This is a genomic window from Allobosea sp. P4_H5 (assembly GCF_056400825.1).
Genome location: NZ_JBFUKM010000001.1, coordinates 1 through 111,962 on the forward strand (window position 1 = coordinate 1; position 111,962 = coordinate 111,962).

Here is a 111,962-nt window from a genome sequence, read left to right on the forward strand (position 1 = left end):
ATCATCTGGACCTGGCGGCGGATGTCGCTCTCCGACCAGCTATAGGCTGCACCGGCATCGAGCCTGAGCTGGCCGAAGCGGGCCCCGGCATAGAGCGCGGCATGGCCGCTCTCGAGCTTGCCGGTCGAGAGGCGGGCATCGAGATCGAAGCGCGACTGGCTGTAGCCACCGGCGACGCCAACCTTCAGCGACGAACCCGGCGCGTCATAGACCATCAAATCGGCGCCGAGCAGGGCCCCACCGCTGCGGCGGCTCATGCTCGCGGCGTTGCCGTCGGCGTCGGTATTGCCCGTGCCGCCGAAGGCCGTGCCCCAGAGCGCATARCGCGGCTGCGGSAYCGGSGCGGGCATCRYGACCGCGCCCTTGCGGCCSGGCAGATCGGCAGTGAAGGCGCCTGCAACCTGCTGGCCGGGCTGCGTCAGCAGCGGCCCACGCAGATGGCCGAGGATGGTGTCGCGCACCAGCCGGCTCTCGTCGATCATGACGCTGACGGCTTGCGCATGCGCCTCGCCCGAGAGCAGGTCGAAGCCGGCGCGCGCCTCGGCCGCCGTCGCCGAGATCAGCGCGTCATAGACGGGATTGCCGACGCCCAAACGCTCGGCCGCGATCGCGATGAAGCCCTGGTTACGGGTGGCAGCGACGTAGGTGCTGGTCGTGCCGCCAGAGCTACCGCTCGTGCTGCCTGTGCCGCCGCTATTGTCCGGCCCGAAGGAGGTGTTGTTGCGGGTCATGGTCAGCGTGACGCTCGTGCCGCCATAGCTCAGTGACGGTGTCAGGAAGGCGAGGTTCGACGTGACGCTGCTGAAGCTGCCGCTGACCCCGCCACTTGCCGTGAGGATCGTATAGTTCGTCGAGGCCGCGTAATTGCCGCTCTCGGCCAGGACCTGCACCGTGCCGCCCGAGAGCGTCGCGCTGCCAGAGGCCACGATCCTGTCGCTCTGGCCGGCCGCGTTGACCTCGACCTGATAGGTCGAGCCGCTCGCGAAGGAGACATTGCCCGAGACCTTCAAGGTCCCGATCGAATTGCCCGGCGCGACCGTACCGCCGTTGGCGACGACGAGCGGCCCGACCGTCCCTGAGCCGCCGAGCGTGCCGCCACTCAAGCTCACCGAGCCGGTGATCGAGCCGTTGACCACCAGCTTGCCGCCCGAGACCGTCGTGCCGCCGGTGTAGGTGTTCGTGCCCGTCAGCGTCAGCGTGCCCGTACCGGTCTTGTCGAGCCCGCCATTGCCGGTGATCGTGCCCGAGAAGGTGGTCGAGGCATTGCTGCTGCCGGCCTTCAGCGTCGTCCCGGTGCCGACCTGGATCGAGCCGGCCCCGGCGAGCGAGCCGGCGGTGACGGCGCCGAGCCCGTCGCTGACCTGCAGCGTCGCGCCCGATGCGACCTGGTAGTCGGACGCCGCCGACATCGCGCCGGAGCCCTCGATGGAGAGCGTGCCGGCTTCGACCGTGGTCGCTCCTGAATAGGTGTTGGTGCCGGTCAGGGTCAGCGTGCCGGCGCCCTGCTTGGTCAGGCCGCCCGTGCCGTCGAAACTGGTCGAGACGCCGATGCTGAAGCCGTTGCTGTCGAAGAAGGCGCCGTTCGTGCCGATGGTCAGCGCCGAAAAGCCGTTCAGGAAGTTGGCCTGGTTGGCCATCGCCCGCAGGATTCCGCCGTTCAGCTCGACCACGGCCGTCCCGCTTCCGAACTTCATGACCTGGCGGGTCTCCAGCACGCCACGGCCGTTCACCGCATCGCCAAGCAGGCGCAAGACCCCGGTCGCTCCGGAGCGAGACACGCTGACCGACAGCGACCGGACCAGCCCGCCTTCCTTGATGACGAGCGTGCCGAAACCGCTGGTTCCGACGTCGATGGAGCCCGTGGCGATCAATTGGGATCCCGCCGAACTCACCGTTACGGTCGATGGATCTGCCGCAGTCCCGAACGGATCCTGGCCGATCACGATACTCGTGGCATGGACGCTGCCGCCTTCGATGATCGTCAGCGTGCCGGCCGCGCCAAAGCCAACGGAGAGGGGGCCAGCGGTCCAGCTTGAATTCTGGCCGGTCACCGTCACGGTGCCTCGGCCGGTAAATCCAATAGCGCTGGGGCCGCTCGAGACGAGGCCGCCATCGGTGATGGTCAGCGTGCCATCGGCGAGGTCTCCGACCGTGAGGGTCGCGCCGCCCAGGTTCCAGTTCGCGGGCTTTGGCCCGGGGCCGCCCGGGTTGACGTCGCCGGTCGCCTCCACGGAGGGAGCGGAGACCGCAGGCGCGCTGGCGAGCAAGGCAAGGGCGAGCGCGAATATCGATGTCGAAGCATATAGCCGCCTTGGCTGCGGGCCGCGCCCCGACGGCATCCGCGCGCGCTTCGAACTGGTTCGCACTGACATCAAGAAGCCCCGGCCGACATGGCAGGCTTAGGCCATGTCGGCGCCAAGGCAATGAACAGCCGTTCACATCCGCGCTAAAAACCGCGATGTGGCGAATCCGCCGCTATGCCGGAGCGTTACGCCTTGATCTTCACGTAGCTTCCTGGCGCATCCTCGAGCGCGGGCAGGGGCCCCTCGCCGGGGATGCGTGGCTTGACGCGCTTGGGCGCCTGCTTCTCCAGCCAGGCGAGCCAATGCGGCCACCAGGAGCCGGGATGCTCCTGCGTCGTCTTCATCCAGTCCTCGAAGGCGCCTTCCGGCTTCGGGCCGGTCCAGTACTGGTACTTCACCTTGTTCGGCGGGTTGACCACGCCGGCGATGTGGCCGGACCCGGCCATGACATAGTCGACGGGGCCGCCAAAGGTCTGCGAGCCCACGAAGACCGATTTCGCCGGAGCGATATGGTCCTCGCGCGTCGCCAGATTGTAGATGGGGATCGTCACCTTCTTGAGGTCGAGCAGCTTGCCGCCGAGGCGCATCTCGCCCTTGCTCAGCTTGTTCTCGAGATAGCAGTTGCGCAGGTAGAAGGAGTGGTTCGCCGCCGGCATCCGGGTCGAATCCGAATTCCAGTAGAGCAGGTCGAAGGGGGTCGGCGCCTTGCCTTTCAGGTAGTTGTTGACGGCATAGGACCAGATCAGGTCGTTGGGCCGGAGCATGTTGAAGGCGCCCGACATGCGCGAGCCGTCGAGATAGCCGCGTTCGGCCATCTGCTCTTCGACGGCGCGGATCTGCTCCTCGTCGACGAAGACCGAGAGCTCGCCGGCGTGGCTGAAATCGACCTGCGTGGTGAAGAAGGTCGCGCTGGCGATGCGCTTGTCCCGGGTTGCCGCCATATAGGCCAGGGTCACGCCGAGCAGCGTGCCGCCGACGCAGTAGCCGATCGTCGAGACCTGCTTCTCGCCGGTGACCTGTTCGATCGCCTCCAGCGCGGCGAAGATGCCCTCGCGCATATAGCTCTCGAAATCCTTGAGCGCGTGGCGGTGGTCCGGGTTGACCCAGGAGATGCAGAAGACCGTCAGCCCTTGCGAGACGCACCAGCGGATGAAGCTCTTCTCGGCGTTGAGATCGAGGATGTAGAACTTGTTGATCCAGGGCGGCACGATCAGCAGCGGCCGCTTCAGCACGGTCTCGGTCGCCGGCGCGTACTGGAGCAGCTCGATGATGTCGTTGCGATAGATGACCTTGCCCGGCGTCGTCGCGATGTTGACGCCGACCTGGAAGGCGCCGGCATCGGATTGCCTGATCTTGAGCTCGCCGCCGCCGGCCTCGACGTCCTCGGCCAGCATCTTCATGCCGCGCACTAGGTTCTCGCCGTTCTGCGCCATGGTCTCGCGCAGCAGTTCGGGATTGGTCGCGACGAAGTTGGAGGGGGAGAGGGCGCCGGCGATCTGCTTGACGTAGAAGCGGGCCTTGTCACGGGTATGCGGATCGAGCTCGTCCGCCTGCTCGACCATGCCTTCGGCCCAGCGCGTCGTCAGCAGATAGGCCTGCTTGACGAAATCGAAGACCGGATGGCTGTTCCACTCCGGATCGGCGAAACGGGCATCGCGCTTCTCGGGAGCGATCACCGGCTCGACCTGTTCGCCGCTCAGGCGCTTCAGGGTCGAGCTCCACAGGGAGAGGAAGTCGCTGGTGATCGCGCCCTGGGCCTCGATGATCTTCTGCGGGTCGCTGACCCAGCGCTCGGCGACGCGCCCGAGCACCTTGACCATTTCGCTGGCTTCGTCGGCCTGGCCGGTCTTGGCCTCGCCGCGTTCGATCGGTTTCAGATACGCCGCCGTCACCTTGCCGGCCTGCTCGACCAGCTTGCCCATGTTCTGCGCCATCGCCTCGAAATCGGGCACGGCCGGAAGCTCGGCGAACGGCGCCTCCGCAGGCTTTGGCCCGGTCTTGCCCTTCTCGTCAGCTGGCGGACACATGATGGCGCTCCCCTTGATAGCCTTACGCAGGAGTTGCACTCCCCATTTTAGACCCATTAAGGACCTAACCGGTATGAGTGACAAAGAAATTTTGCGGAAGCGGGGCGATGGCTGACAGGCGGACTCAAATCTCGCTCGGGGCGGCTGGACTGGTTCTGCTGGTCGGAGTCGGCCTTGGAGGCTGCGAAGCCACGCGCGGCGTGGCTGAAATGACCGATCTCGCCACCAAACCCGGCGAGCCCAAGCCGTTCGTCACCGAGACCCGGCCGCAGGATCCGAAATACATCCCGATCGGCACCACCGTCTCGCGGCAGGCCAAACGCAAGACCGTCGACGAGTTCAAGAAGCTCGAGGCCGAACTGGAAGCCAAGCGAATCTCCAATGACGCTGCTGGCGCGCAGGCGCAGAGCCTCGGCAAGGTCCTGCCGCCGCCGGCACCGCCGCCGCAGCCGAAGGAGTGACGGCGGCGGGCGTGGGCCGCTTGCCTTGCGCCGCGCGGGGCGCCCCAATGGTGGCTCCTCGGTGGAGCACCCGCGATGATCCTGATCGGCCAGTATGATTCGCCCTTCGTGCGCCGCGTCGGCATCGCGCTGACGCTCTATGAGCTGCCCTTCGAACATCGACCCTGGTCGGTCTTCGGCGACGGCGACAGGATCGCGCCGCTCAATCCGCTGGTTCGCGTGCCGACATTCGAGCTCGATGACGGGCTCGTGCTGGTCGAGAGCCATGCCATCCTCGATTATCTCGACGGTCTCGTTCCTCCCGAGCTTGCCCTGTTCCCGCGCACGGAGCCGGGTCGTCACAGGGCCTTGCGCGTCGCGGCGCTGGCGATGGGGCTCGCCGAGAAGGCGGTGAGCCTGTTCTACGAGCTGCGCTTGCACGACCAGGTCTCCGAGGTCTGGGCCGGACGCTGCCGCTCTCAGATCCTGGGTGTCCTTGCCGCTCTCGAGCGGGAGCGGGAGGAGCGCCTCGGTGACTGGTGGTTCGACGATCGCATCGGCCATGCCGACATCGCGCTCGCCTGCGCGCTGCGCTTTGCCAGCGATGCGCATCCCGATCTCGTCGTCCTCGGCGATTATCCAGCTTTGGAGGCGCATTCCGCGCGTTGCGAGGCGCTCGACGTCTTCCGCGCGATCAGCCAGCCCTTCATCCCGCCGGCTTGAAGCGTTGCAGCAATGCGGCATGCACCGTCGTTCGTTGAATCTTGCGTTTTTTCTGCTGTTGGGGCGGAAGTTGCGGTGGTAAGGCATCGCAACGCAAGAATGTGATTTGCTGTGCTGCCGCATGGCGATCCGCAAGGACCCGTAGTCGAGATGACCGATTTCCACCGCATCAAGCGCCTGCCGCCCTACGTTTTCGAACAGGTCAACAAGATCAAGGCTGCCGAGCGCGCCAAGGGCGTCGACATCATCGACCTCGGCATGGGCAATCCCGATCTGCCGGCGCCCAAGCACGTCATCGAGAAGCTGGTCGAGACTGCCGGCAAGCCGCGCACCGATCGCTACTCCGCCTCGAAGGGCATTGCCGGCCTGCGCCGCGCCCAGGCTTACTATTATCAGCGCCGTTTCGGCGTGACGCTCAATCCCGACACGCAGGTCGTCGCCACGCTCGGCTCGAAGGAAGGCTTTGCCAATATGGCGCAGGCCATCACCGGTCCCGGCGACGTCGTGCTCGTGCCCAATCCGAGCTATCCGATCCACGCCTTCGGCTTCCTGATGGCGGGCGGTGTGATCCGCTCCGTCCCGGCCGAGCCGACCCCGGCCTTCTTCCCGGCGCTGGAACGGGCGATGGCGCATTCGGTGCCGAAGCCGATCGCACTGGTCACCTGCTATCCGGCGAACCCGACTGCCTATACCGCCTCGCTCGATTTCTACCGCGACCTCGTCGCCTTCGCGAAGCGTCACGAGCTGATCCTGCTGTCGGACCTCGCTTATGCCGAGGTCTATTTCGACGAGAACGACCCGCCGCCCTCGATGCTGCAGGTGCCGGGCGCGATCGACGTCGCCGTCGAGTTCACCTCGATGTCGAAGACCTTCTCCATGGCCGGCTGGCGCATGGGTTTCGCCGTCGGCAACGAGCGGCTGCTGGCGGCGCTCGCCCGCGTGAAGTCCTATCTCGACTACGGCGCCTATACGCCGATCCAGGTCGCGGCTGCTGCGGCGCTCAATGGCCCGGACGACTGCATCCGCGAGATGCGCGATATCTATCGCAAGCGCCGCGACGCGCTGGTCGAGAGCTTCGGCAAGGCCGGCTGGGAGTTCCCGGCGCCGCAGGCCTCGATGTTCGCCTGGGTGCCGATCCCCGAGAAGTTCCGCCACCTCGGCTCGCTGGAGTTCTCCAAGCTGCTGATCGAGAAGGCGGAAGTCGCGGTCGCGCCGGGCATCGGCTTCGGCGAGCATGGCGACGACTATGTTCGCATCGCCATCGTCGAGAACGAGCAGCGTATCCGCCAGGCGGCGCGCAATATCGGCCGTTTCCTGAAGAGCGCCGACCAGACCCTGCACAACGTCATCCAGATGCCGAAGGCGGGGTAGGGCGTAAGCAACGCACGCCGTCATTCCGGGGCGCTGCGTAGCAGCGAGCCCGGAACCCAGAACCGATGTCATCCGAGCTGAAGCTCTCGATATCCAAGCCTTCGCGATGATGGGCATCGGTTCTGGGTTCCGGGCTCAGCCCTTTGGGCTGTCCCGGAAAGAGGCCTCCCAGTGTTGCGCGCCGGCACTGGACCGGGCCGTCGAAACATGGGAACCCAGCGCCGGGGCGGATAGCAGGGATAAAGAGCGCATCATGGTCTCGAAGGGCCGGTTGATCGGGATCATGTTCGGCCTGTTCGCGCTGGTCTGCCTGTTCGCGACCTATGATTTCTCGCGCGGCCGCACCAGCGACACCGATTCTGCCCTGATCGCCGAGGTGCTGACCGCCTCGCGCGCCAAGGAATGCGGCCGTGACGCGACCGAGATCGCCGGCAAGTATTTTCCGGCTGGCATGGGCCGGGCCGAAGCCGAGCAATTGCTGGCGCAGACGGTGATCCGGGCACCGAAGCCCTGGTTCTGGAAGCCGATCGACGAGAATTCGACCCAGGCCGACGGCGACAGTGTCGAGGCGTTGCGCACCATCAAGATCACCGCCTTCGGCAACCAGCTGCTGCGGCTCTATCTCGGCTTCGAGAACGGCAAGGTCCATAAGCTCGCCGCCGAGGTCGTCTGCCGCTTCGAGTGAGGCGGCAGGGCCTCACTTCTCGATGACGCAGAAGCGGTTTCCGTCCGGGTCCTCCAGCACGATGTAGTCGGCGCCGTCCGGGTAGCGCCACTCGGCCCGCTTAGCGCCGATGCGCAGCAGACGCTCGACCTCGGCATTCCGATCGCTGGCATAGAGGTCGAGATGATGGCGTTGATGATCATGCGCCTGCGATGAGACCTGCGTGATCGCGAGCTGCACGCCGAAACCCTCCCGCGGCACCAGGATCGCCCAGTCGGGCGAGGGCGGCCGCAGCGGCTCATAGGAGAGCGCTTGCGTCCAGAAGGCGATGGCGCGCGGCACGTCGCGCACGCCCCAGACGATCGAGCCGACCTTCAGCATCGCGATATCTCCTCGTTGCGTACTCAATCCGGCGTTTCCGGAGAGGTTCCCTCTACCCCTTCGCCGTTGACTCCCCGCGCGCCTCATGCGACCCCGCCGCTCATGACCATGCACGCTGCTCCCTCCGAGATCAGGCCCCTGCGCGTCGGCATTGCCGGCCTGGGAACAGTCGGCGCGGCGGTCGCCGGCATTCTGAAGCGCCAGGAGAATGCGCTCGCCGCCCGTTGCGGCCGGCCGATCCGCGTGACGGCGGTCTCGGCCCGGGATCGCAATCGCGATCGTGGCATCGATCTCTCCGGCTTTACCTGGTTCGACGATCCGGTCGCGCTCGCCGCGTCCCCTGAGATCGATTGCCTGGTCGAACTGATCGGCGGTTCGGACGGGCCGGCCAAGAAGGCGGTCGAGACCGCGCTCTCCGCCGGCAAGCACGTCGTCACCGCCAACAAGGCGCTGCTCGCTGCCCATGGCGTCGCGCTTGCCGAGCTTGCCGAGAGCAACGGCGCGGCGCTCGCCTTCGAAGCGTCCTCGGCCGGCGGCATCCCGGTGGTGAAGACGCTGCGCGAGGCGCTCTCGGGCAACAATGTCAGCCGGCTCTACGGCATCCTCAACGGCACCTGCAATTACATCCTCTCGCGCATGGAGCTCGAGGGCCTGACCTTCGAAGCTTGCCTGAAGGACGCCCAGCGCCTCGGCTATGCCGAGGCCGACCCGACCTTCGACGTCGAGGGCTTCGACACCGCCCACAAGCTCGCCATCCTGACCAGCCTCGCCTTCGGTACGAAGATCGATGCCGAAGCGATTCATGTCGAAGGCATTTCCTCGATCACGCCGCTCGACCTGAAGATGGCCGACGAGCTCGGCTACCGGATCAAGCTGCTCGGCGTCGCCGAGCGCACCAAGACCGGCATCGAGCAGCGCGTGCACCCGACCATGGTGCCGAAATCCTCTGCGATCGCGCAGGTGATGGGCGTCACCAATGCGGTGACGATCGACGCCGACGCGGTCCGCGAGATCACTTTGGTCGGCCCTGGCGCCGGTGGCGGCCCGACCGCCTCGGCCGTGATCGCCGATATCGCCGATGTCGCCCGCGGCACGGCCGGCCAGCCCTTCGGCATGCCGGTCGCCCGGCTGGAGCAGCCGACGCGGGCGCCGATGCAGCGTCATGAGGGCGGCTATTACATCCGCCTCGCTGTCGCCGACCGTCCCGGTGCGGCCGCGGCGATCGCGACCCGGATGGCCGAAGCTGATATCTCGCTGGAGAGCATCGTCCAGCGTCGTTCCGAGATCGCCGCCCAGCAGGATCCCGGCGGGCGCTCCGGCGCACCGGTTCCGGTCGTGCTGATCACCTACGCCACCAGCGAGCAGGCCATCCGCGGCGCCCTGGAGAAGGTCAGCGCCGACGGCCACATCGCAGAAGCGCCGCAAGTCATCCGCATCGAGCGGGAATGAGCGTGAAAGGCGCGGTCGCCCACGGCTTCGCCATATCATCGCCAATCCGTTCGCTATTCACCTCGGCCATCCGCTAACGCGCTCAGGGAGTCCCCCATGTCCGTCGATCTCCGCATCTCGCCCGACCAGATCATCGAGCGCTATCTCTCGATGGAGTTGGTGCGCGTCACCGAGCGCGCCGCCGTCGCCGCCGCCCGCCTGCGCGGCCATGGCGACGAAAAGGCGGCCGACCAGGCCGCGGTCGATGCGATGCGGCGCGAGCTCAACCGCCTGCCGATCGATGGCGAGATCGTTATCGGCGAAGGCGAGCGCGACGAGGCGCCGATGCTCTTCATCGGCGAGAAGGTCGGCAACAAGCAGGGCCCCAAGGTCCACATCGCCGTCGACCCACTCGAGGGCACGACGCTCTGCGCCAAGGACATGCCGGGCTCGATCGCGGTGATGGCGATGGCCGGCGCCGGCCAACTGCTCTACGCCCCCGACGTCTACATGAACAAGATCGCGATCGGCCCGGGCTATCCGCCTGGGATCGTCGATCTCGACGCCTCGGCCGCGGACAACATCAATGCGCTCGCCCGCGCCAAGGGCGTCAAGCCGCACGAGATCAACACGCTGATCATGGATCGGCCGCGCCACGAGAAGCTCATTGCGGAAGTCCGCAAGACCGGCGCCTCGATCCGCCTGATCACCGATGGCGACGTTGCTGGCGTGATCTTCTGCACCGAGCCGGAAAAGACCGGCATCGACCTTTATCTCGGCATCGGCGGCGCGCCGGAAGGCGTGCTCGCTGCGGCGGCGCTGCGCTGCGTCGGTGGCCAGATGCAGGGCCGCCTGATCCTTGACACCGAGGAGAAGCGGGCGCGCGCCGCGACCATGGGCGTCAAGGACCCGAACAAGAAGTACGACATGTCGGAGATGGCCTCGGGCGACGTCATCGTCTGCGCCACCGGCGTCACCGATGGCGGCATGCTCTCGGGCGTGCGCTTCGGGCCCGAGGTGATCGAGACCGAGACGATCGTCTACCGCTCGATCACCGGCACGGTCCGCCGCATCTATGGCGAGCACCGCGAGCTGTCGAAGTTCAAGCTCGACTGATCCGGCCTCTGCTGAGCCCATTCTGATCAGCGTGCACCGCAAGCTGATCGGTAAAATGGTCTCTGAACTTAAAGTATGAGACGGCGCGCTCAGCGCGCCGTCATCACCGCACGGGTGAATCCTGGTTCGACGATGGTCAGGCTGCCGTCGGGCAGCCCGAGGATGCGGTCCATCGCGATGCCCTGGAACTGGAAGCGCTGATCCAGCGCCGCGATCGCGGCGTCTTCCCCGGACGTTCCCATCGCATCGATGGTGCGCGCGACGGCGTCGTGGGTACTGGCGTTGAGGTGCAGGAGGATCTCCGCCGCGGCCTCGGGATCGGGTACGGCGAAGGCGCCTTCGGCCTTGCCCTGGGCGATGATCCTGGTCAGAACCGGCCGCATCACTGCGATCGAGGCGGCGTTGATACGGTGGTAGAGCAGCAGGTTCTCCGGCCGGAAGACCACGTCGAAGGCCGCCCGAAACTTCGGTGCATCCGCCAGCTTCATGCTGCGTGAGCGCGCCATGAAGCCGTTCAGCCGCTCCAGGGCGCTGAGCGTGGGGTCATCGAGGATATCGCGGATGCGCGCGACGGCATCCTGCGCCAGCCGGGCGGTGATCCCCTCCAGCAGATCCTCCTTGGCCGTGAAGTGGTGGTAGAAGCCCCCCTTTGAGATGCCGACCTTGGCGATGACGTCGTTCACCGTCGTCCGCTCATAGCCGCGCTCGAAGAACAGCGCCTGCGCGCCGTCGAGGATCTCGTTCCTGCGATCATCCGCGGACTTCACGATACGGGGCATGCAACGCGCTTTCTCTTGACGACCGACCGTCGGTCTGCAAAGTGACCGACGGTCGGTCTTTCGCGATTGTGCGCGCAAGACGCCGCCGGCGCAACGCTCCCGGATCGCGGCGATCGCGAACAGGGAAGGCCCGGCGCGGCGCCTCCTGCGGAGGGTTTCGTGACGTTCGCTCGCAGTCTTCTTGCCGTCGTGGTGCTCCTCGCTGCCGGGGGCGGATATTGGGCCCTGACGAAGCCCACCGCGGTCGCGACGGTCACACCCAGGCGCGGCGATGCGGTCGAGATCGTCCACGCCACCGGCACGGTCGAGCCGCGCAACTGGGCCAAGGTCACGGCGCTGGTGCGCGAGCGCATCGTCGAGCGCTGTGACTGTGAAGGCCAGCGCGTGGAGCAGGGCCATGTCCTCGCCCGGTTGGACAGCGTCCAGGCCGAAGCGACCTTGGCCGAGCTCAAGGCCCGCCAGAAGCTCGCCACTGCCGAGCATGACCGGCTCGCCGTGCTGGTCGAGCGCAATGTGATGAGCCAGCAGGCGCTCGACCGCGCCCGCAGCGAGATGAGCCAGGCCTCGGCCCTGATCGCTGGTCAGACCGCGCGCCTGGAGAGCTACGTCCTGCGCGCCCCGATGCGCGGCACCGTGCTGCGCCGCGACGGCGAGGTCGGCGAGATCGCCGAGCCCGGCACCGTGCTGTTCTGGATCGGCGAGGCCAAGCCGCTACGCGTCGTCGCCGAGGTCAATGAGGAGGACATTCCCCAGGTCAAGCCCGGTCAGCGTGCCTTGATCCGGGCCGACGCCTTCCCGGGGCGGACGCTGGAGGGGACCGTCGACAGCATCACGCCCAAGGGCGATCCCGTTGCCAAGACCTATCGCGTCTATCTCGCTCTGCCGGGTGACACGCCGCTGCTGATCGGCATGACGGTCGAGCTCAACATCATCGCGCGGGTGGCGAAGGAAGCGCTGTTGCTGCCGGTCGCCGCTGTGCAGGGCAACGCCGTCTTCGTCCAAGACGGCGATCGCGCCCGCCGCTGCGAGCTATCGATCGGCATTCGCGGCACCGGCGATGTCGAGGTGCTCTCGGGGCTGCCCGAGCAGGCCCGCGTCATCACGCCGTTTCCGGACAAGCTTGCGGACGGCGCCCGCGTCGCGCCACAAGGCGGCTGATCCATGCGCCTGATCATTGCCCTGGCCCTGACGCATATCCGCGGCCGCGGCCGGCAGACCTTGGTCGCGATCATCGGCGTCGCGCTCGGCGTCGGCTTCTCGATCGCCATGGCCGCGTTGATGCAGGGCGGTGAGGATGATTTCGTCGCGCGCCTCGTCGACACCATGCCACATGTCGACATCACCGACGAATACCGCGACGCCCGCCGCCAGCCGGCGCAGGACGCCTTTGCCGCAGTTCACATTGCCGGCCTGCGGCCGAAGGACGACCGGCGCGGCATCCTCAACCCGACCGAGGCAGTCGCCATGCTGAGGGCCTGGGTGCCGGGGCGGCTGGCGCTCAGCCTGAAGACGCAAGGGGTGGTGCGCTATTCCGGCCGCGACGTTGGCATCGCCATCATCGGCATCGAGCCGCAGGCGGAGATGAAGGTCTCCTCGCTCGCCAAGGATTTCCGCCAGGGCAGCTTCGCCTCGCTGATCGCCGGCGGCAACAACATCGTCGTCGGCGACCGGCTGGCGCAGCGTCTCGGCACCGAACCCGGCACCACCGTCACCGTCGTCTCCTCGACCGGCCAGAGCCGCGCCTTCAAGATCGTCGGCCTGTTCCACACGGGTACCACGGCGCGCGACGAAGGCGAGGGTTATGTCCTGCTCAAGAACGCCCAGATCCTCAGCGAGCGCCCGAATGCGATCAACGAGATCAGGCTGAAGCTCGACGATCCCAACGCCGCGCCGCAGGTGGCGCGGCGGGCCGAGGCGCAGATCGGCTACAAGGCGATGGCCTGGCAGGAGGCGAACGAGTCGCTGCTGCAGGCGCTCGTGATCCGCAATGTCATCATGTACACGGTCGTCGGTGCGATCCTGCTGGTGGCCGGCTTCGGCATCTTCAACATCATCTCGACGATCACCCATGAGAAGGCGCGCGACATCGCCATCCTGAAGTCGCTGGGCTTCACCGAGACCGATATGCGCCGCCTCTTCCTGCTGGAAGGCGTGGCGCTCGGCGCCGGCGGCTCGCTGGTCGGCTGGGTGGTCGGATTCTCGCTCTGCTTTGCGCTCTCGCTCGTCCGCTTCGAATTGTCGGGCGCCAGCGTCGCCCAGGAGATCACGCGCCTGCCGCTGGCCTGGAGCATCTGGCACTATCTGATCGCCGCCGGCTTCGCTTTGGTCTCGGCCGGTATCGCTGGCTACCTGCCGGCAAGGCAGGCGGCCCGGCTCAACCCGGTCGACATCATCCGGGGCGCGACATGAGCGCGCTGATCGAAACCAAGGGCTTGACCCGCGTCCTGCCCGCCGCCGTGCCGGTGACGCTGGTCCAGGGCATCACGCTCGCGATCGGGACGGGCGAGTTCGTCGCGATCACCGGTCCGTCAGGCTCGGGCAAGTCCTCGCTGCTCTATCTGCTCGGGCTGCTCGACAAGCCGACCGAGGGCTTGCTCGCCATCGAAGGCAGGGACACGGCCGGGCTCAGCGAACGCGAGCGCGCCGCAATCCGGCTGGCGACGCTCGGCTTCGTCTTCCAGTTCCACTTCCTGCTGCCGGAATTCACGGTGCGCGAGAATGTCGAGATCCCGATGCGCCGGCTCGGCCGCCTCGGCGCAGCTGCCATGCATGAGCGTTCGACCAAACTGCTCGGCGCGCTCGGCTTGGCAGATCACCTCGACAAGCGGCCCGACCAGCTCTCGGGTGGTCAGCGCCAGCGCGTCGCTGTCGCCCGCTCTCTTGCCAACGATCCGCCGGTGATCCTCGCCGACGAGCCGACCGGCAGCCTCGACAGCAAAAATTCCGAGCAGGTCTTTTCGATTCTCGATGCGCTGGTGCGCGAGCGCGGCAAGACGGTCATCGCCGTGACCCACGACACCGGGATGGCGGCGAAGGCGAGTCGCCGCATCCATCTCGTCGACGGCCGACTGGCCGAGAGTCAGACCGAGAGCTGAGACGATCAGTCTTCTGCGCCCGGCTCGGCCTTGCGCCGGAAGCCGGTCGCCAGCACGTAGAGCTCGGAGGAATCGGCCCGGCTCGCTGCCGGCTTGATGTTGCGAACCTGGGCGAAGTCGCGCTTCAGCTCCGCCAGCAGCCCGGCCGTGTCGCCGCCCTGGAAGAGCTTGGCAAGGAAAAAGCCGCCCGGTGCCAGCACGTTGTTGGCGAATTCGAGCGCCGCCTCGGCGAGGCCGATGATCCTGAGATGGTCGGTCTTCTTGTGGCCGGTGGTATTTCCGGCCATGTCGGACATCACGCCGTCGGCCTTGCCGCCGAGCTTTTCCGTCAACAGGGCAGGGGCTTCGTCCGACATGAAGTCGAGCTCGATCAGCTCGACATGCGGGATCGGATCGACCGGCAAAAGGTCGATGCCAACGATCCGTCCCTTGCCGTTCTCGAGCCCGATCTTGGCGCCCGCGACCTGGCACCAGCCACCTGGGGCGCAACCGAGATCGAGCAGCTTCTGGCCGGGTTTCAGGAACTTGTAGCGCTCATCCATCTCGGCGAGCTTGAACGCCGCGCGCGAGCGATAGCCCATTTCGCGCGCCCGCTTCACATAGGGGTCGTTGAGCTGGCGCTCGAGCCAGAGCTGCGAGGAATGGCTGCGCTTGGCGGGCTTCTTGACCTTGATGCGCAGGTCGCGTGCGCCACCGCCGCTGCCGGATTTTGTTGTCGTCATTGCCTTCGGCGCCACCAGGCGCGATCCTCGTGCATCATTCTGAGCAGGATGCCCTCGCGCAGGCCGCGATCGGCGATGCGCACCTTCGGGCTTGGGAAGGCCCGCCGGATCGCCTCGAAGATGGCGCAGCCGGCGAGCACCAGATCGGCCCGCTCGCGGCCGATGCAGGCATTGGCCTGACGCTGGGCATAGTCCATCGCGACGAGTTCGTCGATGACGCTGCAAATGTCCCGGTCCTGCATCCACAGCCCGTCGACCTGGCGCCGGTCATAGCGTGGCAGGCGCAAATGGATGCCGGCGACGGTGGTGACGGTGCCGGAGGTGCCGAGCAGGTGGAAATTCGGTGCATTCCGTGCCGCCGCCGCCTTCGCCGCAAACGGCGCCAGCGCCTCGCTGCAATCGGTGACCATGCGCTCGAATTTCTCGCGCCCGACCTCGATGCCGCCATAGCGCTCCGCCACCGAGACGACGCCGATCGGCAGCGAGGCCCATTCGCGGATGCGCGAGGCTGGGTCGCGCCCGGCCTCGCGCCCGCCGAGCCAGACGATCTCGGTCGAGCCGCCGCCGATGTCGAAGACGATGACTGCGCCGGCCTCCGGCGCCGCCAGCGCAGCGCAGCCAGTGACGGCGAGCGAGGCTTCCGTGCGTTGGTCGACGATCTCGAGTTCGAGCCTTGCTTCCTCGCCGACGCGGCGGACGAACTCGACACCATTGGTCGCAGCCCGGCAGGCCTCGGTTGTGATCAGGCGGGCCCGCGTCACGCCGCGATGGTCCATCTTGCTCTTGCAGACCTTCAGGGCCTCGACGGCGCGGTCCATCGCGTCGTCGCAAAGCTTCCCGCTGGCGCCCAGCCCCTCACCGAGTCGCACGATCCGCGAAAAGGCGTCGACGACCCGGAAGCCGTGCTGGGCCGGCCGGGCGATCAGCAGACGGCAGTTGTTGGTGCCGAGATCGAGCGCGGCATAGGTGGTCGGATGAGGGCGCTGGAACGGGGCCGGAGCGAACCGAACCGCGTCCGGCGGCGCGGGCCGCTCGCCCGGTAGAGGGATCGCCGCCACGAGGGGGCGGTCGGAATCCTGGCGGTCTTCGACCGTCACTTGCTAACCCTTCGCCGGTCAGGACCGTCATGGTGGCCTGCCGGAGTCCAGCAAGAAGCTGGAACGTTTCCATTCGAAGGGCAGCGTAACAACAGCACGCGGCCCCTGCCAAGCGGAACCTGTGGCGAAACTGCGGCGAGCTTCGGCTGTGCTTGCCTGTGTCCCGTCTTCGCGGCAAAGCTCGGCCTTGGCCGGCATGACCAAGCCGGCGGCGACCAATCGGGAGAAACGGCATGGCGGCGCGGCGCATGATTCTGGCGATCGACCAGGGCACGACGTCCTCCCGCGCCATCCTGTTCGATGAGAATCTGCAGCCGGTCGCCAGCGCCCAGCAGGAATTCCCGCAGCATTATCCGGCCTCGGGCTGGGTCGAGCACGAGGCGGAGGATCTCTGGGAGAGCACGCTCTCGGTCTGCCGGCAGGCGCTTGCTCGCGCTGAGGCGCGGGCAGGGGAGGTCGCCGCGATCGGCATCACCAACCAGCGCGAAACCACGCTCGTTTGGGACCGCAGCACTGGCCAGGCGATCCATCGCGCTATCGTCTGGCAAGACCGGCGCACCGCCGAGCGCTGCGCCGCGCTGGAGGCGGAAGGCCATGGCAAGCTGGTCGCCGAGCGCACCGGCCTGCGCATCGATCCTTATTTCTCCGGCACCAAGATCGCCTGGATCCTCGACCACGTCCCCGGCGCCCGCGAGCGGGCGAAGCGCGGCGAACTCGCCTTCGGCACGGTCGACTGCTTCCTGCTCTGGCGCCTGACCGGCGGGCGCGTCCACGCCACCGACGCGACCAACGCCTCGCGCACCATGCTGTTCGATATCCACAAGGGGCGTTGGGATGAGGAACTGCTGGCGTTGCTCGACATTCCCGCGGCGATGCTGCCGGACGTCCGCGACTGCGCCGCTCATTTCGGCGACAGCGAGCCCGGCCTACTCGGCGGCGCGATCGCGATTCGCGGCATTGCCGGCGACCAGCAGGCGGCGACCGTCGGCCAGGCCTGCTTCGAGCCCGGCATGCTGAAGTCGACCTATGGCACTGGCTGCTTCGCGCTGCTCAACACCGGCACCAAGGCCGTCACCTCGCAGAATCGCCTGCTCTCGACCATCGCCTACCAGCTCAAGGGCGTGCGCCATTATGCGCTGGAGGGCTCGATCTTCATCGCTGGTGCCGCGGTGCAATGGCTGCGCGATGGGCTCGGCATCATCGAGAAGGCCTCCGACAGCGGCCCGCTCGCGGCCAAGGCCGATTCCGGCCAGCAGGTCTATCTGGTGCCGGCCTTCACCGGCCTCGGCGCGCCGCATTGGGACGCCAATGCCCGCGGCGCCATGTTCGGCCTGACCCGCAACACCGGCCCGCGCGAGTTCGCCCGCGCCGCGCTCGATTCGGTCTGCTTCCAGACGCTCGATCTGCTCGAGGCGATGCGCTCCGACTGGCCGGAGGCGGACGGGGCGGAGACGGTGCTGCGCGTCGATGGCGGCATGGTCGCCTCCGACTGGACGATGCAGCGCCTCGCCGACATCCTCGCCGCCCCGGTCGACCGGCCGCAGGTGCTGGAGACCACCGCGCTGGGGGCCGCCTATCTCGCCGGTCTCGATGCCGGCCTGCTTCCGGAGCCGACCCAATTCGCCGATCGCTGGCGGCTGGAGCGGCGATTCTCGCCGGGCCTCGCCGAGGAGACGCGCCGCAACCACGTCGCCGGCTGGCGCGACGCCGTCAGGCGCACGCTGAGCGGGAGCTGACGCGCGCGCTGATATCCCGTCGCGCGGGCTCCGGCGATCGTTTGAGCTGCTGTGCAAGGTGCCGTGAACGGCTCGCATGTCGAAATCGTCACAGAAGGCTTGCAACCGGGCGCGAGGTTGTTTAGATCGCCCCCATCCGACGCGTCGCAGACAGCGCGCCCGTTGGGGGATCGTCTAACGGTAGGACCCCAGACTCTGACTCTGGTTGTCTAGGTTCGAATCCTAGTCCCCCAGCCACTTTCCTATAAGCGGCTGATTTTCAAGCGGTTCTTCTGCCCTCTCCTGGCCGGCAAAGCGATTTGCCCGTCCGGTTGCTACAAGGGGCACCGTTTTGGCGCGTCTCCTCCGCAACGTCGTCCAGCGCAATCGCATCTTCCATTTCCGCCGTGGCATCCCGGTCGATCTGCGCCCGCGCTTCCTGCGCCGAGAGATCACCTGCTCGCTGCGGACCTCCGAATTGCATCTCTCCCACTCCGCGCCAACGGCGAGCCCTATCGCGGCATCAACGTCCTGCTGCTGTGGCTCCACGCCCTCGACAAAGGCTTCGTCTCACCGCACTGGTTGACCTTCAAACAAGCACAGGCGCTCGGCGCCCAGGTTCGCAAGGGCGAGCGGGCCAGCCAGGTCGTGTATGCCGGGACGCTGAACCGGACCGAGACCGACGACACCACCGGCACCGAGGTCGAGCGCGGCATTCCCTTCCTCAAGGCCTACGCCGTCTTCAACGCCGACCAGATCGATGGCCTGCCGGACCGGTTCATCCCTCAGCCGCTCGAACCCACCGCCGACACCACGCGCAACGCGCGGGCCGAGGCCTTCATCACGGCGACCACAGCCGATATCCGCCATGGCGGGGCAAGAGCCTACTACAGCCCCAGCGGCGACCACATCCAGATGCCGCCGTTCGCCAACTTCATCGCGGCGGAAGGCTATTACGCCACGCTTTGCCATGAGCTCACGCATTGGACCGGCCACAAGAGTCGCCTCGACCGCGACCTCAGCCGCACGCGCTGGGGCGCTGCCGCCTATGCCGCCGAAGAACTCGTCGCCGAACTTGGGGCCGCCTTCATCTGCGCCCAGCTCCAGCTCACACCGCAGATCCGCGAAGACCACGCCGCCTACATCGCCTGCTGGCTCAAGGTCCTCCGGGCCGACAAGCGCGCCATCTTCACCGCTGCGGCCCAGGCCCAGCGCGCCGCCGACTTCCTCCTCGCCTTCATCCGCCCGGTCGAGCCGGCCGCCTGCCGCCAAGCTTCATGAAGCGGCGCGCCATCACCGACCCGAGCCAGCTCGGCTTCGACCTCCTGCTCGCCGAGACCGACAAGGCGAATCAGGCCGCTGCTCTCAACCGTGCCATCGGCCACCTGCCGGACGCCCTGGATGAGGCCTTGCCCTATTACCGCGACCTCATCGCCCGGCACCACGCGGCAATGCTGGCTGGCGACGGCAAGGCCGCCATCGCGCTTCGTGAGGAGGCCGGTCATCTTGCCTTACGCCTCAACCACGGCGAGCCGGGCATCCTCGCCGGCCCCGACGCCCCTGGCTGTAAGCTCGCCGATCTCACCGCCGCCGAGCCCGGCACGATCCCGGCCTGGGGTCAACAAGGCGAGTTCATCCTCGATATCGCCGGCATGCGCGTCCTCATCAAGCTGAGCGGCCTGTTCGGCATTGGCGCACGCTTCATGCCGTACCTCAGCTTTAGCGTCCATGCCCTCGACTGGGACCAGCCCTTCCTCAGCGAGACCGGCTACCGCAGCTTCACGGGCATCAACGCGGCGCTCGTGCCCGGCTTTACGCCGGACGGCTTTGCACGCGAGGTGATCACCAGCCACGTCACCACGATCCTAAAAGGCAGGCTCGTTCCGGTCGCAAAACAATATCGGCCGACCCACGTGCAGCGACACCTTGAGAAATAGCAAGATTAGAGCAACCTATGCGACAGCTCTTCTCGTCGTGTGAACATTCCCTTCTCTCCGCAGCTTCAGCGTGCTCTCATCCTGCAGGTTGGCGATGATGTCGCCGATGCCGAACATCCTCATGGCGACGATCACGAAGCCAACGCCGTCCGACAGTTCCGGCAGACCGAACGTATAGCGCTGGACGCCTGAATTCACGTCAGTCCCGACGAGGCCGAGCAGAAGTCCGAGGATGATCTTCGCTTGCCTCCCGCAAAGGCGCCTGCAAGAGGCTCGTCATCACGACGCCGGATCATCGTCCATGCAAGGAGGGTGAGCGCGAAGCTTAGCCCAGCCGGTCGCGCCAGTCGCGCAGCGCTTCCAGGAGCTGGCGGATGAAGCCGGCCGTGGCCTCGTCGGTGAGCTTGCCGGCCTCGTCGAACTTGGTTTGAGCGGCGCCGATCATCACCTCCGGCTTGTTGAGCGGGAAGGCGTTGAGGAAGATCAGCATCTGCCGCAACTGATACTGCGCCCGGGCGGTGCCGAAGATGCCTCCGCTCGCCCCCATGATCGCCACCGGCTTGTTGTCGAAAGGCTGGCTCGGCGGCCGCGAGGCCCAGTCGATCGCGTTCTTGAGCACGCCCGGGATCGAGTAGTTGTACTCCGGCGTCACGAACAGGATCGCGTCGGCCGCCGCGAGCTGGTCGCGGAAGCGCTGGGCCGCCGGCGGATAGCCCGCGACGCGCACATCGTCATTGTAGAGCGGAATATCGCCGATCTCGGCGGTCTCGATCGTCATCCCCTCCGGCGCCAATGCAATGGCGGCCTTGAGTGCGGCGGTATTGTAGGACCCGGCCCGCAGGCTGCCTGAAATCCCGACGACCCGGATCGGGCGGCTATCCCTCGTCATGTCTCGTCTCCTGAAACGCTTGGTCGGTTGTCGGGCTCAGCCCTGGCGCCTGATGAAGCCGGTGATCGCGATGCGCTCCCAGATCCCGGCGGCGTGGAACGGATCGGCGGCATTGAAGCGCTCCACGGTTGCAAGGTCCGCCGCCTCGACGAGGAAGAGGCTGCCGATCATGGTCGAGCCGTCCTCGGCGACCAAGGGCCCCGACATCAAGATCTCGACCTTTAGCGCAGAGGTGTCGGAAAGGAAGGCCTTGTGGGCATCGTAATGGGCGAGACGGGCCGGGAACGCGCCCGGCTTGTCGAGGGCATGGATCACGAACAGCATGCAATGGGCTCCTGTGGCGGCCGGAAGGCTCCCCGGCCGCCGCTACGGGTGAGGATCAGTTCGGCTTGCTGGCCAGGGCGGCCGCCTCGCTCCAGCTCGGGCAACTGCGCGTTTCCAGCGGGGTGTCGTAGGGCTGGAAGTTCGAGGCGTTCACCACGGTCGGCTTCAGCACCACTTCGGTGACGATCGGCTCGTTGCGCAAGGCCCTGATCGCGACGAGGGTGCCGATGCAGCCCTGCAGGAAGCCGTTATAGTCGCCCGAGGCGAGCAGCTTGCCGGCCTTGATCGCGTCGACCGCCTCCTTGGTGCCGTTGATGCCGACGACCTTGGCCTTGCGGTTGGCGCCGTCGAGCGCCTCGATCGCGCCGATCGCCATCGCGTCATTGGCGGCGAGTACCCCATCGATCTGCGGGTGGGACTGCATCAGGTTCTCCATGACCTGCAGGCCCTGCAGGCGCTGGTAGTTGGCCGGCTGGCTGGCGAGCAGCTTGACGTCCTTCGATTCCTTGATCGCGTCGTTGAAGCCGCGCACCCGGTCGATATTGGTCAGGGAGCCTTTCACGCCCTCGAGGATGACGACATTGCCCTTGCCGCCGATCTCCTTGAGCAGGTAGCGCGCCGTCTCCAGGCCGAGGCTGTAATCATCCGCGCCGACGAAGGCGAGGAACTTGCCGCCGGCGCTGCGGTCGGTGACGTTGACGATCGGGATCTTGGCGTCGTTGATCTGCTCCACGCCCGGCACCATCGCCTTGTAGTCGACGGGGACGAAGACGATGGCGCTGGGCTTCTTGACGATCACGTCCTCGACCTGGCTGAGCTGCTCGGGGATCGAGTCGGGCTTGGTCGGAATGTAATGCACGGCCTTGGCGCCGAGCGACTTCGCCGCGACCTCGGCGCCGACCCGCACCGTCTGGAAATAGGGATTGGTCTGGTTCTTGGTGAAGACCGCGATCGTCTCGCCGGCGGCGAGCGCCGCAGTGGAGATCAGGATGGCGGGCAGCGCTGCGGCCAGAAGCTTTGATTTCGACATGATTGTTCCCTCCCTTTGGTTCGGTGGTTCTGCTGCTTGGTTAGGTGCGCCGACGGCCGATCATGTCGAACCAGACGGCGAGGATGACGATCAGCCCGGTGACCAGCGGCTGCCAGTTGGCGTTGACGGCGAGCAGGTTCATGCCGTTCAGCACCAGCGTCAGGATGAGGGCGCCGATGAAGGTGCCGAAGACACTGCCGACGCCGCCGAACAGTGAAGCGCCGCCGATCAGCGCCGCGGCGATCGCCGGCAGCGTCATGGCCTCGCCGATATCGCCCTCGGCCGAGTTCAGCCGGGCGAGGAAGACGATCGAGGCCACGCCCGCCATGGCGCCGGAGAAGCCGTAAACCAGGATCAGGCGGCGATCGACCGGGATGCCGGTGAGGCGCGCCGCGACCGGGTTGGCGCCGATGGCATAGATCTGCTGCCCCCAGATCGTGCGTTGGGCGAAGATCGTGCCCGCCAGCAGGAAGACCAGCATCAGATAGACCGGGATCGGCACGCCGAGGAAATAGCCCGAGCCGATCTGCCGGAAGCCGGGCGGGAAGCCGTGGATGGTCTCGCCGGCCATGTAGTAATAGGTGATGCCGTGCAGCACCCAGAGCATGCCGTAGGTTGCGATGAAGGACGGGATCCTGAGCTTCGCCACCATCAGCCCGTTGCAGATGCCGATGGCGAGCCCGGTGGCGAGGCCCACGAGCGTGCCGAGCACGGGCGAGCCGGTCGCCTTGATCACGGTCGCCGCGAAACAGGCGGAGAGGCCGATATTGGCGCCGACCGAGAGATCGAGCCCGCCGGTCAGGATCACCAGCGTCAGCCCCGAGGCCAGAAAAAAGAGCAGGCTCGCCTGCCTCAGCACGTTGAGGATGTTGTTGGCGGTGAAGAAGGCTTCCGTCGCGACGCTCAGAGCGGCGCAGAGCAGCGCGACCGCCAGCAGCCGGTAGGCGAGCTGCTGCGTCTCGCGCGAGAGATGGAAGCCGGCCGGGCGGGTGGAGGCGTCGCTGGCGATGCTCATGACCGTGTGCTCCGCAGGCTGTCGATGAGAAGGGCGGCGATGACGAGGGCGCCGATGCAGGCGACCTGGACAGACGAGGGAACGGCCATCAGGTTGAGGCCGTTGCGCAGCACGCCGACGGTGAGCACGCCGAGCAGCGTGCCGAAGAGCCAGCCATTGCCCTTGTCGAAGGAGGTTCCGCCCAGCGCCACCGCGGCGATGGCATCGAACTCCAGGCCGATCGCCGCGGTCGGGTGGCCGGCATTGATGCGCGCGGTCATCAGCAGGGCGGCGACCCCGGCCATGGCGCCGCCGAGCATGTAGACGGCGACGAGCAGGCGCTTCCAGGCCACGCCGGCCAGCGTCAGCGCATCGCGGTTGCCGCCGAGCGCGCAGACATAGGTGCCGAAGCGGGTGTGGTAGAGCAGGATGTGGAAGAGCGCGTAGAAGCCCGCGCCGATCAGGATCGGCGTCGGGATGCCGAAGGTCTCGCCGGAATAGACCAGCCGCACGAAGCGCGGGATGCCGACGACGCTCTGGCCGTCGCTGACCACAAGCGCCAGGCCCTGCGCCGCGCCCAGCGTGCCGAGCGTGGCGACGAAGGGCGGGATCGAGAGACCGGCGATCAGCCAGCCGTTCAGGAGGCCGAAGGCCAGCCCGACCGCGAGCGCACCCAGCAGGCCAAGCGCCAGCGACTGCGTTGCGACCACGATCAGCGCCAGCACCAGCGAGGCCAGTGTCAGCACCGCGCCCATGGAGAGGTCGAGCCCCTCGGTCATGATGATCAGCGTCATCGGCAGGGCGAGCAGCAGCAGGATGACCGACTGCACCAGCACGTTGGAGAGGTTGCCCGCGGTGAGGAAGCCGGGGCTCGCCAGCGCAAAGAGCAGCGAGAGCCCGGCCAGCGCGACGGCCACGCCCGGCACGGCCGGGAGGCGTGGTGAAGCGGAGGAGATCGCCTGATCAGTCATGGTGCATCCCCATTCGGACGATGTTCTCTTCGGAGAGTTCGGAGCGGGAGAGTTCGCCGACGAGGCGCTTGCCGCGCATGACGTAGGCGCGGTCGCAGACATGGACGATCTCGGCCTGCTCGGACGAGATCATCAGCACCGCCGCGCCATCGGCGACGAGTTGGTCGATCAGCGCGAAGATCTCGGACTTGGCGCCGACATCGATGCCACGGGTCGGCTCGTCGAAGATGAACAGCCGCGTGCCGGCGGCGAGCCATTTGCCGATCACCACTTTCTGCTGGTTGCCGCCGGAGAGCAGCGCGACGCTCTGGTTCGGCGAGGGCGTCGCGATCCGCAGCCGCTTGATCAACGTCTCGGCTGAGCTGCGTGCCTGGGCGGGCGAGAACAGCCCGTTCGGGAACAGCTTGGGCAGGCCGGCGACGGCGAGATTGTCGGCGACCGTGCGGATCAGCGCGAGCCCCTCCGTCTTTCGGCTTTCCGGGATGAGGCCGACGCCGGCCACGGTCGCGGCATCCGGCCCGCCCCGCCTGGCCTTTCCGAAGATGCGGACTTCGCCGGCCGTGACCTCGTCCGCGCCGAAGATGGCGCGCGCGACCTCGCTCCGGCCGGAGCCGACGAGGCCGCAGAGGCCGACGATCTCGCCGGCGCGCACGGTGAGGTCGATGTCGCGGATGCCGTTCTTCGACGAGAGGCCCTTGACCTCCAGCGCGATTTCTCCGGGCCGCTCGGCGAAGTTGCGCGGATAGCTCATGTCGACAGTGCGGCCGACCATCATGCGCACGAGCTCGTCCGGCGTGGTCTCACCAGGATAGGCCCGGCCGACGAGCTTGCCGTCGCGTAGCACGGTGATGCGGTCGCCGAGCGCGAACACCTCCGCCATGCGGTGCGAGATGTAGACGATGGCGACGCCCTTCGCCTGGAGCTGGCGCATCACCGCGAAGAGACGCTCGGTCTCGCGGTCGGAAAGCGCGGCGGTCGGCTCGTCCATGACGAGGATGCGGGCGTTCTGGGAGAGGGCCTTGCCGATCTCGACCATCTGCTGCTGAGCGACGCCGAGCGTGTGGACCTTGGTCCTCGGATCGACGTCGAGCCCGATCAGGTCGAGCACCGCCTGCGCCTCGCGATAGAGCCGCCGGCGGTCGACGAAGCCGGGGAACCGGGACGGGAATTCCCGGCCGAGGAAGATGTTCTGCGCTACGTCGAGATAGGGGACGAGCGAGAACTCCTGGAAGATCACGGCGATGCCGAGCTTGCGGGCATCGGCAGGCGAGCGGATCTCGACCTTCTCGCCCTTGTGGAAATATTCGCCGGCATCGGCCTGGTAGGCTCCGCACAGCACCTTCATCAGGGAGGATTTGCCGGCGCCGTTCTCGCCGAGCAGCATATGCACCTCACCCGGCCAGAGGGCGAAGGAGACATCGTCGAGCGCCTTCACGCCGGGGAAGGTCTTGGAAATGCCCCGGAGCTCGAACAGCGGCGTGTCTTCGGCTGTAGAGGGCGGTGGAGCAGTGACTTCGAAATCTGGCTTGATCGCAGCCACAGCGCTCATGACTCGCCTCCCGTGCGCGAAATCGAGCGGAAGATCTTGCCGGGGTTCATGATCCCCAGCGGGTCGAGCGCCTGCTTCACCAGGCGCATGGCGTCGACCGTCTCGCCCAGTTCCAGCTCGAGGAAATCGACCTTGCCGAGGCCGATGCCATGCTCGCCGGTGCAGGTGCCGTCGAGCGCGATCGCACGCCTGACGAGGCGCTCGTTGAACGCTTTCACCCGGGCGAGCTCGTCGACGCTTTCGGGGTCGTGCAGGACGAGAAGGTGGAAGTTGCCGTCGCCGACATGGCCGACGACCGGGGCGATCAGGCCGCTTTCCGCGATGTCGGCAGCGGTCGCGACGAGGCATTCGGCCAGCCGTGAGATCGGCACGCAGATATCGGTGACGAGGGCGCGCGCGCCCGGTCGCAAGGCGAGCCCGGCATAGAGGGTGTTGTCGCGAGCCTGCCAGAGGCGGCTGCGTTCTTCCGGCGAGGTTGCCCAGGCGAAGTCCTGGCCGCCGAACTCGCCGGCCAGCATCTGCGCCGTCTCTGCCTGCTCGGCAACGTAGTTCTTCGAGCCGTGGAACTCGAAGAAGAGATGCGGCGCCTCGGCCAAGTCGAGCTTGGCGTGCAGGTTCATGCCGCGCATCATCACCGCATCGAGCAGTTCAATACGTGCGACCGGAACACCCGACTGGATAACGGCGATTGCGGTATCGACCGCGGCCTTCAGATCAGGGAAGGCGCAGACGGCCGAGGAGATCGCTTCCGGCTGAGGATGCAGCTTCAGCGTCACCTCGGTGATGACCCCGAGCGTGCCTTCCGCGCCGACGAGCAGGCGGGTCATGTCGTAGCCGGCGGCGGATTTGCGGGCGCGCCGGGCGGTGCGGATCACGCGGCCATCGGCAAGCACCGCCTCCAGCGCCAGCACATTGTCCTTCATCGTGCCATAGCGCACCGCCATCGTGCCGGAGGCGCGGGTCGAGGCCATGCCGCCAATCGAGGCGTCGGCACCTGGGTCGATCGGGAAGAACAGGCCAGTGTCGCGCAACTGCGCATTGAGCTGCTTGCGGGTGATGCCGGGCTGGACGCGGACATCCATGTCCTCCGGGCTCGCCGCCAGAACCTTGTTCATGCGAGACATGTCGATGCAGACGCCGCCTTGGGGTGCCGCGGCGTTGCCTTCGAGCGAAGTGCCGGCCCCGAACGGCACGATCGGCAGCCGTAGCTCATGGCAGAGCGTCACGATGCTGCGCACCTCTTCCGTGGTTCCCGGAAACACCACGAGGTCGGGAGGCGAAGGCGCGTGGTAGGCTTCGCTGCGGCCGTGATCGGCGAGGATGCCGGGAGCTCGGCTGACGCGCGGGCCGAACGTCTCGGTCAGCCGCGCCAGTGCCGTTTCCACGGCTTTCCCGTCGGATGAGGGTCTGGTCAACATGGTCTCTCCCTTCGCGTTGGCCCGCTGACCGGGCTCTGTCGATGCGATTGTCGTTGGCGTTCCCTGGCGACGCAGGCGGCCGCCTAGGCTGCGGAGTTGAGCTGGAAGTCATAGGTGAGCCGGCACCATGGCCGGTCGAGCACCCGTCCATCCGGGGTGGTGCCGGCCAACTGCTCGCTGAAATCGCTGATCAGCGAGTCCTTCACGCCGAATACGGCATCGGAATCGAGATATTGGTCGCCGGAGACGAAGACATGGGTGACGAGCTTCTCGTGGCCCGGCGCCGCAATCATGAAATGGACATGGGCTGGTCGCCAGGGATGGCGACCTTGCGCCTCCAGCATCTTTCCGACGGGGCCGTCATGCGGAATCGGATAGGCGGCGGGCTTGATCGACCAAAAGTGGAAGCGGCCCTGCGCATCGGTGCGGAAACGCGCCCGGGCGACGAGATCGGCCGCGTCGTCCGAGTGTTGGACGTCGTAATAGCCGTCCTCGTCGGAATGCCAGACATCGACGATCGCCCCGGCGAGCGGGCTGCCATCAGCAGCGGCGACGGTGCCGGAGACATACATCGGTTCGCCCGGCAAGTCGCCGGAGATGTCGCTGCCGAGCGCGGCCTCCGGCGGACCCTCGACATAGAACGGGCCGAGCACAGTGCTCTCGGTGACGGCGCCCTGATGGTCGTGATTGATCGCATCGACCAGCATCGAGACGCCGAGCGTGTCGGAGAGCAGGATGAATTCCTGGCGGGAGCCGGTGCACATCTGGCCGGTATCGGTCAGGAAGCTGATGCCTTTCGCCCATTCGTCCTGTGTCGGGCGGACCTCGCGGATGAAATCGTGCAGGTGGCGGACCAGCGCCTCGCTGAGCTGCTTGAGGCGCGGATCCGGGGCGGCGGCGACACGCTCCAGCACCGCCTCGGTGATGCTATTCTGGTCGAAATTCCTCATCCGAGCCTCCCTTCGTTCTTGTCGAGATCAGGCTCACCAAGTCCGGCGAGCCATTCGGCGAGGCGTACCGTCGCAATGAAATCGGTCTCGCCCTCGCCACGCCCGATCAGGGCGCCATAGGTTTCGCGGGTCAGTGTCGCGAGCGGCAGCGCCATCTCGGCGGCATGGCCGGCACCGATGATCAGGTCGAGATCCTTGGCCATCTGCCGGCAGGAGAAGGTCGGCGAGAAATCGCGCGTCTCCAGGCTCTTGGCCTTGTAGTGCACCATGGGCGAGCCGACGGCGCTGTTGGTCAGCACGTCCAGAATATCCTGCCAGGCGAGGTTGCCCTTGCGGGCAAGTACGATGCTCTCGCCCATCATCGCGGCGGAGACCGCGATCATCAGGTTGACGGCGAGCTTGGCGAAGCGAGCTTCCTCGGCCTGGCCGAGATATTTCTGGGCGCGGGTGAAATCCTGCGCCACCGGCAGAAAGGCGTCGAAGGCGGCGCGCGGCCCCGAGACGAAGCAGGTCAGATTGCCGGTATGGGCGATGGCTGCATTGCCGGAGACCGGCGCGCGCAGATAGGCGACGCCGCGATGCGCGGCAGCCCGCGCGACCTCGGCCGAGATGGTGGGGCTGACTGTCGAGGTCTCGACCAGGATGGCGCCCTTGCGCATCGCCTCGAAGAACCCGTCCGAGAGTGTGACGGCGGCGAGCACCTTGTCGTCCGGCAGCGAGGTGAAGACGATGTCACGCGAGGCGGCATCCGTAAGCGTGGCGGCGGGCTTCACGCCGTCTTTCGAGGCTTCGGCGATGCGGCTCTGGTCGCGGTCGAAGCCGGCGATATCGTAGCCGGCCGCCGCGAGGCGGGTCGCGATGGGCAGGCCCATCTTGCCGAGACCGATCCAGCCGATGGTTTGCGTGTGCACCATTCCATTGCCCTCAAGCTGCTCGCTGCGTGCGGCGAAGTTCTTCGACGATCCGCGCGCCGGAGGCCGCAAGGCGGGCGAGTTTCTCGTCCAGTCCGTCGGCCAGCAACCGGCCATCCCGTTTCATGAAGCGGCCTGCGATCATCACGGCTTCGATGTCGCCGCGCCCGGCCTGCATTATGACGGTGGCGGCGGGGTCGTGGACCGGTTGCATGTGCAGCGCCCGCGCGTCGATCAGGGTGATGTCGGCCTGCTTGCCCGGTGCGAGCGAGCCGATGCGATGGTCGAGACCCAGCATCTTCGCGCCCTCGATGGTGATCCAGGACAGCGCTTGCCGGACGCGGATCGTCGAGGTCGGCGGGATGGCGCCGGTCGCCCGGCGGCTTTCGGCATTGTCGAGCGCGCGCTGCATGCCGAGCGCGATGCGGGCGCCGCCCATCATGTCGCCGGCGAGAACGGATTCGAGATCGACGCCCAGAGACGGAGCCACGCCGCGCGCGAGTAGCCGGCCGGTGATCGGAAAGCCGTGGCCCTGCGTCATCTCGTTCTCGGGTGTCACCGAGAAGGAGGCGCCGAGATCGACCAATTGGCCGAACAGCTCGTCGGGCAAGTCGTTACCGTGCACGATGTTGATGCCGGGGCCGACCAGCCCCTCCTCGATCAGCGTTTCCCAGCCGCTCGGCGTCTTCGCCGCGCCGCCGCCCTGATGCATCGAGGCGACGAGGCCGAATTCGCGGGCGAGGCGGAAATCGGCGCGCGCCACCTCCATCGTCGCGTAATGCGGGCCGAGGATGGCGAGGCCGAGCGTTAGCAACCCGTCATCGCCGGCGAAACGGCCGTGCCGCAAACGCTCCACCTCGGCGCGCGGATGCGGCACCTCCGAGAAATGCGGCTCGCCGGGCTTCGGGTCGGGCTTGGGCGAGCCGTGGAAGAAGGCGGCGCGGATGCCGCTTTCGGCCAGCGCCTCGATGGCGGCATCGGTATGGGCGGGGGTCGGGTTGTTGTGGCACCAGTCGACCAGCGTCGTGGTGCCGGCATCGATCTGGCCGAGCGCGCCGATCAGGGTCGCGATGCCGATGTCTTCCGGCCTGAACAGGGTGGCGAGCCCGGCATGGACCCAGTGGAAATATTCGAGCAGCGTCCAGTCGGCTGCGAGTCCGCGCAAGCCCGTCTGCCAGCTATGCATATGGGCGTTGACGAAGCCCGGTACCGCGATCCGCCCGGTGGCATCGACCTGTTCCGCACCCTCGGCCTCGATCCGCGGCGCGATCGCCGCGATCCGGCCATCCGCGACGAGGATGTCGCCGCGGGGCAGGTCACCGGTGGCGGGATCCATCGAGAGGATGGTGGCGCCCGAGAGGAGGATGCGGCGGGCCATGGCTCAGGCCGTCTCGTCAGCGGCTACGGCCGCGCGGGGCCGCTCGCCAGCATAGGCATTGGCGATCAGGTCGCGGATGGCATCGCGGCTGATCGGGCGCGGATTCCAGTAGGGGTTTTCAACCGCGATATCGGCCGCCTTGTCGATGCCGCTTTCGGGCATGCCGAACTCGGCCAGCGAGAGGGGCACGCCGAGCGCGCGCACTAGATCGAACAAGCCCTGAGCCGCGTCGGGCGCGCCGAGCGCCCTGCGGATCGCCGCCATCGCCTCCGGCGCGGCCGCGGCGTTGTAGGCGACAGCATGCGGCAAAACGACCGTATGCGTCTCGGCATGGGGCAGGTCGAAGCTGCCGCCGAGCGTGTGGCAGAGCTTGTGATGCAGCGCCATCCCGACCGCGCCCAGGCAGCAGCCGCAAAGCCAGGCGCCGTAGAGCGCATTCGTACGCGCCTCCATGTTCGCCGGTTCGTGGACGAGGATCGGTAGAGCCGAGGACAGCGTGCGGATGCCGTCCTCCGCCATCAGAGAGATGATCGGATTGCGGTCCCTGGCATAGAGCGCCTCGACCGCATGGGCGATGGCGTTGACGCCGGAGGTTGCCGAGAGCATCGGCGGCAGGCTGGCCGTCAGATCCACATCGTAGATGACGGTCTCGGGAAGGACGTCGAGCGAGCGGATCGTCGTCTTCCGGCCGCCTTCGGTCTGGCCGAGGATCGGGGTCATCTCCGAGCCGGCATAGGTGGTCGGGATGACGATCTGCGGCACGCCGGTGCGCAGCGCCAGCGCCTTGCCGAGCCCGGTGGTGGAGCCGCCGCCCAGTGCGACGATGCAATCGGCCCCGGTCTCGCGCAAGGCGATGAGCGCCCGCTCGGTCACCTCGACCGGCGTGTGCATGGTCGCCTCGTTGAAATAGCCGGCAAGGGCGGAGCTGAGCAGGGACCCGAGGCGCTCGCCCGCCTCAACTTGCTGCGGCGTCGTCAAGACGAGCGCGCGCCTGCCGAGCCGCTCGACCTCAGCGGCGACCTCGTTGATCGTGCCGCGCCCAAAGCGGACCCGCGAGGGAAGAGCCTCATAGGTGAAAGTCTCGATCATGGGGCGCTCCTCACGGAAGAACGGGATCGGGGAATGGCTTCCGGCTCACTCGCCGGCGACGACTTCGCTGCGGCGCTGCGAACGGCTTTCGGCGAAGGGCGCAGCATTCTCGTCGGCGACGTAGTCGACTTGGAAGCGCGCGATCCTTAGATCAGCAAGCTCCTGCCGGACTCGCAGATGCTCGGGATGGGCGGCATAGGCCTCCAGCGCGGCGCGGTCGGTGAACTCGCTCACCAGCACGACATCGCAGGCATAGTCGACGCCGCTGACATCGGCACCGATCTCGATATGGCTGAGGCCGTCGATCAGGCCCCTGAGCCCCTCGAAGGCGGATTTCACCTTGGTGCGCGCAGCGGCGCGCTCCTGCGGCGTGTCACCGCGCAAGCGCCACATCACGATGTGGCGGACCGGACCGGACATAAGCGTTTCCTCGACCTAGGGTCGTTCTCGTTGCAACCAATTAAGGCTTGCGGAATGCGGAAATAAAGATGACTTCTAGGAAGTCTCTTTTCCTAAAATCGGAAATATGGATCGGATCACACAGATCGAGCTTTTCGTGAAGACGGCGGAGATGCGCAGCCTTTCACGGGCGGCGGAGGCACTCGGCATGTCGAACGCGGCAGCCAGCCGGCACCTCGCTGCCTTGGAGGAGCGTCTCGCCGCCCGGCTTGTCGAACGCAATACGCGTCGCCTCTGGCTGACGGAGGCAGGGCAGGCCTTCTATCACCGCAGCAGTGCCCTGCTCAGCGAGTTCGCTGAGGCGGAGGATGCGGTGAACGCACACACTCACGCGCCCCAGGGAGTGCTGCGCGTCACCAGTTCGCTGTCCTTCGCGGCGATCTACCTGGCTCCGATGCTGCCGGCCTTCCGCAAGCTCTATCCGAAGCTCAGTGTGCACATCGCCGTCGCGAACCGCTATCTCGACTTCATCGAGGCGGGCATCGACGTCGCCATCCGCACGCGGCTGCACGAGCCCGACAGTAACATTGTGGTGCGGCGGCTCGGGCGCATGCGCCGTGTCCTTGCCGCGTCTCCGGCTTATCTGGCGGAGCGCGGTCGGCCCGGAATTCCCGCCGACCTCGCCGAGCACGACATGCTGGTCTACAATCTCGCTGCCGATCCGTTCTCGCTGCGCCTGACCAAGGGGGATACCGAACGGATCGTCCGGATCAGCGCGGCGCTCGACTGCAATGACGGGCAGGTGATCCGCCAAGCGGCGATCGCGGGGCTCGGCATCCTCATCCAGCCGCTCTACATCGTGCAGGCCGATATCGATGCTGGGCTTCTGGTTCCGGTACTGCTCGACTGGCAACTACCGACGCTGACCATGAACATCGCCTATCAGAACCGCGATCACCTGCCAGCCAAGATCCGGGTTTTCAACGAATTCCTCGTCAATCACGTCCGCACGACCTCGAACAACCAGATATGGTCGGCATGACGCCTTGGGAGCTCCTTGACTATCCGCAGTCACCCGGATGACTGGTGGCAAGCCGATAGCGGCGCGTGCCAAGCGGGAACGGCATGAACCAGAAGCAGCTCGACTACTTCATCCGCATCGCCGAACTCGGGAGTTTCCGCAAAGCCTCCGAAGCGTTGCGGATTGCCCAGCCGGCCCTCACGCGCCATATCCAGCACCTTGAGGAGGAGCTTGGAGTCCAGCTCTTCTTCCGAGGCGGGCGCGGTATCATCCTCACCAATGCCGGCGAATTGCTGCTGGAGCGTGCCCAGTTCATCCAGCGGCAGACCGAGCAGGCCATCGCCGACGTCCGTTCCGAGGGCAGCGTTCCACGTGGTGCCGTCTCTCTGGGGGCTCCCGGCTCGGTCGCGCATGTGCTCTTCGAGCCTTTGGTCGAGGCCTATCTGAAACTTTATCCGGGCGTACAATTGCGCCTCTACGACGGCGTCGGCCATCTCCGCAGTCTGCTCCTGTCCGGCGAACTCGATCTGGCCATCCTCCCGACCGGCGGTGCGCCGATCGAAGCTGGCATCGGCAGCGTCACGCTGGTGCGCGAGCCGCTCTATCTTGTCGGCCCTCCCGGCGAATTCGCTCCCGGGGCGACCTGCACTTTGGCGGAGGTCGCGCGACTTCCGCTGGCGCAGGCTGGGCATTCGAGCTCGGTTCGGACAAGGCTCGAGGCGAGCGCCCTCGACAATGGCGGGGCACTCGATATCAAGGTCGAAACCGACAGCCTCCACGTCCAAAAGAAGCTGGTTCGCGCCGGCGTCTGCTACTCGGTGCTCCCCTACTGCGCGGTCTACGGCGACGACGAGCGAGGCTATCTCTCCCTGAGCCGCATCGAGGGCTACAAGCTTGACCGCGTCCTCGGCTGGCGAACGGACCGTCCATCGACGCCCGCTGTCCGTGCCATGGTGGCTTTGATCCGCCAGCAGATCGAGAAGCTGCAACAGCAAGGCACCTTTGGGCTCAACGACTGATCGTTTCGCGATGCCGACTGGTGATTTTGTGGGCAGACATGATGCTGAAAAGGCATCACTCAAATAGCCATTAAATATTGGATTGCGCCTTCGGATACCCGTAGCGTTTCCTCAACAAGGCAAAGACGGCGCATCAAGCCATCGGCAATCCTAGGGCAGGACAATGATTCAAACCTCTGCGATCGCAGATGGTAACGGCAGGCCGTTCCTGAAGAGTAATCCAGGTAATACGCTTGCAGCCATCGACATCCAATCGCTCAACAAGGTCTATCGTACCGTCAGCGGCGAGAATGTCGTTGCGTTGTCCGATATTTCCCTTCGCGTCGAACCGCTCGAGTTTGTCTCGATCGTCGGGCCGAGCGGTTGCGGCAAGTCGACCCTGCTCAAGATCATCGCCGGCCTGACGTCAGCCACCTCAGGACACGTTCAGGTTGTCGGGCAGCCCGTCACCACCCCTCGGAAGGAAGTCGGGATCGTCTTCCAGAGCCCGGTCCTGCTTCCTTGGCGAACGATCCGGGAGAATGTCGCGCTGCCGGCCGAAGTTCGGGGAGCGGACCGCAAGGTGACGGACGCCCGCATCCGGTCGCTGCTGTCCATGGTCGGGCTCGCCGATTTCGAGAACAAGTATCCGGGCGAGTTGTCGGGCGGCATGCAGCAGCGCGCCGCGATCTCGCGCGGCCTCGTCTGCGATCCCGAGATCCTACTCATGGACGAGCCGTTCGGCGCCCTCGACGCCATGACGCGCGAGCAGATGAATCTCGATCTCCAGCGCATCTGGCTGGAAAGCGGCAAGACAATCTTCCTGATCACCCACTCGATACCCGAGGCCGTGTTTCTGGGCGATCGCGTCGTCGTGATGACGCCGCGGCCGGGCCGGATCGCCCGAGTCTTCGACGTGGATCTACCGCGCCCGCGCGGGCTCGATGCGATGGGCGATCCGGAATTCGGCCGGCTCTGCAACGAAATCCGGCGGATGCTCTACCAGATGAGCGATGCCGATCACACGCAGGTTCCTGCCGGAGGGCTGGGATGATGATCGACACTGCCAGCCGGACGGCCATGGTTCCCGCCGCGGAGCGTGGATCTGCGCCTATAGCGATCGGTGAACGGATTAAGCGAACGCTGAGGGCCCGCCCGGAGCTGGTCCTGGCGCCGATGACGCTCGCCGTTCTGCTCGTGACCTGGGAGTATGCCGTCCGCATCTTCGAGGTCCCGACTTACGTCCTGCCGCCGCCCTCCGACATCATGGTGGCGCTCTATCGCGGCCTGGCGGAGAGTTTCACTTCGCGCGCAGGCTACTGGCTCCATGCCGGCGTCACCCTGACCGAGGTTCTGCTCGGTTTCGTGCTGGGCAGCATCTCGGGGCTCGTGCTCGGGACGATCATCTCCCAGATACGCATCGTCGAAGCGACCTTCAGCATGTTCCTGGTCGCGATCCAGAGCCTGCCGAAGATCGCGCTGGCGCCGATCATCGTCCTATGGTTCGGGTTCGGGCTGACCTCGAAGGTCGTCATCATCTGCCTGCTGACCTTCTTCCCGCTCCTCGTCAATTCGATGGTCGGCTTCAAGTCGGTCGAGCGCGAGCGTCTGGAATTGATGCGGGCGGTCGGCGCAACGGCCTGGCAGACCTTCTGGAAGGTCCGCTTTCCCTCGGCGCTCCCCTATATCTTCGCCGGGCTGAACATGGCGGCCGTGTTCTCGGTCGTCGGTGCCGTCGTCGGCGAATTCGTCGGCGCGCAGATGGGCCTCGGCGTCCTCATCCTGTCGATGAACGCCTCGATGGATACCGCCGCCACATTCTCGGTGTTCATCGTGCTCTCGCTGATCGGCATCCTGATGCATGCGGCCCTCGGCGCGATCCGGCGGCGGGTCCTGTTCTGGGCCGAGGCCGACGCCCGCTCCGACGGCAATTCGTGAAACTCCTTCTGCCCACCATTCAGACAGGTGCAGCATGATCCATCGTCGCTCGTTCAATCGCTCCCTTCTCGCAGCCGCCGCAGCTCTGGCCAGCCCGACTGTCGCGCGCGCTCAGAAGAAGACCGTCATCCGGCACGGCAACGCGGCAGGCATCATCGATGCGCAGCTTGCCTATCTGACGATCGGCCTGAGCCCGCGGCTGAATTTCTACGCCGAAGAGGGCGTCGACATGGACGTCGTCAACATGTCGGGCGCCGGGCAGCCTTTGCAGGCGCTGGCGTCGGGCAATGTCGATGTCTCCGCCATCTCGCCCTTCGCTCTGCTCTCGACCTTCGTCAAGGCGCCGAATCTCGACGTCACCTCGGCCTATTGCTGGCTGCGCCAGCCCCATTGGACGGTCGGCGTGAAGCCCGACAGCCCGATTCAATCGCTCAAGGATCTGAAGGGTCGCAAGATCGGCATCCGCAACCAGGGCGACACCGGCTATCTCGCAGCCCGCGTGATGCTGCAGGAGCTGGGGATCGATCCCGACAAGGACGTGGAGTGGATCGCGATCAGCGAGGGCGGACCGGCGGGCGATGCGATCTATCGCGGCCGCGTCGATGCCATGGCCTTCTGGGATGCCGCCTTCGTGCGGATCGAGATCGCCGGTTTCCCCCTGCGATACCTCAAGAACTCGCCCAGTTCCGACGCAAGCTTCGGCAATACCTATTGTGTCCGGCGCTCGACCCTTGCCCAGAACCGGAAGGCGCTGGTCGGCTATCTCCGCGCCCATGCGAAATCCACCATCTTCGCGGCAGCCAATCTGGAAAACGCGGTGCGGATCCAGTGGGAGCTCTTCCCCGAAAGCAAGCCGAAAGGGCGCCCGGAAGAGCAGGCCATGGGCGAGGCCAAGGCGATCATGCAGTCGCGTCTCGATAAATGGATGCCGCAGCCCGGACAGCCGGATCAGCGCTTCGGCGCCCAGTCGCAGCTGCAATGGGAGATCCAGTCGCGCTTCGCCGGCACCGAGGGGCAGATCCGGGATTGGCCGAAGGTGTTCACGAACGACCTGCTCGACGAGATCAACGCCTTTGATCGCGAAGCAATCGTTCGCCAGGCGACGTCACTGAAGTTCTGAAGTCCGGCGGCTCGTCCGCCAAGCCGACCATCACAAGCCGGGATGACTGCCGCGTTCCCTTTGGGAGCGCGATCGCAGAAGCGTGGGATCGGAAGCCAAAAATGACAACGAAGAGCAAAGTCCGCAGCGGCATGCGCATCGATTGGGACGTCGAGATCGAGATGGATGATGGCGTCATCCTGCGCTGTGACGTCTTCAGGCCATTGGGCGAAACGCGCGTGCCGGTGCTGCTGACCTACGGCCCCTATGGCAAGGGCCTTGCCTTCCAGGACGGTTACAAGACGGCGTGGGAGATTCTCGAAAGGGACTACCCCGACGCGGTCGCCAACTCGTCGAACCTCTACCAGTCCTGGGAAGTCCCCGATCCGGAGAAATGGGTTCCGGACGGCTACGCGATCGTCCGAGTCGACTCGCGCGGGGCCGGGCGCTCCGAGGGCTTCCTCTCCGTTCACAGCCCACGCGAGACGCAGGATGTTCACGATTGCATCGAGTGGCTTGCGCAGCAGCCCTGGTGCACCGGCAAAGTCGGAATGAACGGCATCTCTTATTTCGCCGCCAACCAGTGGAGAGTGGCCGCCAAGCGCCCGCCGCATCTCGCCGCGATCTGCATCTGGGAAGGCTATTCCGACAATTATCGCGACGCGACCCATCACGGCGGGATTCTGTCCACGTTCCGGCGGAATTGGCAGGACATGCAAGTCAAGACGGTTCAGCACGGGCGAGGCGACCGCGGCCCGCGCAGTCGCGTCACTGGCGAAACCGTCTGCGGGCCGGAAACCCTCTCCGACGACGAGCTCGCGTCTCGCCGCGCCAACATGCCTCGCGAGCTTCTCGATCATCCCCTCGACGACGCCTATTATCGCGCCATCGACGGTGACCTCGCAGCGATCGAAGTGCCGCTGCTCTCGGCGGCGAACTGGGGCGGGCAGGGCCTGCATCTGCGCGGCAATGTCGAAGGTTTCCTCGCCGCCGGCTCCGAGCAGAAGTGGCTTGAAATCCATGGCGGCGCGCATTGGGCCGAGTTCTATACCGACTACGGCCTCGACCTGCAGAAGCGCTTCTTCGGCCATTTTCTCAAGGGCGAACGAACAAGCTGGGAGGACCAGCCGCAGGTTCAGCTGCAGATCCGGCGCCCGGGCGAGACGAAGTTCGCGGTCCGCCATGAGAGGGAATGGCCGCTCGCCCGCACGCAATGGACGAGGTTCTACCTCGACTTCGACCACATGGCCTTGTCCACCGAGCCCTCGCAGACGGCTGCTCGGCTCGACTACCCGCCGATGGGGGAGGGATTGACCTTCAAGACCGCACCGTTCGAAGCCGAGACCGAAATTACGGGGCCTGTCGCGGGCCGTCTGCTGCTGTCTTCCAAGACCGTCGACGCCGATGCCTTCCTCGTTCTTCGGCTTTTCAATCCCGACGATCGTGAAGTCACGTTCTTCGGGGCGGTCGAACCACACGCCCCGATCGGACAGGGTTGGCTGCGCGCCTCGCATCGGAAGCTCGATCAGGCGAAGACGCGTGAATACCGCCCATGGCACACCCACGACGAGTTGCAGCCGCTGCAGCCCGACATCCCGGTTCAGCTCGATGTCGAGATCTGGCCAACCTGTATCGTCGTGCCGAAGGGTTACCGCATTGGCCTGACTATCCTGGGCCGCGACTATGAGTGGGAAGGTGCCGCGACAACGCTGTCAAACATGAAGAACCCGCTCAAGGGTTCCGGCCCCTTCGTTCATGATGACCCGGAAGATCGCCCCGCATCTGTTTTCAAGGGACCCAACACGCTTCACTTCGACCCGAAAAATCCAGCGTTTGTTGTATTGCCGATTGTCCCGGCCGCCGACGCCCGAGATCTCGCTCGCTGAGTCCCACGGCTTCCGTAGAGGAGCGCCGTTCTCCCGCGAGAGCGGGCTCCTATCAGTGACGCACGTAAGAGATGCCGCAAGCGCTACTTCCAGACATTGGCCCGCGAGCCTAAAACGGACATTCGAACGAGCGCCTTGAGAGTGGCCAAGGCCGGGTATTAGACTTCGTATTGCGATTTCTTGACGGAGAGCGGGATCGCATGGAGCTGCACATCAGCATTTCCGGACGAGTCCAGGGGGGCTACCGGCAGTGGTTCCGCGACCGCGCCCTCACGGCTGGCGTAAGTGGTTGGGTGCGCAATTGCGCAGACGGCACCGTGGAAGCAGCGCTTTCCGGTCCAGCTGAAAGTGTCGAGCGATTGGTTTTTGAGGCGCGGCAGGGCCCCCGCGGCGCAGATGTCGAAGACGTTCGTCGGCTCGAAGCAGCACCGTCGAGATTGGATGCCCGAGAGCGGACCTTGCGTGAGTCAGCTATGTGCCAACAGCAGCAATGCGGGAGTGCTCCCCACATCTGACAGCAGCTTCTGAGAGAAATTTGCCTATCGCCCGGCGGCGTCGCGCTTCGCCTGAGCAACGTGGAACGCCTTCCGCAGGCGCCCTCGCTCCGCGGGGCGGATCAGTGAATCGACCTCCTTGTCCGGAATGTCCCGCATTCCCTGATTGGCGTGCCGCGTATTGAACGGAACGCTCTTCCGCTGCGCTTCCATCTTCATATGGAGGGCGCGCTGGGCGTTCTCGACGAGCGTGTGGTTTCTTGCCATCTCGGCCCGGCGTTGGATTTCCGCGTTCAGCCGCTTCAAGGCCGTAGCGAGAACTGTCGCTTTCAGGCTCGATCCGGCACTCCCCGTGCTTGGCTCGGCTCCCTTTGGCGCGGCCTTGCCTCGCATTTCGCGGCGCTGCTGATTGGCATGCGCGGAGGCCTTGTCGCGCAGATCGCGCAGGTGTTTCAGGAGCACTGTCAGCTCATCGTCCGGCACGTCCTGCACGGCCGGGTGCCGGGTCTGGGCCACGATTGCACGCTCGTCGGCATTGAGCGCGCGCTCTTCTTCCTTGCGGGTCAGGGCCATGCTGGGCTCCTCTTGATGATCGCTTCGTTGGTCGCTCCTGGTCACGTCGGCCGGCGGGCTCGATGCTCAGGTCAGGATATTGTCTTTCGAGCGGATCGGCTCGGGCAGATCCTCGCAACCAAGCAAGGCGAGGAGCTCTCGCTCGATGTTGCGCTGCATGGAGTTCAGCGGCAAGGCGTTGGGCTCGAGCCCAAACGGATCCTCGAGCTGGTGCCCGAGGGCGTCCAGTCCGAAGAAGGTGTAGGCGACGAGCAGGACCGGCAGGAGCGTCCACCAGCCAAGCGATCCGGCCAGCGCGAACGGCAAGGTCAGGCAAAAGACCAGGGCCGTGCGGTGCAGGAGCAGCGAATAGGCGAACGGGACCGGCGTGTGCGCGATCCGCTCGCAGCCACCCTGCACGGTTGAGAGCGCCGTCAATTGCCCCTCGACGACGGCGTAGTGGATCGCGCCGAGTTCACCATTGTGCATCAGGATGACGCAGTACGCTCCCAGTTCCTGCAGAACGGCATTCGTCGGGTTCGGGCTTTTCGTCACGCTCTCGGACTCGAACCACTGCCCGATCGCGATACGCTCGTTCCCGCCGCGCAGCCTTGCAACGAGCCCGGCGGTGAAGGCGCAAAGCCCGCGCAGCAGAAAGCGCCGGTGGCTCTCGTCCAGGCCCGAGACCTGCCGCGCGAGCGAACGGCAAGCGACGATCAACTCGCCCCAGAGCTTTCGCCCATCCCACCAGCGATCGTAGCAGGCGTTGTTCCGGAAGCTCATGAAGACCGAAAGGGCAATGCCGATCAGCGTGAAGGGAATCGCGCTGATCTTGGCGAAGATGCCCGGATGCTCCTCTGCCGCCAGGATCGCGCCGACACTGACGGCGGCGATCACGACAAGCCGCAGGATGATCCGAGGCAGGATCGAGCCGTTCACCGCGAAAACGATGTCCGTAAAATTCGGCTTGGATCGCACTATCATCGACGGGGCCGCTTCGATCGGGACGGATGCCTCTTGCAGGATCAGGATCGTCAGCATCGATCGTGCCAATTCCCCGGACACGTGAAGTCAACAGGTTAGCCGGGGGCCGGCCTGCCCCGATGGACATTTTGTCTTCTTTAAAAGGACAAAATGTCCATAGATTTCAATGTGATAGGATGATTTAATCGCCGTATAGTCCCGTACGGAGGACGATCGCCATGGCCGACAGCAAACCGCGCTACAAGACCTACCACCATCCGGCTGGCGGCTGGGGAGCCGCGGCGGCAACGGCCAAGGTGCTGATGGAGCAGAGCGTCATCACCAAGGGCTCGCGAGCCCTGCTCGCGATGAACCAGCCGGGCGGCTTCAAGTGCCCGAGCTGCGCCTTCCCGGACGCCGATTGCAAGAAGACCCTCGAGTTCTGCGAGAACGGCGCCAAGGCGCTCGCCTTCGAGGCGACCAAGCGCCGGGTCACGCGCGAGTTTTTCGCCCAGCACACCGTCTCCGAATTGATGGAGCAATCCGACTACTGGCTGGAGATGCAAGGCCGCCTGACGGAGCCGATGCGCTACGATCGGCGGTCGGACCGCTATGTCCCCTGCGACTGGAACACAGCCTTCAAGCTGATCGGCGCGCATCTGCGCTCGCTCGAAAGCCCGCACCAGGCCGAGTTCTACACCTCGGGCCGCACACCGAACGAGGCGGCGTTCCTCTATGCGATCTTCGTGCGGGAGTTCGGCACGAACAATTTCCCGGACTGCTCGAACATGTGTCACGAGCCGACCAGCCGCGGCCTGCCGCCGGCCATCGGAATCGGCAAGGGCACGGTCGTGCTCGAGGATTTCGAGCACGCCGAGGCGATCTTCGTCATCGGCCAGAATACCGGCACGAACTCGCCGCGCATGATGACCAATCTGGTCGAGGCCAGGAAACGTGGCGTGCCCATCGTCGCGGTCAACCCGATGCCGGAGCGGGCGTTGATCCGCTTCACCGAGCCGCAGGACGTCGTCCAGATGGCGACCTTCGGCTCGACCGCGATCGCCAGCGAGTTCGTCCATATCCGGATCGGCGGCGACCTCGCGCTGATCAAGGGCATGATGAAGGTGATGTTCGAGCGCGAGGCGCAGGGCGAGGCAATCCTCGATCGCGATTTCATCCACGAGCACACGGTCGGGATCGACGCCATCCGCGAGGATGCGATGGCGCAGGACTGGGCCGAGATCGTGCGCATTTCCGGGCTGGAGGAGGCTCAAATCAGGCGCTGCGCCGAGATCTACATCCGCTCGCGTGCGACGATGATCTGCTACGGCATGGGTCTGACACAGCACCAGCAGGGCTCGCGCCTGCTGCAGCAGGTCGCCAATCTGCTCCTCCTGCGCGGCAATTTCGGCAAGCCGGGCGCCGGTATCTCGCCGATCCGCGGCCATTCGAACGTGCAGGGCGACCGCACGGTCGGGATCGATGAGAAGCCCACGCAGGACTATCTCGATCGCGTGCGCGACGTCTTCGGCTTCGAGCCGCCGCGCCATGACGGGCACCACACCATCGAATCCGTCGAAGCGATGGAGAACGGCACCGCCAAGGTCTTCATCGGCATGGGCGGCAATTTCGTGCGGGCGATCCCCGATACGGAGCGCTCCTATGCCGCCATGCGCAAGCTCGACCTGACGGTGGGGATCGCGACCAAGCTCAATCGCGGCCATCTCGTGCATGGTCGCGACGCGCTGATCCTGCCGGTGATCGCACGCTCCGAGCGGATCGTCACGGCGGCCGGCGAGCAGTTCGTCACGATCGAGGATTCGATGTCGAACGTCACGGCCTCGCGCGGGGTGCTGACGCCGGCGAGTCCACATGTGATGGCCGAGGTCGAGATCGTCTGCCGGATGGCCATGGCGACCCTGCCGCACAGCAAGGTGGCGTGGCAAAGCTACATCGACGATTACGGGCCGATCCGCGACAAGATCGCGGAGGTCTATCCTGAGATCTACACGGGCTTCTCCGAGCGGGTCAAAGAGCCGAAAGGCTTCCATCTCGACATTCCGCCGCGCCGGCGCGTCTGGCCGACGCCGAATGGCAAGGCGAATTTCCTGCTGCTGCCGGGGCTCGAGGTCAACGACGTGGTCGCGGACCCGGCCATGCTGCGGCTGGCGACGGTGCGCTCGCATGACCAGTTCAACACGACGATCTACAGCTACAACGACCGCTATCGCGGCGTTTACAACGACCGCATGGTCCTCTTCATGAATGCCGAGGATCGCGAGGATCGCGGACTGGACGAGGGCGCGCGCATCGCGCTTGAGACCATCAGCGACGATGGCATAGCGCGCCGCGTCGATGGCCTGACCGTCCTCGACTATCCGATGCCGCGCGGATCCGTCGCCGGTTACTACCCCGAGCTCAACCCGCTCCTGCCGCTCGGTTATTACGATCTGATTAGCGGGACGCCCGCCGCCAAATCCATACCGGTGCGGATCGCCGCCGACTGAACCCGTTCGATCGCCCATCGGCCGACGCTCGTTCGAGCGTCGGCATGGCGATCATCGCTTCCGTTTCGAGGAGGACTGACGTTGTTCGACCAGTTCGACCCGGTGATCCTGGCCCGCGCGCAATTCGCATTCACGGTCTCGTTTCATTTCATCTTCCCGGCCTTCTCGATCGGGCTCGCCAGCTTCCTGATGGTGCTCGAGGCGCTGTGGCTGAAGACCGGACAGGGCGTCTACGCCAACCTCTATCGCTACTGGCTCAAGATCTTCGCGGTCGTGTTCGGCATGGGCGTCGTCTCAGGCGTGGTCATGTCCTACCAGTTCGGCACCAACTGGTCGGTCTTCTCGCACAAGGTGGGCCCGATCATCGGGCCGCTGATGGCCTATGAGGTGCTGACGGCGTTCTTCCTGGAGGCCGGCTTCCTCGGCGTGATGCTGTTCGGCATGAACAAGGTCGGCAAGCGCCTGCACTTCTTCGCCACCTGCATGGTCGCGCTCGGCACGCTGATCTCGGCGACCTGGATCATCTCGGTGAACAGCTGGATGCAGACACCGGCAGGCTTTGCCATCAACGACAAGGGGCAGTTCGTGCCCGCCGGCTCATGGCTGCCGATCATCTTCAACCCGAGCTTTCCGTACCGGCTCGTGCACACGGTGATCGCAGCCTTCCTGACCACCGCCTTCGCGGTCGGCGCAGTCGGCGCCTGGCACCTGCTGAAGGACCGCGGCAATCTCGGCGCGTGCAAGATGTTCTCGATGGCGATGTGGATGGCGGCGCTGGTCTCGCCGATCCAGATCCTCGCCGGCGACGCCCATGGCCTCAACACGCTCGAACACCAGCCGATCAAGGTCCTGGCGATGGAGGGCGATTACCAGCCGAGCCCGAACGGCGCCCCGCTGATCCTGTTCGGCCTGCCCAACAGCGCCCAGGCACGCGTCGATTACGAGGTGGCGATCCCGCATGTCGGATCGCTGATCCTGAAGCACGACCCTTACGCACCGCTGCCCGGCCTCACCGATTTCCCGCGCGACCAGTGGCCGCCGGTGCCGATCGTGTTCTGGTCGTTCCGCATCATGGTCGCGCTCGGCTTCGCCATGCTTGGCATCGGCCTGTGGAGCCTGTTCGCCCGCTTGCGCCGCAGGCTCTACGACTGGTCCTGGCTCCATCGCGCTGCCGTCCTGATGGGGCCTTCCGGCTTCGTCGCAGTGATCGCAGGCTGGGTGACGACCGAGGTGGGGCGCCAGCCCTATACGGTCTACGGCCTGTTGAGGACGGCAGATTCAGTGTCGCCGCTCGCAGCGCCGGCCGTTGCCATCTCGCTGCTTGCCTTCGTGATCGTCTACTTCATCGCCTTCGGCGCCGGCATCTACTACCTGCTGCACCTCATGGCGAAGCCGCCCGGCGTCGGCGAGACGGCGCCGCCCAACGTACCGCAGCGCGCGGCGGGCATCGCGCCGGCACGCAGCGTCGCTGTCGAAGCCTCGGCGCGGGCAAGGGGGTGATCGTCATGACCGGCATCGACCTCACCATTTTCTGGGCCGCGGTCATCGGCTTCGCCGTAATGGCCTATGTCGTGATGGACGGTTTCGACCTCGGCATCGGCATCCTGTTTCCAAGCCTGAAGGTGGGGGACGAGCGCGATCAGGCGATGAACTCGATCGCGCCGGTCTGGGACGGCAACGAGACCTGGCTGGTCATGGGCGGCGGCGGGCTGCTGGCAGCCTTCCCACTCGCCTACGGGATCCTGCTGACGGCGACCTATCCGTTGATCATCGCGATGCTGCTCGGCCTCATCTTCCGCGGCGTCGCCTTCGAGTTCCGTTGGCGCGACCCCCGCCATCGCCCGTTCTGGGACGTCGCCTTCTCGCTGGGCTCCGTCATCGCGGCGCTCGCCCAAGGCATCACGCTGGGGGCGATCCTGCAGGGCGTCCGCGTCGAGAACCATGCCTATGCCGGCGGCTGGCTCGACTGGCTGAGCCCGTTCAGCCTGCTGACCGGCATCGCGGTGGTGATCGGCTATGCGCTCCTCGGCGCGACCTGGTTGATCTGGAAGACCGAAGGCACCAGCCATGAGCATGCGCGGCGCGCCGCCTTCTGGCTCGGTATCGCCACGCTGCTTTCGCTCGCAGCCGTGAGCGCCGCGACGCCCTTCCTGAGCTATGACTACTGGCGTCGCTGGTTCGCGCTGCCCGGGGTGCTTCTGACCGCTCAGGTGCCGCTCCTCGTCGTCATCAGCGCAGCGACTTTCTTCTGGAGCCTGAAGCGAGGCTCCCACCGGCTGCCCTTCGCCATGGCGCTCGCGCTCTTCCTGCTCGGCTTCGTCGGCCTCGGCGTCAGCATCTACCCCTATATCGTGCCGCGTGCGGTGACGATCTGGGATGCGGCCGTCCCCTATAGCAGCCAGCTCTTCATGCTGCCCGGCGCGCTCGTGATCATCCCGCTGATCCTCGCCTATACCGGCTGGGCGTATTGGGTATTCCGGGGCAAGGTCGGCACGCACGGCTATCACTGATGACGACGCGCGCGCCGTTCTGGAAGCAGCTTGCCTGGATGGCCGGGATCTGGGCCGCGAGCGTGGCACTGCTCGGCCTGGTCAGCGGGATCATCAAGCTCGCCTTGTCACCTTGAACGACCGGACCGCGTTTCTCCTGTGTGCGGCGTGTCGGACCGGCTGGCATGCTGAGCCGTGACGTCCATCCTCATGGTCGGCGGGCAATCGACATGGAAGCACAAGCGGCAGATCGGGGCTTCGTCACCGTCTGGCTGATGCTGCAGGGCGCCTGGCGCCATGATCTCGGCGGCGTCACGATCGGCCAGATCGCACTGGCCCTCGTTATCCTGGCGCTAGCGGTCGCGCTCAGGCGCTTCATTGGCCGTGCGCTGCTGCGACAGCTGCAGCGATGGACCGTCGGTGCGAAGAACGATGCCGGAGAAGGCATCCTCACGGCGCTGACGCCACCACTCTGCTTCGTTCCGATCGTCCTTGCGGTCCTCGCAATCTCCGTTTTCCTCGGCCTGCCCGCATGGGCGAAGGACCTGCTGGTGGAAGTTGCTCGGTCGCTGGCCGCGGCGACCTTGTTTTGGGCGCTGTTCGCGATAGTCGAGCCGGCCTTCTCGCTGCTTCACGGAAACCGCTCGATCTTCAACGAAGCGATGGTCGGCTGGGCGGTGAGAGTATGCCGGATCATCCTGCTCTCGCTGGGCGCTGCCGTGGTGCTCGAGATCTGGGGCATCCGCGTCGGCCCGGTCCTCGCCGGCCTTGGCCTCGTCGGTGTCGCCGTCGCACTCGGCGCGCAGGACCTGTTCAAGAACCTGATCGCCGGCATCTTCATCATTGGAGAGCAGCGTTTCGAGACCCGTGACTGGATCCGGGTGGATGGTGTGGTCGAGGGCACGGTCGAGACGATCGGGTTGCGCACCACCAAGGTGCGCCGCTTCGACATGGCCCCCGTTTTCGTGCCGAATTCGAAGCTGGCCGACAATGCGCTGACCAACTTCTCGCAGATGACCTCCCGGCGCATCTCCTGGACGATCGGTCTCGAATACAGCGCGACCGTCGAGCAATTGCGTGAGGTTCGCGACGGCATCGAGGCGCTCATCCGCGGCAATCCCGATTTTGTTGCGCCGCCCGAGGCTCCGGTCCTCGTGCGCATCGCCGATTTCGGCGCCTCCTCGATCGACCTCATGCTCTATTGCTTCACCCGCAGCACGGACTGGGGCGAATGGCTGCGGATCAAGGAAGCGCTCGCCTTGTCGATCAAGGCGCTCGTCGAGAAGGCGGGAACCGGCTTCGCCTTCCCCAGTCAGTCGATCTATGTCGAGAGCTGGCCTGTGGAGGCGGCGGCCCCTCCCGTCGCGCGAGGAGGATCCGTCGCCACTCCGCCGAGCGGAGCAGGACCTGCGGTACGATAATATTCGGCCAGCGCTCGCCGATCATCGGAGGCTGACATGACCGCCATGGTGTCCGATCCGAAGCTGCAGCGTCATTCCGCCGGCCGGCGCGTGGTCTATGCGGCGCTTGCCGGCAATGTCGCCGTCGCCGTGACCAAGCTCGTCGCGGCCGCCGTCACCGGCAGCGCGGCGATGTTCAGCGAAGCCGTCCACTCGATCGTCGATTGCGGCAATGAGGGCCTGCTCCTGTACGGCTATCGTCGCGCCGCGCGGCGGCCGGACCTCGTGCATCCCTTCGGCTACGGCCGCGAGCTCTATTTCTGGAGCTTCATCGTCGCCCTGATGCTGTTCGCGCTCGGCGCCGGCGTCTCGATCTATCAGGGCGTGCGCCATGTCATGGCGCCCGAACCGATCCGGCATGCCGGGGTCAGCTATGCGGTGCTCGGGCTGTCCTTCCTTTTCGAGGGCGCGTCATGGATTGTCGCCTGGCGCAGCTTCTCGAAGATCCGGGGGCGCGTTCCGTTCTGGACGGCGTTCCGGCAGAGCAAGGATCCGCCTGCCTTCATGGTGCTGTTCGAGGATACGGCCGCGCTGATCGGCATCGCGATCGCGGCAGCGGGCATCTTCGCCGCGCAATGGTTCGACAGGCCGGTCTTCGACGGCATCGCCTCCATCCTGATCGGGTTCGTCCTCGCCGTCGTCGCCACCCTCCTGGCGATCGAGAGCAAGAGCCTGCTGATCGGCGAGCGGGCGACGCCTGCGCTCGTCGAGGCGATCTGCCGGCTGGCACAGGAGCAGCCCGGCGTCGTCCATGCCAACACCGCGCTGACCGCCCAGCTCGCGCCGGATCAGGCGATGGTGGCGCTCAGCATCGAGTTCGATCCGGGGCTGCACACGCACGAGATCGAAGCCTGCGTGGCGCGGATCGAGCAATGCGTCAGGGAGGCCCATCCCAATGTCGTCGCCCTGTTCGTCAAACCGCAGACTCAGGAGCAGTTCGAGACCGCACGGAGGGTGCGCTTCGGCGCAATCGTCTTTCCTGCCCCCCGCTCCTGAGATCGTCGCTGGCAGATCGGCCGGACATTCTGTCTGCGGAAACAAAGACAGAATGTCTTCTCCTTCTGCGTCGGATTTGGCCAAGCTATTGATATAACGAAGATTTGCTCTTGGCATGCCTGTTGCGGTTCTCCCCGTGACGAGAGCCGGCCCCGATCGGATCAAAGCAACCCGGTCGCAAGCACGGGCTCTGGCGCTGAACAGCGGAGCTGGCCCATGACGCAGATCGACAAAGGCCATGACGTCCTTCCGTTCGCAGCCATCCGCGCAGGCTGGTGGTGGTTCGCCGCGCTCGGCGTCGCGTTCATCATCCTCGGGCTGATCGCGAGCAGCCATCTGCTGCTGGCCACCATGGTCACGGTCTACTATCTCGGCGCCCTGATGGTGCTGGCGGGCGCGCTGCAGGTCGTCCAGTCCTTCCAGCTCACGCAGTGGGGCGGTTTCCTGCTATGGCTCGCCAGCGGCATCCTCTATGCCGTCGCCGGCGCCATGGCGTTCCTCAATCCGGCTCTGGCGTCTTCGGCGCTGACCCTGCTTCTGGCGCTGTTTACGGCCGCATCCGGCATCGCGCGGACCTGGCTCGGAGCGGGTGCCATGTCCGAGCCGGGCTGGGGCTGGGTCGTCGCCTCCGGCGTTCTCTCGACCGTCGTCGGGCTGATCCTCCTCCTGGGCTGGCCGGTCAACAGCTCATGGGTGCTGGGCCTGGTCCTGGCCGTCGACCTGGTTTTCCAGGGCTGTGCGATGCTTGCAGCAGGGCTCCGGCTCAGATCCGCGAGCTGAGTGGTCTGGACCCGAAAAAATGGCACTGCCGCAGAACAGGCGGTTTTCGTAGCGGAACTGGGGCGAGCGCGGCGAGTTGGGTTCTCGCAGCCCTCTCCAGCAAGGCGACGCAATCGGATCGGAGGCGATCATGGTCGGTGGCAGGGATGCGAACCGGGACAGGCAAGCCGGCAGCCGGGCCGATCATCGCGCTCCTTCGGTCAATGCAGGCGGGGCGACCGAGCCAGGCACGACATCGCCTGGCGACCATCCGATCGAGGAGGCTGCGCCGCCACAGTCGGAAAGCGCAGCCCTTGCCGAGCTTCAGTCCGAGAACGCGGCTCTGAAGGATCGCCTGCTGCGGGCGCTGGCCGAAACCGAGAACGTCCGGCGCAGGGCTGAGCGCGATCTCGGCGACATGCGCCAGTACGCCGTTGCGAAGTTCGCGGCGGACCTGCTGCCCGTGGCCGACAACCTGGAGCGCGCCATCGCCAGCGTTCCAGCCGAAACCCTCAGGGACGACGGCATCGTCAAAGCCCTGCTCGAAGGCGTCGAACTTACTGAGAAGGAACTCTTGCGCGCGCTGGAGCGGCATGGCGTCACGAAGCTGCTGCCGGTCGGTGAGCGCTTCGATCCGAATTTTCACGAAGCGCTGTTCGAGGTTCCCGATCCCACGGTTCCCGACGGGACGGTCAGCCGGATCGTCGAGCCCGGCTACTCGATCGGGACACGCCCGCTGCGCCCGGCCAAGGTCGGTGTCGCGCGCGGCGGCTCGACCGGCAAGCCGCCGTCGGGGAAATGACGCTGGCCAACGCGAATACGGAAAGGTTGGGAGGACGATCGATGAAGAAGATTGCAGCGACCGCCGGTATCTCGCTCGTCACGTCTCTGCTCCTTGCCAATTCGACACTTGCAGCAGGTTTCAGCTGTCCGAATGTCGGAAATCTTGCCACCTCGCCGGTCGCGGCCGAGGTCGATGCGCGACTGCCTAAAGGGTTTGCGCTCGAGCAGAGCGACAAGCTCGCCGCCGCGATCACGCTGCTGCGCGAGCATGGGATGTCGCCGGGCAACACGACCGACCATCTGATTGCCTTCTTCTGTCCGGCGGTGGCGGCGGAGACGGGCCTGTCCGACGCCGAGAAGCGGACCCGCGTGATGCGCTTTGCCCAGAAGGCGACGCGCCTCGTCTACGCGCAGAACGATGTCGACGCCGTCATCTACGATGTTCCCCTCAAGCCGGGCGTGGCAGAGGCAGCGACGGAACGCGCCAGGAAGGCGGGTCTCTCATTGGAGGCCTGGATCGGCCAGACAGTCGAAACCGCCATTCGCTAGCTCCGGTGTCATGGACATTCTGTCCGGGCGGAGCGGGACAGCTTGTCTGCTGGAGCGCGGGATAACGGTCTAAGGTACTGATATCGCAAGCTGTATCGGCTGGCATGTCGGTTGCTGTGGCATATCGGGGGCACTCCCTGATGGCGGCGAACGAGGTGATCTCATGGCACAGGATGTCTCCTCTCCCGGCCGGCCGCCGAGTGCTCCCAGCCTGCTGGAGCGAGGCGTCGAGACGCCGTTTCATGCGCTCCACCGGGACATGAACCGCCTCTTCGACGACCTGTTTCACGGCAGGCTGGCAGGCAGTGGCCGCCAGGATGCGCCGATCAGCCCCGTCACGGATGTCTGCGCCAACGACCAGCAGGTTCGCGTCACCATCGAGCTGCCGGGGATCGACAGCAACGATATCGACCTTTCGCTCGCCGGCGACCTTCTCACGGTACGTGCCGAGAAGAAGGTCGACAGCGTCGATCCCAAGGACAGCTACCACATCATCGAGCGCTCCTATGGGGTGTTCCAGAGAACGGTGAAGCTGCCTTGCTCGGTCGTCGGCGATCAGAGCCAGGCGCGCTTCGACAACGGCGTCCTGATCGTGACGTTCCCCAGAGCCGGAACGCAGGACACGAGCCGCAAGATTCCGATCGGCGGTGCGGGCAAGCGAGACGCGGAGCCCGACGCCTCGGTTCAACCGACCTCCGTCGATCCCGGATCCACGGGGGCGGCTCGGTAAGGCGCAGCAGGAAACGAACACGACAACCAAACCGCGACAGGGAGCAAAGCGATGTCCAAAGTCATCGGAATCGATCTCGGCACGACCAATTCCTGCGTTGCCGTCATGGACGGCAAGAATGCGCGCGTCATCGAGAACGCCGAGGGTGCGCGCACGACGCCGTCGATCGTGGCCTTCACCTCCGATGGCGAGCGCTTGGTCGGCCAGCCGGCGCGGCGGCAATCGGTGACCAACCCCACCAACACGATCTTCGCGGTGAAGCGCCTGATCGGGCGTCGCTATGACGATCCGGTCGTCGAGAAGGACAAGGGGCTCGTGCCCTACAATATCGTCAAGGCGGGCAATGGCGACGCCTGGGTCGAAGCGGAAGGCAAGCCCTATTCGCCCTCGCAGATCTCCGCCTTCATCCTGCAGAAGATGAAGGAGACTGCCGAGGCCAATCTCGGCGAGAAGGTGACCCAGGCGGTCATTACGGTGCCTGCCTACTTCAACGACGCCCAGCGCCAGGCGACCAAGGATGCCGGCAAGATCGCCGGCCTGGAAGTGCTGCGCATCATCAACGAGCCGACCGCGGCCGCGCTGGCCTACGGCCTCGACAAGAAGAAGCAGGCGAAGATCGCGGTCTACGACCTCGGCGGCGGCACGTTCGACATCTCGATCCTCGACATCGGCGACGGCGTCTTCGAGGTGAAGTCGACCAATGGCGACACCTTCCTCGGCGGCGAGGACTTCGACATGCGCCTGGTCGAGTATCTGGCGGACGAGTTCAAGAAGGAGCAGGGCATCGACCTGCGCAAGGACAAGCTCGCTTTGCAGCGCCTGAAGGAAGCGGCCGAGAAGGCCAAGATCGAGCTCTCCACCGTCACCCAGACCGACGTCAACCTGCCGTTCGTCACCGCGGATGCTTCTGGCCCGAAGCACCTGCTGATCAAGATCACCCGGGCCAAGTTCGAAGCGCTGACCGAAGACCTCGTGCAGCGGACGATCGAGCCGTGCCTCAACGCGCTAAAGGACGCTGGGCTGAAGGCCGAGGAGATCGGCGAGGTCGTGCTCGTCGGCGGCATGACCCGCATGCCGAAAGTCCAGGAAGTCGTGCAGAAGATCTTCGGCAAGGAACCGCACAAGGGCGTCAATCCCGACGAGGTCGTCGCTATCGGCGCTGCGATCCAGGCCGGCGTGCTGCAGGGCGACGTCAAGGACGTGCTGCTGCTCGACGTGACCCCGCTCTCGCTCGGCCTGGAGACGCTGGGCGGTGTCTTCACCCGCCTGATCGAGCGCAACACCACGGTTCCGGCGAAGAAGAGCCAGACCTTCTCCACCGCCGAGGACAATCAGCAAGCCGTGACGATCCGGGTCTTCCAGGGCGAGCGCGAAATGGCGGCCGACAACAAGTTCCTCGGCCAGTTCGATCTCGTCGGCATTCCGCCGGCGCCGCGCGGCATGCCGCAGATCGAGGTGACCTTCGACATCGACGCCAACGGCATCGTCAACGTTTCCGCCAAGGACAAGGGCACGGGCAAGGAACAGCGCATCCAGATCCAGGCGTCCGGCGGCCTCTCCGAGGGCGATATCGAGAAGATGGTGAAGGATGCCGAGGCACATGCGACCGAGGACAAGAAGCGTCGCGAAGTCATCGAAGCCCGCAACTCGGCCGAGGCGCTGGCACACGCGACCGAGCGGACATTGTCGGAGCACGGCGCCAAACTGGCCGAGCCGGATCGACGTGGCATCGGCGACGCCGTGAACGATCTGCGCGAGGCGGCCAAGGGCGACGATATCGCGGCGATCCAGGCGAAGACGAACGCCTTGCAGCAGACCTCGATGAAACTCGCTGAGGCCATGCAAGCCTCGGCGCAGGCCGGGCCGGACACGGGCCCAGGCTCGACGCAAGCCGATGGGGATGGCGTCGTCGATGCCGATTTCACCGAGATCGACGAGGACAAGAAGAAGGGGTGACGTCAGGCAAAACGCGGTTCGGCTCGGGCTCGACCAAGGGATGCCGTGCCGCAGACAGGAGAGGTGTCATGAAGAGCATCGAGCATGGCGTGCGTGTGACAGTCACGCGCAACGGGCCTTATCTCGTGGCGGGTCGTGTCCGGCTTTCCGATCTGACGATTGCGACCGATGCAGAGGGCGTGTCGGAGGAATGGGTCGGGCGCGACCGTCCTGATGGGAAGGCGACCATCGCGCTTTGCCGATGCGGGCGCTCGAACAACAAGCCGTTCTGCGACGGCTCCCACGCAAGGATGGGCTTCGACGGTACCGAGGTCGCAAGCAGGACGCCCTATCTCGATCGGGCGCAAGCCTTCGACGGCCCGGAGCTCGCGCTCCTCGATGTCGAGAAGCTCTGTGCTTTCGCGCGCTTCTGCGATGCTAACGGGCGGATCTGGAACGAGGTCGCCGCGACAGCTGATCCGGAGATGCGCAAAACCTTCATCCATCAGGCTCAGAACTGTCCCTCGGGACGCCTCGTCGCCTGGGACAAGGCCAGGCAGGCGGCGATCGAGCCTGAGGTCGAGCCGTTGATCGGATTCATCGAGGATCCGGCCGAAGGCTGCAGCGGCCCGATCTGGTTGCGTGGCGGGATCGCCGTCATCTCAGCCGATGGCGAGGACTATGAGGTTCGTCAGCGCGTGACCCTGTGCCGTTGCGGCAGCTCCGAAAACAAGCCGTTCTGCGATGGTACGCATGCCGCTATCAAATTTCAGGCGAAGTGACAGAATTCGACATGTGCTTCGCCGCTGCACAGGCCTTCGGAGTAGCCCGTGAAAAATCCCTACGAGGTTCTCGGTGTCGCCCCGGCGGCCTCCGCTGCCGAGATCCAGAGCGCCTATCGCAAGCTGGCGAAGAAGCTGCATCCCGACCTCAACCCCGGCGACAAGGCGGCGGAGGAGAAGTTCAAGGAGGTGGCGGGCGCCTATGACCTGCTCAGCGATGCCGACAAGCGCAAACGCTTCGACGCCGGTGAGATCGACGCCTCCGGCGCCGAGCGGCCGCAGCATCACTACTATCGGGATTTCGCCTCGTCGGATCAGGGCAACCCTTACGCCGATGCGTCGGGCTTCGCCGATTTCATGGACGAGGACGATGCTCTCGCCGAGTTCCTGCGCCGCGGCCAGAGGACGCGGGCAAACCGGCGCGGGCAGGATCTGCATTATCATCTGGCGGTCGATTTCGTGGACTCGATCACCGGTGCGACCCAGCGTTTGAACCTGCCGGACGGCAGCACGATCGATGTGAAGATTCCGCCTGGACTCGTCGACGGCCAGACGCTCAGGCTGAAGGGCAAGGGCGCCCCGGGAACCGGCAAGGGCGGGCCGGGTGACGCCCTGATCGAGATCGAGGTCCGGCCCGACCGGCGCTTCACCCGCGAGGGTGACGACATCACGCTCGAATTGCCGATCTCCCTGACCGAGGCGGTTCTCGGTGGCCCGGTACGGGTGCCGACGCCGACGGGCGACGTCACCATGTCGGTGCCGAAAGGATCGAACACTGGAACGAAGCTGCGCCTGCGCGGCAAGGGCGCTCCGCGCCGCGGCGGCGGCCAGGGCGATCAGTTCGTCAGGCTCACGGTGGTCCTGCCGAAAACGCTGGATCCTGAGCTCGAAGCCTTCGTATCGACCTGGAAGGGCCGGGATTACGATCCGCGCGAGGGGACAGCGTCATGAAGATGACCAAGCAGGAATTCCTGACCTCGTCGGGGCTTCAGGTGCAGGTGCTGGAATTCTGGCTGGAGCAGCGTTGGCTGATTCCGGAGGAATCGGCCGGCGAGCTGCATTTCCAGGACATCGACATCGCACGCGCCCATCTCATCCGTGGGCTCAAGGACGATCTCGGCGCCAATGAAGAGGGGATCGACGTGATCCTGCACCTCATGGACCAAGTCCACGGGCTGCGGCGCGCGCTGGTCGAGCTGCGCCAGCAGATCGGTGGAGGTAACGGCTAGTTTCCGGCCGCCCTGAACACGGCCTCGAGGCGTGACCGTACGGAGGATGCCATGACGGAACCTTTTCCCGGCCAGGGCCGGATCGAGATCGATATGCTCGTGCTGCGCGCCCTCGTCCGCAAGCTGGTGGAGAAGGGCGTGCTGTCGTCGGACGACGTGAAAGCGCTGTTGTTCGAGGCGGCAAAACAGATGAACGAAGTCGGCAGCGAGCAAACCGATCAGGCGGCCCGCAGCATGGTCGCACAGGATCTGGCACCGGCCTTCCTGGGTCAGCGGTAACTCTTGCCGCGCATCGTGGACGGCCGCTGCAGGCGTCTGCGCCGCAAAAAGGGGTTGTTCTTGCCACTCGTCCGGATGACGAGTGGAAGGGCCTCGCAAAGGCCAAAACAAGCGGGACGCATCGGATGTCGCTGGAGCAAGACTTGGCCCGCGGAGAACCCGCTGCCGATCCGGAATTCGGCCCTTGGCTGGCCGGAGCCTCGATCCTGATCGTCGACGACGAGCCCGGCATGCGCAACTTCCTGGTCAAGCTGCTGGGGCCACGCTGCAAGCGGATCGACGAGGCCGCCAACGCGAAGGAGGCCTCGCTCAAGGTCGAGGAACATCCCTTCGACGTCGTGATCCTCGACAACATCATGCCCGGCCAGAACGGGCTGGATTGGCTGGCCGAGCAGCGGGCGGCCGGCTTCTTCGCCGATGTCATCCTGATGACGGCCTATGCCGATCTGGAGACGGCCATCGGCGCCCTGCGCGCTGGCGCGGTGGATTTCATCATCAAGCCGTTCCGTTCGAACCAGTTGCTCAATGCAGTGTCGCGCTGCCTCGACCGCGCCCGGCTGCAGCGCGAGAACGATGTGCTGCGGCACGAGTTGCACTCGCCGGGGCACCAGTCCTTTCTGCGGGACAGGCTGGTCGGAAGTTCCACGGCGATCCAGTCGGTGCGCGACACGGTGGCCAAGGTCGCGCCGTTGCCGACATCCGTGCTGCTGACGGGTATGTCGGGCACCGGCAAGGAGGTCGTCGCGCGCTCGCTCCATTCGCTGTCGAGCCGGGCAGGCAAGTTGTTCGTGCCAATCAATTGTGGAGCCATCCCCGCGGACATGATCGAGAGCGAGCTGTTCGGCCATCTGAAAGGGGCTTTCACCAGTGCAGGCCGGGCGCGCGAAGGCCTGTTCATGCACGCTCACGGCGGCACCGTGTTCCTCGACGAGATCGGCGACCTGCCTTTCCTGCTGCAGAGCAAGCTGCTGCGCGTGCTGGAGGATCGCCGCGTCCGACCGGTCGGCTCGGAGCGCGAGGTGCCCTTCGATGCCCGCTTCATCTTCGCCACCAACGCGGATCTGGCGCGGCGTGTGGACGAAGGATCGTTCCGCGCCGACCTCTATTTCCGCATCAATGTCGTGCAGATCGCCTTGCCGCCGCTCAAGGAGCGGGGCGACGATGTCCTGGAGCTGGCGACGATGTTCATGCGCGAGTTCTCCCGGCAGCTCGGCATGCCGCCCGTCGCGATCGACGAGCGCGTGCGGGCTGCGCTGAGGCGCTATGACTGGCCGGGAAACATCCGCGAGCTTCGTAATCTGATCGAGCGCGCTGTCATCCTCGGGGCTTTTCCGGCGGTGCTCGGCAACAGCTTTGAGCGCCACGAAACGGGGAGCGAGGACGGGCGGCAGACCCTCGCCGATGTCGAGCGACGCCATATCCTCGCCGTGCTGCGCGAGGCCGGTGGCGACCGCGAGGAGGCGGCGCGCCGGCTGGGCATCTCGCGCAAGACCATCGACCGCAAATGCGTCAGCTGGAATGTCTAGCGACGCTGCGAGTGGCCGGCCGCGGGGACGGTCCGTACGCTACCGCCTGCTGGCGATTGCACTCGTGCCGATGCTGATCATCCTGCCGCTGCTGCTCGGCATCAGCATCTATCGCTGGAACGTCCGCTTCAATGCGATGATGCTGTCCAAGGTCAATGACGACCTGACCATCGCGCACCAGTATCTGGCGCGGATTCGGGAGAACACCGGGGATCATCTCACAGCGGTGACGGAGGCCGCCCGTTTCCAGGAGCTGCTTCGCAAAGGTGAAGGCGACAATGGCGATCTCGCGGCTTTCCTGGCGGATGTCGCGGCAGGACGCGGATTGGATTTTCTCTATGTGGTCGCTGACGACGGACGGGTCGTTGTCGCCTGGCGGCAGATGACGTCCGGCTTCATCCGCTCGAACGGGCCGGTCGTCAGCTCCGCCTTGCAGGGGAAAGCTCAGGCCGGGATCGACCTCTTCGAGGAAAGGGACCTGGCCGCGCTCTCGCCCGAGCTGGCGCTGCGCGCGCGCATCGAGATCGTTCCGACCGCAGGCAGCGCTCCCAGTGATCGCCTGGTCGAGCCACGCGGGCTCGTCCTGCAGGCCGCGAGCCCCGTCAAACTGCCCGATGGCCGCGCTGCCGCTCTGATCGGCGGCATATTGCTCAACCGCAACCTCGCCTTCGTCGATGGCATCAACGATCTGATCTATCACGGCTCGGGACTGCCGGAAGGCAGCCGCGGCACCGTGACCCTGTTCCTCGATGATGTGCGCATCAGCACCAATGTGCGCATGTTCGAGGAACAGCGAGCGATCGGCACGCGGGTCTCGGCCCAGGTTCGCAGCGCAGTGCTCGACCAAGGCCGCGTCTGGCGCGACAGCGCCTTCGTCGTCGACGACTGGTACGTCTCGGCCTATGAGCCGATCGTCGACAGCCAGGGCAGGCGCGTCGGCATGCTCTATGCCGGCTTTCTCGAAAAGCCTTTCTTTCAGGCCAAGCAGGAAACCCTGATCGCGATCGCCGCGGCTTTCCTGATCGCCGTGTTCGCGACCGTGCCGCTGTTCCTGCACTGGGCCAGCAACATCTTCCGGCCGCTGGAGCGCATGAACGGGGTGATCGCGCAGGTCGAGGGTGGCGACCTCGCGGCGCGGACCGGCGTGGTCACCAAGCGGGACGAGATCGGGCAGGTCGCGCTTCATCTCGATCATCTGCTCGATCAGGTTCAGGAGCGCGATGCCGAACTGCGACAGTGGAACCAGGAGCTCAACCAGCGTGTCGAAGAACGAGCGCGCGCCCTGCAACTGACCACGACGCAGCTCGAGACGACGACCCGGCAGCTCGTCATGTCGGAGAAGCTCGCGGCCATCGGCGAGATCACCGCTGGCGTCGCCCATGAGATCAACAACCCCATCGCCGTCATGCAGGGCAACCTGGAGGTGATCCGCCAGATCATGGGCGCCGATGCCGGGCAGGCGCAGACGGAGTTCCGCTTGATCGAGCAGCAGATGGACCGGATCACCGAGATCGTGACCAAGCTGCTGCAATTCGCGAAGCCGCAGGAATATTCGGGCTATACCGAGCACTATGCCGTGGCCGGCATCATCTCCGACACGCTGCCGCTCGTGCAGCATCTCCTCAAGCGGAGCACGGTCTCCGTGGAGCGAGAGGATCGGGCGCTCCAGCCGATCATGATGAACCGTACCGAGCTCCAGCAGGTGCTGGTCAACCTCATCGTCAACGCCATCCACGCGATGCCCGATGGCGGGCGGCTCATCTTGCACAGCGTCGACAGCGACATGGACGGGCAGATCGGCGTCGCAATCCGGATCGCCGATACCGGCGCAGGGATGACCCCCGAGGTGATGCAGAAGGTCTTCGACCCCTTCTTCACGACAAAGCGGCGGGAGGGTACCGGGCTCGGCTTGTCGATCAGCCAGATGCTGGTGACGCGGCAGGGCGGCAGGATCTCGGTCGAGAGCGAACCGGGCGTGGGGACGACCTTCACCGTGTGGCTGCCCGCAGCCCGCTGAGACTGCCGGGGCTTACGGACAGATTGTCCGCCCGGGCATCGACAGATTGTCCGGCGCTTGAGTGACCTGTCTTTCATCATGCTGATTTCATTGGCTTTCCGTCTTGGCATGTCGGTTGCTCGTAAGCGTCGGCAGGGTTGCCGACGCTCGCCACGGCTTGCCGTTCCGAGATTGACAGGGTGGCCTCGCGGGACTGGTATCGGCCCTGATCAGATATTGTTCCGGAAGGTTGTTCGATGAACGCTGAACGATATACCGATCGCGCCAGAGGCTTCATCCAGTCCGCCCAGTCGCTGGCCTCACGGGAAGGCAACCAGCAGTTCACCTCGCTGCACCTCCTCAAGGTACTTCTCGACGACAATGAAGGTCTGGTCGCCGGGCTGATCGACCGTGCCGGCGGCAATTCGCGCGCCATCCTGTCCGAGACCGAGGCGGCGCTGGCGAAACTGCCGAAGGTGTCGGGTGCAGGGTCTGGGCAGGTCTATCTCGCGCCGGACCTCGCGCGCGTCTTCACCGCAGCGGAGACGCTCGCCGACAAGGCTGGCGACAGTTTCGTCACGGTCGAGCGGCTGCTGCAGGCCTTGGCCGCGGACAAGGACAGCGACGCCGGCAAGCTGCTCGCCCGCGGCGGCATCAGCCCGCAGCATCTCGACGCGGCCATCGAGGCTTTGCGCAAGGGCCGCACTGCCGACAGCGCCTCGGCCGAGAACGCCTATGATGCACTGAAGAAATATGCCCGCGACCTGACCAGGGCGGCGCGCGAGGGCAAGCTCGATCCCGTCATCGGCCGCGACGAGGAGATCCGCCGCACCATCCAGGTGTTGAGCCGCCGGACCAAGAACAATCCTGTCCTGATCGGCGAACCCGGCGTCGGCAAGACCGCGATCGTCGAGGGCCTGGCGCTGCGCATCATCAATGGCGACGTGCCGGAGAGCCTGAAGGACAAGAAGCTGCTGTCGCTCGACCTCGGCTCCCTGATTGCCGGCGCGAAATATCGCGGCGAGTTCGAGGAGCGGCTGAAAGCGGTGCTGCAGGAAGTGACCTCAGCCGCCGGCGGCATCATCCTGTTCATCGACGAGATGCACATGCTGATCGGCGCCGGCAAGACCGATGGCGCCATGGATGCCTCCAACCTGCTGAAACCCGCCCTGGCGCGCGGCGAGCTGCACTGCGTCGGCGCGACCACGCTCGACGAATACCGCAAGCATGTCGAGAAGGACGCCGCGCTGGCACGGCGTTTCCAGCCGGTCTTCGTCTCCGAGCCGACGGTCGAGGACACGATCTCGATCCTGCGCGGCCTCAAGGAGAAATACGAGCTGCATCACGGCGTGCGCATCGCCGATTCCGCGCTGGTCGCGGCGACGACGCTGTCGAACCGCTACATTACCGACCGCTTTCTGCCGGACAAGGCGATCGATCTCGTCGACGAGGCGGCAGCCCGGCTGAAGATGCAGGTCGATTCCAAGCCGGAAGAGCTGGATTCGCTCGACCGCGAGATCGTCCGGTTCAAGATCGAGCAGGAGGCGTTGAAGAAGGAGCACGACGCCGGCTCGAAGAGCCGGTTGCAGAAGCTCGACAAGGAGCTGGTCGAGCTAGAGAAGAAATCGGCCGACCTGACCTCGAAATGGCAATCGGAGAAGAGCAAACTCTCCGACGCCCAGAAGATGAAGACCGAACTCGACCAGTTGCGCACGGAGCTCGCCAATGCCCAGCGCAAGGGCGAGTTCCAGAAGGCCGGAGAGCTCGCCTATGGCAGGATCCCCGAACTGGAGAAGAAGCTCGCTGCCATCGAGACCGACGACAACGCCTCCTCCGCCAGCGAGACCGTGACGGCCGACAGCATCGCGCAGGTGGTTTCGCGTTGGACCGGCGTGCCGGTCGACAAGATGCTCGAAGGCGAGAAGGAGAAGCTGCTCAAGATGGAGGAGCAGCTGATCAAGCGCGTCGTCGGCCAGGAGCAGGCAGTCAGGGCCGTGTCGACGGCGGTGCGCCGGGCTCGCGCCGGGCTGCAGGATCCGAACCGGCCGATCGGCTCGTTCATGTTCCTCGGCCCGACCGGCGTCGGCAAGACCGAGCTCGCCAAGGCGCTGGCCGAATTCATGTTCGACGACGAGACGGCGATGGTCCGCATCGACATGTCGGAGTTCATGGAGAAGCACTCCGTCAGCCGGCTGATCGGCGCGCCTCCCGGCTATGTCGGCTATGACGAGGGCGGCGTGCTGACCGAAACCGTACGGCGCCGGCCCTATCAGGTCGTGCTGTTCGACGAGGTCGAGAAGGCGCATCCGGACGTATTCAACGTCCTGCTGCAGGTGCTCGACGACGGACGCCTCACCGACGGCCAGGGCCGCACGGTCGATTTCCGCAACGTGCTGATCATCATGACCTCGAACATCGGTGCCGAATATCTCGTCAACCAGCCGGAAGGCGAGAAGACCAGCGCGGTACGCGAGCAGGTCATGACCATGGTGCGCGCGCATTTCCGGCCCGAGTTCCTGAACCGGATCGACGCGATCATCCTGTTCCAGCGTCTCCAGAAGAACGACATGGGCCGGATCGTCGAGATCCAGTTCGGGCGGCTGCGCAAGCTCCTGGACGAACGCAAGATCATGCTCTCGCTCGACGCGAAGGGCCGCGATTGGCTCGCCACCAAGGGCTGGGACCCGGCCTATGGCGCCCGCCCGCTGAAGCGCGCGATCCAGCGCTATGTGCAGGATCCGCTGGCGGAGATGATCCTCTCGGGCGAGGTGCGCGACGGCGCAACCGTAAAAATCTCGGCCGGCAAGGATGGCTTGACCTTCAACGGCAAGAAGCCGGCGATGGTGGACGAGGACGAGCTGGAACTGACGTGAGCGCCGGCGGTTAGGTTCCTGCCTGCCGAGCAGGAGCCGTCTTACGCCGGTGATGTCCGCAACCGACAGATTTCAACCAAGGAGGACTCCAGGATGAACGCCAAGGTCAGTGAAGGCATGGAAATCATCGGCGCCGACGGCGTCCATGTCGGGACGGTCGATCGCGTCGAGGGCGAGCGCATCAAGCTCAAGAAGAGCGATTCCTACGGCCGGCATGAGGGCCATCACCACTATATCGAGCTCGGCTTCGTCGCCGGCGTCGAAGGCGACAAGGTGCGTCTCTCGGCCAATGCCGACATCGCCGTCACGCTGGAGGAAGAGCCCACGGGCAAGCCGGTCGATCTGTGAGGATCCCGGCCGCAGTTCCTGCAGGCTGCGGCCGTTCCATTCGACTTCAGGAGGATCAGCGCGATGCAGCTCTATGACCTCTACATCAACGCGAAGAAGCCGGCGATCGGCCTCTATGTCGCCAGCGGCGCCAAGCTTCCCGATTTCGCCAATCCAAAGGAATGGCTGTTCGACGGAACGGCGGCCGCGGATCTGCTGCCGCCGAGCGTCATCGAAGGCGTCGCCAGCGCCGGCCACGCCTTCCGCGACATGGATTGAGTTCCCAGGCGGCGTGTCAGTCGCGCGAGGCGACGCCCATCCCGTGGCCGCCGCACCGCGCGATGATCAACGTGACTGTCCGGGCGACCGGCATAATTCCGAGCGAAGGTTACCAGCAGGATCGTCCATGGATTCAGGCGTGCCATCCGTCGTCCCGCAGCCGGTCGCGGCGACGCTGACCCGTTCGGCGATCTTTCTCGTCGCGGCGATCAATCCCGGCAGTGCAGCCGAGGCGGCGGTGCGGGGTCTGTGTGCCGATCTTTCCTCGCTCCTGCGGGCCGTGGGGTTCCGCAATCTAAAGGGCAACCTGTCCTGCGTCATGGCCATCGGCTCGCAGGCCTGGGACAGGCTCTTCGACGGGCCGCGGCCGAAGGAGCTGCATCCGTTCCGCGAAATCCGCGGCGTGCACCATGCGGTCTCGACGCCCGGCGATATCCTGTTCCATATCCGCGCGAGCAAGCGGATGGATCTGTGCTTCGAACTGGCAAGGCAGATCATGGTCCGGCTTGACGGTGCCGTCACCACCGTCGACGAAGTCCACGGCTTCAACTATTTCGACGACCGCGACCTGATCGGCTTCGTCGACGGCACCGAGAACCCGGCCGGCCCGGATGCGGTCAAAGCCACAATCATCGGGGACGAGGACGCCGCCTTCACCGGGGGCAGCTATGTCATCGTGCAGAAATACCTGCATGACCTCACGGCCTGGGAGCGGGTGCCGGTCGAGGAGCAGGAGAACATCGTCGGCCGCCACAAGCTCTCCGATATCGAGCAGCCCGACGCGATCAAGAAACCCTATGCGCACAATGTCCTGACCAGCATCACCGAGGATGGCGAGCCGGTCGACATCCTCAGAGACAACATGCCTTTCGGCAAAGTCGGAACCGCCGAGTTCGGCACCTATTTCATCGGCTACTCCCGCACGCCCCGCCGGATCGAGCGCATGCTGGAGAACATGTTCATCGGCTCGCCGCCGGGCACCTACGATCGGCTGCTCGACTTCAGTCGCGCCGTGACGGGCTCGCTGTTCTTCGTGCCGACGGCGACGTTCCTCGACGCCGTGACGGCCGAAAAGGCCGCCTCGGAGGCTGGCGCACCGGCTCCTGCCGCTCCCGAGCCGACTGCGGCGCAATCCCCAACCAGATCCCCGAGTGACGGCTCGCTCGGCATCGGCTCCCTGAAGGAAGAGGCAGGCCATGAATAATCTGCACCGGGAACTCGCTCCCATCTCCGACGCCGCCTGGGCGCAGATCGAGGACGAGGCGTCACGCACGCTGAAGCGCTATCTGGCGGTGCGCCGGGTCGTCGATGTCGACGGGCCGAAGGGGGCAGCCTACGCTGCTGCCGGCACGGGCCATGCGCGCCCGATCGAAGCGCCGGGTGATGGCATCCGCTCCCTGCTGCGCGAAGCCCAGCCCCTGGTCGAATTGCGCGTTCCTTTCAGGCTGACGCGGCAGGCGATCGACGATGTCGAGCGCGGCTCGGACGATTCCGACTGGCAGCCGCTGAAGGACGCCGCCAAGACGATCGCCTTCGCCGAGGACCGCGCGGTCTTCGAAGGCTATGCTGCCGCCGGGATCGGGGGCATCCGCGCGGGCAGCAGCAACACCGCGGTGCCGCTGCCTGAAAATCTCGATGATTATCCGGAGGCGATCGCCAAGGCGCTGAACGTTCTCAAGCTCGCCGGCTGCAACGGTCCCTATGCGTTGGTGCTGGGGGCAGACGCCTATCTGGCGGCGAGCGGCGGCAACGAGGAGGGCTATCCGATCTTCCACCATATCGAGCGCATCATCGATGGCGGGGTGATCTGGGCGCCGGCGATCGAGGGCGGGTTCGTGCTCACCACCCGCGGCGGCGATTTCGAGCTCGATCTCGGCCAGGACATCTCGATCGGCTATCTCAGCCATGATGCCACGACGGTCGAGCTCTACCTGCAGGAAAGCTTCACCTTCCGCATGCTGACGTCCGAGGCTGGGGTAGCCCTTTTGCCGCGCAGCCGATGAGCACCGGCGCGGAGCATCATATCGTCATCGTCGGCGCTGACCTCGGAGACCGCCACTCTTCCCTTACGGAATTCGACAAATGCTGGAGAATCAAGATGTACGATGAAGGTCTTGTCATCGCACGGCTGTTTCTAGGCGTACCGTTCGTGATTTGGGGAATCCTGAAACTGCGAGGCGGGGAGGCCAAGCTCGTTCCAGGCCTTCAGGCGCTCGGTCTACCCGACGCTGTTTTCTTCGCTTATCTGGTCGGAGTATGCGAACTTATAGGAGGGGTGGCCGTGATCCTTGGGTATCCGGTGCGCACCGCAAGCGTCCTGCTTGGCTTCTGGTGTCTCCTGACAGGCTATGATGCCCACAGAAACAATATCACCGAACTTATGAAAAACGTGACTATGGCGGGGGGCTTCTTCGCCCTGGTTGCCGCTGGTCCAGGCTCAATCTCTCTTTTTGGTGACGCTCCAAGCGGCCTGTTCGGCTATTTGCGCTAGCCCGGGTCGCGGGCGGTGGCTTTTGCACCCTTGAATACTCGCATCAAAGATCCGGCCGGCCGCGCGTTTTTTAATGGCGTAGCGACCGCTCTGACGAGTGCCGATGTGGCCCGGCAATATTTCCATCTAAGCGATAGCGTGGTTTTCTGAGCAATTCATAGTCTGGATTGGAGGCGCTTCGTAGCGCTTCAATTGTCCCGCTCCCAGATGATGGACGTCGCGGATTCGTCATTGCATTGTGAGGGGTGGATTCTATGAGGTTCACGCAGTCGGCAAGTACTTTCTAAAACCAAGTTATTCGTTAAAATATGACCTACTTTATCAAGGAGAATGACAGTGGAACTCTTGTCTCTATCTGCACCTTGGTGGCATTTTATTGTACGAGGAGTTGCGATATATTCTCTTGTTACCCTCTTGATGCGCCTGTCCGGAAAACGAGCTATGGGACAGTTTACGCCGTTTGACCTTATCCTTCTAATCTTGATCGGAAACACGGTTCAGAATGGCATCAACGGAGGCGACAATTCTCTCACTGGTGCTCTCATCATGGCAACTACGCTCATAGTTCTCAACTTGCTGGTGGCGTGGGCGTCTGCCCGATCCCAATGGTTCCGCTGGCTAGCCGAGGGCAAGCCTGCCGTACTCGCGGTTAACGGTCAGATCGATCGGGCGATGCTTCGTCGCCAGCTTGTCGCAGAAGTTGATTTCATGAATGCCATGCGCCTAGCCGGCTGCAAGGGCGAACATGACGTGCGTCTCGCCACGCTGGAGCCCAATGGCCACATCATGATTGAGAAGATGGATGGAAGCTGGAGCTGACGGCCGCTCATAACGGCCGCGACCAACAAACTCTCCGCATTCCCGGAGCCGCACGCCAATGGTTGCGTGTGGCTACGCGATTCCGATCAGGCCGCCGTCGTAGCTTTTGTCCGGTGTGACCTGAGCCCCTTTTCTCCTCCGGTCTGAGGGAGAGTCCTGGGTTTGATTTCTGGGCTCAGGCGGCCTGTTTTTCCAACGCGGATTTGATTGCGAACTCGGCGGGCGTGATGTTGCCGAGGGCCGAGTGGGGTCTGTGCCGGTTGTAGTCCTCCTTCCATGAGGCGATGGCGCTGCGGGCCTCGGCGAGCGTCGAGAACAGCGTGTCATTGAAGCACTCGTCCCGGAAGCGCCCGTTGAAACTCTCGACGAAGGCGTTCTGCGTCGGCTTGCCGGGGGCGATGTAGTGCCACGCGATGCCGGTCTCCTGGCACCAGCGCAGGATTGCCAATGAGGTGAGCTCGGCGCCGTTGTCGGACACGATCGTCTCCGGCCGGCCGCGCAGGCGAATGACATCATCCAGCTCGCGAGCGACGCGCAGGCCCGAGAGCGAGGTGTCGGCGACGAGCGCGAGGCACTCGCGTGTGTAGTCGTCGACGATGGCGAGCACCCTGAAGCGGCGACCGTCTCTGATCGTGTCGGAGAGGAAATCGAGGCTCCAGCGCGCATTGGCCCGATCCGGCACGAGCATGGGCCTGCGCGCGCCCAGTGCCCGTTTGCGGCCGCCGCGCCGGCGCACCTGCAGCTTCTCCTCGCGATAGAGCCGCCGCAGCTTCTTCTGGTTCATCACGATGCCCTGGCGGTCCAGCATGATGTGGATCCTGCGGTCGCCGAACCGCCGGCGCTCTCCTGCCACGGTCCTCATCGCCTCGCGCAACAGGGCATCGTCCGGCCGGGTGCTCGTGTAGCGCACCGTCGAGCGGTCGATCGTCAAGGTCAGGCACGCCCGACGCTGGCTCACCGCATGCACCGTGCAGGCATGAGCCACCGCCTTCCGCTTCGCATCGGGCGTCACCATTTTTTGCGGCGACATCCTTCAGGATCGCGTTGTCGAGCATCTGTTCGGCCAGCAGCTTCTTGAGGCGGGCGTTCTCATCCTCGAGGGTCTTCAGCCGGCGCGCATCCGACACGTCCATCCCGCCATACTTCGCCTTGAACTTGTAGAAGGTCGCCGAGGAGATGCCGTGCTTGCGGCAGACATCCGCCGTCGCAGCTCCAGCCTCCTGCTCCTTCAGCATCCCGATAATCTGCTCTTCCGTGAATCGTGAGGGGCGCATCGTCCGTCTCCGTGAGTAACGGACTCTACTCAAATCTGGAGGAGGATCAGGGTCTCAGGTCATCACGCATCGAGACGTCGTTCTCATGCGCCCTTGCGTATCTCCGAGACGGCGATCCCGCCGATTACGAGGGCGATGGCCACGACCGCGTAGGGCCGCAACGGCTCGTGCGCGACGGCGACCGACAGGACGATGCCGAAGATCGGGACGAGATTGTAGAAGACGCCGGCCCGCGCGGCGCCGATGAGCTCGACGCTGCGCAGATAGAGCAGCTGGCACAGCAGCGACGGGAAAAGCCCGATGAACAGCAGGATCGCCCAGCCCTTGGGCGTCGGCCATTGGAACTGGCCGAGGGCAGCTTCGCCGATCGCGAGCGGAATCGAGGTGAGCAGGGCCGCCAAGGCGAGCCCGGCGATGAAGACGAGCGGCGACACCTGCGGCCGCCAGCGCAGGCCGACGGTGTAGACCGCATAGATGATGCTGGCCACGATCATCAGGATGTCGCCGCGATTGAAGGACAGCTCGACCAGAACGGCGAGGGAGCCGTGCGAGGCGGCAACGACGACGCCGAGGACGGTGATCGTCGCGCCGAGCCATTGCAGGGCAGGCGGCCAGGTCCCGAGCAGCGCACCCGAGACCAGCAGCACGACGATCGGCGTCGCGCCCTGGATGATCGCCATGTTGATCGCGCTGGTCGTATGCGCGGAGGCATAGAACAGGATGTTGAAGATGGTGAAGCCGATGCCACCCATGGCGAGCATATACGGCCAGCGACCACGCAGGACACGCCATTCGGCGAGCAGCGCCCGCCTGGCGATGAAGGCGAGGCACGTCGCGGCGATGATCCAGCGCAGCATGACGATCGCCATCGGCGACATCTCGCCGACGGACAATTTGCCGGCGACCACATTGCTTCCGAAGAAGAGCGTCGCGACCAGAAGGTAGAGATAGGCGCGGGCAGGGCTTTGAGTCGTCATCCCGCCATCTGCCCGCAACCATCGGGCCTTGTCACTTGCCCTGCAGTTTCGCGGCCGCGGTTTTCATCAGGCCCTGGTCGGAGCTCACGATGAACCAGGTCACGCCGAGCGCGGCGAAGGCGTCGCGTTCCTCGACCGAGGGCAGGAAGATCGCGGCGATCTTGCCATGGCGCAGGGCGGCCGCGACGATGCGCTTGCAGGCTTCGGCGACCTCGGGGCTCCTGATGTCGGAGACGCCGAGCGCCTGGCTGAGATCGGCCCGGCCGATGAAGAGCCCGTCGACACCGGGCGTCGCCGCGATCTCCTCGACCTCGGCCAGCCCGCCCGCGCTCTCGATCTGGCACATGACGATGGCGGTATCGCCGTGGCGTGCGGCTTCGGCCGGGCTGAGCTTGCCGTAGGCGGCATAGCGCGGCGAGTTCGACAGGCCGCGCCGGCCACCCTCGAAGCGGGCGCTGGCCACGATCGCGCGTGCATCGGCAGCGCTGTCGACACGCGGCACGACGATGCCGTCCGCCCCCATGTCGAGCGTCGACATGATGAAGGAGGGCGTGCCGTCGGGGATGCGGACGAGCAAAGGCAGCCCGCCGGCGCGCCCGGCCATCAGCATCATGTCGAGCGAGGCCCGGTCGAAGGGCGCGTGCTCGGCGTCGACCACGCCGAAATCCAGCCCCGCACCGCCGAGAAGCTCGGCGATGATCGGGTGAGGGGTCTTGATGAAGGTGCCGGTCCGGGACTGGCCGGCGCCCACGCGCAATGCGCTCACGATGTTGCCCCGACGGCCTGCGAGGCGCTGATCGCATATTCCGGTCGGCAGGGCGTGAAGACGTCGAGGTTCAGCACCGGCTCGGTGCCGACGACGACGGCGTAATGGACGACGTTCGGTGGCACGGCGAGCAGGCCGCCGCCGCGCAGGCGTACGATTTCGTCGCCGACATGGAAGTCGACCTCGCCGGACAGGATGTAGACCAGCTGCTCATGGACATGCGAGTGCGGCTTTGGCTCGTGGTCGGGCCAGAGCCGGTGCAGGGCCATCGTGGCGCCGTCGCCCGAGAAGGCCTTCTGCTCGACGCCGTGGCGGATCGTCTTCCACTCGATGGCGTCCCAGTCGACATGATGGACGGTCATTTCTCTCTCCTTTTCCGAAGGGTGCTGCTTGCAGGCCGTCCGCCGCTATTGGGCGGGGCGCTGGCCGGCGTAGCCGTGGCCGAGATTGCGCGAGATCTGGCGGGCCATCTCGACGACCGCGGCGATCATCCCGGCATCGGGCTCGGCGGGAACGAACTGGATCGAACTCACGATCGCCGCTGCGGCGACGAACTCGTCATTGGCGTTGAAGACGGGAGCAGCCAGGGCGTTGATGCCGAGAAGCGCCTGCTCGGGTGCGCTCGCGTGCCCGTTCCGGCGAACCGTCTCGACCATCGCCTTGAGCTTCTCCGGCTCCGTGATGGTGTGGGCGGTCAGCGGCGCCAGCGGCTGCCGGAGCGTCCGTTCGAGATGGAGGCCCGGGCCGAAGGCCAGGGCGACATGGCCTTGCGCCGAGGCGTGCATCGGAAGTTCGCTGCCGGGGCGCGCGCCGATGGCGATGGACGTCGTCCCGTGCACCGTCTTGAGGACCACCATCCCGCTCATCGAAGGAGCGGTCAGGACCGTCGTCAGTCCCATCTTGTCGCGCGCCTCCCGCATCGGGCCGTCCGCCGCAGTGGCGACATCCTCGATTCCAGGTGCGAGACGGCCGATCAGATAGGCCTTCGGGCCCAGCGAGTAGCGGGTGGTCGACTGGTTCTGGGTCAGGTAGCCGCGCTCGGTCAGGCCCTGCAGATGCCGGTGAATGGCGCTCTTGGCGATGCCGAGACGGTTGGCGATCTGCGTCACGCCCATCGGCTCGTCCGCGAATGCGACTGTTTCCAGGACGAGGAGTGTTGTCTCTCCAGCGCGAACAGCGTTCTCTGATCTTTCCTGTTTCTCAGGTTGGCCTGTGGCCACGTTCCCATCCCTCTCATTCTCGTTTTACGGGGGCAGTTCCAGCTCCGCACTTATTTGGAGCCTTCCCTGCGGCTTGTCAAAAGCGCGGAGCTTGTTCTTTCCCGATGCCGGCCGAGCGGAGCGCAGCTTTGCGCAGGCTCGGTGCAGCATTGACCGGCGGTTCTCGCTGTGACTATAACCGTTCTCGGTAAGAGAACCATAAACGCACAGTGAGAACAAGCATGTCTCACAGGCAGACGATCGAGGGAGGATTCATGTTCCGCTGTTTTCGCCAGATGTTTGCGCCTGCCGTCGCCTTCACGGCCGTGCTGGGGGCTGCCGCCCCAGTCCTGGCTGCGGACGTCACGCTCAAGCTCGGCCATGCCGTGTTCGAGAGCCACCCGAACCATGACTCCGCCGTCCGCTTCAAAGAGGCGGTCGAGCGCGAGTCGAAGGGCTCGGTGAAGATCCAGATCTACCCCTCGCGCCAACTCGGCGACGTCAAGGAGCTGATGGAAGGGGTCCAGTTTGGCACCGTCGACATGACCGTGAACTCGACATCGGCGCTGTCCACGCTGGTCCCGGCCACCGACGCCCTGCAGCTCCCCTTCGTGATCGGCAGCTATGATGCCTTCGCCAAGCTCGCCGTCTCGCCCGAGGCCAAGGCCGTCGCGGCCGGGCTCGAGAAGCACGGCATGATCGCGCTGGCGCTCTATGATGGCGGGCAGCGGCACTTCCTGTCGGTCAAGAAGCCGGTCGCCGCGGTAGATGACTTCAAGGGGCTCAAGACGCGCATCGCGCCGAATCGGCTCTTCCTCGACACCTGGCGCGCTGTCGGCGTGAACCCGACCCCGCTCAACTATGGCGAGGTCTATTCGGCACTGGAGACCGGCGCGCTCGATGCCGTCGAGATCAATCTCACCTCGATCGACAGCGAGAAATATTACGAGGTCGGCAAGAATGTCAGCCTGACCGGGCAGTATTTCTGGCCGAGCTACCTGCTGATCAACAAGGCGAAGTTCGACGGCCTGACCGCCGAGCAGAAGGCCGCAATCCGCAAGGCCGCCGACGAGACGGTCGCGCCACAGGTCATGGCCGTCGCCGAGCTCGACAAGAAGCTGATCAGCGAGCTGAAGGGCCGGGGGGTGAAGATCACCGAGCCCTCCAAGGAGCTGCTCGAGGCGCTGAAGCAGCGCACGCGCCCGGTCGTCGAGGCCTATGTGAAGAAGAGCCCCGAGATCGCCGCCTTCGTGGCCGCGGCCGAGAAGCTCCGTCCCTGATCGCAGCCCGAGCCCTGGCCGCAGCGGCGGCCGGGGCTCCTTCCAAGCCATGGATCCATCCAGGATGTCCCGCCACAATCCCCGGCTCCTGCGCGCCGTGTCGCTCTATCTGCGCGCGCTGCACTATCTGGCGATGGCCGGCGTCGCGACCCTCGTGGTCGTCGCCGCGCTGCAGGTCTTCTTCCGCTACGTGGTCGGAGAGTCGCTGTTCTGGTCCGAGGAGCTGATGCGCTCCCTGATGGTCTGGATCGCGTTCCTCTCCGCCGGCATCGCCTATTCGCGCGGCGAGATGCTCGGCATGCGCTTCGTCGTCGACGGGCTGCGGCCCTCTCTCACCGCCAAGATCGACGTGGCTGGCCGTGTGCTGATCGTGCTCTTCCTGCTGGTGGTCGCCTGGTATGGCTGGCTCTTCACCATGCGCACCAGCGAGCAGGAAGCGGTCTCGCTCGAAATCTCGCTCGGCTGGCTGCATGCGGCGATCCCCGTCGGTTGCCTGCTGCTCGCTGTCCACGTCGCCTTCGCAGATCTCTTCCGTTCGGCTCTGCCGAAGGAAGAGACCTCGCACTCGCTCTGAGGCGCGCCCGCATGGTCTGGCTGTTCTCCGCCTTCGTCTTCACCATCCTGATGGGCATCCCGGTGATCTTCGTCCTCGGGATCAGCGCGTTCGCCTATTTCGTCCTCACGGGCCAGACGCAATATCTCCTGGTCATCCCGCAACGCATGTTCGCCGGCGTCGACCAGTTCATCCTGCTCGCGATCCCGCTCTTCGTGCTCGCCGGCGCGCTGATGGACACCGGCGGCCTGACGCGCCGCCTGCTCGAATTCGCCAACGCCTTCGTCGGCCGCTTCCGCGGCGGCACATCGCTGACCGCGATCTGGGGCAGCTTCCTGTTCAGCGGCATCTCAGGCTCCGCCGCGGCGGACGCCGCCGCCATGGGCTCGGTGCTGATCCCCGACATGAAGAAGCAGGGCTACGACGTGAACTACGCCGCCGCCCTGATCGCGGTCGCGTCGCTGATGGACCCGCTGATCCCGCCCAGCATCACCATGATCATCTATGGTGCACTCAGCGGGACCTCGATCGCCAAGCTGTTCATCGGCGGCATCGTGCCGGGCATTCTGCTGGCCTTCTCGCTGACGGCCTACGCGGTCTACGTCGCGCACAAGCGCGGCTATCCGCGCCTGGCACCGCCCTCGCTGGCGCAGATCGGCCGGCTCACCTTGACCGCGCTGCCGGTGCTGTTCCTGCCGGTGCTGATCGTGGTCGGCATCCGCGGCGGCGCCTTCACCGCCACCGAGGCGGCTGCCATCGCGGCGATCTATGCCCTGGTCGTGGCCGCATTCTGGTACCGGGTGCTGACCTGGGCCCATCTGCGCCATGCGCTGATCGCGACCGCGGTGATCTCCTCGGCGATCTATCTCCTGATCGCCATGGCGAACATCGCCGCCTTCGTCTTCGCGCTGGAGCGGCTGCCGCAGAACATCGTCTCCGGCATCCAGCAGCTTACCGACAACCGCGTGCTGATCATCCTGATGGTCAACCTCGCGCTGCTGGTGCTCGGCATGTTCCTCGACGTGGCCGGCGTGCTCATCCTCACCGTACCGGCGCTGGTCGGCATCGGCGCCGCGATCGGCATGGACCCGGTCCATCTCGGGGTGATGGTCACCTTCAACACCATCATCGGCTTCGTGCATCCGCCGCTGGGCCTGTGCCTCTTCATCGTTTCCGGGGTGGCGAAGTCGCCGATCGAGAAGGTGACCATGCAGGCCCTGCCGATGATCGGCATCGCGCTCGCCTTGCTGATGCTGATCGCCTTCGTGCCGGAGCTAGTGCTGTTCCTGCCCAATCTCCTGGTGAAATGAGGACAGGGGCATGACACGCTCGCTCACCACGCGCATCGGCCGCACGGAACTCAAGAATCCGCTGATCGCGGCCTCGGCCGAGCATCTGATCGATGCCGCCGGCGTCCGCGCCGCCCTGAAGGCGGGGGTAGGGGCCGTGGTGGTCAAGTCGACGAACGAGGTTCAGGCGGCGAAGGACCAGCTCCAGCGCGCCGAATACATGGTGCTCGACGAGAATTGGCGGCCGGTGCCCTGGGGGCCGGACGCGCCGCGCGGCGCCACCATCGCTTGCCGCTCCGGCCTGCATCCGCTCGGCTTCGAGCCATGGCTGGAGCAGACCGCCATGCTCGACCGCGAGGCGAGGGCGCTGGAGTCCTATGCGATCCCCAGCCTGATCCTCGGCGATCTCGACCATGCGCTCGCCATGGCGCGCAAGGTCGAGCAGGCCGGCCTGCGGGTGCTCGAATTCAACATCGGCACGCCCTATGCCAGCCAGGCGGCGAAGGGCGCCGTCTCGACCGAGCTCCTGCCCGAGCGCATCAGCCATCTCGTCCAGGCGATGCGCGGGGCCGTCTCGCTGCCGCTCTGGATCAAGGTCACCGGCCAGAGCGAGCGCGTGCCGGAGCTGGCGCGCGCCGCCTTTGATGCCGGCGCCGATTCCGTCGTCATGGCCGGGCGGCTGCTCGGCTTCCTGCCGGATGTCGAGACGATGGAGCCTTTCCTCGGCACCAGCCTCGGCATCGGCGGCTTCTGGAACCTGCCGCTGACTTGCCACTGGCTCGCGACCTCGCGGCTCGCGCTCGGTCCTGACCGGCCGCTGATCGGCATCAACGGCGCGCAGAGCGGGCTCGACATCGCGCGGATGATGCTGGCTGGGGCCTCCGCCGTCGGCATCGCCTCGCCGGTGATGCTGCGCGGCTTCGAGCTGCTCGGCCGGTCACTTGGCGAGTTCCAGGACTATCTCGATGCCAAGGGCATCGATGCTGCCGATCTCGTCGGCGTCGCGGTCAACCACCGCAAGACCTTCGCCGACATGCCCCTGCGCCAGGACAACTGGCGCAACTACGTGCCGCAGGCGCGGACCATCGCAGGAGAATGATCATGACCGACGCAACTGCAACGTCGCAGGACGCCCGCATCAAGGCCCTGCTCAAGGGCGCGGTCGATCTCCACATCCACAGCGGCCCCTCGCTGATGCCGCGCAAGATCGATCATGTCGAGGCCGTCCAGCAGGCCGACGAGGCCGGTTTCGCCGCGATCCTGCTCAAGGATCACTATTACCCGACCATGCCGCTGGCCACGATCCTCGAGACGCACATCTCGAAGGGCGTGAAGGTGCTGGGCGCGATCGTGCTCAACAACCCGCTCGGCAGCATCAACCCCTCGGCCGTCGACTACGCGCTGAAGCAGGGCGCCCGCGTCGTCTGGATGCCGACGGCACATGCCAACAACCATCTCGACCACTACAAGACCGACGCGAAATTCGACTCCAAGTTCCCGGTCGCGACGCAGAAGACGCTGGCGCCGGCGCCACTCTCGCTGCTCGGCCCCGATGGCAAGATCTCGGATGAGGTCAAGGCGATCCTCGATCTCGTCGCCGCCGCCGATGCGGTGGTCTCCGGCGGGCACCATCATGTCAGCGAATTGCTGCCCTTCTACGAGGAGGCCAAGGCGCGCGGCGTCAAGCGGCTGCTGCTCAACCACCCGACCTATGTCAACGAATGCTCGCTGCAGGACGTGCGCCATCTCGCCTCGCTCGGCGTCAAGATGGAGCATTCGATCTGCATGTTCGTGCCCTCGACCTTCCTGCTGTTCGACGCCGACCATCTCAAGGCGGTGATCGAGGCTGCCGGCATCGAGAACACGCTTTTCGGCTCCGATCTCGGCCAGAACAACAATCCGACCCCGGTGGAAGGTTTCGAGCAGATCATTGCCATGCTGATCGACGCGGGCTTCTCCGACGCCCAGATCCGCCAGATGACGGCTAGCAACGCCGCCGATCTCGCCGGCCTCACGCCCGCCGCCAACTGATGCCTTTCGCAGGCCGCGCATGGCGCGGCCTGCCGCCCGTCCAGGAGATCATCCATGCCTTCATTCCTTATCGACGGTCAGTGGACCGACGGCTCGGGCAGCCGCCGCGGCGCAGTGCTGAATCCGGCGACCGGCGAGCAGATCGGCGAGGTGCCCTTCGCCGAGATCGCCGATCTCGACCGTGCGCTCGCCGCCGCCCAGAAGGGCTTCGAGATCTGGCGCAAGACCTCGGCCTATGACCGTTCGAAGATCCTGCGCCGGGCCGCCGACCTGACGCGCGAGCGCGCCGAGACCATCGCCCAGCTCATCACCCACGAGCAGGGCAAGCCGCTGTCCGAGGCGCGCATGGAGGCCGGTGGCCTCGGCGACCATATCGACTGGTATGCCGAGGAGGGCCGGCGCGCCTATGGCCGTGTCATCCCGCCCCGACAATACGGCGCCCGCCAGATCGTGCTGCGCGAGCCCGTCGGCCCCGTCGCCGCCTTCAGCCCGTGGAACTTCCCCACCGGCCAGCTCGTGCGCAAGGTCGCCGGGGCCTTGGCTGCCGGCTGCTCGATCATCGCCAAGGCGCCGGAGGAGACACCGTCCTCCTGCATCGAGCTGATCCGCGCCTTCCATGATGCCGGCGTGCCGGCGGGCGTCGTCAACCTCGTCTTCGGCGTACCCGCCGAGATCTCCGAGCACCTGATCGCCTCGCCGATCATCCGCAAGGTGTCGTTCACGGGCTCGGTGCCGGTAGGCCGTCATCTCGGTGCGCTCGCCGCCCGCCACGTCAAGCGCGCGACGATGGAGCTCGGCGGCCACGCCCCCTTCATCGTCTGCGACGATGTCGACGTCACCGCCGCCGCCAAGCTCGGCGCAGCGCTCAAGTTCCGCAATGGCGGGCAGGTCTGTGCCTCGCCGACGCGCTTTTATGTGCAGGACAGCGTCTTCGACGCCTTCCTCGGCAGCTTCGTCGAGGCGTCGAAGGCGCTGAAGCTCGGCGACGGCGCGGCCGAGGGCACGCAGATGGGCCCGCTCGCCCATGCCCGCCGCGTCGATGCCATCGAGGGCTTCGTGCGCGATGCGGTCGATGCCGGAGCCGATCTCGCCTATGGCGGCGAGCGGCCGGGCAATCACGGCTTCTTCCATGCGCCGGCCGTGCTCGCCAATGTCCCCGACAAGGCGCGGCTGATGCGTGACGAGCCGTTCGGGCCGATCGCGGCGGTCAACCGCTTCGACAGGCTGGACAAGGTGATCGCGCAGGCCAACGCCCTGCCTTTCGGCCTCGCGGCCTTTGCCTTCACCAGCTCGGTCGCCCGCGCCACGCAGCTGGGTGATGAGCTGGAGAGCGGCATGGTCTCGATCAACCATTTCGGCCTCGCAGCGCCCGAGACGCCCTTCGGCGGCATCAAGGACTCCGGCTATGGCAGCGAAGGCGGCTCGGAGGGGTTGGACGCCTATCTCTCGACGAAGTTCGTCAGCCAGATCGGCGCCGAGCCGCGGCGGCCCTGATGGACACCTACGACTACATCGTCGTCGGGGGCGGCTCGGCCGGCTGCACCGTGACCTCCCGCCTCGTCGAGGCGGGAAAGTCGGTGCTGCTGCTCGAATCCGGGCCGAAGGACAACCATCCTTACATCCATATCCCGGCGACCTTCATCCGGGTGCACGGCACGGCGCGGACCTGGATGTACCGCTCGGCGCCGGAGCCTGAGCTCAACGGCCGCCAGGTCTATGTGCCCCAGGGGCGCACGCTCGGCGGCGGCAGCTCGGTCAATGCGATGATCTACATCCGCGGCCAGGCGCAGGATTATGATGACTGGCGCGCTGCCGGCTGCACTGGGTGGGGCTATGAGGACGTGCTGCCCTTCTTCCGCAAGGCGGAGGGCAATGAGCGGCTGTCAGGCCCGCTCCACGGCACGGACGGGCCGCTCAAGGTCAGCGATGTCCGGCATCGACACCCGCTGAGCGCCGCCTTCCTGCGGGCAGCGCAGGAGGTCGGGCTTCCCTATAACGACGACTTCAACGGCGCGAACCAAGAGGGCGTCGGCTATTTCCAGACCACCACCTTCGCGGAGCGGCGCGCCAGCTCGGCCGCGACCTATCTGCGCGCAGTGCGCGGCAACAAGCTGCTCAAGGTCGTCACCAACGCGCATGTGCTCGGCCTCGTGCTCGAGAACGGCGCGGCGGTCGGCGTGCGTACGCGCCACGACAACGGGCAGGAGATCGAGACGCGGGTGCGCGAGGAGGTGATCCTCTCCGCCGGCGCACTCTCGACTCCGAAGATCCTGATGCTGTCCGGCATCGGCCGGGCCGAGCATCTCGCGGAATTCGACATCCCGGTGCGACGCGAATTGCGCGGCGTCGGCGAGAATTTCCAGGACCATCTCTCGGCGTCGGTCTATGGCCAGACCCGCGAGGAGATCAGCCTGCTCGGCAACGACAAGGGCCTGAAGGCGCTCCGTCACGGCCTCTCCTATATCGCGCTCCGGCATGGTCTTCTGACCTCCAACGTGGTCGAGAGCGGCGGTTTCGTCGATACGGCCGGCACCGGCAGGCCGGACGTGCAGTTCCACGTCGTGCCCAATCTGGTCGGGGACGTCGACCGCCTGCCGCCTGGCGGCCACGGCATCTCGATCAACCCCTGCGACCTCAGACCGAAATCGCGCGGGACGGTTCGTCTCGGCGGCAAGGGGGCGGACGATCCCGTCGTGCTCAACGGCAACTATCTCAGTGCGCTGGAGGACATGGCGACGCTCGTGCGCGGCGTGCGCCTGGCGCGGCGCATCCTGCGGGCGCCTTCGCTCGCCAAGCTGGTCAGCCACGAGATCGCGCCGGCACGCGACGAGGAGGTGCCTGACAGCGTCGTCGAGGACCATATCCGCACCGTCGCCAAGACGGTCTATCACCCCGCCGGTACCGCCCGCATGGGCACGGACGAGCTCGCCGTCGTCGATCCCACGCTGAGGGTGCGCGGCGTGCCGCGCCTGCGCATCGCCGACATTTCAGTGGTTCCCAGCATCGTCAGCGGCAACACCAACGCGCCGGCGATCATGATCGGAGAACGCTGTGCCGACTTCATCCTGCGTGGTTGAGAGCGACGCGATGCTCCCGGCCGCTTCGGAACATGGCTCGCGGAGCTGGAGGGTCACGATGACGGCCAGGAATGAACACGGCTCTTCGTGGGAGCGCGACCCGTCGATCTTGCTGCCGCGAGCGACTGGCTGTGTCTTCGGCCGGAGCGGAGGCCGCCCGTTCTGCGACGTGATCGTCGACGAGCGGGAGCTGCGTGTGACATTCGCCTCCGAGGCAGAGGCGACGAGCTTCCGCGACGCCGCAAAAGCAGCGGGCATACCGATCGAGGCAGACAGGCATCTGTCCCGGCTTCTCGCCGCGACGCTCGGCGGCGCATGTCTCCTTCTTGCGATCGCCTATTTCGTGCTCCGATAGGCGCTTGCGCCTTCGACATTCTTCTTGCGGTACAAGACGAGGCCCGGCGTCGTCGCCGGACCTCGAAGCGCGAGTTCGGGGCGAGGAAGCCCGCTATGCCGCATTCCGCAGGGGGCCGGCGATCTCGTCGAGACTGTCGGCAACGCTCGCGACGATCATGTCGATGTCGGCCGCCTGGATGATGAGCGGCGGGGCAAAGACGAGCGTGTGGCCCAGGGCACGCAGCAGGATGCCGCGCTGGGCGAGGGCGCTCGACAGGGCCTGCGCGGCCCCGCGCTCGATCGGGAAGGAGCGCCGGCTGGACTTGTCCTCGACCAGCTCGACCGCGGCCATCAGGCCGACGCCGCGCACCTCGCCCACCAGGGGATGATCGACGAGGCGGCGCAGCCCGTCCTGCAGGCGTGGCGCGACGGTGCGGACATGGTCGACGATCCGCTCCTCCTCGTAGATCTTCAGGGCCTCGACCGCGATCGCGGCCGAGACCGGATGCCCGCCATAGGTATAGCCGTGGCCGAAGCCGCCGAGCGCTTTCGTCCGGTCGGCAATGGCTTCATAGATCTTGTCGTTCACCAGCAGCGCCGAGATCGGGGCATAGGCCGCCGACAGGCCCTTGGCGCAGGTGAGCATGTCGGGCGAGATGCCGAAGGTCTGGCAGCCCCAGTAATTGCCGGTGCGGCCGAAGCCGCAGATGACCTCGTCGGCGACGAAGAGGATGTCGTGGCGGCGCAGCACGGCCTGGATGCGCTCGAAATAGCCGGCCGGCGGCACGATGACGCCGCCCGTACCCATCACCGGCTCGGCGAAGAAAGCGCCGATCGTCTCGGGACCCTCGCGCAGGATCAGCTCTTCGAGCTCGGCGGCGAGCCGCTCGACGAAGGCCGCTTCGCTCTCGCCCTCCTGGCCGTTGCGGTAGAAGTGCGGCGCGGTCACGTGCAGGAAGCCCGGCAGCGGCAGGCCGAAGGAGCGATGCATGTTCGGCAGGCCGGTCAGGCTGGCGGCCGCGATCGTCGTGCCGTGATAGGCGCCGAGCCGGGCGATGATCTTGCGCTTCTCCGGCTTGCCGATCGCGTCATGATAGTACCAGACGAACTTGATCGCCGTGTCGATAGCCTCCGAGCCGGAGGACTGGAACATGGCGCGGGTCAACCCCGCCGGCGCGATCGAGGTTAGGGCGTCGGCCAGCTCGATCACCGGCCCATTCGAGCGGTGCGCGAAGACCTGCTGGTAGGGCAGCATGTGGAGCTGGCGCGCACCGGCTTCCGCCAGCCGCTTGTTGCTGAAGCCGAGCGAGGCGCACCACAGGCCGGACATGCCCTCGATGAAGCGCCGGCCCTCATCGTCGATGACATGGATGCCGTCGCCGCTCTCGATGACCATCGGACCCGCGCTCTCGTGCTGGCGCAGATTGGTCTGCGGGTGGATGTGATACGCGATGTCGCGCGCACGGTTCGACTGGGGTTGAGGCGACATGTCGATCTCCTGGCAACGGGCGGTAGCCATCGGCGCAATGCGCTGAGGGTACCTTCCTGTCAGGCTATCACTTACCGTATAGCGTGACAATGTTTTGGATTAAGATACGACACGGCGATATTCGAGGTGTGAACGGCGCACCTCCGGCGAGTTGCCGGGAGTTGCGCGCCCGGTGTTGCGATCTGCGTTAGCGCGACTCTGATAATTCAATTATTACAAAGCAGTACCCGACTTTTTCCTGTTGGTTTCAGGCGGGCGGGCGCTCCGGTGAAGATGTGCTTCCGATAGAAACTCCGCTCCAATCGCGCCTGCCGCCTCGTTCGCGGAAATTGGGCATTGACGTGTTTGCGGCAAGACAATAGCGTTTCGCAAAACAATACGTCGTTCCGGTCTGAGGCTCGCGATTGTGAGGCGACGCTCCGGGGCTGGATCGAAAGCAAGGGGAATAGGATCATGACTTACGGCAGGACGTCGCTTGCTGCTCTGTTCCTCTTTGCGGGAGCAGCCGGGGCCAATGCACAGGAGCGCCAGCTCACCGTCGCGACCTGGGGCGGGACCTATACCCAGAAGCAGCGGGCGACGATCATAGATCCGTTTGCGAAGGAGGCGGGCGTGCGGGTGCTCGATGCACCCTATACCGGCGGGCTCGGCCAGCTGCGGGCGATGCGAGAGGCCGGCAACAGCACCTGGGACGTGGTGCAGCTCGAGGCGCCCGACCTGATCGCCGCCTGCGCCGAGGGGCTGGTCCTGCGGCTCGACAAGGGCAAGCTCGCCAACCTGTCCGATCTGGGGCCCGGCGGCGCCAGCGAATGCGGGGTCGGCGCGGTCGGCTGGTCGATCGTGATCGGCTACAACTCGAATCTCGTGAAGCAGGCGCCGCAGTCCTGGACCGACTTCTGGGATGTGAAGACCTTTCCCGGCAAGCGCGCCATGCGCCGTTCGCCGCAATATGCGCTGGAAGCGGCGTTGCTTGCCGATGGCGTCGCGCCGACGGAGCTCTATGCGACGCTCGCCAGGAAGGAGGGGGTCGACCGGGCCTTCCGGAAGCTCGACGCGCTGAAGCCGCATATCCAGTGGTGGGAAGCAGGATCGCAGCCGCCGGAATGGCTGGCGCGTGGCGAGGTTGCGATGGCGACCTCCTATGTCGGGCGCCTGCTCGAAGCCCGCGCCGAGAAGGCGCCGGTCTCCTTCGGCTGGGGCGGCTCGTTCTACTCGGTCGATTCCTGGGCGATCGTCGACGGCACGAAGCGCCAGCCGGACGCCTATGCCTTCCTCGACTACGCGACCGGCGCCAAGGCCCAGGCGGCGTTCTCCGAGATCCAGCCGGTCGCTCCGGTCAACCAGAAGGCCGCTGCGCTGCTGAAGCCCGAGCGGCTGGCGATCATGCCGATCGGCGACAACCTGAAGCAGGGCGCCGTGTTCAGCGACACGTTCTGGGTCGAGAACATCGACGCCCTGACCGAGCGCTTCAACGCCTGGCTCGCCCGCTGAGCGGGCGGCGGCGATCACCCATTCCACCGGCTGGCTGCGATGGACCTGGCATGACCTCTTCCACCATGGACGAGCATTTCGTCCGCTTCGTCGGCGTGCAGAAATCCTTCGGGGCCGCGAAAGTGGTCCATGACCTGAACCTCGACATCAAGCGCGGCGAGTTCATCACGCTGCTCGGGCCCTCCGGCTCTGGCAAGACGACCTGCCTGCTGATGCTCGCCGGATTCGAGGCCCTGTCGCAGGGGGATATCCTCGTCGACGGGCGCTCGATCGGCTACGTCCCGGCGCAGAAGCGCAATATCGGCATGGTCTTCCAGAGCTATGCGCTGTTCCCGCACATGACAGTGGCCGAGAACATCGCCTTTCCGCTCACCTGCCGGAAGCTGCGCTCTGCGGAGATCGAGGCGCAGGTCAAGCGCGCGCTCGCGATGATCAAGCTGGAGAGCTTCGCCAGCCGACTCCCGGGCCAGTTGTCCGGCGGCCAGCAGCAGCGCGTGGCGCTCGCCCGCGCACTCGTCTTCCAGCCGAGTCTCGTGCTGATGGACGAGCCGCTCGGGGCGCTCGACAAGCAGCTGCGCGAGGAGATGCAGTACGAGATCATGAGCATCCAGCAGGAGCTCGGAGTGACCGTGGTCTATGTGACACACGATCAGTCCGAGGCGCTGACGATGTCGGATCGGATTGCAGTGTTCAATGCCGGCGTCATCCAGCAATTGGCGCCGCCGCGCGAGATCTACGAGGCGCCGGCCAATGCCTTCGTCGCCCGCTTCATCGGCGAGAATAACCGCCTCGTCGGCAAGGTGACCGAGCGGAACGGCTCTTCCTGCGCTGTGACGCTCGCCGGCGGAGCGCGCCTGCGGGCACGGCCGGTCAATGCCGGCGCGGTCGGCTCGCCCTCGACTTTGTCGGTCCGGCCCGAGCGCGTCGTGCTCGGCGCTGCGGCTGCGAGCCGCGCCAACCGCTTCGAGGGACTGGTCAGGAATGTCGTCTTTCATGGCGACCATGTCCGCGTCGCCATGCAGGTCGCCGGCCAGGACGGCTTCATCGCCAAGCTTCCCAATGTCGTGGGCATCGAGGTTCCCGTCGCCGGCAGTTCGGTCGCCGTCGGCTGGGACGAGGACGATTGCCATGCTCTCGATGTCGAGAGCGAAGCCTTGCGCCATTGAACGGGCGGAGGAAGCCATGAGCGGACTATCCCTGCCGCAGGCCCTGCGCGCGCCGATCAGCCGCTATGGGCTGCTGCTGCCGTGCCTGGTGTTCATGCTCGGCCTGTTCGTCTGGCCGATCCTCTCCTTGCTGACGGGGGGAATCCACAGTCCGGAGGTGTCGCAGGCGCTGCCGCAGACAAGCCGCGCCGCTCTGGCCTGGAACGGGCAGGGGCTGCCGGACGATGCTGCCTTCGAAGCGCTCATTGCCGACCTGCGCGCCGCGGACCGGCGTGCCGTCGCCGAGGCGGGCCGCAGGCTCAACTACGAGATCCCCGGCTACCGCGCCCTGATCCTGAAGACCGCCGCGCGCGCTGCCGGCACGCAGGGCAAGGCGGGCCTCATAGCCGTCGATCCCAAATGGGGCGAGGACAGCTATTGGCTGGCGCTGCGCCGGGCCGCGTCGCCGATCACGCCGCGCTATCTCCTCGCTGCGCTCGATCTGGAGGTCCGGCCCGACGGCAGCATCGGTGCGGCCCCGCAGGACAGCGCCATCTTCCTCGGCGTGCTCGGCCGCACGCTCTGGATCTCGCTCGTCGTCACCGTGAGCTGCCTGCTGCTCGCCTTCCCGGTCGCCTATCACATCGCGTCGAGCACGCCGCGCTGGCGCAATCTGCTGCTGCTGCTCGTGCTGCTGCCGTTCTGGACCTCGCTGCTGGTGCGCACCAGCGCCTGGGTCGTGCTGCTGCAGGACAACGGCATGATCAACAGCGTGCTGCTCCGCGCCGGCCTGATCGAGACGCCGCTGCGCCTGATCTTCAACCGAACCGGCGTCTACATCTCCTTCATCCATGTGCTGCTGCCGCTGATGGTGCTGCCGCTCTACAGCGTGATGTCGAACATCTCGCGGGAATATCTGCGCGCAGCCTTCAGCCTCGGCGCGAGCGGCCCGCGAGCTTTCTTCAAGGTCTACCTGCCGCTGGTCTGGCCGGGCATCTGGTCCGGCACGCTGCTGACCTTCGTGGTCTGCTCCGGCTACTACGTCACGCCGCTGCTCGTCGGCGGCAACACCGACCAGATGATGAGCTATTTCATCGCCTTCTACACCAAGCAGACGGTCAATTGGGGGCTCGCCGCGGCGCTCGCCATCGTCCTCAGCCTGTCCATCCTGCTCGTCACCGGCCTTTATGCCCTGGTCGGTCGGCGCCAGAAGATCGTCGTCAAGGGGTGAGAGATGTCCGGATCCACTGCGCCTCGCCAGCACCTCGGCCCATCGCCCTGGCGCATCCTGACCATCGTCATCTCGGTGCTGGTCTATGCCTTCCTGCTCCTGCCGATCATCGTCGTCCTGCCGCTCGGCTTCAGCTCGGGCTCCTTCCTGACCTATCCGATGCCGGGGCTGTCGCTGCGCTGGTATGAGGAGCTCGCCCATAACTACAAATGGCTGCTCGCCCTGAAGAACAGCGCGATCGTCGGCGTCTGCGCCGCGGCCCTGTCGTCGGTGCTCGGCGTCAGCGCGGCGCTGGCCCTGACCTCGCTGCCGCCGAAGGCGCGGGCTCTTGCCTACGGGCTGTTCATCGCGCCGCTGGTGGTGCCGATCATCATCCTGGCGGTGGCGCTGTTCCTGTTCTTCTCGAAGCTCGGCCTCACCGGCTCGCTCGCCGGCATGGTGCTCGCGCATACGATCGTCGGCGCGCCCTATGTCATGATCTCGGTCAACGCGGCGCTGCAGAACTTCGATACGACGCTAGTGCGCGCCGCCAAGAGCCTGGGCGCCTCGCCCTGGGGCGCACAGCGGCGCGTGGTCTTCCCGATCATTAAGCCGGCCATCGTGGCGGGAGCCCTGTTCGCCTTCGTCGTCTCCTTCGACGAGGTGGTGATCTCGTTGTTCCTGGCCAGCCCGGAGCAGGTGACGCTGCCGATCCGCCTCTTCGACGGCATTCGCGACGAGCTGACGCCGGTGGTGATCTCGGCAGCGACGATCATGCTCTTCGTCTCCGTCGGCGGCATGATCTGCGTGGAGGCGCTGCGGCGCCGATCCGCCAAAGCGCGCGGCTTGCAGGAGAGCTGACGGGAGCGCCCGGCGCGCGACCTCGAAGCGGTACACGCTATTGAGGTTGTGCCGGCAGTATGCTCTGACGGGCTTCCGCGCGCGATCGGTAGCTGGCGTGCAGAAGGATGAGACGAGGAATGGCGTCGGATTCGGAACGGGGTGAAGCCGGGGTCAAATCCGTGCAGCTTGCCTTCGATGTCCTTGAAGCCATCGCGGCGACGGAAGGGGAGGTCGGCGTCAGCGAGCTTGCTCTCGCGCTCGGGACGACGAAGGGTACGATCTTCCGTCATCTCCAGACGCTCGTCGATCGCGGCTATTGCCAGCAGAACGCCGCGACCTCGCGCTACAAGCTCGGCTTGCGGGCCCACATCCTCGGCCGTAGCGCGACAGGCCAGCTGAATCTGCTCTCCGCCTGCGAGGTTCCTGCCCGCGAATTGCGGGAGGAGCTTGGAGAAACCGTCGTCATCAGCGGCGGCGTCGGCCCCGATCTCGTCGTCCTGAGCACGACCCTCGGCAAATCCCCGCTGGAGATCGGGGTGCGCGCCGGCAGCGAATTGGTGCTGCACGCGACGGCGCAGGGCAAGGTGACGCTTGCCTTCGGCTCCGCCCAGATCGTCCAGGCCTTCGACCGCCGCAAGCTCGACATCCTTACCGAACATACGATCTCGTCGCGCGATGCGCTGGCGCGCGAGCTCGATCGCGTCAGGGAGCGCGGCTATGCCGTGGCCCCGAACGAGGACACGCTCGGCATCAACGCGCTCGCGGCCCCCGTCCTCGACGAGACCGGCACGGCGATCGGTTCGATCGCGATCGTCGGCTCGATCCAGTACATCAAGGCCGAGCCGGACAAGGCACAGGTTGACGCCGTCCTGCGCGCCGCGATCAAGGCGTCGTGGAATCTCGGCTACAAGGGCTCGATCATTCCGCTGCGCCGCCCGGCCTGACGGCCGCGCCGGGCGTCAAGACGCCAGCTAGACAGTTCCGGGCAATAGCGCCGCATCCGTCGCCGGCCGCTGCTGCGCCCTGACGACCTCCGCCATCGCCATCCCTGCTTGTCGGCGCCAGCGTCGGCTCGCCCGCGCACGCGCCTCTGCGTCGACGCGTGGTTCCGTTGACAGAGAAAGTGAGGGAATATACGTTTCTTATAAAGAAACATCGTTTCGTAAAAATGGCATCTGAGCTCAACACGACGGCCATTGGATCGCGAAACCAAGAAGGGGAATCATCATGAAGGGCCTCGCCGCTCTGGCTGGATTTTCAGCGATCGCTTTAGCGTCATCAGTCGCATTAGCCGACAACCTCACAGTTGCGACATGGGGTGGGAGCTACACCCAGAAGCAGCGCTCGGCGATGATGGAGCCTTATACCAAGAAAACAGGTACCGTAGTGCGGGACGCTGTGTACACCGGAGGCCTGGGCCAGATCCGGGCGATGGTCGAAGCCAGGAACACGATCTGGGACGTGATCACGCTCGGTTCCCCGGAGACGATCAACGCCTGCGCCGAGGGGGCGATCGTCGAACTCGACAAGTCGAAACTGACGCACGCCGCCGACTTCCCGCCGGGTGGGATCACGCCCTGCGGCATCGGTTCCGTCGGCTGGTCGCTGGTGCTGGCCTACAACAGCAAGCTGACCGGCGAACAGCCGAAGACCTGGGCTGATTTCTGGGATCTGAAGACATACCCCGGCAAGCGCGCGCTGCGCCGCCAGCCGAAGGCGACGCTGGAGATCGCCCTGCTGGCGGACGGCGTTACGCGCGAGGACGTCTACAAGGTCATGCGGACGCCCGCCGGCATCGACCGCGCCTTCAGGAAGCTCGACGAGATCAAGTCGAGCATCCAGTGGTGGGAGGCGGGAGCGCAGCCCTCGGACTGGCTCAGCTCGGGCAATGTCGTGATGTCGACCTCCTTCATCGGCCGCATCCTCGAGGCCCGCGCCGAAGGGGCGCCGCTCGGCTATGGCTGGCAGGACGCCTTCTACACGATCGACTACTGGACCATCGTCAGCGGCGGCAAGAACATCGAGCGGGCCTACGAGTTCATCAATTTCGCGACCTCGCCGGAGGCGCAGGCGGCCTTCTCGGCGATCCAGCCGGTCGCGCCGGTCAACGGCAAATCCGTTGGCCTGCTTGCGCCTGACCGCATCCCCATGATGCCGGTCGGCAAGAATCTCGAGCAGAACGTTCGCTACGACGAGCAGTTCTGGAACGACAATCTCGAGACGCTGAACGAGCGCTTCAACGCCTGGCTGGCCAAGGGCTGATCCGGCGCAGCCCAAGGGGCGAGGCGCTCGCGCTCAACCCTCTCGTTCGAAGGTGACCATGTGGCGCGCGGGATCGGCGGCGGTCAGCTTGACCTGGATCGCATCGCCCGGGCTGCCACCTTGCCCGCGAACCCGCGCGACAACGGGCAAGTCGCAGAGCTGGATGCGCAGGCCGTGCTCGTCCGCATCGGTCACCACGGCCTTGAATGTGGTGCCTTCACTGCCTTTCAGCATCACAGCCTCGGCCAGGTCGATCACGGCTCGGTCGATCTGGCCGTCGCGGGCGTCGGCCCGCGCCATCACCTGGGGCAATTGTTCGAATGCGGCCGATACCGCCGGCGGCACCGGCTGGCCGTTTGCGACCGCCAGGGCGGCACGCACGACATAGCGGTCGGCCAGCCGGCGCAGCGGCGCCGTGGCATGCACATAGCTCGCGGCCATCGGCGCATGCCAGGGCAGGGTGCCTTCGCGGTAGGGAACATAGCTCGCGCCGCCGCTGGCCCTCCTCACCGCCAGCATGAAGGCCGCATGTCTGCTGTCGGCGAGGTTCAGCGTCTTTTCGAACTGAACGAGGGGCTCCATCTCCGGCCATGACAATCCCAAAGCCTGCGCGGTGTGGCGCAGGCGCTGGACGGCCTTCTCATCCGGCTCCGGCATGACCCGGAACAGGCCGGTACGGGCTGCCAGCAGCGCGTCGGCGATGGCGAGATTGCTGGCCAGCGACAAGGCCGCATTCTGCTCCTCGCTTCGCAGCCGCGGCCGGAACGTCAGCTGGTAGCGGCCGTCGCCGAGAGCGCTGACCTCCTGTTCGGGTGGGTCGACGCGCGCGGCGCCGCGCCGGCTTTCAGCAGCCTCGATACGGCGGGACAGCTCCTCGAAATCGGGTGGCAGGTCGGCGGCGCGGACGCTGTCATAGGCGAGCTTGGCCGTACTGCGGATGACGGCCCGCTCGGCGCCGTCGAGATGGACATTGCCGTCCGCGTCGACCCGGGTCGTGAAGATCACGGCCGGCCGGGAGACCGCCGGCAGCAGACTCGCTGCGCCCTCGGTCAGGGCCGGCGGATACAGCCCGGCCTTGCCGTCCGGCAGGTAGATCGTCGTGCCGCGGCGCCAGGCTTCCCGGTCGACCGCGTCGCCATCGTCGACGAACCAGGCGACATCGGCGATGGCGTAGTGCAGCAGCAAGTCGTTGCCGCTGCGCTCGATCGCGAAGGCCTGGTCGAGATCCGTCGAGGTCGCGGGGTCCAGCGTGACGAAGCGCCGCTCGGTGCGATCGGCATGCTCGGTCGGGACGCGCCCGCCTGCAGCGTTCGCTACGGCGAGGACTTCAGGTGGAAACTGGGCGGCTACGCTGAATTGCCGGCGGATCGCGGCCAGTCCGCCGATCAGCGCATGGGTGGAGTCGATGAGCGTCTTCATGCCGTGCTGCCGGCCTCCACCTGTCGTTCGGCAGGCTGCGAAGGTGCCGGCCAAGGACTTTGCCAATGGCTATGTTACCCGAGCGCGACGCGGAGCAGCAGGCCAATCCCCAGCTTCCTGCGCAATCCCGAGTGGTGCTGGTACGCCGGTCAGCCTGTGCGCAGGAGGCTCGGTGCGCCAAGGGCTTCAGTCATCGCGTTGAAAGGGGCGATCCATGCCTCTGGGGCGCTTCGCCGTAACGCCAGCAGCGCGTCCTACAACGCGATCGTAACATCCGAGCGCGGGCGCGAGGAGCAGGCGAGGATGTAGCCCTGCGCCTCCTCGTCCGGCGAGATCCCGCCGTCGTGCCGCATCTCGACCGAGCCCTCGACGAGAGTGACCCGGCAGGTGCCGCACATCCCCGAGGCGCAGCCGCAGGGGATGACGATGGTCTGGCGCGTCGCGGCCTGCAGCAGCGTCTCGCCCGGCTGAGCGTTGAAGCGCTTGTCGCCGAGTCGGACTGCATAACCCCCGGCCGGTGCATCGACCGGTGCTGGCGGCGGCGTCACGGCTGCGACGGCGCCGAAATGCTCGACATGGAAGAGCTCGCGGGCGCCGCCCTCGGCAGCGTGGATCAGCCGCGCTTCCTCCATGAAGCCGGCCGGGCCGCAGCAGAAGACCTCGCGGCGCCCGTAATCCGGCAGTGCGACCGAGACCAGCCGCCGCCCGAGCCGGCCGGCGAAGCCGAACCAGCCGGGCTCCGGCCGGCTGGCGAGCATCGCGACCTTGAGATTGGGCATCCGCGCCTGCAGCTCGGCAAGCTCGCGGGCGAACAGGATGTTGCGTGGCGTCCGTGCGGCATGGAGCCAGTGCAGATCGATATCCGGCTTGGTCGCAGCGAGGTGGCGCAGCATCGCCATCAACGGGCTTGCGCCGGAGCCGGCCGAAACCAGAGCGATCCTGTCGGTGGTGCGGCTGTCGATGGTGAAGCGGCCCTTCGGCGGCCGGCCTTCGAGCCGTGCGCCGACCACGAGTTCATCGTGCAGCCAGCGAGTGGCGCGGCCCTTGGCATGCGCCTTGATCGTCATCGCGATCGTGCCGGACGCATCCGGTGCCGAGGCGAGCGAGAAGGTGCGGAACAGCGTCTCGCCATCGATCGAAAGCTTCAGCGTCATCGACTGGCCGGCAGCGTAGCGCGGTACGCCACCCTCCGGCCTGAAGGTGAAAGTTTTCACATCATGTGTCTCGTCGCGGATCTCGGCGACGGTGAGCTGCAGCAGATCGCCTGCCGGGGCAGCTGCGGCTGGGGCTTCGAGACTGTCCAGGCTCATTCGGCGGCGATCCTGAACGGCGCGGGCTCGCCGGCATAGGCGGCCATCTTGCCGGCATACCAGTTGGTGAAATTGGTCAGCATGAACTCGGTTGGGGCATAGGGACCGGGCTGGTAGCCCATCGAGCGGATACCGGCATGGTTCACCGCTGCGAGCTCGGCGTCCTGCGCGTTGGTCGCGATCCAGACCTCGGTCAGTCGCTGGATGTCGTAGTCGACACCCTCGACCGCATCCTCGTGCACCAGCCAGGTCGTGCGCACTGCCGTCTTGTCCTGCGAGAGTGGCAGCACCCTGAAATGCAGGATGTGGTCGGCGAGGAAGTGGTTCCAGTTGTTCGGCACCCGGAACATCCGGACCGAGCCGAGATCGGGCTCGGTGAAGTCGGCGAGCAGCTTGTTGCAGGCCGGCCCGCCATCCATGGTGAAGGAGAGGGCGCCTTCATGGAACGGCAAGCGGATGCAGCGGAACTCCTGGCCGCCATCGACAGGAGCATGGGGCAGGCCTAGGCCATCCCATTTCGCCGTCTTGCGCTCCATCAGCCCCTTGAACTCGGCCGGCCCGCGCGGATCGTCCGGCAGCGCGAACTCGACCAGCGTCACCAGGAGCTCCGGATGATTGCCGGCGCAGTGATAGCATTCGCGGTTGTTCTCGATGACGAGCTTCCAGTTGGCGTCCTCGATCAGGGTCATCTCGAAGGCGACCTTGGTGCGCTCCGGCATGTGCGGCGCGATATAGGGCGTCACCGCCTCGCGATAGCGCGTCAGGTCGGGCGGGCTCTCGGCGAGGCAGATATAGACCATGCCGCAGATCACCTCGACATGGACGGGTTTCAGCCCATGGGCCGAGCGGTCGAAATCAGCCGGCATCTGGCGGGCGTTGAGCAGCGAGCCGTCGAGCTCGTAGACCCATTGGTGATAGGGGCAGACGAGCCGGTTGGCGCGGCCCTTTTCAAGGCCGCAGATGCGCGAGCCGCGATGGCGGCAGCTGTTGTGGAAGGCGCGCACCTGCCCGTCCCGGTCGCGCAGCACCACGACCGGGTTCTCGCCGATGGTCAGGGTCAGGTAGTCGCCCGGCTTCCTGATCTCGCAGGCATTGCAAGCGAAGAGCCAGTCGGTCTCGAACACCGCCTTGATGTCGGTCTCGTGCATCGCCGGATCGACATAGAAGGCCTGCGGCAGGCTGAAGCCCTCGCGGCGCTCGGCGAGGAGCTGGCGGATGCGGTCGCGATCGATCATGGGCTGAAGACCCTGCGGAGGAGAGCCGTGATTTTGCGCCGCCGCAGGGGAAGGAGGCCGGAGCATTCCGACCTCGCCGGCAAGCTTTGCGACGAGGGCATGTCGCTTTCATTGCAACAATGTCGGAAATCCGCTTTCCTTGGATCGGTTCCAGGCGGGATCATCAGGGGAGGAGGTCGAGGCATGATGAGCGAGGCGCCCGCCGGTACCCAGATCGTCACGCTGCTGCTCGTCGAGGGCTTCTCGATGATGAGCGTCGCCTCGGCCATCGAGCCGTTGCGCTCGCTCAACCGCCTGGTCGACCGCGAGGCCTGGCGCTGGCGGTTGGCGAGCCTCGATGGCGGCGTCCTCGCCGCGTCGAACGGCATTCCGATCCCGGCCGAGGCGGCCGAGACCGCCTTGCCGGGCTCGCACTACTTCTTTGTCTGTGGCGGCCTGCGCATCCAGTCGGTCGATGAGCGGCGCTACCTGTCCATCCTGCGCAAGGCGGCGCGCAGCGGCGTGCGTGTCGGCTCGCTCTCGACCGGAACCTATCTGCTGGCGCGCGCCGGCCTGCTCGACGGCTATCGCTCGACGATCCACTGGGAGAACCGCCCCGCCTTCCAGGAGGAGTTCCCCGATCTCGTCTGCACCGACAAGCTCTATGAGATCGACCGCGATCGGATGACCTGCTCGGGTGGCTCTGCGGCGATGGACCTGATGCTGCACCTGATCACCGAGCGCCATGGCGCCGATCTCGCCCGCCGCGTCGCCAACCAGTTCCACCATGACCGCATCCGCGACGAGCGCGACAACCAGAGCGGCGGCCGGCTGGAGCGGATGTCGAGCCTGCCGCCGGCCGTGCGCAACGCGCTCAAGCTGATGCAGCGCCATGTCGAGGATACGATCTCGATCGCCGAGATCGCCGAGAAGGTCGGCATGAGCCCGCGCCAGCTCGAGCGGCTGTTCCTGCGCTATCTGCAGGCTTCGCCGGCGCGCTACTATCTCTCCTTGCGCATCGACCGTGCGCGCGAGCTGCTGCTCTATTCCGACCGTCCGGTCCTCGAGGTCGCGATCGCGGCCGGCTTCACCTCGACCTCGCATTTCGCCCACTGGTTCAAGAAGCTGCAGGGTGTGCGGCCGAGCCAGCTGCGCGGGCGGCCGACGAGCGAGGAGGCGGCGCCGGCCTTGACCAGCTGAGCACGGCAGGTCGCAAGCGCGACATGCGATGTCGCATTCCCGGCCCGAGGCTGGAACGGTTCTGATCGACACTTTCCCTCGAAAAGGCGGAAAACCGCTGCGAGGGGACGAAAGTGGAGACGATCGCCTTCATCATGGCGAACCTTCCGGTGATCGGGCAGCGCATGCTCGAGCATGTCTCGCTGGTCGCCGTCTCGGTCGGCGTCGCGATCCTGACCGGCGTGCCGACCGGCATCGCCATCACCCAGAGCAAGCGCGCGGCGGACCTCGTCCTCTACATCGCCTCGATCATCATCACGATCCCCTCGATCGCGCTGTTCGGCCTCCTGATCCCGCTGCTCTCGACCATCGGTCACGGCATCGGCTACCTGCCGGCGGTGATCGCGCTCATCCTCTACGCGCAGCTGCCGATCATCCGGAACACCTATACGGCAATCATGAATGTCGATCCGGCGCTGCGCGAGGCCGCGCGCGGCATGGGCATGACCACGCTGGAGCGGCTGCGCCGGGTCGAGCTGCCGCTGGCGCTACCGGTGATCCTGAACGGGGTGCGCAGCGCCGTGGTGCTGAACATCGCGATCGCCGCGATCGCGACCTATATCGGCGCCGGCGGACTCGGCACCTTCATCTCGCGCGGCATCTCGCAGACCGACATCCGCCAGCTCCTGACCGGCGCCATTGCCGTCAGCCTGCTCGCGATTCTCGCCGATTACGGACTGCTCTTCGCACAGCGCCTGCTCACCTCGCCGGGATTGAAGCTGAAATGATCCGTCTCGAGCAGGTCTCCAAGCATTTCGGCACGATGATCGCCGTCGACCGCATCGACATGGAGGTGCCGGCCGGCGCCGTCTGCGTCCTGCTCGGCCCCTCGGGCTGCGGCAAGACCACGACGATGAAGATGATCAACCGGCTGATCCCGCCGACGTCGGGCAGGATCTATGTCGACGGCAAGGATACGGCCGGTGTCGACGAGGTCACGCTGCGCCGCTCGATCGGCTACGTCATCCAGCAGATTGGCCTGTTCCCCAACATGACGATCGAGGAGAACATTTGCGTCGTGCCGGACCTGCTCGGCTGGTCGGCGGGCAAATCGCGCAAGCGCGCCTCCGAGCTGCTCGACATGGTCAATCTCGATCCGTCCGTCTTCCTGAAGCGCTATCCCAAGCAGCTCTCCGGCGGCCAGCAGCAGCGCGTCGGCGTGGTGCGCGCACTCGCGGCCGACCCGCCCGTGCTGCTGATGGACGAGCCCTTCGGCGCGATCGACCCGATCAACCGCGAGGTGATTCAGGACGAGTTCATGAAGCTCCAGGCGGAGCTGAAGAAGACCATCGTCTTCGTCAGCCACGACATCGACGAGGCCGTGAAGATGGCGAGCCGCATCGCGATCTTCCGTGACGGCAAGCTGATCCAGTACGACACGCCCGACAACATCCTCGCCCATCCGATCGATGCCTTCGTCTCCGAATTCGTCGGCTCCGATCGGACCCTGAAGCGGCTGCGGCTGATCAAGGTCACCGACGCGATGATGGCCGAGCCGCCGCGCGTGCACGCCGAGGATACGCTCGACACCGCCGTCAGGCTGATGGAGGAGCACGGCCATGTCGCGATCGTGATGGTCGGGCCGCGCGGTCGGGCTCGCGGCGTGGTGCGGCTGGAGGAGGTGCGCGAGCGCAAGGGCACAGTCGGCGAGCACCAGGAGCCGCTGCCCGGCGTCGTCAACATCCGCGACGACCTGCGCACCGCCGTCTCGCAGATGTTCACCCATGGCGTGACCTGGCTCGCCTGCGTCGACGATGACGGTTTCTACAAGGGCTATGTCACCCAGAAGAGCATCACCCAGGTGCTCGGCGCGACCTATCGGGAAAGCTGAGATGGCGCGCGCGGGCCTGGCAGGGACGCTTCGCTGGCTCGTCGTCTTCGGCGCCTTCGCGCTCGGCGCCTGGCTGCAGGCGCGCGGCACCATCCCCGCCATCCTCGGCCATGCGCAGGACGTCACCTATCTCATCCGCCAGCATCTCGCGCTCGCCGCGATGTCGGGCGCGATCGCGCTCGCCGTCGGCATCCCGCTCGGCATCCTGCTGACGCGCCCGCGCTTCGAGATCTTCGCCGATGCGGTGACGCAGGTCGTCAATCTCGGCACCACGATCCCGACGCTCGCTCTGCTCGCGATCGCGATGTCCTTCCTCGGCATCGGCTCGCCGCCCGCGGTGTTCGCGCTGTTCGTGCTGACGCTGCTGCCGATCGTGCTCAACACCATCGCCGGCCTGCGCTCGGTGCCGCAGCATCTGATCGAGGCGGCGCGCGGCATGGGCATGACGTCCGGCCAGATCCTGCGGCGGGTGGAACTGCCCAACGCCGTCTTCGTCATCCTCGCAGGCGTGCGCACCGCCTTCGCCATCAATATCGGCACCGTGCCGCTGGCCTTCCTGATCGGTGGCGGTGGCCTCGGCGAACTCATCTTCACCGGCATCGACCTGATGGAGCCGAGCATGCTGCTGGCGGGCGCGATCCCGACGGCGCTGCTTGCTGTGCTCGTCGATTTCCTGATCGGCCAGATCCAGTTCTGGCTGGTTCCGAAAGGCGTCAACCCGTTGCGCTGAGCAGCGGTCAACACAACCAGAACAGGGGAGTACGACCATGCACAAGCGCAGTTTCCTGAGGCTCGCTTCCGCCGCTTTGGCCTTCGCCGCCCTGCCGCTCGCCGCGCAGGCGCAGACCATCGTCGTCGGCGGCAAGAATTTCACCGAGCAGCAGATCATGTCGGAGATGACGACGCAGCTGCTCAAGGCCAAGGGCTTCACCGTCGACAAGCGCGCCGGCTTAGGCACCGCGCCGCTGCGCCAGGCCCAGGAAGCCGGACAGATCGACCTCTACTGGGAATACACCGGCACCTCGCTGATCACCTTCAACAAGGTCTCCGACAAGATGGATGCGGCCGCGACCTATGCGAAGGTCAAGGAACTCGACGCCGCCAAGGGGCTCGTCTGGCTCAACCCGTCCACGGCCAACAACACCTATGCGCTCGCCATGCGCAAGAAGGACGCCGAGGCCAAGGGCGTCAAGACGCTCGACGATCTCGCAAGCAAGCTGAAGGCCGGCCAGGCCCTGAAGCTTGGCTGCAACGCCGAGTTCTACGCCCGTCCCGACGGGCTCGCCCCGCTGCAGAAGACCTATGGCTTCGACTTCGGCCGCGAGAACGTGGTGCGGATGGATACCGGCCTGATCTATCAGGCGCTGCGCGACAGTCAGGTTGATGTCGGCCTCGTCTTCGCTACCGATGGGCGCGTCCCGGCTTTCGATTTCGTCATCCTGACCGACACCAAGGGCTATTTCCAGACCTATGCGATGACCCCTGTCGTCCGCAAGGAGACGCTCGACAAGAACCCGAAGCTGGCCGAGCTGCTGAACGGGCTCTCCGCCAAGCTCGACGATGCGACGATGGCCAGGCTCAACGCCTCCGTCGATGTCGACAAGAAGAGCATCGAGGAGGTCGCCGCCGGCTTCCTCAAGGCGCAGTCGCTGGTCTGACCCACCCCTGACCGGGGCCGGAGGCTCGTTGTGCCTCCGGCTGCTCCGCGAGGCTTCAATGTCGACGCTGAAGGTCGCAGTCGCTCAGATCCACTGCGAGGCGGCCGATCTTTCCGCCAACCTTGCCGCACATCTTGACGCCATCACGAGGGCGCGCGGGGAGGGCGCAGAGCTGCTGCTCTTTCCCGAGCTGTCGCTGACCGACTATCTCGCAGCGCCCGACTGCGAGGCGCTAGCCTTCGGGCAAGATGCCGACCTGCTCGCGCGCCTCGCCGAGGCGGCTGACGGTATCACGGTCTCGGCCGGCTTCATCGAGCGCGGCGAGCAGGGCCGCTTCTTCAACAGCCAAGGCCTTTTCCGCGACGGCAAGTTGCTCGCGATCCATCGCAAGCTCAACCTGCCGGGCTATGGCGCCTTGCGCGAGGACCGCGTCTATGCCCGAGGCGGCGATCTTTCATCGATCGAGCTGGCATCGGGCTGGCGCACCGCCACGCTGATCTGCGCCGATGCCTGGAACCCGGCACTGCCTTGGCTCGCCGCGCTCGGCGGCGCCAATCTGCTGCTGCTCCCGGCCGCCTCGGCGCTCGGTGCGGTCGGCGACGGCTTTGACAATCCGCACGGCTGGGCGATCAACCTCGCTCATACCGCGATGACCTATGGCCTGCCGACGCTCTTCGCCAATCACTGCGGCAGGCGCGGCGGTGCGGCGTTCTGGGGCGGATCGCGCATCCTCGATGCGTCCGGCCATGAGCTGGCGCGAGCGGGAACTGGCCCCGAGCTGATCGTCGCGGAGCTCTCGCAATCCAACGGCGAAACGGCGCGGCGTCGCCTGCCGACCGCCCGCGACAGCGACCCCGCACTGGTCGAGGCGTTGCTGCGCAGCCTGATCTCGAAAAGCGAAAGTATCAGCTCATGACCGGCCCGATCGACTTCATCCACGGCCTCAGTTTCGCGCAGCTGCCGCCCGAAGTGGTTCACCCGGCCCGCCGCTGCCTGCTCGATCTCGTTGGCGTCGCCGTCAGTGGTCGGCAAACCGAACTCTCGCGCATCGCGTATGATTTCGCGGTTGATCATCTTGGTGCCGGGCGCAAGGGCGCACGCCTGCTGTTCGACGGGCGCCGGGCGAGCGCGGCCGGCGCGGCCTTCGCCGGTGCAACGACGATCGATTCCTTCGACGCCCATGACGGCCACGCCTTGACCAAGGGCCATGCCGGCGTCGCCATCCTGCCGGCACTGTTCGCGATCGCCGACGCCGAGGGATTGCTCGAGGACAAGGGTCTCGATGGCGAGGCTCTGCTGACCGGCCTCGTCCTCGGCTACGAGATCGCGACGCGCGCCGGCATCGCCCTGCATGCCAGCGCCTGCGACTATCACACCTCCGGCGCCTGGAATGCGCTCGGCTGTACTGCCGTCGCGGCTCGTCTGCTGAGTCTCGACCGCGAGCGCACCCGCCATGCGCTGGGCATCGCCGAATATCACGGTCCGCGTAGCCAGATGATGCGCTGCATCGACCATCCGACCATGGTCAAGGATGGCTCGGGCTGGGGGGCGCTCGCCGGCGTCAGCGCTGCCTATCTGGCGAAGGACGGCTTCACGGGCGCACCGGCGATCACCATGGAGGCACCCGGGCAGGCGGCGATCTGGGCCGATCTTGGCGAGCGCTGGCTGATCCTCGACCAGTATTTCAAGCCCTGGCCGGTCTGCCGCTGGGCGCAGCCGGCGATCGAGGCGGCGAGCAGCCTTCTTGGCAGGCATGACTTCGAGGCATCGGACATCGATCTGATCGAGGTCGAGACGTTCCACGAAGCTGTACGCCTTGGCGCGCAACTGCCTGCATCGACGGAGATGGCACAGTACGCGATCGGCTTCCCGCTGGCCGCCTTCATCGTCCGCGGGCGGCTTGGCGCCGAGGAGATCGGCGGCGGTGGCCTCGCCGATCCCGCGATCCAGGATATGCTGCAACGCATAAGGCTGGTCGAAGCGGCCGAGTTCTCCCGGCGTTTCCCTGCGGAGAGACTGGCGCGCCTGCGCATCGTCCTGAAATCGGGGCAGATCGTCGAATCCGAGACCATGACCGCCCGCGGCGACCGGGGGCGTCCTTTGGCAGATGCCGATCTGCTGGCGAAGTTCAACGTGTCTGCAGCCCTGCTCGGCAGTGAGCGCAGCGCTCAGCTCGGCCATGGCTGCATGATCCTCGCCGAAGGTTCCACGGCCGGGCACCTCTGCGGCGGCCTGTTTGCGCCCATCTGAAGCGGGGTGCCTTGCGGCTTAACACCTGCGAGCGCTGGGAGATTGCCGGGATGCACCGGCGCTCCAGATCGCGTTCCCGGAGCCCGCTTTCCCGACATTCGCCGAAAAATGAAACGATTGAGGACGGCTTTCTCCCTTCGGGCAAAAGCGGAGGTCGTTATTCCATCTGTATCGTTCTTTTGAAAGAATGTTTCATTGACGTGGCGCTGAGCGGGCGCGCAGTCTGGGGCACGCGCAAATGCCGCCCGATGCTGTCTTCGGGTGAGCCGCAAACTTGCTGACCAGCCGACTGCGACACGACGATATGAGCCTTGAATCCGAATACCTCTGGTACATCCCCAATGTCGTCGAGCCCGGTCATCGCGGCGATTCCGCGGGTGAGGGCCATAACAGCCTGGAGACGCTGACCAGCCACGCCAGGGCTCTGGAAGAGCATGGCTGGAAGGGCGCGCTGATCGGCACCGGCTGGGGCCGGCCCGACACCTTCACGGTGGCGGCTGCGCTCGCGGCACGCACCACCAGCTTTGAGCCGCTGATCGCGATCCGCCCGGGCTATTGGCGGCCGGCGAACTTCGCCTCCGCCGTGGCGACGCTCGACCACCTGACTGGCGGGCGCGTACGCATCAACATTGTCTCCGGCAAGGACAATCTCGCCGCCTATGGCGACAGCGAGGGTGACCAGGCGCATCGCTATGGTCGCACGCGGGAGTTCATGCGCCTGGTTCGCAGGCTCTGGACTGAAGAGAATGTCGACTTCGCCGGCGAGCATTTCCGCGTCGATGGATCGACCGTAGTGCCGCGTATCGAACGGCGCGGTGAGCGGCGCCATCCCAGGCTCTATTTCGGCGGCGCTTCCGATGCAGCCGAGCGGGTGGCTGCGACCGAAGCCGACGTCCAGCTCTTCTGGGGCGAGCCGCTCGACGATGTGCGTCAGCGGATCGAGCGGCTGAAGGCCCTGAGCCGCGATCTTGACCGCGACCTGCCGCCGCTCGAATTCGGGCTTCGGATCACCACCTTCGTCCGCGACACTACGGAACAGGCCTGGGCTGAAGCGCAGGCCAAGGTCGCCGAAATGGCGCAAGGCAAGGGCGGCGGCTGGAACGACCACCGGCGCGGCGTCGCTGTGGGCCAGCAGCGCCTGTTTGACCTGCAGGGCCGCGGCGAGGTGCTCGATGACAATCTCTACACCACGCCGGGCAAGTTCGGCGGCGGCGGGGCCGGCACCACCTGGCTGGTCGGCTCGGCCGAAGACGTCGCGCGCTCGCTGCGCAAGTATCGCGACCTCGGCATCAGCCATTTCGTCCTGTCGGACACACCCTATCTGCCTGAGATCAGGCGGCAGGGCGGCCAGCTGCTGCCCTTGCTGCGGAGCTGAAGCGGGAGGCGCCTGCCTCCCGTCTCGGGCCGGTCGGTCCTGCGCTCAGATCACCTTCGCGCGCAGCGTCGCGGTGACGATCTCGGTGACGACCACCACTGCGAAGATCACGACGAGCACGAGCCCGACCTGATCCCAATAGAGATTGTCCATCGCCGCCTGCAGGGCGACGCCGAGGCCGCCGGCGCCGACCAGGCCGAGCACGGCGCTCTCGCGCACATTGATGTCCCAGCGGAACAGGCTGACGGCGAGGAAGGCCGGCTTCACCTGCGGCCAGAAGCCCTTGAGCAGGACGGAGCGCCACGGTGCCCCCGCGGCTCGCAGCGCCTCGATCGGGCCGGGCTTGGCCTCCTCGATCGCCTCCGCCAGGAACTTGCCGGTGAAGCCGATGGAGTGCACCGCCACCGCCATCACGCCGGCGAGCGCCCCGGGGCCGAAAATGGCGACGAAGAGCAGCGCCCAGACCAGCGTATGCACCGAGCGGGTCGCGACCAGGATGAAGCGGCCGAGCGTGTTGACCCAGACCGAAGAGGAGATGTTGCGGGCGCACATCAGCGCGACCGGCGTCGCCAGCAGGATCGCCAGTACCGTGCCGAGCGTTGCGGTGTGCAGCGTCTCGACCAGCGCCTGCTGCACGGTCTTGGGGAAGTAAGCCCAGTCGATCGGCCACATTCTCGCGAAGAGGTCGACCGTCTGTTCGGGCGCGTCGTAGAGGAATTCCGGGATCACCTCGATGGTCTGGACCGACCAGCCCAACGCCAGCGCCGCCACGGCCCAGAAGGCGAGGCGCATGCCACGCTCGGCCGCGGTGAAGCGATGCCAGACCGGACCGTTTGCACCGGCCTTGACCTCGCCGCTTGGCGCCTCGTCCTGATAGACCCGGCGCATGAAGGCGGAGAGGATCTCGCCGGCCATCACCGCCAGGATGATCGCGAGGATGATCGTCAGCACGAAGTCGTAGTCGAAGCGCTGGAAGGCGGTGAACAGGGTGGCGCCGATGCCGCCGCCGCCGACGAGGCCGACCAGGGCGGAATTGCGCAGGTTCGAATCGAGCTGGTAGGCGGCAAAGCCGATGAAGCGCGGCAGCACCTGCGGCACCACGCCCATGACCACGACCGAGAGGAAGGGCGAGCCGGCGGCGCGCAGCGCCTCGATCGGCTTCATCGACATCTCTTCGATCGCCTCGGCGATCAGCTTGGCGATAAAGCCGATGGTGGCGACGATCAGCGCCAGGATGCCGGCCAGCGCGCCGAAGCCGACCGCCTTGACGAAGAGGATGGCGACGATGACCGGGTGGAAGGTCCGGCAGAGCGCGATCAGCCCGCGCGCCAGGATCGTCACCGGCAGGGGCATCAGGTTGCGGGCAGCGCAGAGGCCGACGGGCAGGGCGAGCAGCACGCCGGCGCCGGTCGCGATGATGGCGATCTGCAGCGATTCCAGCATGCCCTGCGCGAGCAGCTGCATCTTGTCGTGCGCCAGGTTCGGCGGGAACATGCGGCCGAGGAAGCGCGCGCCATTGCCGAGGCCCTGGACGAAGCGTTCCCAGCGGATGTCGACGATCCCCGCCGCATAGATCACATAGGCGACAAACAGCACCGCGCCGAGGCGCAGCGGCCAGTTCGGCGGGAAGGCGCGGGCGCGCAGGCTGAGGCCTTCGCTGACGGGAGGAGCGCTCATTCCATCCAGCCTTCGCCGCCATAGATCTCGGCGAGATGGTTGTCCTGCAGCCCGGCGGGCGGGCCGTCATAGATCACGAGGCCCTTCGACATGCCGATCATCCGCAGCGCATAGCGGCGAGCCAGCGCCACGTTGTGGATGTTGACCAGCACCGGGATATTGCGCTCGCGGCCGACCTTGGCGAGCAGTTCCATGATCTCGACCGAGGTCTTGGGATCGAGCGAGGAGGTCGGCTCGTCGGCGAGGATCAGGTCCGGCTCCTGCATCACCGCGCGGGCGATGCCGACGCGCTGGCGCTGGCCGCCGGAGAGCTGGTCGGCGCGGCGGGTGGCGAAGTCGCCGAGGCCGACCGATTCCAGCAGCGCGAAGGCGCGGGCGATGTCTTCTTCGGGGAAGCGCCGCGTCCAGGCGCGCCAGACCGGGACATAGCCGAGCCGGCCGCAGAGCACGTTCTCGATCACCGTCAGCCGCTCGACCAGATTGTACTCCTGGAAGACCATGCCGAGGCGCCGGCGCGCAGCCCTGAGAGGCTCGCCCTGCAGCTTCGCCAGGTCGGTTCCGCCCAGCATGATCGAGCCGGAAGTCGGGTCGACCAGCCGGTTGATGCAGCGGATCAGCGTCGACTTGCCGGTACCGGAGGGGCCGATGATCGCGACGATGCCAGGCTCGGTGACGCTCAGCGAGATGTCGCGCAGGACCGGCTGGCCCTTGCGATACTCCTTGACGAGGTTGCGGATGACGAGCGCCCGGCCATGGCCGGGCGCCTCTGCGGCGGGAAGCGCGCTCATGAGCTTGCTATGGCTTTCGCGTCAGGGAGCCTTGGCTGGCACGGGCTGCTGCGCCTTCTTCTTGGCGAGCTCGTCGGCCTCGCGCTTGGCCTCGGTGTCGTAGGCCGACTTGTTGTAGGGCGTGCCCGACTTCTCGGCGACGTCACGCACGACCGCCCAGTCCTTCTGGTAAGTGATCGGCAGAAAGCGGTCGTCGCCGTTGAACTCCTTGGTCATTTCCGGGGTGAAGCGGAAGGAGAAGAAGCAGTCGGTCAGCTTCTTGGCGAGCTCGGGCTTCAGATCGTGCGCATAGGCGAAGGACGAGGTCGGGAAGATAGCGCTGCGATAGATCTCGCGAGTATCGTCCTTCTTGATCGTGCCGCGCACGATCATGCGCTCATAGACGTCGCCGGCGACCGCGCCCATGTCGTAGTCGCCCGAGACGACACCGAGGATCGACTTGTCGTGGCCGCCCGACATCAGCGGCTTGTAGTCCTTGTCGGCCTCGAGCCCGAATTCGGGGAACAGTACGCGCGGGGCGAGGTTGCCCGAGTTGGACGAGGGCGAGGTGTGAGCGACCTTCTTGTCCTTGAGGTCCGACAGCTTCTGATAGGGGCTGGAGGCCTTGACCACCGCGACGAGATTGTAGCCGCGCACGCCGGCGGCCGAGCCCTTGGCGGCGAACGGGATTGCGCCGGCGAGGTTGACGGCAAAGCCGGTCGGGCCGGTCGAGAAGCCGGCGAAATGCAGGCGACCCGAGCGCATCGCCTCGATCTCGGCCGAGTTCGACTGCACGGGATAATAGACGATGCGCTTGCCGGTGCAGGCGGCGAGATGGTCGGTCAGCGGCTTGAAGATGTTGGCGTAGACGGCGGGGTCCTCGACCGGCGTATAGGCCCAGACCAGCGCCGACGGGTCCTTCAGCTTCGAGGCCTCGGTCGGCACGTCGGCGACCAGGTCCTTGTTGGCGTCGCAATACATCGTGTCGAGCTGGCCGCGATTGGGGCAGGCGTCCTGTGCCTGTGCCGCGCCAGCGAGCCCGAGGCCCAGAAGCAGCGAGGTCGTGGCGGTCAGGCAAGTCAGCGTCTTGGTCATAGTCGGCGTCTCTCCCGGTCGATCTTGATTATGAGCTGGCTATAGTATGTGACACAAAACTGTCATATTCCAGCCGGGCAGGACGTCTCGTCTTACGACTATAGTGGCCTTGTCCACCGCGACGATTGACCCGCGCACCAACCCAAGCGATGCAAAATCTTCCTCCCACAACCTTTCCGGACAATCTGGCGGCGTTGATGCCGCGCTATGACGATTTCCTTCTCGACCAATGGGGCGTGTTGCACGACGGCGTCCGGCCCTATCCCGGTGCCGTGGCCGCGTTGGAGATGCTGCGCCGGGCGGGCAAGCGCGTGATCATCCTCTCGAATTCCGGGCGCCGCGGAGCCGAGAACGCAGCGCTGCTGGCGAAGATGGGCTTCGCAGGCGAGCTTTATGACGAGGTCATCTCGGCCGGGGACGACGCCCGCGATGCATTGGCGGCGCGCGACGAGCCGTTCCACCGCGCGCTCGGCCGCCGCTGCCTGCTGCTGGCGCGCGAGGGCGAGGCGCACCTGGCGGAGGGGCTCGGCCTCGACCTGGTCGATGATGTCATCCTGGCCGACTTCATCCTGCTGATGACGATGGACCCACCCCGGCAGTCGGTCGCCGGCTGGATTAACTTGCTCGAAGCGGCCAGCGCGCGCCGGCTGCCGCTGGTCTGCGCCAATCCCGACCTGCATCGCGCCAGCCCGGATGGTGGTCTGCAGGAGGCGCCCGGCTTCGTCGCACGTGCCTATGAGCAGCTGGGCGGCACGGTTCGCTATCACGGCAAGCCGCAGCCGCGGATCTATCGCACCTGCCTGGCGAAGCTCGGGCTCCACCGTAGCCGCGTCGTCGCGATCGGCGATTCACTGGAGCATGACATTGCGGGTGCGCAAGGCGCTGGCATCGACAGCGTCTTCATCGGCGGCGGCATCCATCGTGGTGACATCAGCTGGAACGGCGCGGTGATGGACCCGTTGAGCTGTCTTGCGCTCTTTGCCCGCGCCGGACGTAGCCCGACCTATGCGCTCCCGCTGCTCGGCTAGAGCATGCCGATTTCATGCGGAACCACGCCGTCATTCCGGGACTTCGCGCAGCGAAGGGCCCGGAACCCAGAACCGATGCCGGTTGTCAGGATGGCGTTGTGGCCGACGCGCTTTTCCGGAGAGGGCATCGGTTCTGGGTTCCGGGCTCAGGCCTTCGGCCTGCCCCGGAAAGACGGTGTGGTTCCAACTAGAGGCGGAAGCGCCTCAACGGCCGGTCAGGAAGAAGCCTGACAGGGCATAGGCCAGCGCCGAGATCAGTCCCGCCGCCGGCATGGTGACGATCCAGGCGAAGACGATGCCGCGGGCGACGCCCCAGCGCACTGCGGTGACCCGACGTGCCGCGCCGACGCCGATGATCGCGCCGGTGATGGTGTGCGTGGTCGAGACGGGGACGCCGAGATAGGTCGCCAGGAACAGGGTGATCGCGCCGCCGGTCTCGGCGCAGAAGCCCTGCTGCGGCGAGAGCCGCGTGATCTTCGAGCCCATGGTGTGGACGATGCGCCAGCCGCCGCAGAGCGTGCCGAGTGCCATCGCCGCCTGGCAGGAGATCACCACCCAGAACGGCACCGAGAAGGTCTCGCCCATCATGCCGTGCGAGAACAGCAGCACGGCGATGATGCCCATCGTCTTCTGCGCGTCATTGGCGCCGTGCCCCAGAGAATAGAGCGAGGCCGAGACGAATTGCAGCAGGCGGAAGGTCGAATCGACCTTGATCGGCGCGACCTTGAGGAAAGTCCAGGAGACGATCAGCACTAGTAGCAGCGCCAGCGCGAAGCCGATCGCAGGGGACATGAAGATCGCGACGAAGGTCTTGCCGAGCCCCCACCAGACGACTGCCGAGAGGCCGACCTTCGACAGGCCGGCGCCGACCAGCCCGCCGATCAGCGCATGCGAGGAGCTCGACGGGATGCCGGCGATCCAGGTGACGACATTCCAGACGATCGCGCCTGTCAGCGCGCCGAAGATCACCCGGTCGTCGACGATCGCCGCCTGGATGATGCCGGAGCCGACCGTCTGGGCGACGTGCAGGCCGAAGAACAGGAAGGCGATGAAGTTGAAGAAGGCGGCCCAGAGCACCGCCCATTGCGGCGCCAGAACCCTCGTCGAGACGATGGTCGCGATCGAGTTGGCGGCGTCGTGCAGGCCGTTCAGGAAATCGAACAGCAGCGCGACGGCGATCAGGAAGAGGAGAGCAGGGGCGAGGCTGGCGACATCCACGGCGCGCGACGCTTCTCAGAGATGTTCGAGGACGATGCGGCTGACGCGCTTGGCGACGTCCTCGAAACGGTCGACCACCTTTTCCAAGTGGTCGTAGATCTCGGCGCCGACGATGAAGCCCATCGCGTCGGTGCCGCGATGGGCCTTGAACAGCTCCTTGAGGCCCTGGTCATAAAGCTGGTCGGAGCGCTCCTCGATCGCGCCGATCTCCTTGGCCAGCGCGCCGATGCCGACCGCGTGCTTCTTGATGTCGCGCAGCATCGGCAGCAGCTCGCCGACCTTGATCGCCGCGACGACGACGGTCTTGCCGAGCTCCTGCATGCTGGGTGTGAAGCTCTCGACCTCGAAGAGCCGGATCGCCTTGGCCGTCTTCTGCATCTGGTCGATGGCGTCGTCCATCGAGCCGATCAACTCCTCGATGTCGCCGCGGTCGAAGGGCGTGATGAAGGTGCGGCCGACCTCGAGCATCACCTCGCCGGCGATCGCATCGGCCCGGTTCTCCTCGGCGAAGATCTCGGCGCAGCCTGCCTCGATCGGCGTCGCTCCGCTGAGCAGGCCGTCGAGCGCCGCCGCTCCGGCCTTCAGCGTCTCAGCATGACGCTCGAACAGCACGAAGAACTTGTCTTCCTTCGGCAGCAGCTTCTGGAACCAGCCCAGCATCGGAACGGCCTCTCACCAACTTAGTCCGCCCCGCGGCAAAGAGCGGGATGACACGCCTGCGCCTTTTGTGACAGTTTTGCGACAACGGCAATCCGGATTCCGGCTTTGCCCCCGTTGGCCTCGACGCCGGCGTGCGCAGAACACGATAGGGAGGACTGACATGTTTACACGCAGGATCGCGCTGGTTTCGGCGCTAGGCTTAGCTCTGTCCGCCTCGGCCGTTCACGCGCAGGCGCCGTCGGGCAAGGTCACGGTTGTGACCTCGTTCTCGAAGGATGTCACCGACCCGATCAAGAAGGCCTTCGAGAAGGCGGTGCCGGGCGTGACGCTCGAGGTCCAGAACCGCAACACCAATGCCGGCGTGAAATATGTCGAGGAGACCAAGGCCAACAACCAGGTCGACCTGTTCTGGGCCTCGGCGCCCGACGCCTTCGAGGTGCTGAAGGGCAAGAAGCTGCTCTCGGCCTACAAGCCCAAGGCGTCCGGCATCCCCGAGAAGATCGGCTCCTATCCGATCAACGATCCCGCCGGCTTCTATTTTGGCTTCGCCGCCTCGGGCTATGGCATCATGTGGAACGAGCGCTACGCCAAGGCCAACAAGCTGCCCGATCCCAAGGATTGGCAGGATCTCGCCAAGCCCGTCTTCTACGACCATGTCTCGATCGCCTCGCCGGCGCGGTCCGGCACGACGCATCTGACCGTCGAGACCATCCTGCAGGGCGAGGGTTGGGAGAAGGGCTGGCGGACGCTGAAGGAGATGTCGGGCAATTTCCGCTCGATCACCGATCGCTCCTTCGGCGTGCCGGAGGCGGTGAATTCCGGCCAGGTCGGCGTCGGCATCGTCATCGATTTCTTCGCCTTCTCGGCGCAGGCCTCCGGCTTCCCGGTCAAGTTCGTCTATCCGAGCGTGACCACGGTCGTGCCGGCCAATGTCGGCATCCTCGCCAACCCGCCGAACAAGGCGGCGGCCGAGGCCTTCATCGAGTTCCTGCTCTCGCCGACCGGGCAGGAGGTGCTGCTCGAGCCCGGCATCCGCCGCCTGCCGGTCAATCCGGCCGTCTACGCCAAGGCCGGCGCCGACTATCCGAACCCCTTCACCGACCCGCGCTTCCAGAAGATGATCGGCTTCGACGTCGACAAGTCGGAAGCCCGCACCGCCGTGGTCGACACGCTGTTCGACCAGCTGATCTCGTTCCAGCTTGACGCGCTGAAGGGCGTCACCAAGACGCTGCACGAGGTCGACGCTGCGCTCGCCAAGAAGCCAAACGCCCAGGCCAAGGCGCTCGCCGACGAGGCCCGTACCCTGATCGCCGCCCTGCCGGTAACCGAGGTGCAGGCGGCGAGCCCCGAGCTGCGCGGCGCCTTCACCGGCGCCAAGGAGAAGGGCGCGCGCCAGGCCGAGGTCGAGAGTCAGTGGGCGAGCTTTGCCCGCGACAACTACGCCAAGGCGAAGGCCAAGGCCGAGGAGGCGCTGAAGGCGGCAAAGTGATCGGCGTCATTCTCGGGCGGCGCGCATGCGCCGACCCGGGAATCTCATGCCGGATATGGCGCCGCTGATGCTGCGCCACTCGTCCGGAGATGCCCGGGTCAGGCCCGGGCATGACGCCCTTTCGCAAGGCTCATCATGACCGCCGTCCCCGCCACCCCACCTCGCGCCCGCGCGTTCTCCGCCACGCCCGGCCAGATCGCGCTGGCGCTCGCCATCGCGGCCTTCCTGCTCGTCTTTCTGGTGCTGCCGGTGGCGACGGTGATCTATGTCGCCTTCACGCAGAAGGGCACCTCGACCTTCACGCTGGTTAACTTCTACGACTTCGTCCGCACCGAGCTGTTCATGCGCTCGTTGTGGAACTCCTTCTATGTCTCTGCGATGTCGGTGGTCTGGGCCTCGGTGCTCGCTTTGCCGCTCGCCTACCTCACCACGCGCTTCGCCTTTCGCGGCGCCGCGATCGTCCAGACGCTCGGCTTCCTGCCACTGATCATGCCGCCCTTTGTCGGTGCCGTGGCGATGCAACTTTTCTTCGGCCGCAACGGCTCGATCAACCTGCTGCTCGACGACTGGTTCGGCTTCAAGATCGACTTCATGGAGGGACTGAACGGCGTCATCTTCGTCCAGTCGGTCCACTATTTCCCGTTCATCCTGATCAATCTCTCGGCGGCGCTACGCAATATCGACCGCGCCATGGAGGAGGCTGCGCAGAATCTCGGCTCCTCCGGCTTCAGACTGTTCCGGCGCATTGTCTTCCCGCTGGCGCTGCCGGGCTATCTCGCCGGGGCCTCGCTCGTCTTCGTCAAGGTCTTCGACGATCTCGCCACGCCGCTCCTGCTCAACGTCAAGGACATGCTGGCGCCGCAAGCCTATCTGCGGGTGACCTCGATCGGCATCGCCGACCCGATGGGCTATGTCATATCGGTCGTACTGATCGTCGCCTCTGTCCTGGCGATGTGGCTGTCGGCGCTGGCGCTGAAGGGCCGCGACTACGCGACCACACAGCGCGGTGGCGGCGGACTCGCGCGGCGCGTCATGCGACCGCACGAGGCGTTGCTCGGCTACGGCGTGGTCATCCTGATCCTGGCGCTGGTGCTGGCGCCGCATCTGGCCCTGCTGCTGCTCTCCTTCGCGACGGTGTGGTCGTTCTCGCCGCTGCCGGACGCGTACACCGTCGCGCACTATGGCCGCGTCTTCGGCGAGAGCTCGCTCTACATCAAGAACACGCTGATCTATGCCGCGCTCGCCGGCGGTATCGACGTCGTGCTCGGCGTCGCCGTCGCCTATCTCGTGCTGCGCACCAAGCTGATCGGCCGCGAATGGCTCGACTGGATGGCGACGGCCGCGCTCGCCATCCCCGGCGTCGTGCTCGGCATCGGCTACCTCAGGACCTTCTACGGCATCACCCTGCCGGACGGGACGCCGCTCGCTGCGCTCTGGATCACCATCGTCATGGCGCTGGCGATCCGGCGCCTGCCCTATGCGCTGCGCGCCTGCCATGCCGCGCTCCAGCAGATTTCGGTCTTGCTGGAGGAAGCGGCCGAAAACCTCGGCGCCACCAAGGCCCGTACGGTGCGCCGCATCGTCGTGCCCTTGATGACGGGCGGCATCCTCGCGGGCTTCGTCACCTCCTTCGCGACGGCGGCGGTCGAGCTCTCGGCGACGCTGATGCTGGTGCAGTCCAATTCCGATGCGCCGCTGGCCTATGGGCTCTACGTCTTCATGCAGTCGGCCGCCGGACGGGGGCCGGGCGCGGCGCTCGGCGTCGTCGCGGTCGTGCTCGTCGCCGCCTGCACCTTCCTCTCGCACCTCATCGTCGAACGCAGCCAGAAGGCCAAGGGAATGGGCCACTGACATGAACGCAAACGTCTCCCTGACCACGCCGGCCGTCTCGGTCGCGATCGAGGGCGTCAACCTGTCCTATGGCGACAACCATGTGCTGAAGGACGTGAACCTCGCGATCGAGCCCGGCGAGTTCTTCGCCTTCCTCGGCCCCTCCGGCTGCGGCAAGACCACGCTGCTCAGGCTGATCGCCGGCTTCAACCGCGCCGATACCGGCCGCGTTACGATCGGCGGGCAGGACATCTCCAACCTGCCGCCATGGAAGCGCGATGTCGGCATGGTCTTTCAGTCCTATGCGCTCTGGCCGCATATGAGCGTGCGCCGCAACGTCGCCTTCGGGCTGGAAGAGCGCGGCGTAAAACGCGCCGAGATCGACCGCCGGGTCGAGGCGGCGCTTGGCCTCGTCGGGCTCGCCCATCTCGCCGAGCGCCGGCCCTCGCAGCTCTCCGGCGGCCAGCAGCAGCGCGTCGCGGTGGCGCGCACCGTCGCGGTCGAGCCCAAGGTGCTGCTGCTCGACGAGCCGCTCTCCAATCTCGACGCCAAGATGCGCGTGCAGGTCCGGCGCGAATTGCGCGACCTGCAGCAGCGGCTCGGCCTGACCACGATCTTCGTCACCCACGACCAGGAGGAGGCGAACTCGATCTGCGACCGCATCGCGGTGATGAACGACGGCATCGTCCAGCAGGTAGGCACGCCGATGGAGCTCTATGAGCGCCCCGCCAACCTCTTCGTCGCCGGTTTCCTCGGCACAGCCAACATCCTGAAGGGGCGAGTGGTCGGCAGCGGCGCGGAGCGCTGCTTCGAGATCGAGGGCGGTGCGAAATTCCCGATCGGCGAGGGGATGCCCGTTCCCGACGGCGCGGCGCTGGTCTTCCGCCCGCAGCATGCCAGCCTCGTCGACCGGGCCGGCTCGCAGGACGCCGCGCTTGCCTTGCCCTGCGTCATCGCCAACCGCGAATTCCTCGGCGCGAGCGTGCGCTACGGCGCCCGGATCGGCTCAGCCGAGGTGGCGGTCGACATGCCGTTCCAGTCCGGGCGCGAGCTGTTGGAAGTCGACAGCGACGCCAGCCTGAGGCTCGCTCCGGGCGCGCTTCACTGGCTCTCCGCCTGAGGAGGCCTTGGAGCAGCGGCGCTGCAGCCATGGTCGGTGCAGACGACATCGAGCACCTTGTGCGAGGTGCCCAAGCAATTGGCCCGGTAAGCGACGAGCGAGCCTTGTTTCAGAACGGTCTCGATCCGCGGCTTGATGCAGCCGCGTTCGAGCAGGACGCGCTGCAGATCGCCATCGGAAGCAAACGCAGCGGACAACCCGCCCAGAAGCGCCAGCGCCGGGACACCGGCCCGGCGCAGAGGGGCGGATCGGCGTGATCCACCCCGATGATGCAGGGTCACTTCGCCTTCTGGAGCTTGGTGACGGTGATCTGGCCGTTGACCCGGTCGGCGTCGAACTTGATCTTCGTTCCCGCTTTCAGCCCTTTCAGCATGGCCGGATCGCCGGCCCGGAACACCATGGTCATCGCGTCCATGTCGAGGTTCTTGATCGCGCCGTGATTGATGGTGAGCTTGCCCTGGGGCTCGTCGACCTTGGTGACCGTGCCGCTGACCGACTGCGCCGCCGCCGGCAGGGCAAGGAGGAGAAGGGCGAGGGTGGCTGTCGTCCTGAGCATGGGGTGCTCCTTTCGCTTGAGCTTCACTTGACGATGATCTTGCCGGTCATGCCGGCTTCGCGGTGACCGGGGATCAGGCAGGAGAAATCGAACTCGCCCGTCTTGGTGAAGGCCCAGACGATCTCGCCGGTCTTCTTCGGCTGAAGGCGCCTGGCGTTCGGGTCGTCATGCTCCATGTCGGGATTCTTCTGCATCTCGACGGCGTGCTTGAGGTTTTCCTCCAGCGTCGCCAGCACGAGCTCATGGTCGAGCTCGCCATTGTTCCGCAGCTGGAAGCGGATCTGCTCGCCGCGGCGCACCTCGATCCGGTCGGGGATGAAGGACATCTTGCCGTCGCGCTCGGCCATTGCCACCGCGATGATGCGCGCCGGCTTCTTGGGATCGCCGGGCTTGCCATAGGCGGTCTCGTCGCCATGGCCATGGCCGGCGCCACCGGGGCCCGCCAGGGCTGAGCCGGCGAAGAACAGGACCGCGATTGCGGCGAGCTTGAATGCTGTCGTCATGAGGCTCTCCTGCTGGAGGTTGGTGTCTTCAGTGGTTGGAGTGGGAGTTCTTGGCCGCAGGCCGGGGCTTGCCGTCCGGTCCCAGGCTCGGCTTGCGCGGGTCCTTGACCCGCCATTCGGTCGGTTCGACGCCGCTATCGGGGGAGGTGCCGCGCGGCGCCTCGGCCAGCTTCTGGCCCTTGTATTCGAAGGCGACGGTGCCTTCCGGATGCTTGAACCAGCCGGGGTCCTTGTAATCGGTCTTGGCGAGGCCTTCGCGGACCTTCACCACCGAGAACATGCCGCCCATCTCGACCGGGCCGAACTGGGCAAAGCCCGTCATCATCGGCAAGGTGTTCTCGGGGAGCGGCATCTCCATCGAGCCCATCTCGCCCATGCCGTTCGAGCCCATCGGCATGTAGCCCGGCGCGATCTTGGCGATGCGCTTGGCCAGGTCCTTCTTGTTGACGCCGATATAGTTCTTCACCGAATGCCCCATCGCATTCATGGTGTGGTGCGATTTGTGGCAGTGGATCGCCCAGTCGCCGGGCTCGTCGGCGACGAAGTCGAAGGCGCGCATCTGGCCGACGGCGCAGTCGATCGAGACCTCGTCCCAGGCCGCCGCCGGATCGACCCAGCCGCCATCCGTGCACGAGACCTTGAACTCGTAGCCATGCATGTGGATCGGGTGATTGGTCATCGTCAGGTTGCCGAAGCGGATCCTGACCTTGTCGTTCTTGCCCACGACGAGCGGGTCGATGCCCGGGAACACGCGGCTGTTCCAGCACCACATGTTGAACTCGGTCATCTCGGCGACGCGCGGCACATAGGAGCCGGGCTCGATGTCGAAGGCGTTGAGCAGGAAGACGAAGTCGCGGTCGACACGGCGGAAGGCCGGGTCCTTCGGATGGACGACGAAGAAGCCCATCATGCCCATCGCCATCTGGACCATTTCGTCCGAGTGCGGGTGGTACATGTAGGTGCCCGAGCGCCGCAGCTGGAACTCGTAGACGAAGGTCTTGCCCGGCGGGATATGCGGCTGCGTCAGCCCGCCGACGCCGT

At 66.0% G+C, this 111,962-nt stretch carries 109 protein-coding genes and 1 tRNA gene (1 of these 110 running past the window's edge); 72 read left to right on the forward strand and 38 right to left on the reverse strand.

The genetic code is table 11. The features are described from left to right. Nucleotides 1-2,231 (reverse strand): autotransporter outer membrane beta-barrel domain-containing protein (locus AC1DS0_RS00005; protein ID WP_476812366.1); only part of this gene is annotated, 2,231 nt, incomplete at its 3' end. A gap of 257 nt (nt 2,232-2,488) precedes the next feature. Continuing rightward, a complete protein-coding gene (locus AC1DS0_RS00010) occupies nt 2,489-4,237 on the reverse strand; it encodes a PHA/PHB synthase family protein (protein ID WP_476813062.1) in 1,749 nt (582 codons plus the stop codon). Nucleotides 4,238-4,539: 302 nt separating this feature from the next. Here AC1DS0_RS00010 and AC1DS0_RS00015 point away from each other — a divergent pair, with 302 nt between their 5' ends. The 4 genes from AC1DS0_RS00015 (at nt 4,540) to AC1DS0_RS00030 (ending at nt 7,549) form a co-directional block, all read left to right on the forward strand. Continuing rightward, nucleotides 4,540-4,791, forward strand: a complete 252-nt coding sequence (locus tag AC1DS0_RS00015) for a hypothetical protein (protein ID WP_152014342.1) — start codon at nt 4,540-4,542, stop codon at nt 4,789-4,791. A 75-nt stretch (nt 4,792-4,866) separates the two neighbouring features. Continuing rightward, a complete protein-coding gene (locus tag AC1DS0_RS00020; protein ID WP_476812367.1) occupies nt 4,867-5,493 on the forward strand; it encodes a glutathione S-transferase family protein in 627 nt (208 codons plus the stop codon). 150 nt (nt 5,494-5,643) lie between these two features. Further along, on the forward strand, nt 5,644-6,864 hold the full coding sequence (locus tag AC1DS0_RS00025; protein ID WP_476812368.1) for an LL-diaminopimelate aminotransferase: 1,221 nt from the start codon (nt 5,644-5,646) through the stop codon (nt 6,862-6,864). Nucleotides 6,865-7,117: 253 nt separating this feature from the next. After that, complete coding sequence (locus AC1DS0_RS00030) at nt 7,118-7,549, forward strand: hypothetical protein (protein ID WP_476812369.1); 432 nt, start codon at nt 7,118-7,120, stop codon at nt 7,547-7,549. Nucleotides 7,550-7,561: 12 nt separating this feature from the next. On the opposite strand, the gene AC1DS0_RS00035 is transcribed toward AC1DS0_RS00030, so the two are convergent. Next, complete coding sequence (locus tag AC1DS0_RS00035; protein ID WP_476812370.1) at nt 7,562-7,909, reverse strand: VOC family protein; 348 nt, start codon at nt 7,907-7,909, stop codon at nt 7,562-7,564. A gap of 108 nt (nt 7,910-8,017) precedes the next feature. On the opposite strand from AC1DS0_RS00035, the gene AC1DS0_RS00040 reads away from it, so the two are divergent. Both AC1DS0_RS00040 and glpX read left to right on the forward strand, forming a co-directional pair. Then, entirely contained in the window at nt 8,018-9,358 is a 1,341-nt protein-coding gene (locus AC1DS0_RS00040; protein WP_476813063.1) for a homoserine dehydrogenase, read from the forward strand. Nucleotides 9,359-9,454: 96 nt separating this feature from the next. Next, nucleotides 9,455-10,453 (forward strand): class II fructose-bisphosphatase, encoded by a 999-nt coding sequence (glpX, locus tag AC1DS0_RS00045; protein WP_152014347.1) that lies wholly within the window; start codon nt 9,455-9,457, stop codon nt 10,451-10,453. A gap of 89 nt (nt 10,454-10,542) precedes the next feature. Here glpX and AC1DS0_RS00050 read toward each other — a convergent pair whose 3' ends face one another. After that, on the reverse strand, nt 10,543-11,232 hold the full coding sequence (locus AC1DS0_RS00050) for a TetR/AcrR family transcriptional regulator (RefSeq protein ID WP_476812371.1): 690 nt from the start codon (nt 11,230-11,232) through the stop codon (nt 10,543-10,545). A gap of 159 nt (nt 11,233-11,391) precedes the next feature. Here AC1DS0_RS00050 and AC1DS0_RS00055 point away from each other — a divergent pair, with 159 nt between their 5' ends. The 3 genes from AC1DS0_RS00055 to AC1DS0_RS00065 are packed head-to-tail and all read left to right on the forward strand — an operon-like array spanning nt 11,392 to nt 14,327. Then, nucleotides 11,392-12,390, forward strand: coding sequence for an efflux RND transporter periplasmic adaptor subunit (locus AC1DS0_RS00055; RefSeq protein WP_476812372.1), 999 nt, complete (start codon nt 11,392-11,394; stop codon nt 12,388-12,390). Nucleotides 12,391-12,393: 3 nt separating this feature from the next. After that, nucleotides 12,394-13,641: an ABC transporter permease gene (locus AC1DS0_RS00060; protein WP_476812373.1), complete on the forward strand. Its 1,248-nt coding sequence runs from the start codon at nt 12,394-12,396 to the stop codon at nt 13,639-13,641. Further along, on the forward strand, nt 13,638-14,327 hold the full coding sequence (locus AC1DS0_RS00065) for an ABC transporter ATP-binding protein (RefSeq protein ID WP_476812374.1): 690 nt from the start codon (nt 13,638-13,640) through the stop codon (nt 14,325-14,327). Before AC1DS0_RS00060 ends, AC1DS0_RS00065 begins: the two co-directional genes overlap by 4 nt. Before the next feature lie 5 nt (nt 14,328-14,332). Here AC1DS0_RS00065 and AC1DS0_RS00070 read toward each other — a convergent pair whose 3' ends face one another. Next, the gene (locus AC1DS0_RS00070; RefSeq protein ID WP_476812375.1) at nt 14,333-15,049 is read right to left on the reverse strand and encodes an RlmE family RNA methyltransferase; all 717 of its coding nucleotides are present in this window, start codon (nt 15,047-15,049) and stop codon (nt 14,333-14,335) included. Next, a complete protein-coding gene (locus tag AC1DS0_RS00075; RefSeq protein ID WP_476812376.1) occupies nt 15,046-16,146 on the reverse strand; it encodes a Ppx/GppA phosphatase family protein in 1,101 nt (366 codons plus the stop codon). Before AC1DS0_RS00075 ends, AC1DS0_RS00070 begins: the two co-directional genes overlap by 4 nt. Before the next feature lie 233 nt (nt 16,147-16,379). Here AC1DS0_RS00075 and glpK point away from each other — a divergent pair, with 233 nt between their 5' ends. The 5 genes from glpK (at nt 16,380) to AC1DS0_RS00100 (ending at nt 19,798) form a co-directional block, all read left to right on the forward strand. After that, nucleotides 16,380-17,882 carry a glycerol kinase GlpK gene (gene glpK / locus AC1DS0_RS00080; protein WP_476812377.1) on the forward strand — a complete coding sequence of 501 codons (1,503 nt, stop codon included), beginning with the start codon at nt 16,380-16,382 and terminating at the stop codon, nt 17,880-17,882. A 163-nt stretch (nt 17,883-18,045) separates the two neighbouring features. Then, nucleotides 18,046-18,119 (forward strand) — tRNA-Gln (locus AC1DS0_RS00085). A 94-nt stretch (nt 18,120-18,213) separates the two neighbouring features. Then, nucleotides 18,214-18,447, forward strand: a complete 234-nt coding sequence (locus tag AC1DS0_RS00090) for a DUF6538 domain-containing protein (protein WP_476812378.1) — start codon at nt 18,214-18,216, stop codon at nt 18,445-18,447. Continuing rightward, nucleotides 18,339-19,142: an ArdC family protein gene (locus AC1DS0_RS00095; RefSeq protein WP_476813064.1), complete on the forward strand. Its 804-nt coding sequence runs from the start codon at nt 18,339-18,341 to the stop codon at nt 19,140-19,142. Before AC1DS0_RS00090 ends, AC1DS0_RS00095 begins: the two co-directional genes overlap by 109 nt. Continuing rightward, entirely contained in the window at nt 19,139-19,798 is a 660-nt protein-coding gene (locus tag AC1DS0_RS00100; RefSeq protein WP_476812379.1) for a hypothetical protein, read from the forward strand. Before AC1DS0_RS00095 ends, AC1DS0_RS00100 begins: the two co-directional genes overlap by 4 nt. Before the next feature lie 15 nt (nt 19,799-19,813). On the opposite strand, the gene AC1DS0_RS00105 is transcribed toward AC1DS0_RS00100, so the two are convergent. The 13 genes from AC1DS0_RS00105 to AC1DS0_RS00165 form a co-directional block, all read right to left on the reverse strand. Beyond that, entirely contained in the window at nt 19,814-20,035 is a 222-nt protein-coding gene (locus AC1DS0_RS00105; RefSeq protein ID WP_476813065.1) for a tripartite tricarboxylate transporter permease, read from the reverse strand. 88 nt (nt 20,036-20,123) lie between these two features. Then, on the reverse strand, nt 20,124-20,687 hold the full coding sequence (locus AC1DS0_RS00110; protein ID WP_476812380.1) for an NADPH-dependent FMN reductase: 564 nt from the start codon (nt 20,685-20,687) through the stop codon (nt 20,124-20,126). A gap of 36 nt (nt 20,688-20,723) precedes the next feature. Continuing rightward, complete coding sequence (locus AC1DS0_RS00115; protein ID WP_476812381.1) at nt 20,724-21,011, reverse strand: YciI family protein; 288 nt, start codon at nt 21,009-21,011, stop codon at nt 20,724-20,726. Between the two features lie 55 nt (nt 21,012-21,066). After that, the gene (locus tag AC1DS0_RS00120) at nt 21,067-22,041 is read right to left on the reverse strand and encodes a sugar ABC transporter substrate-binding protein (RefSeq protein WP_476812382.1); all 975 of its coding nucleotides are present in this window, start codon (nt 22,039-22,041) and stop codon (nt 21,067-21,069) included. A gap of 40 nt (nt 22,042-22,081) precedes the next feature. Then, on the reverse strand, nt 22,082-23,056 hold the full coding sequence (locus AC1DS0_RS00125) for an ABC transporter permease (protein ID WP_476812383.1): 975 nt from the start codon (nt 23,054-23,056) through the stop codon (nt 22,082-22,084). After that, a complete protein-coding gene (locus AC1DS0_RS00130; RefSeq protein ID WP_476812384.1) occupies nt 23,053-24,006 on the reverse strand; it encodes an ABC transporter permease in 954 nt (317 codons plus the stop codon). The genes AC1DS0_RS00125 and AC1DS0_RS00130 overlap by 4 nt, the downstream gene beginning before the upstream one ends. Next, a complete protein-coding gene (locus tag AC1DS0_RS00135) occupies nt 23,999-25,555 on the reverse strand; it encodes a sugar ABC transporter ATP-binding protein (protein WP_476812385.1) in 1,557 nt (518 codons plus the stop codon). Before AC1DS0_RS00135 ends, AC1DS0_RS00130 begins: the two co-directional genes overlap by 8 nt. Next, complete coding sequence (locus AC1DS0_RS00140; protein WP_476812386.1) at nt 25,552-26,973, reverse strand: FAD-linked oxidase C-terminal domain-containing protein; 1,422 nt, start codon at nt 26,971-26,973, stop codon at nt 25,552-25,554. Before AC1DS0_RS00140 ends, AC1DS0_RS00135 begins: the two co-directional genes overlap by 4 nt. Nucleotides 26,974-27,056: 83 nt before the next feature. Next, nucleotides 27,057-27,923: an intradiol ring-cleavage dioxygenase gene (locus AC1DS0_RS00145; protein WP_476812387.1), complete on the reverse strand. Its 867-nt coding sequence runs from the start codon at nt 27,921-27,923 to the stop codon at nt 27,057-27,059. Next, nucleotides 27,920-28,837, reverse strand: coding sequence for an NAD(P)-dependent oxidoreductase (locus AC1DS0_RS00150; RefSeq protein WP_476812388.1), 918 nt, complete (start codon nt 28,835-28,837; stop codon nt 27,920-27,922). The genes AC1DS0_RS00145 and AC1DS0_RS00150 overlap by 4 nt, the downstream gene beginning before the upstream one ends. A gap of 10 nt (nt 28,838-28,847) precedes the next feature. Further along, nucleotides 28,848-30,212: an amidohydrolase family protein gene (locus AC1DS0_RS00155; protein WP_476812389.1), complete on the reverse strand. Its 1,365-nt coding sequence runs from the start codon at nt 30,210-30,212 to the stop codon at nt 28,848-28,850. A gap of 3 nt (nt 30,213-30,215) precedes the next feature. Next, nucleotides 30,216-31,301, reverse strand: coding sequence for a maleylacetate reductase (locus tag AC1DS0_RS00160; protein WP_476812390.1), 1,086 nt, complete (start codon nt 31,299-31,301; stop codon nt 30,216-30,218). A 45-nt stretch (nt 31,302-31,346) separates the two neighbouring features. Continuing rightward, complete coding sequence (locus AC1DS0_RS00165; RefSeq protein WP_476812391.1) at nt 31,347-31,721, reverse strand: Dabb family protein; 375 nt, start codon at nt 31,719-31,721, stop codon at nt 31,347-31,349. A 106-nt stretch (nt 31,722-31,827) separates the two neighbouring features. Here AC1DS0_RS00165 and AC1DS0_RS00170 point away from each other — a divergent pair, with 106 nt between their 5' ends. The 7 genes from AC1DS0_RS00170 to AC1DS0_RS00200 all read left to right on the forward strand — a co-directional run bounded on the left by AC1DS0_RS00170 (nt 31,828) and on the right by AC1DS0_RS00200 (nt 39,157). Then, nucleotides 31,828-32,742, forward strand: a complete 915-nt coding sequence (locus AC1DS0_RS00170; protein WP_476812392.1) for a LysR family transcriptional regulator — start codon at nt 31,828-31,830, stop codon at nt 32,740-32,742. Nucleotides 32,743-32,825: 83 nt separating this feature from the next. Beyond that, entirely contained in the window at nt 32,826-33,740 is a 915-nt protein-coding gene (locus AC1DS0_RS00175) for a LysR family transcriptional regulator (protein ID WP_476812393.1), read from the forward strand. Nucleotides 33,741-33,903: 163 nt separating this feature from the next. Then, a complete protein-coding gene (locus tag AC1DS0_RS00180) occupies nt 33,904-34,773 on the forward strand; it encodes an ABC transporter ATP-binding protein (RefSeq protein ID WP_476812394.1) in 870 nt (289 codons plus the stop codon). A 122-nt stretch (nt 34,774-34,895) separates the two neighbouring features. Continuing rightward, a complete protein-coding gene (locus AC1DS0_RS00185; RefSeq protein WP_476812395.1) occupies nt 34,896-35,657 on the forward strand; it encodes an ABC transporter permease in 762 nt (253 codons plus the stop codon). A 34-nt stretch (nt 35,658-35,691) separates the two neighbouring features. Then, a complete protein-coding gene (locus AC1DS0_RS00190; protein WP_476812396.1) occupies nt 35,692-36,777 on the forward strand; it encodes an ABC transporter substrate-binding protein in 1,086 nt (361 codons plus the stop codon). 101 nt (nt 36,778-36,878) lie between these two features. Then, nucleotides 36,879-38,642: a CocE/NonD family hydrolase gene (locus AC1DS0_RS00195; RefSeq protein ID WP_476812397.1), complete on the forward strand. Its 1,764-nt coding sequence runs from the start codon at nt 36,879-36,881 to the stop codon at nt 38,640-38,642. A gap of 200 nt (nt 38,643-38,842) precedes the next feature. Further along, nucleotides 38,843-39,157 carry an acylphosphatase gene (locus tag AC1DS0_RS00200; protein ID WP_476812398.1) on the forward strand — a complete coding sequence of 105 codons (315 nt, stop codon included), beginning with the start codon at nt 38,843-38,845 and terminating at the stop codon, nt 39,155-39,157. Nucleotides 39,158-39,181: 24 nt separating this feature from the next. Here AC1DS0_RS00200 and AC1DS0_RS00205 read toward each other — a convergent pair whose 3' ends face one another. Both AC1DS0_RS00205 and AC1DS0_RS00210 read right to left on the reverse strand, forming a co-directional pair. Then, nucleotides 39,182-39,709: a hypothetical protein gene (locus AC1DS0_RS00205; protein ID WP_476812399.1), complete on the reverse strand. Its 528-nt coding sequence runs from the start codon at nt 39,707-39,709 to the stop codon at nt 39,182-39,184. Nucleotides 39,710-39,775: 66 nt separating this feature from the next. Beyond that, nucleotides 39,776-40,729, reverse strand: a complete 954-nt coding sequence (locus AC1DS0_RS00210; protein ID WP_476812400.1) for a bestrophin family protein — start codon at nt 40,727-40,729, stop codon at nt 39,776-39,778. 161 nt (nt 40,730-40,890) lie between these two features. Here AC1DS0_RS00210 and AC1DS0_RS00215 point away from each other — a divergent pair, with 161 nt between their 5' ends. From AC1DS0_RS00215 to AC1DS0_RS00330, 24 genes are all read left to right on the forward strand, one after another. Beyond that, a complete protein-coding gene (locus tag AC1DS0_RS00215; RefSeq protein WP_476812401.1) occupies nt 40,891-43,158 on the forward strand; it encodes an FdhF/YdeP family oxidoreductase in 2,268 nt (755 codons plus the stop codon). Nucleotides 43,159-43,239: 81 nt separating this feature from the next. Then, a complete protein-coding gene (locus AC1DS0_RS00220; protein WP_476812402.1) occupies nt 43,240-44,658 on the forward strand; it encodes a cytochrome ubiquinol oxidase subunit I in 1,419 nt (472 codons plus the stop codon). Nucleotides 44,659-44,663: 5 nt separating this feature from the next. After that, complete coding sequence (cydB, locus tag AC1DS0_RS00225) at nt 44,664-45,668, forward strand: cytochrome d ubiquinol oxidase subunit II (RefSeq protein WP_476812403.1); 1,005 nt, start codon at nt 44,664-44,666, stop codon at nt 45,666-45,668. Continuing rightward, nucleotides 45,668-45,784 carry a DUF2474 family protein gene (locus tag AC1DS0_RS00230; RefSeq protein WP_476812404.1) on the forward strand — a complete coding sequence of 39 codons (117 nt, stop codon included), beginning with the start codon at nt 45,668-45,670 and terminating at the stop codon, nt 45,782-45,784. The genes cydB and AC1DS0_RS00230 overlap by 1 nt, the downstream gene beginning before the upstream one ends. A gap of 48 nt (nt 45,785-45,832) precedes the next feature. After that, nucleotides 45,833-47,068: a mechanosensitive ion channel family protein gene (locus AC1DS0_RS00235; protein WP_476812405.1), complete on the forward strand. Its 1,236-nt coding sequence runs from the start codon at nt 45,833-45,835 to the stop codon at nt 47,066-47,068. A gap of 36 nt (nt 47,069-47,104) precedes the next feature. Further along, nucleotides 47,105-48,103, forward strand: coding sequence for a cation diffusion facilitator family transporter (locus tag AC1DS0_RS00240; protein ID WP_476812406.1), 999 nt, complete (start codon nt 47,105-47,107; stop codon nt 48,101-48,103). A 216-nt stretch (nt 48,104-48,319) separates the two neighbouring features. Continuing rightward, nucleotides 48,320-48,883: an HdeD family acid-resistance protein gene (locus AC1DS0_RS00245; protein ID WP_476812407.1), complete on the forward strand. Its 564-nt coding sequence runs from the start codon at nt 48,320-48,322 to the stop codon at nt 48,881-48,883. Nucleotides 48,884-49,013: 130 nt separating this feature from the next. Continuing rightward, nucleotides 49,014-49,664 (forward strand): nucleotide exchange factor GrpE, encoded by a 651-nt coding sequence (grpE, locus tag AC1DS0_RS00250; protein ID WP_476812408.1) that lies wholly within the window; start codon nt 49,014-49,016, stop codon nt 49,662-49,664. Next, nucleotides 49,661-50,194: a hypothetical protein gene (locus AC1DS0_RS00255; protein ID WP_476812409.1), complete on the forward strand. Its 534-nt coding sequence runs from the start codon at nt 49,661-49,663 to the stop codon at nt 50,192-50,194. Before grpE ends, AC1DS0_RS00255 begins: the two co-directional genes overlap by 4 nt. Nucleotides 50,195-50,357: 163 nt before the next feature. After that, nucleotides 50,358-50,924 carry an Hsp20/alpha crystallin family protein gene (locus tag AC1DS0_RS00260; RefSeq protein WP_476812410.1) on the forward strand — a complete coding sequence of 189 codons (567 nt, stop codon included), beginning with the start codon at nt 50,358-50,360 and terminating at the stop codon, nt 50,922-50,924. A 51-nt stretch (nt 50,925-50,975) separates the two neighbouring features. Continuing rightward, the gene (gene dnaK, locus AC1DS0_RS00265) at nt 50,976-52,880 is read left to right on the forward strand and encodes a molecular chaperone DnaK (RefSeq protein WP_476812411.1); all 1,905 of its coding nucleotides are present in this window, start codon (nt 50,976-50,978) and stop codon (nt 52,878-52,880) included. A gap of 68 nt (nt 52,881-52,948) precedes the next feature. Continuing rightward, a complete protein-coding gene (locus AC1DS0_RS00270; protein ID WP_476812412.1) occupies nt 52,949-53,641 on the forward strand; it encodes a CDGSH iron-sulfur domain-containing protein in 693 nt (230 codons plus the stop codon). A 48-nt stretch (nt 53,642-53,689) separates the two neighbouring features. Continuing rightward, nucleotides 53,690-54,592, forward strand: a complete 903-nt coding sequence (locus AC1DS0_RS00275; protein WP_476812413.1) for a DnaJ C-terminal domain-containing protein — start codon at nt 53,690-53,692, stop codon at nt 54,590-54,592. After that, a complete protein-coding gene (locus AC1DS0_RS00280) occupies nt 54,589-54,870 on the forward strand; it encodes a chaperone modulator CbpM (protein ID WP_476812414.1) in 282 nt (93 codons plus the stop codon). Before AC1DS0_RS00275 ends, AC1DS0_RS00280 begins: the two co-directional genes overlap by 4 nt. A 51-nt stretch (nt 54,871-54,921) precedes the next feature. Then, entirely contained in the window at nt 54,922-55,149 is a 228-nt protein-coding gene (locus AC1DS0_RS00285; protein ID WP_476812415.1) for a hypothetical protein, read from the forward strand. Nucleotides 55,150-55,274: 125 nt separating this feature from the next. After that, nucleotides 55,275-56,675 (forward strand): sigma-54-dependent transcriptional regulator, encoded by a 1,401-nt coding sequence (locus AC1DS0_RS00290; protein WP_476812416.1) that lies wholly within the window; start codon nt 55,275-55,277, stop codon nt 56,673-56,675. Then, complete coding sequence (locus AC1DS0_RS00295) at nt 56,668-58,692, forward strand: sensor histidine kinase (RefSeq protein ID WP_476812417.1); 2,025 nt, start codon at nt 56,668-56,670, stop codon at nt 58,690-58,692. Before AC1DS0_RS00290 ends, AC1DS0_RS00295 begins: the two co-directional genes overlap by 8 nt. Before the next feature lie 236 nt (nt 58,693-58,928). Continuing rightward, entirely contained in the window at nt 58,929-61,544 is a 2,616-nt protein-coding gene (gene clpB, locus AC1DS0_RS00300) for an ATP-dependent chaperone ClpB (protein WP_476812418.1), read from the forward strand. 93 nt (nt 61,545-61,637) lie between these two features. After that, nucleotides 61,638-61,892 carry a DUF2171 domain-containing protein gene (locus tag AC1DS0_RS00305; RefSeq protein ID WP_476812419.1) on the forward strand — a complete coding sequence of 85 codons (255 nt, stop codon included), beginning with the start codon at nt 61,638-61,640 and terminating at the stop codon, nt 61,890-61,892. Nucleotides 61,893-61,955: 63 nt separating this feature from the next. Then, a complete protein-coding gene (locus tag AC1DS0_RS00310; RefSeq protein WP_476812420.1) occupies nt 61,956-62,150 on the forward strand; it encodes a hypothetical protein in 195 nt (64 codons plus the stop codon). A 127-nt stretch (nt 62,151-62,277) separates the two neighbouring features. Then, a complete protein-coding gene (locus tag AC1DS0_RS00315; RefSeq protein ID WP_476812421.1) occupies nt 62,278-63,354 on the forward strand; it encodes a Dyp-type peroxidase in 1,077 nt (358 codons plus the stop codon). Beyond that, nucleotides 63,347-64,153, forward strand: coding sequence for a family 1 encapsulin nanocompartment shell protein (locus AC1DS0_RS00320; RefSeq protein WP_476812422.1), 807 nt, complete (start codon nt 63,347-63,349; stop codon nt 64,151-64,153). Before AC1DS0_RS00315 ends, AC1DS0_RS00320 begins: the two co-directional genes overlap by 8 nt. Continuing rightward, entirely contained in the window at nt 64,150-64,641 is a 492-nt protein-coding gene (locus tag AC1DS0_RS00325) for a DoxX family protein (protein ID WP_476812423.1), read from the forward strand. The genes AC1DS0_RS00320 and AC1DS0_RS00325 overlap by 4 nt, the downstream gene beginning before the upstream one ends. A gap of 336 nt (nt 64,642-64,977) precedes the next feature. Then, a complete protein-coding gene (locus AC1DS0_RS00330) occupies nt 64,978-65,460 on the forward strand; it encodes a DUF421 domain-containing protein (protein ID WP_476812424.1) in 483 nt (160 codons plus the stop codon). Between the two features lie 175 nt (nt 65,461-65,635). Here AC1DS0_RS00330 and AC1DS0_RS00335 read toward each other — a convergent pair. From AC1DS0_RS00335 to AC1DS0_RS00355, 5 genes are all read right to left on the reverse strand, one after another. After that, nucleotides 65,636-66,734 (reverse strand): IS3 family transposase gene (locus AC1DS0_RS00335; RefSeq protein WP_476812425.1). Its coding sequence is split into 2 segments (ribosomal slippage): nt 65,636-66,479 and nt 66,478-66,734, totalling 1,101 coding nucleotides; the frame shifts between segments, so codons are not numbered across the junction. 83 nt (nt 66,735-66,817) lie between these two features. Then, nucleotides 66,818-67,711 carry a DMT family transporter gene (locus tag AC1DS0_RS00340; RefSeq protein WP_476812426.1) on the reverse strand — a complete coding sequence of 298 codons (894 nt, stop codon included), beginning with the start codon at nt 67,709-67,711 and terminating at the stop codon, nt 66,818-66,820. 31 nt (nt 67,712-67,742) lie between these two features. Beyond that, the gene (locus tag AC1DS0_RS00345; protein ID WP_476812427.1) at nt 67,743-68,477 is read right to left on the reverse strand and encodes an HpcH/HpaI aldolase family protein; all 735 of its coding nucleotides are present in this window, start codon (nt 68,475-68,477) and stop codon (nt 67,743-67,745) included. Then, nucleotides 68,474-68,839 carry a cupin domain-containing protein gene (locus AC1DS0_RS00350; RefSeq protein ID WP_326874063.1) on the reverse strand — a complete coding sequence of 122 codons (366 nt, stop codon included), beginning with the start codon at nt 68,837-68,839 and terminating at the stop codon, nt 68,474-68,476. The genes AC1DS0_RS00345 and AC1DS0_RS00350 overlap by 4 nt, the downstream gene beginning before the upstream one ends. Nucleotides 68,840-68,884: 45 nt before the next feature. Continuing rightward, nucleotides 68,885-69,697: an IclR family transcriptional regulator gene (locus tag AC1DS0_RS00355; RefSeq protein WP_476812428.1), complete on the reverse strand. Its 813-nt coding sequence runs from the start codon at nt 69,695-69,697 to the stop codon at nt 68,885-68,887. 254 nt (nt 69,698-69,951) lie between these two features. On the opposite strand from AC1DS0_RS00355, the gene AC1DS0_RS00360 reads away from it, so the two are divergent. The 8 genes from AC1DS0_RS00360 (at nt 69,952) to AC1DS0_RS00395 (ending at nt 78,261) form a co-directional block, all read left to right on the forward strand. After that, nucleotides 69,952-70,956 carry a TRAP transporter substrate-binding protein gene (locus tag AC1DS0_RS00360; RefSeq protein ID WP_476812429.1) on the forward strand — a complete coding sequence of 335 codons (1,005 nt, stop codon included), beginning with the start codon at nt 69,952-69,954 and terminating at the stop codon, nt 70,954-70,956. Nucleotides 70,957-71,020: 64 nt separating this feature from the next. Then, on the forward strand, nt 71,021-71,530 hold the full coding sequence (locus tag AC1DS0_RS00365) for a TRAP transporter small permease (protein ID WP_159650383.1): 510 nt from the start codon (nt 71,021-71,023) through the stop codon (nt 71,528-71,530). 11 nt (nt 71,531-71,541) lie between these two features. Beyond that, complete coding sequence (locus AC1DS0_RS00370) at nt 71,542-72,819, forward strand: TRAP transporter large permease (RefSeq protein ID WP_476812430.1); 1,278 nt, start codon at nt 71,542-71,544, stop codon at nt 72,817-72,819. A 10-nt stretch (nt 72,820-72,829) separates the two neighbouring features. Then, nucleotides 72,830-73,897: a beta/alpha barrel domain-containing protein gene (locus AC1DS0_RS00375; protein WP_476812431.1), complete on the forward strand. Its 1,068-nt coding sequence runs from the start codon at nt 72,830-72,832 to the stop codon at nt 73,895-73,897. A 2-nt stretch (nt 73,898-73,899) separates the two neighbouring features. After that, on the forward strand, nt 73,900-74,829 hold the full coding sequence (locus tag AC1DS0_RS00380) for a DUF6282 family protein (protein ID WP_476812432.1): 930 nt from the start codon (nt 73,900-73,902) through the stop codon (nt 74,827-74,829). A gap of 54 nt (nt 74,830-74,883) precedes the next feature. Continuing rightward, on the forward strand, nt 74,884-76,323 hold the full coding sequence (locus AC1DS0_RS00385) for an NAD-dependent succinate-semialdehyde dehydrogenase (RefSeq protein WP_476812433.1): 1,440 nt from the start codon (nt 74,884-74,886) through the stop codon (nt 76,321-76,323). Then, a complete protein-coding gene (locus AC1DS0_RS00390; protein WP_476812434.1) occupies nt 76,323-77,906 on the forward strand; it encodes a GMC family oxidoreductase in 1,584 nt (527 codons plus the stop codon). The genes AC1DS0_RS00385 and AC1DS0_RS00390 overlap by 1 nt, the downstream gene beginning before the upstream one ends. A 58-nt stretch (nt 77,907-77,964) precedes the next feature. Beyond that, nucleotides 77,965-78,261: a hypothetical protein gene (locus tag AC1DS0_RS00395; RefSeq protein ID WP_476812435.1), complete on the forward strand. Its 297-nt coding sequence runs from the start codon at nt 77,965-77,967 to the stop codon at nt 78,259-78,261. 93 nt (nt 78,262-78,354) lie between these two features. Here the strand turns inward: AC1DS0_RS00395 and AC1DS0_RS00400 are convergent, their stop codons facing one another. Next, complete coding sequence (locus AC1DS0_RS00400) at nt 78,355-79,731, reverse strand: aminotransferase (RefSeq protein WP_476812436.1); 1,377 nt, start codon at nt 79,729-79,731, stop codon at nt 78,355-78,357. 453 nt (nt 79,732-80,184) lie between these two features. Between AC1DS0_RS00400 and AC1DS0_RS00405 the strand changes: the two genes are divergently transcribed. The 6 genes from AC1DS0_RS00405 (at nt 80,185) to AC1DS0_RS00430 (ending at nt 86,682) form a co-directional block, all read left to right on the forward strand. Next, a complete protein-coding gene (locus tag AC1DS0_RS00405; protein ID WP_476812437.1) occupies nt 80,185-81,222 on the forward strand; it encodes an ABC transporter substrate-binding protein in 1,038 nt (345 codons plus the stop codon). Nucleotides 81,223-81,272: 50 nt separating this feature from the next. Then, on the forward strand, nt 81,273-82,388 hold the full coding sequence (locus AC1DS0_RS00410) for an ABC transporter ATP-binding protein (RefSeq protein ID WP_476812438.1): 1,116 nt from the start codon (nt 81,273-81,275) through the stop codon (nt 82,386-82,388). A gap of 16 nt (nt 82,389-82,404) precedes the next feature. Next, complete coding sequence (locus tag AC1DS0_RS00415; RefSeq protein ID WP_476812439.1) at nt 82,405-83,598, forward strand: ABC transporter permease; 1,194 nt, start codon at nt 82,405-82,407, stop codon at nt 83,596-83,598. 3 nt (nt 83,599-83,601) lie between these two features. Beyond that, the gene (locus AC1DS0_RS00420; RefSeq protein ID WP_476812440.1) at nt 83,602-84,438 is read left to right on the forward strand and encodes an ABC transporter permease; all 837 of its coding nucleotides are present in this window, start codon (nt 83,602-83,604) and stop codon (nt 84,436-84,438) included. A gap of 119 nt (nt 84,439-84,557) precedes the next feature. Beyond that, nucleotides 84,558-85,364: an IclR family transcriptional regulator gene (locus AC1DS0_RS00425; protein WP_476812441.1), complete on the forward strand. Its 807-nt coding sequence runs from the start codon at nt 84,558-84,560 to the stop codon at nt 85,362-85,364. A 409-nt stretch (nt 85,365-85,773) separates the two neighbouring features. Further along, nucleotides 85,774-86,682: an ABC transporter substrate-binding protein gene (locus tag AC1DS0_RS00430; protein WP_476813066.1), complete on the forward strand. Its 909-nt coding sequence runs from the start codon at nt 85,774-85,776 to the stop codon at nt 86,680-86,682. 33 nt (nt 86,683-86,715) lie between these two features. On the opposite strand, the gene AC1DS0_RS00435 is transcribed toward AC1DS0_RS00430, so the two are convergent. From AC1DS0_RS00435 to AC1DS0_RS00445, 3 genes are all read right to left on the reverse strand, one after another. Continuing rightward, nucleotides 86,716-88,101: an RNB domain-containing ribonuclease gene (locus tag AC1DS0_RS00435; protein ID WP_476812442.1), complete on the reverse strand. Its 1,386-nt coding sequence runs from the start codon at nt 88,099-88,101 to the stop codon at nt 86,716-86,718. 254 nt (nt 88,102-88,355) lie between these two features. Then, a complete protein-coding gene (locus AC1DS0_RS00440; RefSeq protein WP_476812443.1) occupies nt 88,356-89,411 on the reverse strand; it encodes an FAD-binding oxidoreductase in 1,056 nt (351 codons plus the stop codon). Next, on the reverse strand, nt 89,408-90,646 hold the full coding sequence (locus tag AC1DS0_RS00445) for an aromatic ring-hydroxylating oxygenase subunit alpha (protein WP_476812444.1): 1,239 nt from the start codon (nt 90,644-90,646) through the stop codon (nt 89,408-89,410). Before AC1DS0_RS00445 ends, AC1DS0_RS00440 begins: the two co-directional genes overlap by 4 nt. 186 nt (nt 90,647-90,832) lie before the next feature. On the opposite strand from AC1DS0_RS00445, the gene AC1DS0_RS00450 reads away from it, so the two are divergent. The 8 genes from AC1DS0_RS00450 (at nt 90,833) to AC1DS0_RS00485 (ending at nt 98,978) form a co-directional block, all read left to right on the forward strand. Beyond that, the gene (locus AC1DS0_RS00450) at nt 90,833-91,825 is read left to right on the forward strand and encodes a GlxA family transcriptional regulator (RefSeq protein ID WP_476812445.1); all 993 of its coding nucleotides are present in this window, start codon (nt 90,833-90,835) and stop codon (nt 91,823-91,825) included. A gap of 113 nt (nt 91,826-91,938) precedes the next feature. Continuing rightward, nucleotides 91,939-92,592: an ABC transporter permease gene (locus tag AC1DS0_RS00455; RefSeq protein ID WP_100958945.1), complete on the forward strand. Its 654-nt coding sequence runs from the start codon at nt 91,939-91,941 to the stop codon at nt 92,590-92,592. Further along, nucleotides 92,589-93,695, forward strand: a complete 1,107-nt coding sequence (locus AC1DS0_RS00460) for an ABC transporter ATP-binding protein (protein WP_476812446.1) — start codon at nt 92,589-92,591, stop codon at nt 93,693-93,695. The genes AC1DS0_RS00455 and AC1DS0_RS00460 overlap by 4 nt, the downstream gene beginning before the upstream one ends. A gap of 1 nt (nt 93,696) precedes the next feature. Continuing rightward, nucleotides 93,697-94,425 carry an ABC transporter permease gene (locus AC1DS0_RS00465; RefSeq protein WP_476812447.1) on the forward strand — a complete coding sequence of 243 codons (729 nt, stop codon included), beginning with the start codon at nt 93,697-93,699 and terminating at the stop codon, nt 94,423-94,425. A gap of 37 nt (nt 94,426-94,462) precedes the next feature. Then, nucleotides 94,463-95,353, forward strand: coding sequence for a glycine betaine ABC transporter substrate-binding protein (locus tag AC1DS0_RS00470; RefSeq protein WP_476812448.1), 891 nt, complete (start codon nt 94,463-94,465; stop codon nt 95,351-95,353). Between the two features lie 58 nt (nt 95,354-95,411). Further along, complete coding sequence (locus tag AC1DS0_RS00475) at nt 95,412-96,269, forward strand: nitrilase-related carbon-nitrogen hydrolase (protein WP_476812449.1); 858 nt, start codon at nt 95,412-95,414, stop codon at nt 96,267-96,269. Further along, a complete protein-coding gene (locus AC1DS0_RS00480) occupies nt 96,266-97,603 on the forward strand; it encodes an MmgE/PrpD family protein (RefSeq protein ID WP_476812450.1) in 1,338 nt (445 codons plus the stop codon). The genes AC1DS0_RS00475 and AC1DS0_RS00480 overlap by 4 nt, the downstream gene beginning before the upstream one ends. A 304-nt stretch (nt 97,604-97,907) precedes the next feature. Beyond that, nucleotides 97,908-98,978 carry an LLM class flavin-dependent oxidoreductase gene (locus AC1DS0_RS00485; protein WP_476812451.1) on the forward strand — a complete coding sequence of 357 codons (1,071 nt, stop codon included), beginning with the start codon at nt 97,908-97,910 and terminating at the stop codon, nt 98,976-98,978. Nucleotides 98,979-99,023: 45 nt separating this feature from the next. On the opposite strand, the gene phnE is transcribed toward AC1DS0_RS00485, so the two are convergent. Genes phnE through phnD form a run of 3 tightly spaced genes read right to left on the reverse strand, consistent with a single transcriptional unit; the run spans nt 99,024 to nt 102,517 of the window. Beyond that, complete coding sequence (gene phnE / locus AC1DS0_RS00490; RefSeq protein ID WP_476812452.1) at nt 99,024-100,655, reverse strand: phosphonate ABC transporter, permease protein PhnE; 1,632 nt, start codon at nt 100,653-100,655, stop codon at nt 99,024-99,026. After that, nucleotides 100,652-101,443, reverse strand: a complete 792-nt coding sequence (gene phnC, locus AC1DS0_RS00495; protein WP_476812453.1) for a phosphonate ABC transporter ATP-binding protein — start codon at nt 101,441-101,443, stop codon at nt 100,652-100,654. Before phnC ends, phnE begins: the two co-directional genes overlap by 4 nt. 21 nt (nt 101,444-101,464) lie before the next feature. Beyond that, entirely contained in the window at nt 101,465-102,517 is a 1,053-nt protein-coding gene (phnD, locus tag AC1DS0_RS00500; protein ID WP_476812454.1) for a phosphate/phosphite/phosphonate ABC transporter substrate-binding protein, read from the reverse strand. A gap of 197 nt (nt 102,518-102,714) precedes the next feature. Between phnD and AC1DS0_RS00505 the strand changes: the two genes are divergently transcribed. Next, the gene (locus AC1DS0_RS00505; protein WP_476812455.1) at nt 102,715-103,545 is read left to right on the forward strand and encodes a TIGR01459 family HAD-type hydrolase; all 831 of its coding nucleotides are present in this window, start codon (nt 102,715-102,717) and stop codon (nt 103,543-103,545) included. Between the two features lie 204 nt (nt 103,546-103,749). Here AC1DS0_RS00505 and AC1DS0_RS00510 read toward each other — a convergent pair whose 3' ends face one another. Both AC1DS0_RS00510 and AC1DS0_RS00515 read right to left on the reverse strand, forming a co-directional pair. Then, nucleotides 103,750-104,763: an inorganic phosphate transporter gene (locus AC1DS0_RS00510; RefSeq protein ID WP_476812456.1), complete on the reverse strand. Its 1,014-nt coding sequence runs from the start codon at nt 104,761-104,763 to the stop codon at nt 103,750-103,752. Between the two features lie 15 nt (nt 104,764-104,778). After that, a complete protein-coding gene (locus AC1DS0_RS00515; protein ID WP_476812457.1) occupies nt 104,779-105,423 on the reverse strand; it encodes a DUF47 domain-containing protein in 645 nt (214 codons plus the stop codon). Between the two features lie 160 nt (nt 105,424-105,583). Between AC1DS0_RS00515 and AC1DS0_RS00520 the strand changes: the two genes are divergently transcribed. From AC1DS0_RS00520 to AC1DS0_RS00535, 4 genes are all read left to right on the forward strand, one after another. Further along, a complete protein-coding gene (locus tag AC1DS0_RS00520) occupies nt 105,584-106,912 on the forward strand; it encodes an ABC transporter substrate-binding protein (protein ID WP_476812458.1) in 1,329 nt (442 codons plus the stop codon). Nucleotides 106,913-107,047: 135 nt separating this feature from the next. Beyond that, nucleotides 107,048-108,763, forward strand: a complete 1,716-nt coding sequence (locus AC1DS0_RS00525; protein ID WP_476812459.1) for an ABC transporter permease — start codon at nt 107,048-107,050, stop codon at nt 108,761-108,763. A gap of 1 nt (nt 108,764) precedes the next feature. Continuing rightward, entirely contained in the window at nt 108,765-109,862 is a 1,098-nt protein-coding gene (locus tag AC1DS0_RS00530) for an ABC transporter ATP-binding protein (protein ID WP_476812460.1), read from the forward strand. Between the two features lie 29 nt (nt 109,863-109,891). Further along, entirely contained in the window at nt 109,892-110,119 is a 228-nt protein-coding gene (locus AC1DS0_RS00535) for a hypothetical protein (protein WP_476812461.1), read from the forward strand. A gap of 20 nt (nt 110,120-110,139) precedes the next feature. Here the strand turns inward: AC1DS0_RS00535 and AC1DS0_RS00540 are convergent, their stop codons facing one another. The 3 genes in view from AC1DS0_RS00540 to AC1DS0_RS00550 are tightly spaced (at most 28 nt apart) and all read right to left on the reverse strand, a layout consistent with a single transcriptional unit that may run on beyond the window. Continuing rightward, the gene (locus AC1DS0_RS00540) at nt 110,140-110,418 is read right to left on the reverse strand and encodes a copper-binding protein (RefSeq protein ID WP_476812462.1); all 279 of its coding nucleotides are present in this window, start codon (nt 110,416-110,418) and stop codon (nt 110,140-110,142) included. A 23-nt stretch (nt 110,419-110,441) separates the two neighbouring features. Beyond that, nucleotides 110,442-110,921: a cupredoxin domain-containing protein gene (locus AC1DS0_RS00545; protein WP_476812463.1), complete on the reverse strand. Its 480-nt coding sequence runs from the start codon at nt 110,919-110,921 to the stop codon at nt 110,442-110,444. Between the two features lie 28 nt (nt 110,922-110,949). After that, nucleotides 110,950-111,962, reverse strand: the 3' portion of a protein-coding gene (locus AC1DS0_RS00550) for a multicopper oxidase family protein (RefSeq protein WP_476812464.1). The gene runs 424 nt beyond the window's last position; the window shows 1,013 of its 1,437 coding nt (coding positions 425-1,437); its start codon lies beyond the right edge, outside the window; the stop codon is at nt 110,950-110,952.

Excerpts from the sequence above, each read along its gene's own strand:
- AC1DS0_RS00010 (WP_476813062.1), bottom strand. The coding sequence starts at position 4,237 with ATGGCGCAGAACATGGGCAAGCTGGTCGAGCAGGCCGGCAAGGTGACG.
- AC1DS0_RS00015 (WP_152014342.1), top strand. The coding sequence starts at position 4,540 with ATGACCGATCTCGCCACCAAACCCGGCGAGCCCAAGCCGTTCGTCACC.
- AC1DS0_RS00020 (WP_476812367.1), top strand. The coding sequence starts at position 4,867 with ATGATCCTGATCGGCCAGTATGATTCGCCCTTCGTGCGCCGCGTCGGC.
- AC1DS0_RS00025 (WP_476812368.1), top strand. The coding sequence starts at position 5,644 with ATGACCGATTTCCACCGCATCAAGCGCCTGCCGCCCTACGTTTTCGAA.
- AC1DS0_RS00030 (WP_476812369.1), top strand. The coding sequence starts at position 7,118 with ATGGTCTCGAAGGGCCGGTTGATCGGGATCATGTTCGGCCTGTTCGCG.
- AC1DS0_RS00035 (WP_476812370.1), bottom strand. The coding sequence starts at position 7,909 with ATGCTGAAGGTCGGCTCGATCGTCTGGGGCGTGCGCGACGTGCCGCGC.
- AC1DS0_RS00040 (WP_476813063.1), top strand. The coding sequence starts at position 8,018 with ATGCACGCTGCTCCCTCCGAGATCAGGCCCCTGCGCGTCGGCATTGCC.
- glpX (WP_152014347.1), top strand. The coding sequence starts at position 9,455 with ATGTCCGTCGATCTCCGCATCTCGCCCGACCAGATCATCGAGCGCTAT.
- AC1DS0_RS00050 (WP_476812371.1), bottom strand. The coding sequence starts at position 11,232 with ATGCCCCGTATCGTGAAGTCCGCGGATGATCGCAGGAACGAGATCCTC.
- AC1DS0_RS00060 (WP_476812373.1), top strand. The coding sequence starts at position 12,394 with ATGCGCCTGATCATTGCCCTGGCCCTGACGCATATCCGCGGCCGCGGC.
- AC1DS0_RS00065 (WP_476812374.1), top strand. The coding sequence starts at position 13,638 with ATGAGCGCGCTGATCGAAACCAAGGGCTTGACCCGCGTCCTGCCCGCC.
- AC1DS0_RS00070 (WP_476812375.1), bottom strand. The coding sequence starts at position 15,049 with ATGACGACAACAAAATCCGGCAGCGGCGGTGGCGCACGCGACCTGCGC.
- glpK (WP_476812377.1), top strand. The coding sequence starts at position 16,380 with ATGGCGGCGCGGCGCATGATTCTGGCGATCGACCAGGGCACGACGTCC.
- AC1DS0_RS00100 (WP_476812379.1), top strand. The coding sequence starts at position 19,139 with ATGAAGCGGCGCGCCATCACCGACCCGAGCCAGCTCGGCTTCGACCTC.
- AC1DS0_RS00110 (WP_476812380.1), bottom strand. The coding sequence starts at position 20,687 with ATGACGAGGGATAGCCGCCCGATCCGGGTCGTCGGGATTTCAGGCAGC.
- AC1DS0_RS00115 (WP_476812381.1), bottom strand. The coding sequence starts at position 21,011 with ATGCTGTTCGTGATCCATGCCCTCGACAAGCCGGGCGCGTTCCCGGCC.
- AC1DS0_RS00120 (WP_476812382.1), bottom strand. The coding sequence starts at position 22,041 with ATGTCGAAATCAAAGCTTCTGGCCGCAGCGCTGCCCGCCATCCTGATC.
- AC1DS0_RS00125 (WP_476812383.1), bottom strand. The coding sequence starts at position 23,056 with ATGAGCATCGCCAGCGACGCCTCCACCCGCCCGGCCGGCTTCCATCTC.
- AC1DS0_RS00130 (WP_476812384.1), bottom strand. The coding sequence starts at position 24,006 with ATGACTGATCAGGCGATCTCCTCCGCTTCACCACGCCTCCCGGCCGTG.
- AC1DS0_RS00135 (WP_476812385.1), bottom strand. The coding sequence starts at position 25,555 with ATGAGCGCTGTGGCTGCGATCAAGCCAGATTTCGAAGTCACTGCTCCA.
- AC1DS0_RS00140 (WP_476812386.1), bottom strand. The coding sequence starts at position 26,973 with ATGTTGACCAGACCCTCATCCGACGGGAAAGCCGTGGAAACGGCACTG.
- AC1DS0_RS00145 (WP_476812387.1), bottom strand. The coding sequence starts at position 27,923 with ATGAGGAATTTCGACCAGAATAGCATCACCGAGGCGGTGCTGGAGCGT.
- AC1DS0_RS00150 (WP_476812388.1), bottom strand. The coding sequence starts at position 28,837 with ATGGTGCACACGCAAACCATCGGCTGGATCGGTCTCGGCAAGATGGGC.
- AC1DS0_RS00155 (WP_476812389.1), bottom strand. The coding sequence starts at position 30,212 with ATGGCCCGCCGCATCCTCCTCTCGGGCGCCACCATCCTCTCGATGGAT.
- AC1DS0_RS00160 (WP_476812390.1), bottom strand. The coding sequence starts at position 31,301 with ATGATCGAGACTTTCACCTATGAGGCTCTTCCCTCGCGGGTCCGCTTT.
- AC1DS0_RS00165 (WP_476812391.1), bottom strand. The coding sequence starts at position 31,721 with ATGTCCGGTCCGGTCCGCCACATCGTGATGTGGCGCTTGCGCGGTGAC.
- AC1DS0_RS00170 (WP_476812392.1), top strand. The coding sequence starts at position 31,828 with ATGGATCGGATCACACAGATCGAGCTTTTCGTGAAGACGGCGGAGATG.
- AC1DS0_RS00175 (WP_476812393.1), top strand. The coding sequence starts at position 32,826 with ATGAACCAGAAGCAGCTCGACTACTTCATCCGCATCGCCGAACTCGGG.
- AC1DS0_RS00180 (WP_476812394.1), top strand. The coding sequence starts at position 33,904 with ATGATTCAAACCTCTGCGATCGCAGATGGTAACGGCAGGCCGTTCCTG.
- AC1DS0_RS00185 (WP_476812395.1), top strand. The coding sequence starts at position 34,896 with ATGACGCTCGCCGTTCTGCTCGTGACCTGGGAGTATGCCGTCCGCATC.
- AC1DS0_RS00190 (WP_476812396.1), top strand. The coding sequence starts at position 35,692 with ATGATCCATCGTCGCTCGTTCAATCGCTCCCTTCTCGCAGCCGCCGCA.
- AC1DS0_RS00195 (WP_476812397.1), top strand. The coding sequence starts at position 36,879 with ATGACAACGAAGAGCAAAGTCCGCAGCGGCATGCGCATCGATTGGGAC.
- AC1DS0_RS00200 (WP_476812398.1), top strand. The coding sequence starts at position 38,843 with ATGGAGCTGCACATCAGCATTTCCGGACGAGTCCAGGGGGGCTACCGG.
- AC1DS0_RS00205 (WP_476812399.1), bottom strand. The coding sequence starts at position 39,709 with ATGGCCCTGACCCGCAAGGAAGAAGAGCGCGCGCTCAATGCCGACGAG.
- AC1DS0_RS00210 (WP_476812400.1), bottom strand. The coding sequence starts at position 40,729 with ATGCTGACGATCCTGATCCTGCAAGAGGCATCCGTCCCGATCGAAGCG.
- AC1DS0_RS00215 (WP_476812401.1), top strand. The coding sequence starts at position 40,891 with ATGGCCGACAGCAAACCGCGCTACAAGACCTACCACCATCCGGCTGGC.
- cydB (WP_476812403.1), top strand. The coding sequence starts at position 44,664 with ATGACCGGCATCGACCTCACCATTTTCTGGGCCGCGGTCATCGGCTTC.
- AC1DS0_RS00230 (WP_476812404.1), top strand. The coding sequence starts at position 45,668 with ATGACGACGCGCGCGCCGTTCTGGAAGCAGCTTGCCTGGATGGCCGGG.
- AC1DS0_RS00235 (WP_476812405.1), top strand. The coding sequence starts at position 45,833 with ATGCTGAGCCGTGACGTCCATCCTCATGGTCGGCGGGCAATCGACATG.
- AC1DS0_RS00240 (WP_476812406.1), top strand. The coding sequence starts at position 47,105 with ATGACCGCCATGGTGTCCGATCCGAAGCTGCAGCGTCATTCCGCCGGC.
- AC1DS0_RS00245 (WP_476812407.1), top strand. The coding sequence starts at position 48,320 with ATGACGCAGATCGACAAAGGCCATGACGTCCTTCCGTTCGCAGCCATC.
- grpE (WP_476812408.1), top strand. The coding sequence starts at position 49,014 with ATGGTCGGTGGCAGGGATGCGAACCGGGACAGGCAAGCCGGCAGCCGG.
- AC1DS0_RS00255 (WP_476812409.1), top strand. The coding sequence starts at position 49,661 with ATGACGCTGGCCAACGCGAATACGGAAAGGTTGGGAGGACGATCGATG.
- AC1DS0_RS00260 (WP_476812410.1), top strand. The coding sequence starts at position 50,358 with ATGGCACAGGATGTCTCCTCTCCCGGCCGGCCGCCGAGTGCTCCCAGC.
- dnaK (WP_476812411.1), top strand. The coding sequence starts at position 50,976 with ATGTCCAAAGTCATCGGAATCGATCTCGGCACGACCAATTCCTGCGTT.
- AC1DS0_RS00270 (WP_476812412.1), top strand. The coding sequence starts at position 52,949 with ATGAAGAGCATCGAGCATGGCGTGCGTGTGACAGTCACGCGCAACGGG.
- AC1DS0_RS00280 (WP_476812414.1), top strand. The coding sequence starts at position 54,589 with ATGAAGATGACCAAGCAGGAATTCCTGACCTCGTCGGGGCTTCAGGTG.
- AC1DS0_RS00285 (WP_476812415.1), top strand. The coding sequence starts at position 54,922 with ATGACGGAACCTTTTCCCGGCCAGGGCCGGATCGAGATCGATATGCTC.
- AC1DS0_RS00290 (WP_476812416.1), top strand. The coding sequence starts at position 55,275 with ATGTCGCTGGAGCAAGACTTGGCCCGCGGAGAACCCGCTGCCGATCCG.
- AC1DS0_RS00295 (WP_476812417.1), top strand. The coding sequence starts at position 56,668 with ATGTCTAGCGACGCTGCGAGTGGCCGGCCGCGGGGACGGTCCGTACGC.
- clpB (WP_476812418.1), top strand. The coding sequence starts at position 58,929 with ATGAACGCTGAACGATATACCGATCGCGCCAGAGGCTTCATCCAGTCC.
- AC1DS0_RS00305 (WP_476812419.1), top strand. The coding sequence starts at position 61,638 with ATGAACGCCAAGGTCAGTGAAGGCATGGAAATCATCGGCGCCGACGGC.
- AC1DS0_RS00310 (WP_476812420.1), top strand. The coding sequence starts at position 61,956 with ATGCAGCTCTATGACCTCTACATCAACGCGAAGAAGCCGGCGATCGGC.
- AC1DS0_RS00315 (WP_476812421.1), top strand. The coding sequence starts at position 62,278 with ATGGATTCAGGCGTGCCATCCGTCGTCCCGCAGCCGGTCGCGGCGACG.
- AC1DS0_RS00320 (WP_476812422.1), top strand. The coding sequence starts at position 63,347 with ATGAATAATCTGCACCGGGAACTCGCTCCCATCTCCGACGCCGCCTGG.
- AC1DS0_RS00325 (WP_476812423.1), top strand. The coding sequence starts at position 64,150 with ATGAGCACCGGCGCGGAGCATCATATCGTCATCGTCGGCGCTGACCTC.
- AC1DS0_RS00340 (WP_476812426.1), bottom strand. The coding sequence starts at position 67,711 with ATGACGACTCAAAGCCCTGCCCGCGCCTATCTCTACCTTCTGGTCGCG.
- AC1DS0_RS00350 (WP_326874063.1), bottom strand. The coding sequence starts at position 68,839 with ATGACCGTCCATCATGTCGACTGGGACGCCATCGAGTGGAAGACGATC.
- AC1DS0_RS00360 (WP_476812429.1), top strand. The coding sequence starts at position 69,952 with ATGTTCCGCTGTTTTCGCCAGATGTTTGCGCCTGCCGTCGCCTTCACG.
- AC1DS0_RS00365 (WP_159650383.1), top strand. The coding sequence starts at position 71,021 with ATGTCCCGCCACAATCCCCGGCTCCTGCGCGCCGTGTCGCTCTATCTG.
- AC1DS0_RS00370 (WP_476812430.1), top strand. The coding sequence starts at position 71,542 with ATGGTCTGGCTGTTCTCCGCCTTCGTCTTCACCATCCTGATGGGCATC.
- AC1DS0_RS00375 (WP_476812431.1), top strand. The coding sequence starts at position 72,830 with ATGACACGCTCGCTCACCACGCGCATCGGCCGCACGGAACTCAAGAAT.
- AC1DS0_RS00380 (WP_476812432.1), top strand. The coding sequence starts at position 73,900 with ATGACCGACGCAACTGCAACGTCGCAGGACGCCCGCATCAAGGCCCTG.
- AC1DS0_RS00385 (WP_476812433.1), top strand. The coding sequence starts at position 74,884 with ATGCCTTCATTCCTTATCGACGGTCAGTGGACCGACGGCTCGGGCAGC.
- AC1DS0_RS00390 (WP_476812434.1), top strand. The coding sequence starts at position 76,323 with ATGGACACCTACGACTACATCGTCGTCGGGGGCGGCTCGGCCGGCTGC.
- AC1DS0_RS00395 (WP_476812435.1), top strand. The coding sequence starts at position 77,965 with ATGACGGCCAGGAATGAACACGGCTCTTCGTGGGAGCGCGACCCGTCG.
- AC1DS0_RS00400 (WP_476812436.1), bottom strand. The coding sequence starts at position 79,731 with ATGTCGCCTCAACCCCAGTCGAACCGTGCGCGCGACATCGCGTATCAC.
- AC1DS0_RS00405 (WP_476812437.1), top strand. The coding sequence starts at position 80,185 with ATGACTTACGGCAGGACGTCGCTTGCTGCTCTGTTCCTCTTTGCGGGA.
- AC1DS0_RS00410 (WP_476812438.1), top strand. The coding sequence starts at position 81,273 with ATGACCTCTTCCACCATGGACGAGCATTTCGTCCGCTTCGTCGGCGTG.
- AC1DS0_RS00415 (WP_476812439.1), top strand. The coding sequence starts at position 82,405 with ATGAGCGGACTATCCCTGCCGCAGGCCCTGCGCGCGCCGATCAGCCGC.
- AC1DS0_RS00420 (WP_476812440.1), top strand. The coding sequence starts at position 83,602 with ATGTCCGGATCCACTGCGCCTCGCCAGCACCTCGGCCCATCGCCCTGG.
- AC1DS0_RS00425 (WP_476812441.1), top strand. The coding sequence starts at position 84,558 with ATGGCGTCGGATTCGGAACGGGGTGAAGCCGGGGTCAAATCCGTGCAG.
- AC1DS0_RS00430 (WP_476813066.1), top strand. The coding sequence starts at position 85,774 with ATGGAGCCTTATACCAAGAAAACAGGTACCGTAGTGCGGGACGCTGTG.
- AC1DS0_RS00435 (WP_476812442.1), bottom strand. The coding sequence starts at position 88,101 with ATGAAGACGCTCATCGACTCCACCCATGCGCTGATCGGCGGACTGGCC.
- AC1DS0_RS00440 (WP_476812443.1), bottom strand. The coding sequence starts at position 89,411 with ATGAGCCTGGACAGTCTCGAAGCCCCAGCCGCAGCTGCCCCGGCAGGC.
- AC1DS0_RS00445 (WP_476812444.1), bottom strand. The coding sequence starts at position 90,646 with ATGATCGATCGCGACCGCATCCGCCAGCTCCTCGCCGAGCGCCGCGAG.
- AC1DS0_RS00450 (WP_476812445.1), top strand. The coding sequence starts at position 90,833 with ATGAGCGAGGCGCCCGCCGGTACCCAGATCGTCACGCTGCTGCTCGTC.
- AC1DS0_RS00460 (WP_476812446.1), top strand. The coding sequence starts at position 92,589 with ATGATCCGTCTCGAGCAGGTCTCCAAGCATTTCGGCACGATGATCGCC.
- AC1DS0_RS00465 (WP_476812447.1), top strand. The coding sequence starts at position 93,697 with ATGGCGCGCGCGGGCCTGGCAGGGACGCTTCGCTGGCTCGTCGTCTTC.
- AC1DS0_RS00470 (WP_476812448.1), top strand. The coding sequence starts at position 94,463 with ATGCACAAGCGCAGTTTCCTGAGGCTCGCTTCCGCCGCTTTGGCCTTC.
- AC1DS0_RS00475 (WP_476812449.1), top strand. The coding sequence starts at position 95,412 with ATGTCGACGCTGAAGGTCGCAGTCGCTCAGATCCACTGCGAGGCGGCC.
- AC1DS0_RS00480 (WP_476812450.1), top strand. The coding sequence starts at position 96,266 with ATGACCGGCCCGATCGACTTCATCCACGGCCTCAGTTTCGCGCAGCTG.
- AC1DS0_RS00485 (WP_476812451.1), top strand. The coding sequence starts at position 97,908 with ATGAGCCTTGAATCCGAATACCTCTGGTACATCCCCAATGTCGTCGAG.
- phnE (WP_476812452.1), bottom strand. The coding sequence starts at position 100,655 with ATGAGCGCTCCTCCCGTCAGCGAAGGCCTCAGCCTGCGCGCCCGCGCC.
- phnC (WP_476812453.1), bottom strand. The coding sequence starts at position 101,443 with ATGAGCGCGCTTCCCGCCGCAGAGGCGCCCGGCCATGGCCGGGCGCTC.
- phnD (WP_476812454.1), bottom strand. The coding sequence starts at position 102,517 with ATGACCAAGACGCTGACTTGCCTGACCGCCACGACCTCGCTGCTTCTG.
- AC1DS0_RS00505 (WP_476812455.1), top strand. The coding sequence starts at position 102,715 with ATGCCGCGCTATGACGATTTCCTTCTCGACCAATGGGGCGTGTTGCAC.
- AC1DS0_RS00515 (WP_476812457.1), bottom strand. The coding sequence starts at position 105,423 with ATGCTGGGCTGGTTCCAGAAGCTGCTGCCGAAGGAAGACAAGTTCTTC.
- AC1DS0_RS00520 (WP_476812458.1), top strand. The coding sequence starts at position 105,584 with ATGTTTACACGCAGGATCGCGCTGGTTTCGGCGCTAGGCTTAGCTCTG.
- AC1DS0_RS00525 (WP_476812459.1), top strand. The coding sequence starts at position 107,048 with ATGACCGCCGTCCCCGCCACCCCACCTCGCGCCCGCGCGTTCTCCGCC.
- AC1DS0_RS00530 (WP_476812460.1), top strand. The coding sequence starts at position 108,765 with ATGAACGCAAACGTCTCCCTGACCACGCCGGCCGTCTCGGTCGCGATC.
- AC1DS0_RS00535 (WP_476812461.1), top strand. The coding sequence starts at position 109,892 with ATGGTCGGTGCAGACGACATCGAGCACCTTGTGCGAGGTGCCCAAGCA.
- AC1DS0_RS00540 (WP_476812462.1), bottom strand. The coding sequence starts at position 110,418 with ATGCTCAGGACGACAGCCACCCTCGCCCTTCTCCTCCTTGCCCTGCCG.
- AC1DS0_RS00545 (WP_476812463.1), bottom strand. The coding sequence starts at position 110,921 with ATGACGACAGCATTCAAGCTCGCCGCAATCGCGGTCCTGTTCTTCGCC.